Below are 111603 nucleotides of genomic sequence, written 5' to 3' on the forward strand. Positions count from 1 at the left end.
GCGCCAGCGCGGCGGCAAAGCCGCCGCCCGCGGCCGCGCGCGCGGCCGCGCCCCCCGCAACGAGCGGATCGGATGCCGACCGGCTGCGCGCGGTGATCGACGAAATCGAACGGGCCGCCGAAACGGCCCGGCAAAAGCGGGCGGCGCCCGCGCAATTCCATCGGCACCGCCCCGGCGGCCCGGAAACCGAACACGAGTAAGGGAGACAGCCCATGCTGGACAACAAGCAACCCCAGACCCTGAAGGGCATGTATATCAACGGCCAATGGGTCACCCCCGCGGCCACTTTCGACGACCTGAACCCCTCCGACGGCAGCGTCTGGGCCAAGGCCCCCGACGGAGGCGCCGCCGAGGCCCGCGCGGCGATCGAGGTCGCCCATGCCGCCTTCCCAGCCTGGGCCGACCTGATGTTCCAGGACCGCGCCCGGCTGATGCTGAAAGCCGCCGAAGTGTGGGAAAAGCGGCAGATGGATTTCACCGCCGCGATGCAGGCCGAGGGCGGCGGCTGGTTCGGCAAGGGCATGTTCGAAACAGGTTACGTGCCCGAGGTGTTCCGCGCCGCCGCCGCGGCCTGCTACAACCCGATCGGCGAGGTTCTTCCTTCCGAACACGGTAAGCTGTCCACCGCCACCCGTTTCCCGATGGGCGTGGTCGGGGTGATTTCGCCGTGGAACTTCCCCGGCATCCTGACCGCGCGCGGCTTCGCCTTCCCGCTGGCGGCAGGCAACACCATCGTGCTGAAACCCTCCGAAGACACGCCCTATTGCGGCGGGTTGTTCTTCGCCGAGGTGCTGGAAGAGGCCGGGTTCCCGGCCGGCACCTTCAACGTCGTCACCTGTTCGCGCGAACGGGTGGCCGAAATGGGCGACGAGATCGTTGAGAACCCGCTGGTCAAGGGCGTATCCTTCACCGGATCGACCCCGGTGGGCCGTCAGATCGCCGCCAAGGCGGGTGCGCATCTGAAGAAATGCTGCGTCGAACTGGGCGGCAAGGACAGCCTGATCGTGCTCGACGACGCCGATATGGAACGCGCCACCCAGGCGGCCAATTTCGGCGCCTTCATGCATCAAGGCCAGATCTGCATGAGCGTGGAAAAGGTGCTCGTCCATGAAAGCATCTACACCGAATTCCTGGAAAAATTCGTGGCCCGCGCGGCCAAGCTGACCATCGGCGACACCACCGACAAGGGCAACGTGATCGGCCCGCTGATCAACGACCGCCAGGTCGCCCGCGTCAAGGCGCAGATCGAAGACGCGGTGGCCAAGGGCGCGACGCTGGCCCTGGGCGGCGGCGTCAACGGGCGCTTCGTGGAACCGACCATCATCACCCATGTCGACCCGTCGATGGATGTCTGGCGCGATGAAACCTTCGGGCCGGTCGCCGTGGTGGTGCCGTTCCGCACCGACGCCGAGGCGATCGCGCTGAACAACGACACCGAATACGGGCTGTCGGCGGGGATCATCACCCGCAACGAAGAACGCGCCATGGCGATGGCCCGGCAGATGGAAACTGGCATGTGTCACGTCAACTGCGCCTCGGTCAACGATGAACCGCACGTGCCCTTCGGCGGCACCAAGTCCTCGGGCGTCGGCCGTCATGGTGGCCGCTGGTCGATGGAAACCTTCACCGAAACGCGCTGGATCACGCTGGATCGCGGCCATCGCCCCTATCCGCCCGTATTCTGAGAAAGGAAGCCAAGATGTCCCTGCTCGCCTGGATCATCCTTCTTGTCATCGCCCTCGCCGCGCTGGTCGTGCTGGCGGCGGTGTTCTATGTCCGCGCCACCAACGAGGTCAGCCTGGTCAAGACCGGCATCGGCGGCCGCAAGGTCATCGCCGATGGCGGCACCATCGCCCTGCCCTATTTTCACGAAATATCGCGGGTCAACATGCAGACCATCCGCATGAGCGTGCATTGCGGCGGCGAGGCGTCGCTGATCACCCAGGACCGGCTGCGCGTCGATGTCGGCGCCGAGGTCTACGTGTCGGTGAAACCCGAGGCGGAGGCGATTTCGCGCGCTTCGCAGACGCTGGGCAAGCGGCTGTTCCAGCCCGAGCAGCTGAAAGGCTTGCTCGACGGGATGGTGATCGACGCGCTGCGCAGCGAAGCCGCCAAGATGACGCTGGACGAATTGCATGAAAACCGCAGCGCCTTCGTCGCCAACGTGCAGGCCGCGCTGGCCGATCCGCTGTCGCGCTACGGGCTGGAAATGGACAGCGTGTCGCTGATCGCGCTGGACCAGACACCGTTTGCGGCGCTCGACGAAAACAACGCCTTCAACGCGGTCGGCATGCGCAAGCTGGCCGAGGTGATCGCCAAGTCGCGCAAGGAACGCGCCGAGATCGAAAGCAATTCCGAAGTGTCCGTCAGCAAGGCCACGATGGAGGCGGAAAAGCGCAAGCTGGAAATCGCGCTGGAACAGCGCCGCGCCGAAATCGCCCAGGCGCAGGAGGTCGAAACCCTGCTGGCCGCGCAACTGGCCGAGGTCGCCCGCAGCAAGGCCGCGTCGGAACGCGCCAAGGCCCATGCCCGGATCGAGATGGAACAGGCGATCCAAGCCGAGGAAATCGCGTCCCGGCAGGCGCTGGACATGGCCGAACGCGAACGGCTGATCCAGATCGCCGCGAAAAGCCAGCAGGAAAGCAAGGCCCAGGCCGAGGCCGATATGGCCCGCTCCGAGGCGGTCAAGGCCGCCGAGGCGCTGCAGACCGCCAAGGCGCTGGCCGAGGCCGAGCGGCGCAAGGCGCTGGCGCTGATGCAGGCCGAGGAAGAGGCCGAAGCGGCGTCAGCCCGCGCCCGCATCGCCGCCGCCAGCGACAAGGCCACCGCCGCCGACCGCCGCGCCGCGCAGGAGGAAGAGACCGCCGCCTTCAAGCTGGCCGAAGCGGCCCGGACCGAGGCGGCGCTGGCCCGGATCGAGGCCGAAAACGCCCGCTCCGACGCGATCATCGCGATGGAGCTGGAAAAGGCCCGGCTGCAGGCGATGCCCGGCATCGTCGCGGAAATGGTCAAACCGGCCGAGAAGATCACCGGCATCAGCATCAACCAGATCGGCGGCTTGGGCAATGATGCGGGCGGCGCCGACAAGGCGCCGGTCAGCCAGGCAATCGACGCGATCCTCGGCATGGCGGTGCAACTGCCCGCGCTGCAGAAGATCGGCGATGCGGTCGGCGTCAATATCGACGACGGGCTAACCGCGCTGAAGAAACCGGCCAAGCAGGATTGATCCTGCCACACGCAACAGAAAGCCCCCGCGCCAAACCGGTGCGGGGGCTTTTTCATGCCCGCCCGCCGATCAAACAACCAGCGTTCCCAAAAGCTTCGCTAAACCGTCATCGCCCTGTGACATGCCGCGCCCAATACGGATTCATTCGAATGAATTGGATTGGCGATGAGCAGGGACAAGTGGAAATCCATCCGCGACGCGATTGAAGACGACATCGCGTCGGGCCGGCTGCATCCGGGCGACCGATTGCCCACCGAACCGCAACTGGCCGAACAGCACAGCGTAGGCCGCCATTCGGTGCGCAAGGCGATCGCGGAACTGGCCAAGACCGGCAAGCTGAGCGTCGAACAGGGCCGCGGCACCTTCGTGGAATCCGCCCCCACCATCGCCTATGCCATCGGCAAGCGCACCCGGTTGCGCAAGAACCTGCACGCGCAAGGCATCGATGTCAGCGGCGAATTGCTGGGCGCCGAACGGATCGCCGCCAGCGGCCGGGTGCAGCACGCGCTGTGGCTGGAACCGGGCGCGCCGGTGATCGAAAGCCGCCGCATCACCTATGCCGACAAGCTGCCGATCTCGACCGGGCGGTCCTACCGGTCCGCCGAACGCTTCCCCGATTTCGTTGAGCGGATGGAGCTGCTGCGATCGGTCACCGAAACCTACAAATCCTACGGCATCGACGATTACCTGCGCGGCGAAACCAGCATCCACAGCCGACTGGCCCGGCCCGAGGAAGCCAAGATCCTGAAACAGCATCCCGACCTGCCGGTGATGGTGATCCGCGCCGTCGACACGATGCTGGACGGCACGCCGCTGAGCTTCAGCGAAGCGATCTGGTCCGCCACCCGAGTAAAATTCACCTTTGACAGCGATGGGGGCCTTTGATGGCGCACGCACTTCCCGACATTCCGCACGAGGCCCTTCTCGGCACCCTGGCCCGCGCCGACGCCGACCGGCTGAAGGCTTTCGCCGAGGTCCTGATCCCGCAACTGGGCGATATCGAGGTGCTGCACAGCCGCACCGGGCTCGTGATGCTGCCGATGCGCGACACGGCGCAGGGCACCGCCTTCCACCTGGGCGAGGTTCTGGTCAGCGAGGCGCATATCAGACAGGCCGGGGTTGAAGCTTACGGCATGCGCCGGGGCCGCGATCTTGAATCCGCGATGGCGATGGCGCTGGTCGATCTGGCGGTGGCGCAGGGCATCGCGCCCGACGCGTGCGCCGCGTTCGTCCGGGCGGAGGCCGATGCGGCAGCGTCGGAAGACGCCCAGGTGCTGCGCCGGATCGACGCGACCCGGGTGGATATGGAGACGTTCTGATGCTGACCACTCCCGTTCCCAATCCCGACGAAACCCTTGCCAACCGCGCCTTCGACGCGCTGCTATGGGCGCTGAGCCGCCCCGGCCTGCCGCGTGATCTGCCCACAGCGGGCGAAACGGCAATCATCGCCGCGCTGATCGACCGCGAATGCCGGGTGTTCAGCGCCGATCCGGCGCTGATCCCTCTGCTCGCCGAAACCGGCGCCGAAATCGCCGACCTGCCGCAGGCCGATCATGTCTTCCTCGGCGCCCTCGGAAGCCTCGCCCCGCTGTCCCAGCTGGGGCTCGGCTCCGACCTTTACCCCGATGACGGCGCCACGGCGGTGATCCGGGTGAACCTTGGCAGCGGCGACAGGCTGCGCCTGACCGGCCCCGGCGTCGACGGCGCGCTTGATCTGCAAATCGGCGGGCTTCCCGGCGGCTTCTGGCAGGCACGGCGCGAGCGCATCCGCTACCCGATGGGCTTCGACCTGATCCTGATCGACGGCACCCGCGTCGTCGGCATCCCGCGTTCGACTTCGGTGGAGGTACTCTGATGGCTTACGTGGCGACCCGCGGCGGTGATCGCGCGATCGAACAATCCGAACGGCTGTTCCGCGACGCGATGGGCGATATCACCCCCGCGCGTGTGGCGGAGGTCAAACAGGCCCTGCCCTATCTGATCGACCGGGTGATGGGCGAGGCATCGCTCTACGACGAAGACCTCGCCGCGCTGGCGCTGGCCCAAACGGGGGGCGAGATGTTCGAGGCGGTGCTTTTGCTGCGCGCCTGGCGCACCACCCAGCCGCGGCTGAGCGTGGCCGAGCCGGTGGAACAACAGGATCTGTTCACCCATCGCCGCATCTCGGCGGCGTTCAAGGATATTCCCGGCGGTCAGGTGCTGGGCCCAACGCTGGATTATTCGCACCGTATCCTTGCCACCGACGTGTTGTCGGGCGGCACCTTCCGCCCCGATCCGGTCGATCCGGCCGACAATCCCGCCCCGGCGCATCAGCCTTCGGTCAGCGCATGGCAGGCGGAAAACGATCTGGTCGATCTGCCGGAACCGGACACGACAGAAGGCAACGACATCCCCGACCTGACCCGCGAACCGCTGCTGTTCCCGTCGAAACGCGCCCATACGCTGCAAAGCCTGGCGCGGGCGGAAACCGGCGGCGCGCTGGCCCTGGGCTATGCCGCGATGCGCGGCTATGGCTCAGCCCACCCGACGGTGAACGAATTGCGCCTCGCCGAGGCCGAAGTGGTGGTGCGCCACCCGCGCGGCACCAAATTCTCCGCCGGGCGGGTCAAGGTCAGCCAGGCCGAGGTGGTGTCGAAGAAGGGCGAAAAGCTCGACCTCGGATTTTCCGCCACGCTGGGCTGGAACGAGGTCAAAGTGATCGCCGCCGCGACGCTGGACCTTAACGCCGAAGGCGCGCCGAAAGGGTCGGCCACCGAGGAGGAATTCTTCCTCTACCACACCGAAGGCGTCGAAAGCTCGGGCTTCTGCATCCATTTCAAGCTGCCCCATTACGTCACCTTCCAATCCAGCCTCGACGCGATGCGCGACGCCAAGGCGAAGCGCAAGGCGGCAGAAACGGAGCCCGCAGAATGAGCCTTTCCACCCTGACCAAGCCCTGGGAAGCGATGAATTACGGCTTCCTCGACGCCTCGGCCAAGCGCGAGCTGCGCCGCAAGATGCTGAAAGCGGTGGCGGTGCCCGGCTGCCAGATGCCCTATGCCAGCCGCGAAGTGCCGATGGCGCGCGGCTGGGGCACCGGCGGGTTGCAGGTGTCGCTGACCCTGATCAACCCGCAAACCCGCGTGAAGGTGATCGACCAGGGCGCCGATGACAGCGTCAACGCCGCTTCGATCCGCCGCTTCCTGGCGCGGGTGTCGGGCGCCCCCACCACGATGGACACGCTGGAGGCCGACCTGATCCAGTCGCGCCACCGGGTGCCCGAGGAAATCATGCGCGAAGATCAGGTGCTGGTGCTGCAGGTGCCCAACCCCGAACCGCTGCGCCCGGTACAGCCCAACATGTCCATCGCGCGGCAGATGCATGCGGATGCCGATTACGGCCGCATGTGGCTGCAGCTTTACGAACAGATCCTCAGGTCCGGCCGGGTGATGCAGGGCGCATCCTACCCGTCGCTGGTCAACGGCCGGCATGTGATGACGCCCTCGCCCATTCCCCGCTGGGACGTGCCGAAACTGAACATGGCGAAACACCTGACCATCCTGTCGGCGGGCCGGGAAAAGCGCATCCATGCGGTGCCGCCCTTCACCCGGGTCGAACCGCTGGTCTTCGACGACGTGCCCTACCGGGTCGAAGATCATGGCGGGCTGACCTGCATCCGTTCCGGCGCGACAGGGTTCTTCATGAACGAAATCCCGCAGGAGGACGGCACCTCGGCCTACGAGATTTCCGACAGCGAATTCGGGGTGAAGACGATCCGGGCCGCCGAGGGCGAAGACATCCGCTTCGGCGACACCTGGTACAAGGATGGGGAGATGCCGCAATGACCCTGCAACTCGACGCGCCCCGGCTGGTCAAAACCCGGCCGCTGGTCACGGTGCGCAATGTCTCGAAATGCTATGGCGACGTGGTGGCGCTGAACGACGTGTCGGCCAGCGTTTACCCGGGCGAGGTTCTGGGCATCGTCGGCGAAAGCGGGTCGGGCAAATCCACCCTGCTGCGGATGATGAACCTGGAAGAAACGCCGGATCGGGGCAGCTACACGCTCGACCTGCCGGATGTGCAGGGCAACCTGTTCGACCTCGACCGTTTCGCGCGCCGGATGCTTTGTGCGACGAAAATCGGCATCGTCTACCAGAACCCGCATCTGGGGCTTCTGATGAAGCATTCCAGTTCCGGCAACGTGGCCGAACGGCTGCTGGTGGCGGGCGAACGCAGCTTCGCCACGCTGCGGCAGAAGGCCAAGGTCGCGCTGGAAGCGTCGGAATTCCCGCTCGAACGGCTCGACGCGCCGCCGATTGAGCTGTCGGGCGGCATGCAGCAGCGGGTGCAACTGGCCAAGGCGATTGCTTTGGAACCCGCGCTTTTGCTGCTGGACGAACCGACCACAGGTCTGGACGTGTCGGTGCAGGCGATGGTTCTCGATACGCTGAAACACCTGCAGCAGGAACGCGCGATCACCATGGTGATCGTCAGCCACGATCTGGGCGTGATCCGCACCATGGCCGACCGGGTGATGGTGATGCGGCGCGGCGAGGTGGTGGAACAGGGTCTGGCCGACCAGACCTTCCAGGACCCACAACACGCCTATACGCAACAATTGGTGCACGCAAAGCTATGACCCGCGTTCTTGATATCCAGGGCCTGACCAAGGGCTTCACCATGCACCATCTGGGCAACCGGCTGGCGGCATTCGACAATATCTCCTTCAGCCTCGAAGCAGGGGAATTCCTGCTGCTGAAGGGCACCAACGGGGCGGGCAAATCCACCCTGTTGCGCACCATCTACCGCAGCTACCTCCCGCAATCGGGCAAGGTGCTGTTCCAGTCCGATCAGGGCGAAATCGATCTGGCCCGCGCGGCCGATATCGACATCACCCATCTGCGCCGGACCGAAATCGGTTTCGTGACCCAATTCCTGACCGCCCGCCCCCGCGTGTCGGCCGAGGCGCTGGTCGCCGAACCGCTGCGCATGGCCGGGCAAAGCGCCGAGGACGCGCTGCAGGAAGCCCGCCGCTGGCTGGCCGCCTTCGGCGTGAAACCCGACCTGTGGCGCGCCTATCCGACCACCTTTTCGGGCGGCGAACAGCAGAAGGTGAACCTGGCCCGCGCGCTGATCCTGCCGCAGAAACTGCTTTTGCTGGACGAACCCACCGCCTCGCTCGACGCCACCGCGCGCGCCGCCCTGGTGGCGCGGCTGGCGGAGCTGAAGGCCAGCGGCACCGCGATGATCGGTGTCTTCCACCATCCCGACGACGTGGCGCATCTGATCGACCGCGTCATCGACCTGACCCCGGATGCCCCAAAACCAGAGGAGCGCGAAGATGTGGCTGTCTGATTTCACCCTCGTCCTGCCCGACCGCGTGGTCGAGCACGGATCGGTCCGCATCGAAAACGGGCTGATCGCGGACATCGCCGAAACGCCAGTGCCCGGCGGGCTGCCCGGCAACGGGTTGCAGATCTTCCCCGGTTTCATCGACATGCACGGCGACATGATCGAGATCGAAATGGAACCGCGGATGAAGGTCGATTTCCCGATGGAGGTGGCGCTGCCGCATCTCGACGCGCGGCTGGCGGCCTCGGGGGTGACCACCGCCTATGCCGCGGTCAGCTTTTCGCGCGCCGCGAAAAATGGCGAACGGCGCTCGTTCGAACATACCAGCGAAACCATCCGCAACCTGCATGCCCTGCGCGACAGCTGCCGGGTCGATCACAAGATCCACGCGCGCTTCGACATCACCTTCGACAACGCGGTCGGCGTTCTGGCCGACCTGATCGAGGCGGGCACCGTCGATCTGGTGTCGCTAATGGATCACACGCCGGGACAGGGCCAGTACCGCGATATCGAACGCCACGTCGCCCATGTCGCCGCCCTGCGCGGCGTCAGCGAAACCGAGGCGCGCCAGATCGTGACCACCAGGATCGCCGAACGCAGCCGACCGCAGCAGATCCTTCTCGACAACATGCGGCAGGTGTCCGAGCTGTGCCAAAGCCACGGCGTGGCGCTGGCCAGCCATGACGACGACACCGCCGACAAGGCGCATCTGATGGCCGATCTGGGCGCCGCCATCGGCGAATTCCCGGTCACGCTGGAGGCAGCGAAAACCGCCGCCGACCGGGGCATGATGAACGCGATGGGCGCGCCCAACGCGATGCGCGGCCAAAGCTATTCCGGCAACCTGTCGGCGCGTCAGGCGCATGAAAAGGGGCTGCTGCACATCCTCGCCGCCGATTATCACCCCGGCGCGATCCTGCCCGCGATCCGCATCCTGGCCGACACCGATCCGAACGGGCTGGCCGGGGCGGCGGCGCTGGCGACGGCCAACCCGGCCAAGGCGCTTGGCCTGGCCGACCGGGGCCGGTTGCAGCCCGGATTGCGCGCCGATCTGGCGGTGGTCGATCCGGAGGGCATGGGCCGGGTGATCGCCAGCTTCTCGCGCGGCGAAGTGATTTTCTCCAACGGATCGCTGAACGGTCTGGCCGAGCGGGTTCAGGCGGTGGCCTGAGACCCGGCAAGCGTTCAGCGAAAGATCGAAAGGGGCGCCCGGCAGGCGCCCCTTTGTCGATTCGAGATGGAGCCTGTCGTCACGGGCGGCTCAAGCGGCCCTCATTGACCGGACTTGCGGCCGATTTCGCCCAGATGGGTGAAGGTGAAGCCTTCGGGCGACTTCAACCCATAGCCAAGCATCCGGTCGAACCCCGAATGGGCAAGCCAAAGCGCGCCGAGCGCCGAGATCGCCAACACACCAGTGACCATGCCCGCCGCAAGCAGCACCGCGCCCAAGGCGTAGACATGCATGAGATTATAGACCGCCGCGCCGAACCGGGGGCCTAGCGCATAGGCCGCGAAGGAAATGTCGGGGACGAAAAACAGCAGCACCGCCTGCCACCAGCGGATCCCGTCATCCATGTAGAGGTAGGTGACGAGAGCCGCCAGAAACACGACCAATCCCTCAAGGCGCTGCCAAATGATTGTGTTCATGACGACTCTCCTGGTGCGTGCCGGGCGGCTGATACCGGATTGGCCCCCGCGACAGGCGCCCCCTTTGAAAATCCGGGGCGATCAGGTCCGCGTTACTCTTCCAGCGCCTTGATCATATCGACCCGCGTCCCATGCCGGCCGCCTTCGAATTCCGCGCCCAGGAAGGCATCCACGATATCCAGCGCCAGCCCTTCGCCCACCACGCGCGCGCCCAGCGACAGCATGTTGGCGTCGTTATGCTGGCGGATCATGCGGGCCGAAAACGTGTCGGAACAGGTGCCGCAGCGGATGCCCTTCACCTTGTTCGCGGCCATCATGATGCCCTGACCGGTGCCGCACAGGATGATGCCAAGACGGCAATCGCCCGACGCGACACGCTGCGCCGCCGCTTCGCCGTGCTTGGGATAATGGGTGCTTTCCGGCGTGACCGGGCCGATATCGACCACGTCCCAACCCTTCGCCGCGATATGTTCGGCAATGGCTTGACGCAGTTCAATGGCGGCGTGGTCGCTTGAAAGGACGATGCGGTTATTGGCGGTCATGGCGAGGTCTTCCCGTTTCCCGATGCAATTTTGAGGCTTGGGCGCGTTGAAACAGGTCTTGCCCCGCGCGTCAACATTTCCGGCTTTCGGCAGTCAAGCGCACTCATAGATTGTATATTATAGGCGCAAATCAGCCAGGCCATGCGCCCCCGCCCACCCGTAACCGTTTTGTCATTTTTGCGCGACGGAAGTGTCATTTCGACGAGACGGCGCTGTTACCCGGGCTTCCTAGAACGGGCGGAGGAATCATTCGGATGAATCGCCATGACTGCTGCACTGACCCTGAACGCCGTTTCGCGCCATTTCGGCGATACCAAGGCCGTCGATAACGTTTCGCTGTCCATCCAGCCGGGCCAGTTCGTCGGCGTCATCGGGCGCTCGGGGGCCGGGAAATCCACCATGCTGCGGCTGATCAACCGGCTGATCGACCCCACCGAGGGGTCGATTTCCTTCGACGGCACCGACATCACATCGCTGAAGGGCAAGGCCCTGCGCGACTGGCGCCGCGATTGCGCGATGATCTTCCAGCAGTTCAACCTTGTCGACCGGCTCGATGTGCTGACCAACGTGTTGATGGGGCGGCTCGCCGATCATGGTTTTGTCAGTTCCATGGCGATGCGGTTTTCCGACGCCGAACGCACCCTGGCGATCCAGGCGCTGGACCGGCTGGATATGGCGCCCAAGGCGCTGCAGCGCGCCGGCACCCTGTCGGGCGGCCAGCAGCAGCGCGTCGCCATCGCCCGCGCCCTGGTGCAGAAACCGCGCATCATGCTGGCCGACGAACCGATCGCCTCGCTCGATCCGGGCAACGCGACCCGGGTGATGGAGGCGCTGCGCAGCATCAACAAGGACGACGGGCTGACCGTGCTGGTCAACCTGCACACGCTCGATACCGCGCGGGCCTATTGCGACCGGATCGTCGCCATGCGCTTCGGCCGGGTGATGTTCGACGGCACCGCCGCGCAGCTGACCGACGACGTGGTGCGCGACATCTACGGGTCGGACGGGCTGGCCGAATTCAACGAAGCGGTCACCTCGACCTCGTTCAAACCCGGCGCGCATCCCGCGCCGATCCCCGCCTGATTACCCAACCACAGTCTGCAAACCAGGGAGAACCCCAATGAAACTGCTGACCACCGCCGCCCTCGTGGCACTGATCGCCGCCCCGGCCGTCGCCGAAGGCTGGAAAGATGACTACCAGGTCGTCAAGTTCGGCATCCTGTCGGGCGAAAACGAAAAAGACCGCCTGATGCGCAACGAACCGCTGCGCGCCTATCTGGAAAACAAGCTGGGCGTGAAGGTCGAGATTTTCACCGCCGGCAACTATGACGGCGTGATCCAGGCGCTGGCCGCCGACCAGATCGAAACCGCGCGGTTCGGCTCGTCCTCCTACGCGGCCGCTTATACCGCCACCGATGGCGGCGTGGTGCCGACCCTGACCAGCCAGAAAAAAGACGGCAATACCGGCTACAACTCGATCGTCGTGACCCGCTGCGACAGCGGCATCAAGAACCTCGACGACGCCAAGGGCAAGGTCCACGCCTTCGCCGACCCGGACAGCACCTCGGGCTATGCCGTGCCCTTCTTCAACATGAAAGAACGCCTCGGGATCGACCCGAACAGCTATTTCGCCGCCATCCCGTTCTCGGGCTCGCACGAAGCCGGTGTTCAGGGCGTCGCCAACGGCACCTTCGACACCGCATCGACCTATCAGAACAGCGACGTGGACGGCATCCCGCAGCGGATGGAAGCCAAGGGCATGATCGAACCCGGCGTGATCTGCAAGATCTGGGAAAGCCCCGAAATCACCGTCGGCCCCTGGACCTTCCGCAAGAACCTGCCGGCCGACATGATCGAGGAAATCACCGCCGCGATCGAAGAATTCCCGGCCGCAGACCCGGAAGGCTGGAAGCTCTACTCCTCCTTCGATCCCGAGGACAAGAACCCGACCACCGGCTTCACCCGCGTCGACCACGAACGGTATCAGTGGATCGTCGACATGCGCCAGTGGATGAAGCGCCAGCGCCGCGCCGGTTCGTAATCACCGCAAGCAAGGGGGCGGGTCATCACGACCCGCCCTTCTTCTGTCCAAACGGACCGGAATTCATGACCCATACCGCCGATTTTCCCGCCCAGCCCGCCCTGAACGGGCCGGATGCCATCGCCGCCTTCGAACGCGATTTCGCGATCCAGCGCCGCAAGGCGCGGATCAACTGGACCCTCGCCTCGGGGCTGTTTCTGGTCCTGTTCATGACCACCGCCTGGCTCGGCGATTTCTTCAAGATCACCCAGGTGTCGCTGCCCGACGGATCGCGCGAATGGCGCTGGATCATCGGCGCGGGCCTGCCGCGGCTGGGCGAATATATCGAAAAGACCCTGCCCACGCTGAGCTGGGATAGCCTCGGCTCAGATTTCGGTGAATGGTTCTGGCGCTGGAAAGTCTGGCTCAAGCTGCTGATCGAAACCGTGCTGATCGCCTTCATGGCGACCGCTTTCGGGGTGATCGGCGGCTTCCTTCTGTCCTTCCCGGCGGCGCGCAACCTGTCGCCCAACAAATGGGTGCTGTGGATCAGCCGCCGCTATCTGGAAATCGCCCGCACCGTGCCGGAACTGGTCTGGGCGCTGATCTTCGTCTTCTGCTTCTCGGTCGGGCCGATGGCGGGGGTGATGGCGATCGGGCTGCATGCCTGCGGCGCGCTCGGCAAGCTATATTCGGAAGTGAACGAAAATATCGACATGCGCCCGCTGGAAGGCGTCAAGGCCGCGGGCGGCAGCTGGTTCGACCAAATCCGTTACGGCGCGGTGCCGCAGGTGCTGCCCAATATCATCAGCTACACGCTGCTGCGCTTTGAAATCAACGTCCGGTCCTCGTCGATCATCGGCTATGTCGGCGCCGGCGGGCTGGGCCAGGAAATCAGGACCGCGATGAGTTTCCAGGAATATACCGACCTGTCGGCGCTGTTCCTGATCATCTTCGTCACCGTGGGGCTGATCGACTTTGGCTCGGAAAAGCTGCGCCACCGCGTCATCGGAATGGGAGAACGGGCATGAGCGTTTCGCAAGACCAGATCGAAGAGGCCCGCGCGGCGATGCCGCTGGCCTTCCGCGCGCCCTTGCCCGTGCGGCTGCGCCGCGCCGGCACATGGGCGCTGTTCCTGGGGCTGTTCGCCTATTGTCTCTGGGCCTTCAACTTCTCGCCCGCCCGCATCTGGGAAGGCATCCTGCGGCTTGGCAACGTTCTGGCCTTCATGTTCCCGCCCTATGTCTGGAAAAGCTGGACGGAGTTTTCCGACGTCGCCAAGGGGCTGGGCGAAACCCTATCGATGGCCTTTCTCGGCACGCTGCTGGGCGCGATCTTCGCCTTTCCGCTGTCCTTCCTCGGGGCCAAGAACGTCAACCGGCTGAATTTCCTGCGCCTGAGCACCCGGCGCGGTTACGATTTCATCCGCGCATTCGAGACGCTGATCCTGGCGCTGATCTTCATCCGCGCCTTCGGGCTGGGCCCGCTGCCCGGTATCCTCGCCATCGCGGTCAGCGAGATCGGCACCTTCGCCAAGCTGTTTTCCGAAGCCATCGAAAACACCTCGGAGAAACCGATCGAAGGGATCAAGTCGGCGGGCGGATCGCGGTTCCAGCAAATCCGCTTCGGGCTGCTGCCGCAGGTCAACCCGGTGATCCTGTCGGTGCTGCTTTACAACTTCGAATCCAACGTCCGGTCCGGCACCATCCTGGGCATCGTCGGCGCCGGCGGCATCGGCTTCCTGCTGTCCGACCGGATCGCCGCCTATCGCTGGGACGAAGCCTGGTCGATCATCTTCCTGATCATCGCGATGGTCTATGTCATCGATTACCTCAGCGGCGTCATCCGCAAGCGGATCATCGGCAACTGGGAAGGCGCCAAGTGATCCGGGGCGCGTATCATAGCGGGGCGCCCTGCCCCGCCCGATCACAGGGATAACGACCATGACCAGCCCCTTCGACATCACCGTCGTCTTCGCCGCGCCGTCGGGCAGCGCCAAGCTGCTGGCCCCGCGCGGCCTGGACACGCCGCAGGCCAGCAGCCTGGGCTGCACCGTAAGCGGCGCGACGATCAGCGAAACGACCGAGGCCACGACCGGCCAGAGAGCGCTGATCCTCACCCCGGACAGCGACCGGGTGGAACTGCGCTATCGCTTCACCCCCGACCCGGCCGCCTATCCCGACGCGATGTTCGCCCCGCGCCAGACCCGATTCACCCGCGCCGCTGACGACCTGACCGAGGAAACCGCCGAAATCGCGCCCGATGCCGATCCCTTGGCCCGCGCCCAGGCCATCGCCCGCGCCACGGCGGAACGCTTCACCTACGGCCACCCGGAAGAGAAATTCAACGACGGGCTGGATCACGTTCCCGCGCTCGGCTGCGGCATGGCCGAAGGCTCCTGCGTCGACATCAACACCTATTTCATCGCCGCCCTGCGCGCGGCGGGGATCGAGGCGGGCTATGTCACCGGCTATTTCTTTCCGGCCGAAAAGCGCGACCATTGCGAAGACATGCATTGCTGGGTGGTCACCCGGATCGGCGGCGAGGTGCAGGACTGGGATATCGCCCATCACCTGAAACTGGGCAGCCGCGACATCCGCCCGGCGCTGAACCCGAAACCGGGGTTCCGCGCCGCGATGGCCCATTCGATGGGGCTGGATTTCCCCGAACTGGGCATCCGCGAGGCCAAGCTGATCGCCGAACCGATGTGGATCGACGGGCCGGCCCTGCGCCGGGTCGAAGGATTGTCGATCCGGCTGCATCACCCGGACCTGCCGGGCGCGGAGGGTTCCGCATGAGCGGCGCGGGCGACAAGGCGCATCTGTCCGAAACCCCCACCATCCACCCCGAAGCGCAGGTGGTGAATTGCGATCTGGGCGCCTGGACCGAGGTCGGCAAGGGCACGATGATGAAGGATGCCCAGATGGGCGATTATTCCTATATCACCCAACATTGCCACGTGGTCTGGACCACCATCGGCAAGTTCTGTTCGATCGCCAACGCCACCCGGATCAACCCGGGCAATCACCCGACCTGGCGCGCCGTGCAGCACCATTCGGTCTATCGTTCCGAAGCCTATGGGCTGGGCCCGGACGACGCGGATTTCTTCCAGTGGCGCAAGGATCACTGGGTCACCATCGGCCATGACGTGTGGATCGGTCACGGGGTCACGGTGACGGCGGGTGTCAGTATCGGCACCGGCGCGGTGATCGGCGCGGGCGCGGTTGTCACCCGCGACGTGGCCCCCTATACCGTGGTGGGTGGCGTTCCGGCCCGGCCGATCAAGCGGCGCTTCACCGAAGCGCAGGCCGAAGCGCTGCAGGAGATGGCCTGGTGGGACTGGCCGCGCGAAAGATACGCCGCGGCCCTTCCCGATATCCGGGCGCTGAGCGTGGACGCCTTCATTGAGAAATATCACCGCTGATCCGCCGCCCGCCCCCCGCCGCCGCAAGGTGATCGACAAGGGGTTCCTGGTGCTTCTCGCCTTCACTGTGCTGGGCGGGATCGGGGTGGCGCTGAAATCCGGTATCGGACGGGTCGGTGAAATCGCGGTCGAAACGCTCGGCTTCATCGTCGTTCTCGGCCCCAAGATCGCCGCCGGCGTCTTCATCGCCGCCACCCTGCCTCTGCTCCTGCCGCGCGACCGCGTCGCCACCTGGATCGGTCGCAACAGCGGGCTGCGCGGCCTGACCATCGCGATGCTGGCCGGGCTGCTGATCCCCGGCGGCCCGTCGATGACCTTCCCGCTGGCGGCCGGGTTCGCCGCCGCCGGGGCCGATTTGGGCGCCATCATCGCCTTCGTTTCGGGCTGGAGCCTGTTGAGCCTAAACCGTACCTTGATCTGGGAATTTTCCTTCCTGCCGCATGACATGGTGGCGCTGCGCTGGATCCTGTCGCTGCCGGTGCCCGTGCTGCTGGGGCTGGCGGTGCGGGCCCTGCCCTTGAAGGTGCGGACATGAATATTCTGATCGGCACGGTCCTGATCGGCGGCGCGGCCATCTGGATGTTCCTGCAGCTGCCCAACGCGGAATGGCGGCGCGCCTCGATGGTGGCCTCGGTCCAGATGCTGAAATTCATGCTGCCCCGGATGGTGACGGCGCTCTTGGGCGCGGGATTCTTCGCCGAGCTGCTGCCGGAAGACCGGGTACAGGTGATGTTCGGCGAAGCGGCCGGGTTTTCCGGCCTGCTGCTGGCCGCCGCCATGGGACCGCTGACGCCGGGCGGCGCATTCGTCAGCCTCGCCATCGCGGCGGCGGCGCTGAAAACCGGTGCAGCGCCGGTGGCGGCGCTGGCCTATGTCACCTCGTGGTCGCTGTTTTCGCTGACCAAGATCCTGGCCTATGAGGCGCCGCTTATGGGCCGGCAGGAAGTCATTGCCCGGATCGCGGTCAGCTGGCCGGTGCCGCTGATGATCGCGGCGGCGGGAATGCTGTATTACTAGGGCTGGATTGGGGGCCAGCCCCCAAACCCCCGGGATATTTCTGAACAGAAGAAGACGGGAAGAGGTGCCGGTTTTGTCTTGGCGCAAATACTCCCGCTCGGCAGGCGATCCGTCGTGAAGTCAAGCGCGCGCCTTGCGCAGCACATATTGTTCACCGCGCAGGCAGGCACCGATCTTCAGCGGGATTATCGAGGCTCCTTACTGGCCCAAGGGCATTGCAGCATAGGCCGGGCGGCCCGCAACATAGGTGGCGCGGATCGCGGGCGTGCCCTGGTCCGGCCAGTCGACCAGCACCAGGTCGGCGCGCTGGCCGACGGAGATTTCGCCGCGATCGTCGAGCTTCATCGCCCGCGCCGGGCCTTTCGAGATCAGCGACCACAACTCAGGCCTTGGCGCGCGCTTTTCCGCGTCGAGCCGCGCCACCGCGGCCAGCATCGCCGGGTAGTAGTAATCCGAGGCCAGCGCGTCGCAGAGCCCGGCCTCGACCATGTCGGCGGCGGCCAGCGATCCGATATGGCTGCCGCCGCGCACCGCGTTGGGCGAACCGAAGACGATGAAATCGCCGCCCTCGCGCGCTGCCTGCGCGGCCTCGATCACCATCGGGAATTCCGACACGGTTGCGCCCAGGGCCCGGTAATAGGCGCGGGTTTCGGGCTGCGTATCGTCATGGCTGAGCATCGCCACCCCGGCGCGGCGCCCGGCCTCGGCCACCTTGCCGATCGCCGCCGGGACATCCGGGCGCTTTTCCCAGCGGGTGCGGATCAGCGCCGCATATTCTTCTTCCGTCACCCCGGCGCGCTTGGCCCGCTTGTCCATCTTGCGGGCGAAGGCTGGGCTGTGCAGGTCGGCCACCGGAAAATCGGGCGCCTGATCGAAGGGGCGTTTCTGGATCGGCACATCGGGGTGCAGCACTCCCATCGTGGTGTGATCGTTGAAGGCGATCGACGGTTTCAGCGGTGCCTGAAGCGCCCAGTCGATCAGATCCATCGCCTCGAAGCAGAAGGTTTCCCACCGCAGCTGGATACGGTTTTCCACCGTCAGCCGCGGCGCCAGATCGCGGATCGCCTGGATCGTGCCGCGCGATTGTTCCAGGCTGCGCAGCCCCGGTTCCCAGCTCAGCGTCAGCGAATGATAGGCCGTGGCGATCCCGTTGGCCGCCAGCTGCCGGTCGGTTTCCAGCACCGCCGTGTCCATCGGGAAGAACACGCCGGGGCGCGGCATCATCTGGCGCTCAAAAGCGTCGCCATGCAGGTCAACCAGCGCCGGGGCCAGCATCAGCCCGCGCGCATCGACCACCCGGTCGCCCGCCGAGGTGCCGCCGATTTCCGCGATCCTGCCGCCCTCGATCAGCACCGAGGTTTCGACGATCTGATCGGCCAGCAGCACCTGCGCGCCCTGGAACAGGGTCGCGCCCGCATCGATTTTTCCCTGATAGGTCATGGCTGTTCCCTTCGGTCGCTTTGCGGGTTGTTGTGACGGGGGCGGCACCGGCGCGGCATCCCGGCCCGAAAGGGTCGGTGCAGCGGTCTACGGCCATCCCCCGAAAATTCATACGGATGAATTCCGCGCAGGGAACGTCAGCCTTGTGAAGCCCCGGCAAAGCTTTTGTGAAATTTCACCGGCGGTCTTTGGCCCAATCGAGGAAAAATTCCACCGCCCGGTCGAGATTGCCCTGCGCCGGGTCGCTCAGCCCTTCGCGGACCTCGCCGAAGTCCTGCCCGGTGATGCCCATGACATGCGCCTCGGGCGCGGCATCGTAAAGCGTCCGGGCCAGCGTCAGCACCGCTTCGGGCGACAGGCTGTGGCTGGTGATGTCGGCATCGGTCGCGGGGGCGGCCTCAGTGAAACGGAACGCCCCCGCGCCACCAATCAGCGCATCGGCAAACACCACCTGCCCGGCCCCGGCTACGTCGAAAGCGTGTTCGACCGTCAGCTGGTAATCCACCATCACCGTGACGCCCGGCAGCCCGGCCCGTTCGATCCGTTCCGCGAAGGCCGGGCCCAGCCCGTCATCGCCGCGCCCCGGGTTGCCGTAGCCGATCAGCAGCATCAGGTTGCCTTGCGGTCCAGCAGCGCGCCGTCCGGGCCGAAGAGTTCCACCTGCAAGGGCATCTGGCCCAGGGCATGGGTGGCGCAGGAAAGGCAGGGGTCATAGGCACGGATCGCGACCTCGACATGGTTCAGCATGGCCTCAGAGATTTGCGGCTGGCCCGAGATGTATTGCATCGCCACGTCCTTGACCGCGCGGTTCATGCCCTCGTTGTTATGGGTGGTCGATACGATCAGGTTGCAATAGGTCACCTGATCGTTTTCATCGACCTGGTAATGATGGATCAGGTTGCCGCGCGGCGCTTCCAGCACGCCGATACCTTCCTGCCGCCGTTTGCCCGTGGCGCGAAGGTCGCTGCCCTGCAGGTCGGGATCGTGCAGCAATTCGCGGATCTTTTCGACGCAATGCAGCACCTCGATCATCCGCGCCCAGTGATTGGCCAGCGTGGCATGCTGCGGCAAGCCGTGGCTGAAGTCCATCAACTCGCTGCGCGCCGCATCGGCCAGCGGCGTGTCGATGAAACTGGCGGTGTTCATCCGCGCCAGCGGCCCGACGCGATACCAGCCGTGATCGGGGCCCAGATCCTTGATGAAGGGAAATTTCATGTAGGACCATGACCGCACGTCTTCGACCAGCGCCTCGTGATAGCGGCGCGTGTCGAGGTGGTCGAAGATCAGATCGCCGTCGGCGGACAGCGCGCGCAGGTTGCCGTCGTACAGGTCAAGCGCCCCGTCGCCGTCGCGCACCATCGACATGTAGTTGGACGGGAAGGCGGCGAAGCCCTGTACCAGGTCGGCATTGTCCAGCGTGTAGCCGCGCGCCAGCGCCAGCGCGTCCTGCGCCCATTGTTCCATATCGCCGATCTGCGCCAGAAGCGCGTCGCGGGTTTCCAACGGCAGGTTCTTGTTGATGCCGCCGGGGATGGCGCCGGTGCCGTGGATCTTCTTGCCCGCCGTGGCCTCGATGATGTCCTGGCCGAACTTGCGCATCAGGATGGCGCGGCGGCCCAGTTCGGGCTGCTGTTGCAGCACCTCGAAGATGTTGCGCTTTTCGGCGGGGGCGCCGAAGCCGAACAGCAGGTCAGGCGCGGCGAGGTGGAAGAAGTGCAAAACGTGGCTTTGCATCACCTGGCCGTAATGCATCAACCGGCGCATCTTTTCGGCGGTGGGCGGCAATTGATCGACGCCGCAGATCATGTCCATCGCCTTGGCCGCCGCCAGGTGATGGCTGACCGGGCAGATGCCGCACAGGCGCTGCACGATCACCGGCACTTCCCACAGCAACCGGCCGCGGATGAACCGTTCGAAGCCGCGGAATTCGACGATATGCAGCCGCGCTTCGTCGACATAGCCATCGGCGTCGAGATGGATGGTGACCTTGCCGTGGCCCTCGACCCGGGTCAGCGGCGAGATTTCGATCAGTCTGGATTCGGTCATCTGTTCATACCTCAGTCAAACCTGATCCGGTGCCGCTCGAAGCCGCTGAACTTGCCCGCCAGCAGCCCCGCCAGCGTTTCATAAATGATATCCCCCGACGGCGCGCAGCCGGGGATGTTGTAATCGATCTCGACCACTTCGGAACAGGGATAGACCTCGTCCAGCAGCAGCGGCAAAGCCGGGTCGTTCGGCACCTGATGGGTGGTGTTGCGGATATAGCGGCCGGTGAGAAACGCCTCCTCCAGACATTCGCGCAGCGGCGCGTCGGAGTGCATGATCGCGTTGCGCATCGCGGGCAGCCCGCCCATGATCGCGCATTGTCCGATGGCGATCAGCACGTCGCAATTGCGCCGGAAATCGCGCAGCACATGCACGTTTTCCTCGTTGGCGCAGCCGCCCTCGATGATGCCGATATCGCAGCGCCGAGTGAAGCGCTTGATGTCGGTCAGCGGAGAACGGTCGACCTCGACCAGCTTCATCAGCTCGATCAGCCGCTCGTCGATATCGAGGATCGCCATGTGGCAGCCGAAACAGCCCGCCAAAGACGCGGTGGCGATCCGTGCCTTGCGCAGCTCAGTCACGCTTCTTCTCCTCGATCTCGTGGCCGATCAGGCCCTTGTCGAATTCGCGTTCGCCAATCGGGATCGCAAACCCCTCGCCCTTGCGGATGATGCAGCCGACCGGGCAGACCTCTTTCGAGATGGCGAAATCGGTGATCGCCGCATTGGTATCGGCCAGATCCGCCCCGTTCACCGCCACCCGGCGGTGAATGCCGCGCCCGACATAGCCGAACACGCCCTTGCCATCGACCTCCTCGCTGGCGCGGATGCAGCGGCCGCAGGTGATGCAGCGGTTGGTGTCGAGCGCGATATCGGGATGGCTGGCATCGAGCGGCCGGCAGGGTTCGAGATAGGGAAACCGGGTCGGCTGCGTCATGTCCAAGCGATAGGCCATCGCCTGCAATTCGCAATTGCCCGAAGCCTCGCAGATCGGACACAGGTGGTTGCCCTCGTGAAACAGCATCTCGACCAGATCGCGGCGCAGCTTGGTGACATGCGGGGTTTCGTTTTCCACCGCCTGATCCGGCGCGGCGGGCTGGGTGCAGGCGGCGACACTACGCCCGCCCGCCTTGACGGTGCAGACCCGGCAGGCGCCCTGATGGCGCAGCCCTTCGTGATCGCACAGGCGGGGGATATAGATGCCCGCCGCGTCGGCGGCCTCCATGATGGTCTGGCCGTCCTTCGCGGCGACCTCGACCCCGTCGATGGTGAAGGTGAACCCGGTCATTCGCTGTAATCCTCGTCGAAAATTTCCGACCCACGCTTGGCCATGTGGCGGGCATCATCGATGGCCGATTGAATGTCGAAACTGGCCCGGATGCGGTCCTTCGACGGCTTGACCGTCGCGGCATAGACCAACGGGAAATTTTCCAATGTGGTCAGGATCGGCTTGGGCGACGTGGTGCCCAGCCCGCAGCGGCTGGTTTCGATGATGGTGCCGGACAGGTCCTTGAGGTATTCGATATCCTCGGGGTTCGCCAAACCCTTGCGGAACTTGCCGATGGCCTTGTGCAGGAACACGTTGCCGACCCGGCAGGGGGTGCAGAAGCCGCAGCTTTCATGCACGAAGAACGACATGTAATATTCGACGATTTCCAGGATGTTGCGGCTGCCGTTGAAGACCACCACCGAACCGCCCGTCGCCAAATCGTCGAAGCTCAGGCATCGGTCAAACTGATCCCGCGCGATCATCGTGCCGCTGGCCCCGCCGACCGCCACCGCCGCCGCGTCTTCGCCGCCTGCCATCGCCAGCAACTCGCGCACAGACAATCCGTAAGACAATTCATAAACACCGGGGCGCAGGCAATCGCCCGACACGCTGAACAGTTTCGTTCCGTGGCTGCCCGCATGCCCCATGTCGGAAAACCACTGCGCGCCTTGGTCCAGGATGCGGGCGGCGTGGCAGAAGGTTTCGACGTTGTTCACCACGGTCGGCAAGCCCAGATAGCCCTGCGTCACCGGGAAGGGCGGCCGCGTCTTGGGTTCGCCCGGCAGCCCCTCGCAGGAGGAAATCAGCGCCCCTTCCTCGCCGCAGATATAGGCCCCCGCGCCCAGCTGCAGGCGGATATCGAAATCGAAATCCTGCCCGCCGATCCCCTGCCCCAAAAGGCCCCGGTCACGGCGGTCCTGCAACACCTCCTCGATCAGGTCGCGCAGGTACACATATTCGCCGCGCAGATAGAGGATGCCTTCGGACGCGCCCACAGCGCGGGCGGCGATGGTCATGCCCTCGGCCAAAAGATGCGGGCGTTCGGTCAGCAGGACGCGATCCTTGAAGGTGCCCGGTTCGCCTTCGTCCGCGTTGCAGATGATGATGCGCCGTTCGGCCTCCGTTTCGGCGGCGAAGCGCCATTTGCGGCCCGTCCCGAACCCCGCGCCGCCGCAGCCGCGCAGACCGCTGGCCTCGATTTCCGCGATGATCCGCACGGGGTCCATATCCAGCGCCTTCGCCAACCCGGCCCCGTCCGGCACCGGGCTGAGCAGCGATGCCCCGGCGTGGCGGATATTGTTTTCCACCTGACGCGTGGCGCGCTCATGCGGGGTCAGGTCGAGGAAATCCTGCGCGATCAGCTCTTCCGGGCTTTGCCCCGCCTTCAGCGCCGCCGCGATGTCCCCTGCCCGCCCGGGCGTCAGCCCGGTCAGCACCACGTCGTTGATCATCGCCGCCGGGGCCTGATCGCAGAGCCCGATACAGGGGGTGTATTCCAGTGACACCGCGCCATCGGCAGAGGTTTCGCCGACCTTGATGCCAAGCGCCGCCTCGAACGCCGCCGCGACCTCGGGCATTCCGGCGAACCGGTCGACGATGTCGTCGCACAGACGGATCGTGACCCGGCCTTTCGGGGCCTGCGACAGGAAGGCGTAAAAGCTCGCCACGCCCTCTACCGCGATCCGGCTCAGACCTGTGCGGCTAGCAATGAGGCCCATCGCGGCAGGCGAAATCCAACGCAATTCGTCCTGCACCGCGCGCAGGATATCCAGCATACGGTGCGGATCATCGCCGACACCCTCGCAAATCGCCGCGATCCGCTCGGCCTCATCGGGCGGCAAACCCTGTTCCGACGTCGTGTCCATGCTCGGGGTCCCTTCGGTTCCGGCGACAGGTCAACACCCGCAGCGGACCACATATCCGGCCTCTTGGGAAGCCATGCCACGCCTTTTAGTGAACCGTCCCGCTCAGCCCAGCCGCCCGGCCAGATAGGCCACTGCTTTGTTCAGCGTCTCGATGCCGTGATAATCCTCTTCCGGGATATTGACGCCCAGCCGTTCGTGCAGCGCTGTCACCAGGTTCAGGATATCCATCGAATCCAGCTCCAGATCGTCCTGCAGGTGATCGTTTCCGCCGATATCCTCGGCGTCGAGATCGGGGGCGACCGAAATCAGTTCTTCCAGGAATGCGGCCTTGATGTCGTCTTCGGTCATAACTCCTCCGGGCTTTGCAGCAGGGTATCGATTTGTTTCAGGAATTTCGCGCCGCGTCGTCCGTCGCTGACACGGTGATCGGCAGCCAGGGTGACGTGAACGCAAAGCCGCGCCATCACCGCGCCGTCGACCACGCGCGGCGCCACCCGCGGGGTGCCGAAGGCGACGATGGCCACCTGCGGCGGGTAGATAACGGCGGTCATGCCGTCGACGCCGTTTTCGCCGAGGCTGGAAATGGTGATCGTGCCTTGGGTCATTTCCGATCCCCTGAGCCGCCCCGACCGCGCCCGCGCCACCAGGTCGCGCATCGACGCCATCAGCTGATCGAGCGGCTGCGACGCGGCATCCATGATCGCGGGCGCGATCAACCCGCCGCCGCGCAGCGCCACGGCGACGCCCGCGTTGACGGTCTTCGACGGGGCGAACCCGTCCTCGTATTGCCCGTTCATCCCCTTGACGTCGCGCGCCGCCAGCGCGGCGGCCTTGACGAACAGCGTGCCCATCAGGATGCGGTCGCCCGGGTCGCAATCGGCATTGCGGGCACGCAGCCAGTCGTCGGCCTTTTGCAGGTCGATTTCGTGTTCGAGGTAGTAGTGCGGAATCTCGTGCTTCGACCGGGTCATCGCCGCCGCGATGGCCTCGCGCATTGCATCCAGATCAAGCCCCTGCTTGGCCGGTTTGCGCTTGCCCTTCCCCGCCGCGTCCACGTCGGCCAGCACGACGGCCCCGCCGGGGCCGCTACCCGTCACCCCCGACAGATCGACGCCAAGCTCCGCCGCCCGCGCCCGTGCGGCGGGCGAGGCCGGGATGTCCCCGGCCACCGCCGCCACCGGCGGCGGCGCGGGAACGGGTTTCGCCGGTTGGGCTGTGGGCACCGGTTCGGGTTCCCGCGCGGCTGCGGGCGCAGCCGCCTCGCCCTCGCCACGGATCACCGCCAGCGGCGCGCCGACCGGCAGGGTCGTGCCCAAGGCGGCGTCGATCCGATCCACCACGCCGTCCTCGAAAATCTCGATCTCGATCGCGCCCTTCTGGGTTTCGACCACCGCCACCACGTCGCCGCGCTTGACCGTATCGCCCGGGCCGACCAGCCATTCGACCAGCTTGCCTTCCTCCATATCGGCGCCGAGCGAGGGCATCTTGAACACGCCCATGGCTCAGCCCTTCCCGAGCGCGGCTTTGACCGCCGCCACGATGGCGGGCACCTGCGGGATCGAGGCGTCTTCGAGATGTTTCGGATAGGGGATCGGCACCTCCGCCGAACACACCCGGCCCACCGGCGCGTCCATGCGCCAGAACGCCTGTTCATGGATGCGCGCGGCAATTTCCGCCGACAAAGACCCCGAGCGCCACCCCTCGTCCACGATCACCGCCCGGCGGGTACGCGCGACCGAGGCGATGATGGTCGCATCGTCCAAGGGCCGCAGCACGCGCAGATCGATCACCTCGGCCTCGATCCCGTCCTTGGACAGTTCCTCCGCCGCCTCCAACGTCTTGTAGAGCGAGCCGCCATAGGTGATCAGGCTGATATTCTTGCCCGGCCGCCGGATCGCCGCCTTGTCAATATCGACCGGCCCGGCATTGCTGTCGATTTCGCCAGTCCGGTTATACAGCATCACGTTCTCGAAGATCAGCACCGGGTCGGGGTCGTTCAAAGCGGTCCACAGCATCCCGCGCGCATCCTCCAAGGTCGCGGGCGCCAGCACCCGCAAGCCGGGGATATGCGCGTACCAGCCTTCCAGCGAATGGGAATGCTGCGCCGCCAGCTGCTTGCCCGCGCCGGTGGCCATGCGGATCACCAGCGGTATGCCGAACTGCCCGGCCGACATGTGCCGGATGGTGGCGGCGGTGTTCATGATCTGATCGAGCGCCAGCAGGCTGAAGTTGACCGTCATCAGTTCCACGATGGGGCGCATTCCCATCGCCGCCGCGCCGATGCCGAAACCGGTGTAACCCGATTCAGACAAAGGCGTGTCGCGGATGCGGCCCTCGCCGAATTCATCCATCATGCCCTTGGACACGGCGTAGCAGCCGCCATAGGCGCCCACGTCCTCGCCCATCAGGAACACCCGGTCGTCGCGGATCATCGCGTCGCGGATACCCTGCTTGACGGCCTCGCGATAGGTCATCTCGACCGTCTCGCCCGAGGGTTTGGCCGCTGCGGGCGGGTCGGGCCTTTCTTCCGCCGTCACGTGGCGGGTCAGGTCTGCCAGCGGTTCCCAGCCGGAGCTTTCGGCGAATTCCACCGCCTCCGCGATTTCCGCGTCGATCCGCGCCTCCAGATCGGCCACGTCCTTGTCGTGGATCAGCCCCGCGCCGGTCCCCCAGCCTTGGAACCGCACAATGGGCCCGCGCTGGCGCCAATCCTCCACCTCGGCCTTGTCGCGGTAAAGCTGGGCGTCGAACATCGAATGGGCCCGGAACCGGTAGGTGCGGCATTCCAGGAAATAGGGCCGCGCGGTTTCGCGGATCGCGGCCAACGCCCGGCGCGCCGCCGCTTCGACCGCAACGACGTCATTGCCGTCGACCACCTCGGACGGGATGCCATAGGCGGCGGCCTTCTGATGGATATCGGTCTGCGATTCCGACCGCGCCAGCGCCGTGCCCATGGCGTAGCCGTTGTTTTCGCAGACGAAGAGCGCGGGCACCTGCCACAGCTGCGCGAGGTTCATGGTTTCGTGAAACTCGCCCTCGGCCACCGCCCCTTCGCCGAAGAAACAGGCGGTCACGCTGCCGGTGTCCTGCATCCGGTCGCCCAGCGCCAGCCCGCCCGCCAGCGGCAGCCCGCCGCCGACAATGGCGTTGCCGCCATAGAAATTCCGGTCCGCGTCGAACAGGTGCATCGACCCGCCGCGCCCGCCGGAACAGCCCGTGGCCTTGCCGTACATTTCGGCCATCACCGATTTCATCGGTACGCCGCGGATCAGCGCATGACCGTGTTCGCGGTAGGTGGCGACGATGCGGTCTTTTTCGCCAAGATGCGGTATGACCCCCGCGGCAATCGCTTCCTCGCCGTCGTATAGATGCAGGAAGCCACGGATTTTCTCCTGCGTGTAAAGCTCGGCGCATTTGTCTTCGAACTTGCGGACGCGCAGCATCTTGCCCAGCAGGTCGAGAACGTGATCGCGCGACAGGTGGATCTTGTCGGTCATGATTCATCCGTCTCCAGGGTGGAAATATCGCCCTCGGGCAGGCCCAGTTCGCGCGCCTTCAGCAGGCGCCGCATGATCTTGCCCGACCGGGTTTTCGGCAGGGTCTTGCGGAACACCACTTCGCGCGGGGCGACGGCGGGGCCCAGTTTCTTGCGGGCATGACCGCGAATGTCGCGTTCCAGCTCCTCCGACGGCTCGTAGCCGGGATTGAGCGACACATAGGCCTTCACCACCTCGCCCGCCGTTTCGTCCGGCAGGCCGATCACCCCGGCCTCGGCTACCGCTTCATGTTCGATCAGCGCGCTTTCGACCTCGAACGGCCCGATCAGGTGACCCGAGGATTTGATCAGGTCGTCGGCGCGGCCCACGAACCAGAAATATCCGTCCTCGTCCTTCATCGCCAGGTCGCCCGACAGGTACCAGCCGTCGCGGAAGGTTTTGTCGTACCGCACCTGTTCGTGCAGGTAGGTGCGCATCATCGACGGCCAGCCGGGGCGCAGCGCCAGTTCGCCGATCTCGCCCGGGGCGCATTCGCGCAACGGATCGCTTTCGGTATCGACCACCCCGGCCTCGATCCCCGGCAGCGGTTTGCCCATCGATCCGGGCCGAATGTCCTCTGCCGCGAGGTTGGCGATCATGATGCCGCCGGTTTCGGTCTGCCACCAGTTGTCGTGGAACGGGTGGCCGAAGACTTCCTTGCCCCAGACCACGCCTTCGGGATTGAGCGGCTCGCCCACGCTGGCGAGGAATTGCAGGTTGGAGAAATCGTAAGGCGCCGCCGCCTCGGCCCCCGCGCGCATCATCATGCGGATGGCGGTGGGCGCGGTGTACCAAATCTCGACCTTTTCGCGCTGCAACATGCCGTACCAGCGATCCAAATCGAATTCGGCCTCGTCCACCAGCAGGGTCGCGCCGTTCACCAGGGGCGAGATAATGCCGTAGGAGGTGCCGGTGACCCAGCCGGGATCGGCGGTGCACCAGTAGATCGCGCCGGGCCGCAGGTTCAGCGCGAAACGCCCGGTGGCGACATGGGCGTAAACCGCCTTGTGCACATGCACCGCCCCCTTGGGCCGCCCGGTGGTGCCGGAGGTGAAGTGGATCAGCGCCATATCCTCGGGCTGCGTCTGCGCGACCTCGAAGTCCTCGGACGCCGCCGCCAGCGCCGGGCCGAGCGCGACGCAACCTTCCGGTGCCTCGTCGACATCGACGAGGAAGACGACCTTCAGCGACGGGATTTCGGCGCGCCACTTGGCGATCTTGCGGCGGTAAATAGATTCGGTGGTGACCACCGCGTTGGCTTCGCCGATTTCCATACGGGTGCGGATGGGTTCGGGACCGAAGGCGGAAAACAGCGGCGAAAACACCAGCCCCGCCTTCAGCGTGCCGAGTGCTGCGATATAAAGCTCCGGCTTGCGGCCCATCAGGGAATAAAGCCGGTCACCCGGCGCAAGGCCACTTGCCATCAGCACATTGGCAAAGCGCGCGGTGGCCCTGGTCAGATCGGCATAGGTGAAATCGCGCAGCTCGTCGTCCTTGCCGAACCAGCGTAGTGCCAAGCGGTCGCCATCGCCGTGGGCGACATGCCGGTCCAGCGCCTCGTACGCGATGTTCAGACCGCCGCCGGGCAACCCGTCCAGCATATCCGCCGCCTGATCCCAGTCGAAGCCCGCGCGCCCCGCGCCGGGATCGCCCAGCACCGCATAAGCGCGTTCGGCATCGGTTTTCGCGATGGTGTCCCAGGTCATGCACAAATCCTCCCAAGCACACGGTAAGGCCGGGCCGCGGACCCGAACCATGATTCAGGTCAAGGTGGCGTCCGCCGCTTCCGGTTCTCCGTTCCGGGGGCCAAACAGCCAGCGCAGCGTCTTTATCACCTCGGGCACCAGGATCAGCGGCAGGCACAAAAGCCCGATCATCTGCCAATGTTCCCACCCCAAAGGCGCGGTGCGCAGCAAGGTCTGCAACGGCGGCCAATACACCGCCGCCAACTGGGCGCAGACCATCAGCACCAGCGCCACGATCAGCTTGGGGTTGGAAAACCATCCCAGCCGCCAACAGGGTTGAGTGAAAGAGCGGAAGGCGAAGACGCTGACCTTTTCGAACATCACCATCCCGGTGAAGGCGGCGGTGCGCGCCACCGCGTCGCCCTCGGCCATGAAGGCATAGAACAGGTAGAGGCTCGACGACCCGGTATAGGCGCCGAAGACCAGGATCAGCCCCACCGCTGTCCAGTCCATGATCCCCTGTTTCGCCGGGCGCGGCGGTTCTGCCATCTGGTCGGGCGTGCCGGGTTCCAGGCCAAGCGCCAAGGCGGTCACCCCGTCGGTGACAAGGTTCATCCACAGAATCTGCGTCGGCAGATAGATCAGCGGTCCGCCAAGCGCCAGGTTGGCCAGGATCGCGATCACCTCGCCCGCGTTCGACGACAGCAGGTAGCGCACGAAGCGGCGGATATTGGCGAACTGCCGGCGGCCTTCGCGGATGGCGCGTTCCAGCGTGGCGAAATTGTCGTCGAGCAGCACCAGATCGGCGGCATCCTTGGACACGTCGGTGCCCCTGATCCCCATGGCGACGCCGACATCGGCGCGTTTCAGCGCGGGCGCGTCGTTCACCCCGTCGCCGGTCATCGCCACGATCAGCCCGTCCCCCTGCAGAAGCTCAACCAGCCGCATCTTGTGTTCCGGCGCGGTGCGGGCGAACAGCACCGGGCCGTCCAGCACATCGCGCAGCGCCGCGTCGTCCATCTGTTCCAGATCGGCCCCGGTGATCGCCCGTTCGGCGGGCAGGCCCAGGGCGTCGGCGATGGCCCGCGCGGTGCGCGCGCCGTCGCCAGTGATCATGATCACCCGGATACCGGCAGACCGGCAGGCGCGGATCGCGCGCTTCACCTCGGGACGGGGCGGGTCGATCATGCCCACGAGGCCGATGAATTCCAGATCGGCCTCGGGCACGGCGGCCTCGGACACCTCGCGCCGGGCCAAGGCGATCACCCGCAGCCCCTTGTCGGCCATCTGTTCATAGACCGCGTGGATTTCTGCGCGCACCGCGTCGGTCAGCGGCGCAGTGCCCTTGGGACCGCGCCAATGGCTGCAAACCTCCAGCAGATGTTCCGGCGCACCCTTGGCCAGCTGCACCAGCCGGTCCTCCTGCCAGCGCACCATGCTCATCCGTTTGCGTTCCGAGGTGAAGGGAATCTCCTCCAGCGGGGCGGCGGCGGGCATCGGCGTCCAGCCCTTGTAGGCGAAGGTGACCAGCGCCCCCTCGGTCGGATCGCCGACCATGTGCCAGGTCGATCCCTCTCGATACAGGCTGGCATGGGAACAGCCCACCATCACGTCCAGCGCATCGGCGAGATCGGGATCGTCGCCGTAACGGTGCGGCCGCCCCTCCAGCAGGATGCGCCCGGCCGGATCGTAACCGGTGCCGACCGCCTCGTACCGCCGCCCGGCGATCCACAGCACTTCGCCGGTCATCATGTTTTCGGTCAGCGTCCCGGTCTTGTCGGTGCAGATGACCGAGGCCGATCCCAGCGTTTCCATCGCCTGCAGCCGCCGCGCCAGCGCCTTCTGCCGCACCATCGCCGCGGCGCCAAGCGCCAGGCTGATGGTGACCACCGCAGGCAGGCCCTCGGGCACGATGGCCACCGCCATCGACAGCCCGGTCATCACCATTTCGATCACGTCGCGCCCGGCCAGGATGCCGGTCAACGCGATCGCCGCCCCCAGCCCGAGCGAGGCGATCCCCAGCTGTCCGCCCAGCCGGCCCAGTTGCCGCGACAGGTTGGTTTCCTTTTCACCCACCGATCCGGTCAACTGGGCGATCTTGCCGAATTCGGTCGCGGGTCCGGTGGCACTGACCAAAGCCTCGCCGCGCCCCGAGACCACAAGCGTGCCCATCATCACCGCGCCCGCGTCGCCACCGTCGCCGGGCTTTTTCGACACCGAAATCGATTCCCCGGTCAGCACGCTTTCGTCGGTCCTGAGTTCCAGCGCCGACACCAGCCGCGCATCGGCGGGCACCTGATCGCCCGCATCCAGCAGCACCAGGTCGCCGGGCACGATATCGCGGCTGTCGATTTCCATCGGGTGACCGTCGCGGATCACCCGCGCGTGGCCCACCAGCATTTCGCGCAACGCCGCCAGAGCGGTTTCCGCCCGCCATTCCTGCACGAAGCCCAGCACCCCGTTCAGGATCACCACCATGCCGATGGCGATGCTGTCGATCCATTCGCCAAGCGCCAGCGCCACCAGCGCCGCGCCGATCAGCAGCAGCACCAGAAGGCCGGTGAACTGGCGCAGGAAAATCTTCCAGGCCGGAGTGGTGCGGGCTTCGCCGACGATGTTGCGGCCATGGATTTGCAGCCGCTTAGCCGCCTCGGCGCTGGTCAGCCCGTTGGCTTCGATAGGCGTCGTGTCGGTCTGCATCCGTCCTCCGGTCGCTGCCGCGTGTACGAACATCTTCGACTGCCACCATGGCGGGGGCCTTGAGACAGATCAACCGGCGCGCGACGTCATCCTAACAACCGCGTGAATTGCCGCGGTCAGATGCCCAGATACCGGTCGGTGATGTCCGGCGTCAGATCGGCGAAGGCCCCGGACCAGACCGAGCGGCCCTTTTCCAGAATCACCGCGCTGTCGGCGACGCTGCCCAGTTCCTTCAGCGACTTGTCGACGACGACGATCGCCAGCCCGGTTTCGGATTTCAGCCGGGCGATGGCGGCCCAGATTTCATGCCGCACCACCGGGGCCAGGCCTTCGGTCGCCTCGTCGAGGATCAGCAGGCGCGGGTTGGTCATCAGCGCCCGGCCAATGGCCAGCATCTGCTGTTCGCCGCCCGACAAGGACCCGGCCAGCTGATCGCGCCGTTCGGCCAGGCGCGGGAACAGGTCGGACACGGCAGCGAAATCCCACGGCCCCGGGCGGGCGGCGGCGATCAGGTTTTCATGCACCGTCAGATTGGCAAAACAGCGCCGCCCCTCGGGCACCAGCCCGATCCCGGCCCGCGCTGCCTGATGCGGTTTCAGCCGCGACAGGTCGCGGTGGTCGAACAGCACCGACCCGCCCTTGTGCTTCAGCAACCGGCAGATCACCTTGATCGTGGTCGATTTGCCCATCCCGTTGCGCCCCATCAGCGCCAAGACCTCACCCTCGGCCAGCGTCAGATCGACGTCGAACAGCGCCTGGGAAGGGCCGTAGAAGGCCGAGATATGGGAAAGTTGCAGGAAACTCATGCCTCTTCCCCCAAGTAAGCGCGGCGCACCTCGGGATCGTTGCGGATGTCCTCGACCGTGCCGCTGGCGATGATCCGGCCATAGACCAGCACGCTGATCCGGTCGGCCAGCGCGAACACCGCATCCATGTCATGTTCGACCAGCAGGATCGGCGCCTGTTGCCGCAACCGGTCCAGAACGCCCACCAGTTGCTGCGATCCTTCGGCACCGAGCCCGGCCATCGGTTCGTCCATCACGAAGGCCTTGGGGTCGAGCGTCAGCGCCACCGCGACCTCCAACTGGCGGCGCTGCCCGTGCGACAGCTCGGCGGTGCGGAAGGCGCGGAAATCCTGCAGGCCCACCTGTTCCAGCGCGGCCTCGGCGCGGGCGACAAGGTCGTGATCGCGCATCACCGAACGGACAAAGCGGAACACCCCACCGCGATGACCAAGCGCGCCCAGCATCGCGTTTTGCAACACGGTGTATTCCATCGCCAGCATTGATATCTGAAACGTCCGCGCCAGCCCCAGCCGCGCCCGCGCGGCGGTGGACAGGGCTGTGACGTCGCGCCCGGCGAAATGCACCGCGCCGCTGTCCGGCGCCAACCCGCCCGCGATCTGCGCGATCAGGGTCGATTTGCCGGCCCCGTTCGGACCGATCAGCGCGTGGATTTCCCCGGGCCGCAGGTCGAGGTCGATTGCATCGCTCGCCTTCAGCCCGCCGAAGCTCTTGCTGATGCCCCTGACATCGAGAACCGGATCAGTCATGCGCCACCTCGCGCCCGGCGATCAGCCCGTAGAGCCCGCCCTTGGCGAACAGGACAACGCCCAGCAGGATCGCGCCCAGATAGATATGCCAGAACTCGGAAAGCCCGCCGAGCGTATGTTCCAGCAGGATAAACAGCGCCGCGCCCGCCACCGGGCCGAACACCCGCCCGACCCCGCCGAGGATCACGAAAACCATGATTTCGCCCGAGGTCTGCCAGGACAGCATCGACGGGCTGACAAAGCGGTTCAGGTCGGCAAACAGCGCCCCGGCCAGCCCGGTGATCGCCCCCGAGATGGTGAAGGCTGTCAGGTACAGCCGATACGGCACCTGCCCCACCGCCTGCACCCGGTCGGGGTTCTGCCGCGCCGCGCCCAGCATCAACCCGAAGGGCGACCGCGCCGCGCGCCAGGTGCCGAACAGCACGATCAGCAGAACCGCATAACAGACCGCGAAGAACTGGATCGGGTCCATCGTGTTCAGCCCGGGGAAGGAATTGCGCACATAGATCGACAACCCGTCTTCGCCACCATAGGCGGGCCAGGAGATCGCGAAGTAATAAAACATCTGCCCGAAGGCCAAGGTGATCATGATGAAATAGACCCCCGCGGTGCGCAGCGACAGCGCGCCGATCACCAGCGCCGCCAGCGCACCGGTGACAATCGCCACCAGCCAGATCACCGGCATCGACTTGGTGCCCTCGATCAGCAGCGGCCATTCCATCATCGGGGTGTAATTCTGCGCGTGAAAGGCCAGGATGCCCATCGCGTAGCCGCCCAGCCCGAAAAACGCCGCATGGCCCAGGCTCACCAGCCCGCCGAAGCCAAGCGCGAAGTTCAGCCCGATCCCGGCGATGGCAAGGATCACCGCGCGGGTGGTCAGGGTGATCAAGAACGGCTCATCCGCGACGGAAGCCCAAAGCGGCAGCGCCAGCAGCAGAAGAAGGATCGCGGCATTCAGCAGGGTTTCGCGCTTCATCTCATGCCTCTCCGAACAGGCCCTTGGGCCGGAACAGCAACACGCCCGCCATCAGCAGGTAGATCGACATCGAGGCCAGCGACGACCCGACCGAGGTGGCCTCGGACGGGTTCATGAACAGGGCGAAAAGCTGCGGCAGCAGGAACCGGCCCAGCGTATCGGTCAGCCCCACCAGGATGGCGCCGATGAAGGCGCCCTTGATCGACCCGATGCCGCCGATCACGATCACCACGAAGGCCAGGATCAGCACCGGTTCGCCCATGCCGATCTGCACCGACTGGATCGCACCCACCAGCGCCCCGGCAAACCCCGCCAGAGCCGCGCCGAGCGCAAAGACCAAGGTGTAGAGCCGCGAGATGTTGACGCCCAAGGCGCCGATCATTTCGCGGTCGTTTTCGCCTGCGCGGATGCGGATACCCACCCGCGTGCGCGCGATCATCCAGAACAGCCCGGCGGCCAGCGCCAGCCCGACCCCGATCAAGGTCAGCCGGTAAAGCGAATATTCGATCCCCAAGGGCAGCGTCACCGTGCCCGACAGCCATTCGGGCTTGTCGAGGAACAAAGGGAAGGACCCGAACAGATACCGGGTGCCTTCGGAAAAGATCAGGATCAGCGCGAAAGTGGCCAGCACCTGATCGAGGTGATCGCGGTCATAGAGCCTGCGGATCACCGTCATCTCAATGACCACCCCGGCCATCGCCGCCGCCGCCAGGGAGGCCACCAGCGCCAGCAGGAAAGACCCGGTCAGCGCCGACACCCCCGCCGCCGCGAAGGCGCCGACCATGTAAAGCGATCCATGCGCGAGGTTGATCAGCCCCATGACACCGAAGATCAGGGTCAGCCCGGCGGCGATCAGAAACAGCATGACGCCGAACTGCAGCCCGTTCAGGGCCTGCTCGATCAGGAGAAGAGAGGACATGCGTCTATCCAGTCGGGACACCGGGCGGCGTGAAAGCCGCCCGGTGCCTGGGTCTTACATCTTGCACTCGTCCACGTAAGCGTTGGAGCGGTCTTCCAGCGCCACACCGACGATCTTGTTGGTGTAGACGTCGCCTTCCTTGATCACCTCACGGACATAGATGTCCTGGATCGGATGGTTGTTCGACGCGAAGGTGAAATCACCTCGCACAGATGCGAAATCGGCCGCTTTCAGCGCGGCGCGGAATGCATCGGCGTCCGAGATATCCGCCTTTTCCATGGCCGAGATCATCAGGTTCGCGGTATCGAACCCCTGCGCGGCATAGAGCGACGGCAGACGGCCATATTCGGCCAGGAAGCTTTCGACGAAGGCCTTGTTGGCGGCGTTGTCGATGTCCTTGCTCCATTGCGAGGTGTTCTTGACGCCCATCGCGGCTTCGCCAACCGCCTGCAGGATGCCCTGGTCGAAGCTGAAGGCGGGGCCGACGACCGGCAGGTCGACGCCGCTATCGGCATATTGCTTCATGAAGGAAATCCCCATGCCGCCGGGCAGGAAGAAGAACACGCTGTCGGCGCCGCTCGCCCGGATCTGCGCGATCTCGGCGGCGTAATCGGTCTGGCCCAGCTTGGTATAAACCTCGCCCGCCAGTTCGCCGGTATAGAACCGCTTGACGCCGGTCAGGCTGTCCTTTCCCGCCGGGTAGTTGGGGGCGAGAATGAAGGGTTTCTTGTAGCCCGCACTGGTCAGATAGGCCCCCGCCGCTTCGTGCAGGTTGTCATTCTGATAGGCGACCGAGAAATAGTTCGGGTTGCAGCCCTTGCCCGCTAGCGCCGACGGCGCGGCATTGACCGACAGGTAGAACTTGCCCTGCGCCACGGCACCCGGCACCACCGCCATGGCGAGGTTCGACCAGATGATGCCGGTCAGCACATCGACCTTGTCGGACTGGATCATCTTGTCGGCCAGTTGCACCGCGACATCGGGTTTGCGCTGATCGTCCTCGATCACCACTTCGATGTCATCGCGGCCCGATTGCCCGACCGCCAGCATGAAGCCGTCGCGCGCGTCGATGCCAAGCCCGGCACCGCCGCCCGAAAGCGTGGTGATCATGCCGACCTTGACGCCCTCGGCCCAGCCGCTGCCCGCCGCCAGTGCCGCCAGCGATGCACCCAGGATAAAAGATTTCAGTTTCATGTGACCCCCTTCGTTCTTCGTGTTTTTCGCGCCCTGCCGGGCTTATTGTCCGTCCCCGGCGTTTTGCCGGGACGTATGGAAAGCACTAAAGCGAAGGAACCGCCCGTTGCCTAGGGGCACGGGCGATTTTCTTTGCACCTGCGAAGCTTGGACGCGGGATCAGGTCACTTTCGACACGGTTTGATACTTCGGATCGCGCCACAGCTCCTTACCGATCACCTCTTCGATGATTTCGGCGGCGCGGATCACGTCCGCTTCATCAAGGTAAAGCGGGGTGAAACCGAAACGCATGATATTGGGCGCGCGGAAATCGCCGATCACGCCCCGGTCGATGCAGGCCTGCATCGCGGCGTAGCCGTGTTCAAACGCAAACGACACCTGCGAGCCACGTTCCTTCGCGTCGCGCGGCGAGGCCAGTGTGAGCTGCGGGCAACGCGCCTCGACTTCCTTGATGAAGCATTCCGACAGCGCGACGGAAGCCGCGCGCAGATCGGTCATATCCACCCCGTCCCAGACGTTCAGCGCGTGATCGAGCAGCGACAGCTGCACGATGGGCGGGGTGCCGACGCGCATCCGTTCGGTCGACATCGCCGGGCGGTATTCCGGGTCCATCGCAAAGGGCGCTTCGTGCCCCAGCCAGCCGGCCAGCGCCGGCTGCACCGTGGTCGCCAGGTCGGGGCGGACATAGATGAAGGCCGGCGCGCCGGGACCGCCGTTGAGGTATTTGTAGCTGCAGCCGACCGCGAATTCTGCGTTCGATCCGGTCAGGTCCAGCGGCACCGCCCCCGCGCTATGGGCCAGGTCCCAGATCATCACCGCGCCCACGGCATGGGCCTTGCGGGTGATTTCGACCATGTCATGCATCCGGCCCGAGCGGTAATCGACCTGGGTCAGCATCACCACCGCGACGTCCTCGGTGATCGCCTCGGCCACGTCTTCGGGCGCGGGGGTGCGCAGTTCATAGCCCTTGTCGATGGTGCCGATCAGCCCCTGCGCCATGTAAAGATCGGAAGGAAAATTGCCGTTATCCGACAGGATCACCCGGCGCTCGGGGTTCATCTTCAACGCCGCGGCCAGCGCCTGATAGACCTTGATCGACAGGGTATCGCCGGTCGCCACCGATCCTTCCGGCGCGCCGATCAGCCCGGCGATGCGGTCGCCCACCTTCTTGGGCAGCGCCATCCAGTCGGCGGTGTTCCACGCCTTGATCAGTTGCCCCCCCCATTCGTCGCGGATCACTTCGGCAGTGCGTTCGGTGGCGCCGCTGGGCAGCGGGCCCAGCGAGTTGCCATCGAGATAGATCACCCCCTCGGGCAGATCGAACATGTCCTTGCGCGGCAGTTTCACAGCCATGATCACAGCTCTCCTCGTACTTGCCACAGCTCCGGGAACAATTCGGTGCTGAGCATCTTCTTCAGATAATCCACACCTGAGGTTCCCCCGGTGCCGCGTTTGAATCCGATCACCCGTTCGACCGTGGTGACGTGGTTGAACCGCCAGCGGCGGAAATAATCCTCAAGGTCGACCAGCTTTTCGCCCAGCTCGTAGAGGGTCCAGTATGTGCCCACGTCCTCGTAGACCTGTTTCCACTTCGCCTGCACCTCGGGCACCGCCTTGTGCGGGGTCCGCAGCTGCGGGTCCGGCAGTCGCGCGTCGGGCCCGTCGATGGTGGTGAACAGAAGCCGGATCACGTCGTCGTAGAAGCTGGGCTTTTCCAGCTCATCCGACAGCATCTTGTGCACCTCGGGCATGTGCTCATGCGGCTTCAGCATGTTGGGATTGCGGTTGCCCAGCACGTATTCGATCATCCGATACTGGTAGGACTGGAACCCCGAAGACGGCCCCAACGCTTCGCGGAAGGTGGTGTAATCGGCGGGGGTCATGGTGCGCAGCACGTCCCAGGCGCTGTTCAACTGTTCGAAAATCCGGCTGACCCGCGCCAGCATCTTGAACATCTGCGCCATGTCGCCCGCATTCATCGCCTTGCGCGCCGCGGCCAGTTCGTGGATCGCCAGCTTCATCCACAATTCGCTGGTCTGGTGCTGGATGACGAACAGCATTTCGTCATGCGCGTCGCTTTGCGGGTGCTGCTGCGCCAGCAGCGCGTCGAGATGCAGGTAATCGCCATAGGACATCGCGTCCCGAAAGGTCATTTTCGCGCCCTCGGCGCCCGGATCGTAGGCTTGATCGCTCATCTGCCCCTCCCTCGTTCGGCATGTTGCTTGGGGTTCTGTAACAAAGCGGTTTGCGGAAACCTAGCCCGCTCATGCGCGCGACGGCGGACAAATCCGGCGCAATACCAAATTCTACCGATTGAGGGTTTTCTTTCGCAACGCAGCGGGTATAAATCGGCCCCATGACGATCAAGGGCCATATCTCGACCGCACAACGCCGCACCGACGGCGCGCTGTCGCTTGCTGCCCTGCTACTGCTAAGCCGCCTCTGAGCGTGCCGATCCGGCGCGACCGCTCAGAGGATGTGCCTTCTCGCGCCACGAGCTTCAGCAAGTTTTAGATAATGAGACCCGACATGACCGATATTACCAAGCAAGATCACGTTCTGATCTTTGACACCACCCTGCGCGACGGCGAACAAAGCCCGGGCGCGACCATGACCCACGCCGAAAAGCTCGAGATTGCCGAACTGCTGGACGACATGGGCGTCGACATCATCGAGGCCGGTTTCCCGATCGCGTCCGAGGGCGATTTCCAGGCGGTCAAGGAAATCGCCGAACGGTCGAAGAATTCGGTGATCTGCGGGTTGGCCCGCGCCAATTTCAAGGATATCGACCGCTGCTGGGAAGCGGTGAAGCATTCCGCCAAACCGCGCATCCACACCTTCATTGGCACCTCGCCGCAGCACCGGGCGATCCCGAACCTGTCGATGGATGAAATGGCCGAGAAGATCCACGACACCGTCACCCATGCCCGCAACCTGTGCGACAACGTGCAATGGTCGCCGATGGACGCGCTGCGTACCGAACACGATTACCTGTGCCGGGTGGTCGAGATCGCGATCAAGGCGGGCGCCACCACGATCAATGTCCCCGACACCGTGGGCTATACCATCCCGCGCGAAAGCTCCGATATCATCCAGATGCTGCTGGAACGGGTGCCCGGCGCCGACGAGGTGATCTTCGCCACCCATTGCCACAACGACCTTGGCATGGCGACCGCCAACGCGCTGGCCGCCGTCGAAGCGGGCGCGCGGCAGATCGAATGCACCATCAACGGGCTGGGCGAACGCGCCGGCAACACCGCGCTGGAAGAGGTGGTGATGGCGCTGCGGGTTCGTAACGACATCATGCCCTACCAGACCCATATCGACACCCGCAAGATCATGCACCTGTCGCGCCGGGTCGCGACCGTGTCGGGCTTCCCGGTGCAGTTCAACAAGGCGATTGTCGGCAAGAACGCCTTCGCCCATGAAAGCGGCATCCACCAGGACGGCATGCTGAAGAACGCCGACACGTTCGAAATCATGCGCCCCGAAGACGTCGGCATCGCCGGCACCTCGCTGCCGCTGGGCAAGCATTCGGGCCGCGCCGCGCTGCGCTCGAAGATGCATGAGCTGGGCTATGACATGGCCGACAATCAGCTCAACGACATCTTCGTGCGGTTCAAGGAACTGGCCGACCGCAAGAAGGAAGTCTTCGACGACGACCTGATCGCGCTGGTGCAGGACGAGGTCGGCCAGGGCGAGGCCGATACCCTGCAGCTGAAGCGGCTGCGGGTGGTCTGCGGCACCGAGGGCCCGCAAGAAGCCGATCTGACCATGACCGTCAACGGCGAAGAGAAAACCATCGACGCCACCGGCGACGGACCCGTAGACGCGGCCTTCAACGCGGTGAAGATGCTGTATCCGCACAAGGCCAAGCTGCAGCTTTACCAGGTGCACGCGGTCACCGAAGGCACCGACGCGCAGGCGACGGTTTCGGTCCGGATCGAGGAAGACGGCCGAATCGCCACCGGTCAATCGGCCGATACGGATACGGTCGTGGCCAGCGTAAAAGCCTATATCCACGCGATTAACCGGCTGATCGTGCGTCGCGAAAAAGTTGCACCGGGCGAGGATCGCAAGGAAATTAACTACAAAGACGTGCACTGATCCCGTCAAACTATATCCGAAAGAATGCCCCGGAGTTCTCCGGGGCATTTTATTTGACTCATTGGTAGAGGTTTGCGCCTCTGCCCGCCGTTTCGATGTAAGAGTGACCACGTTACACAAATTTGGCTTCTGAACCGGACCGGGCATCGCTTCCCGGGGCTGAACCATGTCGTTTGTTGTGAGAGATGGAAAAGCTGTGATCCGGCGTTTCAGACATAGATACGAAGCATTCTTCCCCAAGCCGACCCAGTTCGAGCGGCAGATCAGGACATCCTATGTCGTCCTGCTGATCCTTGCCACTCTCGCGGTCTATTCCCTCATTGCCAATATCCTGCTGCGCGTACCGACGCCGACGCTCCTTTCCGTCATCGCTCTGGCCAGCTTCGGGGTAACGGCGCTCATGCATCGCCGCCGGTGGCACATGCTGGGGCGCGTGCAAATGCTGTTGACGGCCGATCTTCTGTTGTTCGTCGACAGCTATTTCGAACATCCCTCCAGCAACATTTCGCTAGTGCTGCTGACCTTCGTCGGCCTGCCCTTCATCGTCTTTTCCTGGCGCGAAAACCGGCTGCTCGTCGGGGCTCTGTCGGCCGTGCCGCTGGTGCTGTGGAATATTCTGATTTTCACCAATTACGGTGATCTGAAATATGTCGAAATCGACGAAGAAACCTCCCGCGCCTTCGGATACTGGCATTCCACCGTCGTGTTCTTCCTCGTCGCGGCGGAATTCGCCTATTTCGACCATGTCGCCTTTAGATATTCCAGCGCCTTGCGCAAATCGCTCGCCGCGGAAGAAAAGGCCGGCCGGGCCAAGACGGCCTTCCTGTCGTCGATGAACCATGAAATCCGCACGCCGCTGAACGCCATCATCGGCAGCGCCGACCTGCTGCGCGCCCATCCGGAGGCGACCCCGGATATCCGCAGGCTGGCCGATTACATCGACCGGGCCGGGCAGAACATCCTGACGATGACCGAAAAAAGCCTGACCTATACCAAGCTGATCAGTTCGCCGATCGACGTTTCGCTGAGCGCCGAAGACCCGATGGATTTGATCCGGGCCGAACTGGCCCGGTTCGAGACGTTGATCCGGTCGAAGGACATCAAGGTGGAAACCCGGCAGATGTGCGCCGACCCGGTGCTGGCCGATCCCAAGCTGCTGTCCAAGGTTCTGGCCCAGCTGATCGACAACGCGGCCAAATACCTGCCCCAACGCGGGACGGTAAAATTCATCGTCGCCCAGGGAGTCGATGGCACCATCCGCATTTCGGTAAAGGATAACGGGCCCGGCATCCCGATCGAGATGCGCGAACAGGTGTTCCAGCCCTTCGAGCGGCTGCAACAGACGCTGGGCACGCAATCGGGCGGCGGGGTCGGTTTGACCATCGCCAAGACCTATGTCGAAGCGATGGGCGGCGACATCGGCATCGCCCCGATCAGCAGCGGCGGCACCCATGTCTGGGTGGAACTGCCGCGGGTCGTCACCAAAAAGAACAAGAAGCGGATCGCCAAGGATACGCTGATCGGCCCCGTTGCCGTTCTGGCGGAACCGGTGCAACCCAACTGAGGAACCGGGGCGCGGCCAGCAGCCAGCGCGATCAGAACCGCTCCAGCAGCCGCTTGAGGTAATCCAGTTCGTCCTGCGACCGGTCGCCTTCGCCAGACCGGCGGCGGATTTCATCCAGCAATTCGCGCGCCCGGCGATAGACGTCTTCGCCCTGCAGCAGGCTGTCATCGCCGCCCAGGGCGCCGCGCGATCCCGGTTTGCGGCCCAGTGGGTCGCGTTGCTGCGATCCGGCATTGCCCATCGCCTGGCCCTGGCCGCCCTGCTGTTCGCGCTGCGCCTCGGCCATGGCTTCGCCAAGGTTGCGGATGCCCTCGCGCAGCGCATCCATCGCCTCGGCCTGCTTGTCGATGGCCCCGGCCAGATCGTCCTGCCGCAGCGCATCCTCGGCGCCGCGCATGGCGCGGTCGGCCTGTTCCAGCGCCTCGCGCGCGGCCTGGCCGCCCTCGGTGCCCTCACCCGGCAGGTTGCCGCGTTGGCGGTTCAGTTCGTCGCGCAGATCGCGCTGGCGCTCGGCAAGGCTGCGGTCGCCGGACTGTCCGGTTTCACCGGCCCCGTCACCCTGACCGCCCTGCCCTTCGTGGCTTTGGCCCTGGCCCTCGCCGCCGTTGCGGCCCTGGTTGCCCTGGCTTTGGCCCTGATTGGCGCCGGGGTTGAATTGTTCCTGCAGGTCGCGGAACGCCTGATCCGACAGCCCCTGCTGATCGCGCAGAGTTTCGGCAAGGTTGTCCATCGCCTGCTGCCCCGGCGATCCCTGGCCTTCGCCGCCCTGGGTTACCCGCATGTTTTCCATCAGCTGCTGCAACTCTTCCAGCGCCTGCTGCGCCTCGGCCATGCGGCCCTGTTCCATCAGCTCCTGGATCCGGTCCATCATCCGCTGCAGATCGTTCATGTCCATCTGCATCATGTTCTGGGCATCGGCGCTGTCGAATTCGTCGTTTTGATCCTGCTCCTTCTGCGCCTGGCGCGACAATTGCCGCAGGTAATCCTGCGTCGCGTCGCGCAGTTCCTGCATCAGCTCGGCGATCTCGCTTTCGCTGGCGCCGCGCTTCATCGCTTCGCTCAGCCGTTCCTGCGCCCGCGCCATCCGCTCGCGCGCATCGTCGATATCGCCCTCTTCCAGCGCCAATGCCAGGTCCCACAGCGCTTGGGCGATCTCGTCACGCTGGTCGGCGGTGATCCCGGCCTCGGCATAGGTTTCCAGCCGCCGCAGGATGACCCGGAACTGCAGGTAATCGGCCTCGGAGCGGAACAGGTTTTCCTCGGGTTTCCACGACACCGCGCGCAGCACCTGCGCCACCCGGCCCGCGTTCTGCCGGTTCCACAGCAGATCGCGGCGCTGCTCGACCACCGCAGCCGCCAGCGGGTCGAAGAACCGCCGCGCCGGCAGCGCCATGCGCGCCGGTTCGGCCATGCCGGTCTGTCCGGCCTCGTCGTTGACCTCCAGCGTCACCACCACCGGCAGATGCGCCCAAGGATGCTGGGAAAAATCGTCGATCAGGGATTCGGCGAATTCCGCCCGGCTGCCCGCGATGGGCAGCGGCAGGTCGCGGATGATTTCGGGCCGCTGTTCCGGGTCCATCGCCAATCCATAGCGGCGGTCCACCGCATCCAGGTCCAGCGCGATCACCGCCCGCCCCGCGACGACACCGTAATCGTCGGTCGCCTCGAAGGGCAGGCTCATCTGCCCTTCATAGGTGGTCTCGGGCGGTCCGGCGACGGTCACGGCGGGGGCCGCATCGGGCAGGATCGCCACGTCCCAGGCGCGGCCGCCGGGGCCGTTGATTTCGATCTTGCCGCCCTGTGCGACGGCGAATTGCTGTTCGGGGTCCGAGGCGGGCGGCACTTCCCCGATACGCCCCGACACGGTTTCGGCCAAGGTCAGCTTCCCGACCTCGCCGTAAAAGCGCAGGATGATGCCGCTGCCTTCGGGGATGGACAGATCGCCTTCGGCCTGATCGGGCAGGTATAAAACCGGCAGCCCGGTATAGGCGGGCGGTTCGATCCAGCCCTCCCAGGACGGTCCCGCGGCCAGCGCCTGACCGCCCCCGCCCAGGTCGCCGACATCGCCGATCCGGCCCAGCGATCCGAACATCAGCCCCACCGCGACGCCCAGCAGCGCCACGTAGCGCAGTGCGAAGGGATCGCGGCGCGACAGTTTCAGATCGGGGCGCACAGCGCGCGCGCCGCTCAGCCGCGCCGCCATGCGTTTGCGGTGTTCGCGCCACAACGCCTCGGAGGCCGCATCGCCCGCGCCGATCGCCTGCGCGTCGGCCAGCGTCTGCAACGGGCGGCCCACCATGGTGGCGTCCAGCCGCGCCACCGCCTCGGCCCGGCGCGGCCAGCGGAATTTCCAGATGCCGAACCAGAAGGTCAGAGCCAACGACACGATCGCCACGACCACCGCCGACCAGACCAGTTCCACCGCCAATGTCCGGTGCAGCCCCATCATCAGCAGGGCGAGGCAGGCCATCGCCACGCTCCAGAACGGCCAAAAGGCCACCGTCACGCGCTCGGCGATCAAGCCGGCCCATGTCAGGCGCAGCGGCCAGCGCACCTTGGTATCGAACGCGTCTCTCGGCTCAGCCATACCTATTCCCGGGGGCTGGGCGCGGGGATCGCGCTACAGCCACGAGGGAATGGTATCGCGATTTATGATCTCGTCAAAGGTCGGACGTGAGCGGATAACCGCAAATTGATCGCCCTTCACCAGAACTTCGGGGATCAGCGGCCGGGTGTTGTATTCGCTCGACATCACCGCACCGTAAGCCCCGGCCGAGCGGAAGGCGACCAGATCGCCCGCCGCAACCGGCGGCATCATCCGCTGCTTGGCGAAAGTATCGCCGGTTTCGCAGACCGGGCCCACGATGTCATAGGGGCGCTGTTCCGCCGCCGCTTCGGGTTCGATGATCGGGATGATGTCGTGATGCGCCTCGTACATGGCCGGGCGCACCAGATCGTTCATCGCCCCGTCGAGGATCAGGAAATCGCGCCCTTCGCCCGATTTCACATAGACCACCTTGCTGACCATGATCCCGGCATTGCCGGCGATCAGCCGGCCCGGTTCGATCTCGATCTCGCAGCCCAGATCGCCCAGTTCCTCGCGGATCATCGCGCCGTATTCGATCGGCAGCGGCGGCGCCTCGTTCGAGCGGGTATAGGGAATGCCCAGACCGCCGCCCAGGTCGAGCCGGTGAATGTCGTGCCCGTCCTCGCGCAGCGCCCGGGTCAGTTCGGCCACCTTGCGATAGGCCAGGCGGAACGGTTCCAGATCGGTCAGCTGGCTTCCGATATGCACGTCGATGCCGACGACCCGCAGCCCCGGCAACTGGGCGGCGCGGGCATAGACCTCGCGCGCCCGGGCGATCGGGATGCCGAACTTGTTCTCGCTCTTGCCGGTGGCGATCTTGGCATGGGTCTTGGCGTCCACGTCCGGGTTCACCCGCACGGTGACCGGCGCCTGCACGCCCAGCGACAAAGCGACCTCGTTCAGGACCTCCATCTCGGGCTCGGATTCCAGGTTGAACTGGCGGATACCGCCCTCAAGCGCCGCACGCATTTCGTCGCGCGTCTTGCCGACGCCGGAAAACACGATGCGGTCGCCCGGTACACCGGCGGCGATGGCGCGGGCATATTCGCCGCCCGATACCACGTCCATGCCCGCCCCGGCCTCGGCCAGGGTCTTCAGGATCGCCTGGTTGCTGGCGGCCTTCATCGCGTAGCAGACCACGTGGTTCATCCCCGCCAGCGCCTCGTCGAACAGCCGGTAATGGCGCAGCAACGTGGCGGTGGAATAGCAATAGAAGGGCGTACCGACCTGGGCCGCGATTTCGGCCACCGGCACATCCTCGGCGTAAAGCGCCCCGTTGTGATAGAGGAAATGATCCATCTTCTTCGCCCCTTCATTGCGTTGCCTGCGTCATAGCCACAGCCGCTCGGCAATTCAATTCATCAAAACAGCGCGCCCCTGCCCGTCTCGCCTGCCGAACGGACTTATTCGCACCAAGACAAAACAGGCACACCCATCCGCTTCTTCTTGGTTAAAATACTCCGGGGGTTTGGGGGCTGGCCCCCAATCGGCGCCTCAGATCGGGCGGGTGCGCAGGAACAGGTAAAGCGGCAACCCGCAGCTGACCCCGATCAGGAACGTCGCCGGGATCGCCCAAAGCGCCGACCAATTGCGGCGCACGGACACCTCGGCCAAGATCCACAGGGTCAGGGCGAGGGCGGAAATGCTCAGATCCCAGAACAGCCCCGCCACCGCGCCATTGGCCTGCCAGGCCGCGATCAGCGCGGCCGGGCTGAACCCGTTGCCCGCCAGCCAGGGCAGCAGGTGAAACATCGGATGCGCCGCGCCCCAGATCGCCAGACCCAGATATGCCAGGCGCAGCACCGACATCAGAAACTGATGCCGATCGTCGCCTCGCCCGACACCGTGACCCCGGTTTTCGGGGCTTTCGGTGCCGGCGCGGTGGGTTCGCCGTCGGCGCCGCAGGCGGCAAGGCCCAGCAGCGCGATCAGGATCAGGGCCCGTTTCATTCCAGCACCTTCTTCCAGCGTTCGATCTGCACCAGCACCTGCGCCGGTGCGGTGCCGCCATAGGACATGCGCGAAGCGACCGAATTGTCCACGCCGAGCACGCCGAAGACCGCATCGGTGATCGCCTCATGCACCGATTTCATATCCTCCAGCGTCAGGTCCGGCAGGTCGCAGCCCTTGGATTCGGCCAGCGCCACCAGCGACCCGGTGACGTGGTGGGCGTCGCGGAACGGCATGTTCAATTCGCGCACCAGCCAGTCGGCCAGGTCGGTGGCGGTGGAGAAACCCGATCCGGCGGCGGCGGCCAGCGCCTCTTTGTTGCCGGTCATGTCGCCGACCATCCCGGTCATCGCGGCCAGCGCCAGCATCAGGTTGTCGGCGGCGTCGAACACCTGTTCCTTGTCTTCCTGCATGTCCTTGGAATAGGCCAGCGGCAGCCCCTTCATCACCGTCATCAGCGCCACGTTGGCGCCGAAGATGCGGCCGATCTTGGCGCGCAGCAGCTCCGCCGCGTCGGGGTTGCGTTTCTGCGGCATGATCGATGACCCGGTCGACCACTTGTCCGACATGGTCACGAAGCGGAACTGGGCCGAGGACCAGATCACCAGCTCCTCGGCAAAGCGCGACAGGTGCATCGCGGTCAGCGAGGCGCAGGACAGGAATTCCAGCGCGAAATCGCGATCTGCCACCCCGTCGAGCGAATTGGCGGTCGGCCGATCGAAGCCAAGCGCGGCGGCGGTCATGTGCCGGTCGATCGGGAAGGACGTCCCGGCCAGCGCCGCCGATCCCAGCGGGCATTCGTTCATCCGCTTGCGGGCGTCGCGGAAACGCGACAGATCGCGGCCGAACATTTCCACATAGGCCATCATGTGATGGCCCCAGGTCACCGGCTGCGCGGTCTGCAGATGGGTGAAGCCGGGCATCACCCAGTCATACCCGGCCTCGGCCTGGCCGATCAGCGCCTTGATCAGCGCCTCGATGCCCTCAACGGCGGCGTCGATCTGGTCGCGAACCCAGAGTTTGAAATCGGTCGCCACCTGGTCGTTGCGCGACCGCGCGGTGTGCAGTCGGCCGGCCGGTTCGCCGACCAATTGCTTCAGCCGCGCCTCGACATTCATGTGGATGTCTTCCAGCGCGGTGGAAAATTCGAACGTGCCGCTGTCGATCTCTGACAACACCGTGAGCAGACCTTCCCGAATGACCTCGGCGTCGTTATCAGTAATGATGCCCGTCGCGGCCAGCATGGCGGCATGGGCCCTTGAACCCGCGATATCCTGCGCGGCCATGCGCTGGTCATAGCCGATCGAGGCGTTGATCGCCTCCATGATCGCGTCAGGACCGGCGGCAAAGCGGCCGCCCCACATCTGGTTCGAGGAAGTGTCACTCATGTCTGCCCCTTGGGAGGTAATATGCGGAAATTCGTCTCTCTGGTCCTTTATACGGCCTTGATGCTTGGTGCAAATGTATCGCAGGCCAACGAGGCCGACACCTTGCGCGATCTGCGCCAGGGCGACATGAAGAAGCTGATCCTGCACAGCGCCCCGAAAGAAAAACCCCAGGTCGCCTTCCAGACCGAAGATGGCGGCACGGCGACGCTGGCCGATTATCGCGGCAAATACGTGCTGGTGAATTTCTGGGCCACCTGGTGCGCGCCCTGCCGCGCCGAAATGCCCATGCTGGATGCGCTGCAAGGCACCTATGGCGGCGAAGACTTCGAGGTCGTCACCATCGCCGCCGGGCGCAACCCGGTGCCGGCGATGAAGAAGTTCTTCGCCGAGGCCGGGGTGGAAAACCTGCCGCTGCACCGCGACCCCAAGCAACAACTGGCCCGCGCCATGGGGGTGATCGGATTGCCGCTTTCGGTGCTGATGGACCGCGAAGGGCGCGAAATCGGCCGCTTGATAGGTGACGCGGATTGGAACGGCGAAGACGCCCATGTCCTGATCGAGGCGCTGATCGGGGCCGCAAACTAGATCAAAACTGGATCAAATTTTAAGCTTAACAATCGGTTAGCCAATCTGCCGCACCCTGACCCTCGCCAATCGGAGAGGGTGACATGACGGGTCGGAAATTCGGAAAATTCGCGGACATCCCGGACGGGCAGGACAGCCCGCTGGCCTATGCCACGCAGCAGCGCGACAAGAACGTGCTGAAAATGGTCGAGGACGCGCTGCGCCACAATGAGGCGGCGCTGGCCTTCCAGCCGGTGGTCGAAGCGGCAAGGCCCGACCGGGTCGCCTTCTACGAAGGGTTGATGCGGATTTTCGACGAAACCGAACGGGTCATCCCGGCGCGGGATTTCATCGATCACGTGGAAGACACCGAAATCGGCCGACTGATCGATTGCGTCGCGCTGGAACAGGGGTTGGAGGTTCTGGCCGAAGCCCCCGATATCCGGCTGTCGGTCAACATGTCGCTGCGCTCGGCCGGCTATCCGCGCTGGATGGACAGCCTGGAACGCGGGCTGGCCCGCGATCCAAGCATCGGCGAGCGGCTGATCCTGGAAATCAGCGAAGCCTCGGTGATGCAGGTGCCCGAACTGGTCATCCCGTTCATGGACCATATCCGCAACAGGAACATCGCCTTCGCGCTGGACGATTTCGGCTCCGGCGCGACCTCGCTGCGCTTCTTCCGGGATTTCCGCTTCGACATCCTGAAAATCAGCGGCGCCTTCTGCCGCCGGATCCACCTCGAACCCGACAACCAGGTGCTGATTTCGGCGCTGAACATGATCGGCGATCATTTCGGCATGCTGACCGTCGCAACCGGCATCGAGGCCCGGGAAGAGGCGGAATGGTGCGCCCGGCACGGGATCGGCTGCCTGCAGGGATACCTGTTCGGTGCGCCGAGCCTGAAGATGAGCTGGAAAGGCGATCAACGCCGCGCGGGATGACGAAAACGTGCTGCGGCGCAGTATCCCCCTCAATTTCCGGCGATCGCCCCAACGTCGTAGTTCTGCGTGGTTGCCGCAGCGCGGCGAATAATCTATGACGGCAGGCAAGGCGGGGAGTCTCGGGCCCGCGACGACCGCAGGGCCGCTGCTGCTCCTCGACCCGGAAATTGGTGGAGGATAATATGACCAATGTTGTAATCGTTTCGGCGGCCCGTACGGCTGTTGGATCTTTCAGCGGCTCTTTCGCAAATACCCCGGCCCACGATCTGGGTTCCGCGGTTCTGGAAGCGCTCGTCGAACGCGCCGGTATCGACAAATCCGAAGTGTCCGAAACCATTCTGGGTCAGGTTCTGACCGCGGGCCAGGGCCAGAACCCGGCACGCCAAGCCCATATCAATGCCGGTCTGCCGATCGAAAGCGCGGCCTGGGGCATCAACCAGGTGTGCGGCTCGGGCCTGCGTGCCGTCGCACTGGGCGCGCAGCACATCCAGCTGGGCGATGCCGGGATCGTCGCCGCGGGCGGCCAGGAAAGCATGTCGCTGAGCACCCACGTCGCGCATCTGCGCGCGGGCGTGAAAATGGGCGATGTGAAATACATCGATTCGATGATCCGCGACGGTCTGTGGGACGCCTTCAACGGCTACCACATGGGCCAGACGGCAGAAAACGTCGCGCAGCAATGGCAGATCAGCCGCGAAATGCAGGATGAATTCGCCGTCGCGTCGCAGAACAAGGCCGAAGCGGCCCAGAACGCGGGCAAGTTCGACGACGAGGTGATCCCCTTCATCGTCAAGACCCGCAAGGGCGAGATCGTCGTCGACAAAGATGAATATATCCGCCACGGCGCCACCATCGAGGCGATGCAGAAACTGCGCCCCGCCTTCACCAAGGACGGCACCGTCACCGCCGCCAACGCATCGGGCATCAACGACGGCGCCGCCGGCGTGCTGCTGATGAGCGCGGAAGAAGCCGAAAAGCGCGGCCTGGAACCGCTGGCGCGGATCGCGTCCTACGCCACCGCCGGGGTCGACCCGTCGATCATGGGCGTCGGCCCGATCGCCGCGTCGCGCAAGGCGCTGGAAAAGGCCGGCTGGGCCGTCAGCGACCTGGACCTGGTGGAAGCCAACGAAGCCTTCGCCGCACAGGCCTGCGCGGTGAACAAGGACATGGGTTGGGACCCGTCGATCGTCAACGTGAACGGCGGCGCCATCGCCATCGGCCACCCGATCGGCGCGTCGGGCTGCCGTATCCTGAACACGCTGCTGTTCGAACTGAAGCGGCGCGAGGCGAAGAAGGGCCTCGCCACGCTGTGTATCGGCGGCGGCATGGGCGTGGCCATGTGCCTGGAACGGCCATAAGGGTCGGATGCAGGACGAAACGACATATCAAGGGGCGCCCAACGGCGCCCCTTTTTTTGGGCAAGTCTTAGGCAAAATGCCGCAACTGCGAAAAAAACGCCTGAAAGGCCCGATTTCATCGCGCAATAATGTTGCGCAATTATGGACAGCAAAGTAACAGTGTTACCGACACGTTTTGCCAAACTGGAGGATACCATGGCACGAATCGCACTCGTCACCGGCGGATCGCGCGGCATCGGCGCAGCAATTTCAAAGGCGCTGAAGGCCGAGGGTTATGAGGTCGCAGCGACCTATGCCGGCAACGATGAGGCTGCCGCGAATTTCACCGCGGAAACCGGGATCAAGACCTACAAGTGGAACGTGGCCGATTACGAGGAATCGAAGGCCGGGATCGCCCAGGTCGAAGCCGATCTGGGCCCGATCGACGTGGTCGTCGCCAATGCCGGCATCACCCGCGACGCGCCGTTCCACCGGATGACCCCGGAACAGTGGAGCGAAGTGGTCAACACCAACCTGACCGGCGTGTTCAACACCGTGCACCCGGTCTGGCCGGGCATGCGCGAACGCGGCTTCGGCCGGGTCATCGTGATCAGCTCGATCAACGGCCAGAAGGGCCAGTTCGGCCAGGTCAACTATGCCGCCACCAAGGCGGGCGATCTGGGCATCGTGAAATCGCTGGCGCAGGAAGGCGCGGCCAAAGGCATCACCGCCAACGCAATCTGCCCCGGCTACATCGCCACCGAAATGGTGATGGCGGTGCCAGAAAAGGTGCGTGAATCGATCATCGCGCAGATCCCCACCGGCCGCCTGGGCGAACCGGAAGAAATCGCGCGCTGCGTCGTGTTCCTGGCCTCGGATGATGCGACCTTCATCAACGGGTCGACCATCACCGCCAATGGCGGCCAGTTCTTCGTCTAAGAACACCTATCCCGAACAAACCAAGGGCCGGTCCAGCGACCGGCCCTTTTGCGTGTCGTAAGACCGGATCGGGGTCAGCGGCACGGTTCCGTAAGGCCCCGATGGGCCAGCGGAACGGAATGGCGGGTGAACAGCCAGGCAAAGACCGCGCGGAGCGCATTTGCGCGCTCGGCATGGGCGGTTTCGAAGGCTTGGGCGATGCGGGCGTTTTGTGCGGCTTCGATCATAATGACACCTTGAATAAAGCGTTTCTGAACTGTCCTCACTATGCGCCTTTACAGGAAAGCCGACAAACGAGACTTTTCACAGCTTCAGTTAAGTTGTATTTAACTCGCATGTCCGAACGCCTGCCCCCTTTGACCGCCCTGCGCGCCTTCGAGGCCGCCGCGCGGCACATGTCATTTGCCAAGGCGGCGGAGGAATTGAACGTCACCCCCGCCGCGCTGTCGTTCCAGATCAAATCGCTGGAAGAACACCTGGGCGCGCCGCTTTTCATCCGGCTGAACCGGGCGGTGGAACTGACCGAGGCGGGCAAGACGCTGGCGCCGGGCGCCTCGGACGGGTTCCAGAAACTGACCGCCGCCTGGCGTGCCACCCAGCGTTTGCAGGACAACACGACCCTGACGGTGACGGCAGGCCCGGCGATGACAGCGAAATGGCTGGCGCCGCGGCTCTACGATTTCGCCCGCGCCCACCCGGAAATCGAATTGCGCATTTCCGCCAACCTGCGCGTGGCCGATCTGAAACGCGACGAGGTCGATGTGGCGATCCGCTTCGGCTATGGCGTGGACGACGACCTCTATTCGGTGCCGGTGCGCAAGGAATGGCTGACCCCGGTGATGACGCCCGCCCTGGCCGCGAAATACCCGACGCCGGAAAGCCTGACGCAAGCGCCACTGATCTATGACGATTCGATCGACTTCCTCGCCCCGCCCTGCGACTGGCCCACGTGGTTCCGCGCCGTGGGGGTGGATTTCACCCCGACACGGGGGGCGCATTTTTCCAATGCCGATCACGCCATCGACGCCGCCTGCGCCGGGGTCGGTGTGGCCCTGGGCCGCCGCCCGATGATCATCAAGGACCTGATGGAAGGCCGGCTGGTGGCCCCGTTCAAGGTGGCGATCGAAACCGACGCGCGATTTCGCTTCCTGTGTCAGCGCGGCACGGAAAACCGGCCGCAGATCGCCGCTTTCCGCGACTGGTTCTTTGCCGAGATCGAAAGAACCGCGTATATCTCGGACGATTTCACCATCGTCCCGGTCAAGGATATCCCGCCCGCATGACTCGCCAATCCGCCACCGCCATCGGCTTCATCGCCGTACTGCTTTGGGCGCTTCTGGCGCTGTTCACCGTGGGCACGGCCCCCACCCCGCCGCTGCTGCTGAATGCGATCTGTTTCAGCGTCGGCGGCACGCTGGGTTTGATCTGGACCATCGCGGGCGGCGGCTGGCAGCGGCTGAAATCTGTGCCTCTCAGGGTCTATGTCTTCGGCACGCTGGGGCTGTTCGGCTATCACGCGCTGTATTTCAGCGCGCTGCGGCTGGCGCCCCCGGCGCAGGCGGGGCTGATCGCCTATCTCTGGCCCTTGCTGATCGTGCTGTTTTCCGGGCTGCTGCCGGGTGAGAGGCTGAAGCCCGGGCATTTCATCGGCGGCATCATCGGGTTTCTCGGCGCGGCGCTGATCATCGGCGGTGGCGGCGCGGGCTTCGATGCCGCGTCGTTGCCGGGCTACCTTCTGGCGCTTGGCTGCGCGCTGACCTGGTCGGGCTATTCGGTGCTGTCGCGCCGGATCGGCGACGCGCCCACCGAATCCGTCGCGGTGTTCTGCATCGCCACCGCCATCCTGTCGGCAGGCCTGCATCTGGCGCTGGAAGAAACCGTCTGGCCGCAGGGTGCAGCGGGCTGGGGATCGGCGCTGGCGCTTGGGCTGGGGCCGGTCGGCCTGGCCTTCTATGTCTGGGATATCGGGGTGAAACGCGGCGATATTCAGTTGCTCGGCGTTTCGTCCTATGCGGCGCCTTTGCTGTCGACCCTGGCGCTGGTCCTTTTCGGGATCGCCGCCCCAACTTGGTCGCTGGGGCTGGCGGCGTTGCTTATCACCGGCGGCGCGGCATTGGCCGCGCGCGCCAGCCTGTCGAACTGATCAGACCAGTTCCGAACTCAGACGTTCGATTTCTTCTTTAAGCCGCAGCTTCTGTTTTTTCATTTCGGAGATTTCCGCATCAGGCGTTCCCGGCGCGCGCTGCGCCACTTCAACCTGTTGCGAGAGGGTAAGGTGTTTCTTCTTCAGTTCCTCAATATGTGAACTCAAGGGCATAAGCATTCTCCTCTCTATGAAAACAATATGACAACTGCATCACAACTTTTTCACGCTGTCACGCCGCAATGCAGAATGCGGCAAAGAAATGCTTAAGCCTTCGGCGCGCTCAGCCGGGAAAAGGCAGGGCCGCCCCCTCTCTCAGCACTGAATTGATTTCAGAAGTATAGCTTTCGCCGTCCTGCTGATGCGTTTCGCCCTCATGCATAAGGATGCCGGCATGCAGGCGAAAAGCGGCCCGCCCGCCCTTGCGTCCGCGGATCAAGAACAGCTGTGATTCGCGCCCCTGACGCGGCAGGATCGGCATCAGCTGCAGGCTGCCCAGCCGCGCCTGCATCGTGCAAAGCAGTTCCGGCAGGCGTTCGACCCGCTGTATGAAGGTCACGAAGCCGCGCGGTTTGACCCGTTTCGCCGCCGCCTCGATCCAGGCCTCCAGCGGCGTGTCGCCGCCCAGGGCGATGTCGCGCCCCGGGTCCTGCGCCGACACCGAAGCGTCGCGCAGGAAATAGGGCGGATTGGCGAAGACGTGATCGAATTGCCGGTCGCGCAACCCGGCGGGCATTGCTGCCAGATCGCCGGTCACCACCTCGAATTTCGCCCCGGCCTCAGCCGCGTTGCGCCGGGCCAGATCGGCGTAATCGGCCTGTATTTCCAGCCCCGTCGCCCGCAGCCCCGGCACCCGCGCCAGCAGGCACAGCGACGCCACGCCGACGCCGCAGCCCAGCTCCAGAACCTCCTGCCCCTGTTGGGCATCGACGGCGGCCGCCAGCATTACCGCATCCACCCCGGCGCGATAGCCGCGCGCCGGTTGCCAGGCGCGTACCCGCCCGCCAAGGAAATCGGTATGGGTCAGATCATCCATCCAGAACGATTCCGTTATCCTGCAACACCCGTTCGGCGCGGGCGTGATCTTCGTCCCGCACCATCAACCGGCGCGGCAAAATGCCGATACTGCCCTCAAGAACGCTCATATTTACGTCCATTTCAAACCAGTCTATACCCTCGCCCTGAAGCAAGGCTTTGGCAAAGGCGATCGCAGTGGGGTCGGTCGTTCGAAGCAGTTGTTTCATAATGGGGAATTAAGGGCATGGTGTCGGATTTGTCGAGCCATGTACGGGGTTGTGATGAACCTGGATCAAGCATCTACCAAACCGCATGAGCTTCTGGCGGCGCATCTCGACGCGAAGATGAAGGCGGTGGATACGCTGATCCATGACCGGATGATGTCCAAGCACGCGCCGCGCATCCCGGAAGTGACCGCGCACCTGGTCGATGCCGGCGGCAAGCGGCTGCGCCCGATGCTGACGCTGGCGGCGGCGGAACTGTGCGGCTACACCGGCGCTTATGACGTGCATCTGGCCGGGACGGTGGAATTCATCCATACCGCCACCCTGCTGCATGATGACGTGGTCGACGAAAGCGCGCAGCGCCGTGGCCGCCCCACCGCCAACCTGCTGTGGGACAACAAATCCAGCGTGCTGGTCGGCGATTACCTGTTTTCGCGCGCCTTCCAGTTGATGGTCGAACCGGGCAGCCTGCGGGTGCTGGACATCCTGTCCAACGCCGCCGCCACCATCGCCGAAGGCGAGGTGCTGCAACTGACCGCCGCGCAGGATCTGCGCACCGATGAATCGATCTACCTGCAGGTGGTGCGCGGCAAGACGGCGGCGCTGTTTTCGGCGGCGACCGAGGTGGGCGGCGTGATCGCCGGGGCGCATGAAGCCGAAATCAACGCGCTGCACGCCTATGGCGACGCGCTTGGCATCGCGTTCCAGATCGTCGACGACCTTCTGGATTATCAGGGCGACAGCAAGGCAACCGGCAAGAATGTCGGCGACGATTTCCGCGAACGCAAACTGACCCTGCCGGTGATCAAGGCGGTGGCCAAGGCCAATGAGGAAGAACGCGCCTTCTGGTCGCGTACCATCGAGAAGGGTCGCCAGGAAGACGGCGATCTGGAACACGCGCTGGCGCTGCTGCACAAGCATAACGCCTTGGACGCCACCCGCCGCGATGCGCTGGACTGGGCCGAGAAGGCCAAGCAGGCGATGGCGGAACTACCCGATCACCCGCTGCGCGAGTTGCTGATCGACCTGGCCGATTACGTGGTCGCGCGGATCAACTGAGCCGCGCCGCCGCGACCCACCAGCCATCGCGCTGCAACTCCCCGGCAGCGGCCTTTGCCTCGGCCGCGCTGGCGTAAAGCCCGAAACAGGTCGCGCCCGATCCCGACATGCGTGCGAGCGCACAGCCCTGCGTCGCGGCAATCGCTTCCAGCACCTCACCGATCACCGGCTGGGCGGCAATCGCGGGCTTTTCCAGATCGTTCCTTTGCAGCTTCAGCCAGCCGATCAGCGCACCAAACCCGGGCTGCGCGGGCAGCGGATCCATCGCCGGATTGTTCTTGCGCGCCAGCCCCTTAAACACCGCCCCCGTGGGCACCGCGACGCCGGGATTGACCAGCACGCAATGCAGCTCCGGCAGGTCCTCCACCGGTGTCACATCCTCGCCGATCCCGCGCATCATCGCCGCCTTGCCCGCCAAGCAGACCGGCACATCGGCGCCCAGCGACAGGCCCTGATCGGGCACAGGTTTACCGGTCAGATCGCGCAGCGCAGCCAGAACAGCCGCCGCATCCGACGACCCGCCACCGATCCCGGCGGCCGCCGGCAGGTGTTTTTCCAGCGTGATCTCGGCAGCGACGCCCATCAGGTCGGCCGCCCTGATAACAAGATTCTCGGGCCCCGTCGGCACCCCCTGCCCCATCGGGCCGGTGACGCTCAGCGACGGGGTATCAGACAGCGACAGCGCAATCCGGTCGCCGACATCGGCGAACATCACCAGGGATTCGAGCAGATGATACCCGTCTTCCCGCTGTCCGGTGACATGCAGGGTCAGGTTCACCTTCGCCGGGGCAAAGGCCTTACTTGTCGCCATTGGCCACCTTCAGCGGCGCCGCACCTTCAGCAGCGAGAACCGCGTCGAGCCCAACATCCAGCTTCTGCCGGATGCGGTCGGGATCGACCTCGCCCGAGGCGTCTTCGTAATCGACGAAGGACAGGGCGCGGCGCCACTGGAATTCGGCTTCGCGCTTGCGCCCCACCGCCCACAGAACATCGCCCAGGTGATCGTTCACCACCGGATCGACCGGCATCAGTTCGGCGGCATGTTCCATATGCGGCACCGCTTCGTCATAGCGGCCCAGCCGGAACAGCACCCAGCCCAGCGAATCGACGATGTAACCGCTGTCGGGCCGCGCGGCGACCGCGCGTTCGATCATGTCCAGCGCCTCGTCCAGCTTGATCTGCTGCTCGACCAGAGAATAGCCCAGATAGTTCAGCACCTGCGGCTGTTCCGGGTTCAGTTCCAGCGCGGTGCGAAAATCCTTTTCCGCCTTTTCCCACTCGTCCAGCCGCTCATAGCTGATCGCGCGGGCGTAATAGATGAACCATTGGCTCGGGTCGGCATCGTCATAGACCGCCAGCGCCGCGTCATAGGCCGAGACCGCCTCTTCGTAGCGGTGCAGCTGGCGCATCAGGTCGCCCAGATTGACATGCACGATGGCCAGATCGCCGTGGCTGCGGGCCAGCTGTTCCAGCACCTCGACCGCCGCGTCCAGCCGCCCGGCGCTGCGCAGCGCCTCGGCCCGGCCCAGTTCGGCAGCGTGGAAGACAGGGCTGTTCTGATCGACCTTCCTGTAGGTTTCCACCGCCAGGTCGTAGCGTTGCAGATCGTCCAGCAGCGCCGCGCTCATCAGGATCGCGTCGGTATGATCGGGGCGCAGGAATTCCGCCACACGGGAATACAGCAGCGTGTAATCCTGTCCCGCCTCGCTGCTCAGCGCGGCGGCGACGGAATAGAACACCTCGGCCACGCCGTCCTTGGGCGAACGGACCACGGTGAAGGGCAGCGTTTCGCCCTTGCTCAACGCCTCGTGCATGTTGCGAAGCACTGGGTCCAGATCGGGGCCGAACAGTTCCGCGATCATCGCAGCACCTTCTTCGCCGCGTTCCAGTTGGCTGAGGATTTCCACCTGCGCGATGGCGCCGCGGCGGGTCATCTGTATGTCGCTGCCGGAATGTTCGGCGAAAATCGCCGCCGCCGATTCGAAATCCCCGACCGAGGCCAGCGCCAACGCCCGGTGATAAAGCGCAAAGCCCTTCAGGCCGCGCTTTTCGCCCACCGCATCGAACAGATCCAGCGCCGCCGAAACCTGGCCTTCGCCCATCTTCGCCCAGGCCGCGACCAAACCGTCGACCAGCGGCCCGACGCCGTTATCCGACACCGCCCGTTCGGCCAGCGGGGCGTAGCGGCCATTTTCCACATCGTCGGCCATCAGGATCATCTGCGCGATTTGGCTGCGCAGCCCGTCGGCTTCCATCTTGCGGGCGACCGGGACGGCGCGGTCCAGCCGGCCCAGCGACAGCTGCGCCCGCGCGGCGGATTCCAGCAGCACCGGGTTGGACGGATCACGCGCCAGCGCGCGGGTGTAATAGTCGGCGGCGGTCTTGAAATCGGCGGTCATGCCTGCCTGCCGCGCCGCAAGATAGGACCCGGCCAACCCCTGCGCCTGCAGCGGCGCGGTGCCGCTCAACCCAAGGGCCACCGACAGAACGGCACTTGCAACCCAACTTTTCATCATACCCCAGAGCCCTGCGTTTTGTTGTTCCTTTGGGTAACAGAGTAACGCGCCGGGCGGCGAAGGCAATCAAGATGGGCGGAAAACCCCTGTGCAGGCGTGAAATCCGCCGACGTCAGGCCAGAAGGTCGTAAGTCACCTCATCCAGCACCAGGTTGATCTGATCCTGCCCGCCGCCATCGACCAGCGCCCAGAGGATCTGCCCGGTCGGACGATAGATCACGAAGGCTTCCTCGACCCCGGCTACGCCGGCATTGGCGGTTTCGGTGTAATTGACCTGGAACTGATCGAGAGAGGCGCTGCCGCCGAAGACCAGAACGTCGCCCTCGGCTGCGTCGTAATCCTGAATCCAATCCGACCCGTGGCCCGCCACGCCCAGGTGATAGAACTCATCGGCGCCGTCGCCGCCGTTCACCCGGTCATAACCATAGCCGCCATTGATGAAATCGTCGCCGTTGCCGCCGAACAGCAGATCGCCCCAGGCCTGACCGGTCAGCACGTCGTTGCCGTCGCCGCCCAGCACGGTATCGGCACCATACCCGCCGGTCAGCGTGTCGTTGCCCGCGTCGCCGCGCAGTTCGTCATTGCCATAGCCGCCGTCGACATTGTCATTGCCGTCACCGGCATAGACATTGTCCCTTTCATCATCCGCCGTCTGACCGCCAGTGATGCTATCGTCGCCAGCACCGCCGATCAGGGTATCGGCCCCGTCCCGGCCATAGATGTAGTCATTGCCATCCATACCGTTCACGCTGTCGTCGCCGGCATCGCCATAGAGGAAATCCATCACGTCGGACCCGATTTCGGTCACGCCCTGGGGTTTCGGCAGGCGCGCGATATCGACATCGTCCAGATCGGCGAGGAAAATGGGCTGATCCGGCGCGATCGGACCGTCGGAAACCGGGCTTCCGTCCTCAAGCCCCTGCAAGAACGAGGCGAATTCGCTCATCGTGTCGATATAGGACACGTCGTACCCGGCCAGAGGAAAAATGTAGAAATTCTGCGTCGTACCAAAAGGCTGCACCAGCATAAGCACATCGGTTTCATGCCCATCCCACGACATCCGCCAGACCGCGGCCGTGGAACGGTTGATCGGTATCGACACCGGCATCGACACCAATCCCCCCTCGACTTCGACCGAAGTCAGGTTGCTGGTGAAATCGAACAGGGTGTCATAGCCGGTTCCGGTCGTCGTGTAAGACACGCTCGCCCCGTTTGTCGGGCCTTCGGCCGTCAGCGTCGCGTGATAATCGATGACCGGGTACCCGGTAATGGAAGAGGTCCAGAAGGAAAATCCCTCAATGGTGTATGTGGAAGGCAATGCATTCGACCTTTAATAGATTTTTACCCTTTCTAAATTTCGACAAAAAACCGCGCAAGATTCTGGCGCGGTTTGAGCGAATCTGTTGTCTTTTTGTATCAATTCAGACGGCTGGCCGGGGCCGCACTGCGGCTTGCGGTGACGGCCTGTCCCGCAAAAAGAAAGGCGGCCCGAAGGCCGCCCTCTGAGATCACATATTCGGGTAATTCGGCCCGTCGCCGCCCTGCGGCGTGGTCCAGTTGATGTTCTGCGCCGGGTCCTTGATATCGCAGGTCTTGCAGTGGACACAGTTCTGGAAGTTGATGACGAATTCCTGCTTGCCGTCCTTTTCCACCACCTCGTAGACCCCGGCCGGGCAATAGCGCTGCGCCGGTTCGTCATACATGGGCAGGTTGTTGGAAATCGGCACCATCGGGTCCTTCAACTGCAGATGGCAGGGCTGGCTTTCCTCGTGGTTGGTGAAGGAGAAGCTGACATTGGTCAGGCGGTCGAAGCTGAGCGTGCCGTCGGGTTTCGGGTAATCGATCGGCTTGTGCACCGAGGCCGGTTCGGTCGCCGCCGCGTCGGTCTTGCCGTGCTTCAGCGTACCCAGCAGCGAGAAGCCCAGCGTGTTGGTCCACATGTCGAAACCGCCAAGCGCCAGCGACGCGGTGAGGCCGAATTTCGACCACAGCGGTTTGACGTTGCGCACCTTCTTGAGGTCCTTGCCGATCGCGCCGGTGCGGACCTCGGTTTCGTAATCGTGCAGCTCATCGCCCGAACGGCCCGCCTTGATCGCCTCATAGGCGGCTTCGGCCGCGGCCTTGCCCGACAGCATCGCGTTGTGGTTGCCCTTGATCCGCGGCACGTTGACCATGCCCACCGAACAGCCCAGCAGCGCCACGCCCGGCGCCACCATCTGCGGCATCGATTGATAGCCGCCTTCGGAAATCGCCCGCGCGCCGTAGGCCACGCGCTTGCCGCCCTTCAGCAGCTCGGCCACCATCGGGTGATGCTTGAAGCGCTGGAATTCCATGTAGGGGAACAGGTAGGGGTTCTTATAGTTCAGGTGCACCACGAAGCCGACATAGACCTGATTGTTGTCCAGGTGATAGATGAACGACCCGCCGCCGGCATTACTGCCCAGGGGCCAGCCCATCGTGTGGGTCACGGTGCCTTCGCGGTGCTTGGCCGGGTCGATTTCCCAGATTTCCTTCATGCCGACGCCGAATTTCTGCGGTTCCTTACCGTCGGACAGCCCGTAGCGTTCGATCACTTCCTTGGCGAGGCTGCCGCGCACGCCCTCGGACAGGAACACGTATTTGCCGTGCAGCTCCATCCCCGGCTCGTAGCCCGGCCCCGGGGTGCCGTCGGGGTTCTTGCCGAATTCACCGGCGACGACGCCCTTGATCGTGCCCGCCTCGCCATAGACCAGTTCGGAACAGGCCATGCCGGGGAAAATCTCGACGCCCAGCTCCTCGGCCTGTTCGGCCATCCAGCGGCAGACATTGCCCATCGATACGATGTAGTTGCCGTGGTTGTTCATCAGCGGCGGCATCGGCCAGTTCGGCACCCGCACCTCGCCCGCTTCGCCCAGCATGTAGAAATTGTCTTCCTTCACCGGAACGTTCAGCGGCGCGCCCTTTTCCTTCCAGTCGGGGATCAGCGCATCGAGCCCGCAAGGGTCCAGCACCGCACCCGACAGGATATGCGCGCCAACCTCGGAGCCCTTTTCCAGAACCACGACGTTCAGATCGGCATCCAGTTGTTTCAGCCGGATCGCCGCGGACAGGCCCGCCGGGCCTGCACCCACGATCACAACGTCATATTCCATCGCTTCCCGTTCGATTTCCGACATGGGTGGCCCTCCTCTGGATCCGGCGCGTAATTAAATTTCGCACGTGGTTACCGCGCTGCAGCATTGTACGTCAATTAGGACGAAGCGTTAAAACGTATCGATTCAGCCTTGATCGTCGATTTCTGAGCTGTCGCCCATCAAATAGCGCGGCCCGGTACCCTTTTGCGCGGCACGGTCGCCTTTGTTGTAAAGCGCGCATTTGGGCAGCGACAGGCAACCGCAGCCGATGCAGCCGTCCAGATCGTCGCGCAGCGTTTCCAGCACCGCGATGCGCTGATCCAGCGCCGCGCGGAACTGTTCCGAAATCCGCCGCCAATCGGCCGGGGTGGGCGCGCGGCCATCCGGCAGGCTGTTCAGCAGCTCGCGAATCTCGGCGATGGTGAAATCGAACTTCTGCGCGATCATCACGAAGGACAGCCGCCTGATATCGGCGCGCTCAAAGCGGCGCTGGCCGCCGGCATTGCGCCAAGCGCTGACCAAACCCTGCGATTCGTAATAGCGGATCGCCGACACCGCCAATCCCGTGCGCTCGGCCAATGCCCCGATCGCCAACCCGGGTTTCTGCCTCAAGCTCCTGTTTTCAGACAATTCTAACTCCTTGACCTAAAGCTAGGTTTAGAAATTAGCCTGCATCCGGATCGAAAATCAACCGGAAAGGAATTCCCAATGAGCGCTCAACTGGAACATGCCAATTTCACCGTCCCCAATCCCGAAGCCACGGCAAGATGGCTGTGCGATGTCTTCGACTGGCGCATCCGCTGGCAGGGCGCCGCCATCAATGAGGGCTTTTCCATCCATGTCGGGTCGGATGACAGCTATGTCGCGGTCTATTCCCCGCCGCTTTCGCCGCAGAAGGCGGCCTCGTCGAGCTATCGCACCATCGGCGGGATGAATCACCTCGCCGTGGTGGTCGATGACCTCGACGCGACCGAGGCACGGGTGAAGGCCGCCGGCTTCACCCCGATCAACCATGCCGATTACGAACCGGGGCGGCGGTTCTATTTCACCGATGACGACGGCATCGAATTCGAGGTGGTCAGCTATGCGTGACAGGCTACCCCATCTGAAATTCCGGCGATATTTCGCTCTGCAACCTGCGCCACCCCCTTGCATTATGCCCATGCATTGGTTCAGGTAATTCGACACGAATTAAAAACATCAACGGCGGGCGTTCCGCGCCCGCCGTTCTGTCATGGAAAGAGGGCCATGGAAAAGATACCGATGACCAAGGCGGGTTTCGCCGCGCTGGAAACCGAACTGAAGCACCTGAAATCGGTGGAACGCCCGGCGATCATTCAGGCCATCGCCGAAGCGCGCGAACTGGGCGACCTGTCGGAAAACGCCGAATACCACTCCGCCCGCGAAAAGCAGAGCTTCATCGAAGGCCGGATCAAGGAACTCGAAGGCGTGATTTCGCTGGCCGACGTGATCAACCCGGCCTCGCTGAGCGGTTCCATCAAGTTCGGTGCGACCGTGACCCTGGTCGACGAAGACACCGACGAGGAAAAGGGCTGGCAGATCGTCGGCGAATACGAGGCCAATATCGAAAAGGGCCTGCTGAACATCAAATCGCCCATCGCCCGCGCCCTGATCGGCAAGGAAGAAGGCGACAGCGTCGAAGTCCGCACCCCGGGCGGCGTACGTTCCTACGAAGTTTTGAAGATCGAATATATCTGAACCAGTTTTTCCAGTCCGTCATGAGCGTTCACCATGACTGAAAGTCAGAAAAGACGCCCGGCCACCCCGCTGGGCCTTTACGACAAGCCCAGCCGGGACAGGGTCACGACGATTGAAATCGTCGCGATCGTGCTCAGCCTTGTCTGGCTGCTGCTGGCGGGCTGGTTCTTCATGACGCTGGAAACCCCGGAAGGGGCCGAGGGCACCGACAGCCTGCGGTTCCTGATGACGGTGCTGGTGCTGTTCCTGCCGGTGGCGATGATCTGGGTCGCCGCCACCGCCGCCCGGTCCAGCCGGATCATGCGCGAAGAAAGCGCAAGGCTGCAGGCCGCGATCGACGCGATCCGCCAGGCCTACCTGGCGCAGGCGCAGGGCCGCGACCTGTCTAGCGAACCCTCGGTCACCCGCAAGCTGGATGAAATCGCCGACGCGCAGCGCAAGACCGAAACCGCGCTGGCCACCTTCACCAGCAAGCGCGACCATGGCAGCGGCGCGATCCGCCCGGTGGTTCAGAAATCGGAGCCCGAAGACGCCCGCAACCAGGCGCCCCTGCCGCTGGGCACCCCGGCCGAGGAAATCGGCCCGCCGCTGGCCCGCGCCGATTTCATCCGGGCGATGAATTTTCCCGAAACAGCCGAGGACGAAAAGGGCTTCATCGCCCTGCGCAAGGCGCTGAAGGACCGCCAGGCGGCGCAGCTGATCCAGGCCAGCCAGGACGTGCTGACCCTGCTCAGCCAGGACGGCATCTATATGGACGACCTGCGCCCCGACATGACCCGGCCGGACATCTGGCGCCGCTTCGCCGCCGGGGAACGGGGCCGGTCGATCGCCAAGATCGGCGGCATCCACGACCGGTCCTCGCTGGCGCTGACCGCCGGGCGGATGAAGCAGGATCCGATCTTCCGCGACGCGGCGCATCATTTCCTGCGCCGCTTCGACAAGATGTTCCAGGAATTCGAACAGACCGCTTCGGATACCGATATCAGCGAATTGTCCGAAACCCGCACCGCCCGCGCCTTCATGCTGCTGGGCCGGGTTGCCGGTATTTTCGACTAGGCCACAAAAACCCGGGCCCAACCGATTGCATCCCCGCCCAATCGCCGCTACGGCTGATGTCGTTTTCAGTCAATGACAGTTCCCGCCATGCAGCCCAGTTCTTCCCGTTCCACCTATTGGCAAGGTTTCCGCGACGGATTGCCTTTCCTCTTCGTGATCACGCCCTTCGGGTTGCTGTTCGGGGTGGTCGGTACCGAGGCCGGGCTCAACATCTTCGAAACGCTGACCTTTTCGGTCGTGGTGATCGCCGGCGCGGCGCAGTTCACCGCGCTGCAGCTGATGTCGGAACAGGCGCCCACCCTGATCGTGCTGGCCTCGGCGCTGGCGGTGAACCTGCGCATGGCGATGTATTCGGCATCGCTCACCCCGCATATCGGCGCGGCGCCGCTATGGCAGCGGGCGATGATCGCCTATTTCACCGTCGATCAAAGCTATGCCTGTTCCATCGTGGCCTATGAAGAAAATCCCGGCTGGAACCTGCGGCAGAAGGTCGGTTACTTCATGGGCACGGTCACCCCGATCTGCCCGATGTGGTATGTGTCCACCCTGATCGGCGCCATGATCGGCGCCGCGATCCCGCCCGAACTGGCGCTGGATTTCGCCATCCCGATCACCTTCATCGCCATCATCGCCCCGGGGCTGCGCACCCGGGCGCATCAGGCGGCGGCGCTGGCCGCGGTGATCCTGTCGCTGCTGTTCAGCTTCATGCCCTATAACCTGGGCGTGCTGGTGGCGGGCTTGGGCGCGATGATCACCGGCGCGCAGGTCGAGCTGTGGATGGAACGCCGCAAGGAGGCCGCGTGATGGAAGCGATCGACCGGACGACGCTGTGGACCGTCATCATCCTGCTGGGGCTGGGCAGCTTCGGGCTGCGCTTCGTCTTTACCGGGCTGATCGGCGACCGCGCCCTGCCGCCCTGGCTGCTGCGCCACCTGCGCTATACCGCCGTGGCGATCCTGCCCGCGCTGGTCACGCCGCTGGTGATCTGGCCCGCGGGTACCGGCGGCCAATTCGACGCGCCGCGCGTCATCGCCGCGCTGGTCACGCTGTCGGTGGGCTATTTCACGAAGAACGTGCTGGCCGCCATCATCAGCGGCGCGGCAAGCCTTTATGGCTTCCTCTATCTGCTGGGATAGGGTTTAGGACGCGTCCCCGGTCAGCTGGCGCACCCGTTCGGGATCGTAGGCTTCCAGCGCCTTGAACCGGTCTTCGCTGTCATATTCGTACAGCCGCTTGGTGCTGACCCGCGGGACGACCCCGAACTGTTCGGACAGCTTGTTGGGATACCAGGTCCGCTTGATGTTCAGCTCGGGCAGCTGCGACAGGATATCCGAGGTGCTATTGGCGCACATCGCGTCGGGGACCTCGCCGTAATTCAGCGCCAGGTTCAGCGCTTTCTCGGCGGTTTCGGGCGACACTTCCATGCGCTGCACCACGACGTGGTAGGTCTTGCGGGCGTGGAAGCGGGTATAGATGTCTTCCAGCCGCGGGGTGACGTTGAAAACCACGTCGTTGCGGGTCACGATACCATGCTTGCGGAACGATCCGGCGGGATCGAAGATCACCCGCTGGCTGCCATTGATCATCATCGAGGTATGCGCACCCGACCCGTTGCTGTTGCTGACCATCGTATAGAGAGTCAGCGCGGGCGGGCCGTCATGGTGGTAAACGGACCGGGCAATCACGTCATCGGAAATCGGCGGGTCCTTCTTGACCGCGCAACCGGCGGTAAGGGACAGGGCGCAAACCGCCCACAAAATCGCACGCATGACAAAATCCGTTCAGAATGCCCGGCCGCAATGGCCCGATATCAGCTGTTGACCAGCGCCATGAAGACCAGGATCGCGATGATGACCAGCACGGCCCACTTGGTGAAGTTCACGAAACCTGCAAAGGTTGCGTCCTGAACCGAGGTGTCCATTTCGCCATGCTTGTGTTCAGCCATTTTCATATTCCTTCAAAGTCGCTGTTCGCGACTTGATTAGCCGATTTTTCACAACCTGTCACCACGGCAAAACGCCCGCCGGGTCCGGCCGTTCAGCTTTTTTCCAGATCGGCGGCCAGCCGGAAACCGATCCGTTTCGCTTCGACCTGTTCGGGTTCCTTCGGCAATGCGCGCAGAATCACGCTCAGCTGGCTGACATGCTGGATCAGCTGGGTTTTCGCCCCTGCCCCGTCGCTGCCGTAGAAGGTGACGATATCGGGATCGAAATAGCCCAGGCCCTCGATCCGGATCACCCCGGCATCGCCGCCGGCGAATCCCATCGCGACCTCGTGTTCGGCGTCCAGCGTCTGTTCGAAATTCTGGATATAGAGGATCAGCCGCTCATAGGCCCATTGCGCCGGGCTCTTGTCGCGCAGCGGGGTGCCGGTGACGGCGACCGGAACCTCGGTATTGGCCGGGGTTTCGGGATCGGCATGGACCTCGTGCCGGCGCGGCAGGGCGTCCATTTCATAGGCTTCGGCCGAGGTCGCGATCTTGTCATCCATCGTCCCGTTCCTTCATCCGCCACAGCCAGGCCCCGTCGTCGCGCCGCTCGCGGATCACCTCGCCGGTCTGGTGCATGTGGTTGAGATGCGCCACCGCCTCGACCAGCGCCAATCCGTAGGTGCCGCCGTCGATCTTGCGCTTGAACAGCGGCGGGAAACATTCGGCGGCGGTGCGCGGTTCCTGCAGGTGCTTGCGCAGCCGCCGCAGCGCGCCGTGGTGATTGTCGATCAACTGGCGCATCCGCGTCGGCAGACCGGTGAAGGGCAGCTTGTGCCCGCCCAGCACCAGGTGATCCTCGCGCGCCAGTTCCTGCAACCTCTCGCAGCTTTCCATCCATTCGCCCAAGGGATCGGCCTCGGGTTCGGTCGGGTGTACGCCGATATTGGGGCTGATCGAGGGCAGGATCTGATCGCCGGACAGCACAAGGTTGTCGTCGCGGCTCCACATCGTCAGGTGTTCGGGCGCGTGGCCGTGGCCGATATGGATATCCCAGTCGCGCCCCCCGGCGCGGATCACGTCGCCCTGCTGGATACGGGCAAATCCCACCGGCAACGGATGGCAGATATCGGTGAAATTGAACGGCCGTTCTGTCCGGCGCTTGTCCAGAACCTCCGGCGCAATGCCGGCGCCGATCCAGAAATCGATCGCTTCCGCCGTCGGTGCGGCCTGCTCATCCAGGATCAGCATGCGGGTCATCAGGAAGGCGGTGCGGGTGGTGGCGATTTCCGCCCCGAAGCGGGCCTTGAACCACCCCGCCATGCCGACATGATCGGGATGGTGATGGGTCAGGATCACCCGCCCCACCGGTTTGCCGCCCAAGGGCCCGGCCAGCAGGTTTTCCCACAGCGCCACCGATTTCTTCGAATGCACGCCGCTGTCGATCAAGGTCCAGCTGTCGCCCTCGTCCAGCGCATAGATGTTCACGTGATCCAGCGCCATCGGCAAAGGCATCCTGATCCACAGGATGCCTTCGGCGACTTCTATCGCGGTGCCGTTTTCGGGCGGTTCGGCCCAGGGGTAGCGTATGCCTGCGGTCTCGAGGCTCATGCCTCCAGCTCGTCCAGGCTGAAGGCGAACAGATCGTCAGCCCCGGCCATCGCATAGGTCAGCAGCGATTCGTGTTCCGGCAGCAGGCGGCGGATATAGAACCGCGCCAGTTTCGACCGCGCGCCTTCGCCGCCCTCGGCCATCGCGGCCTTCAGGTGGTAATAGCCGCCCAGAACCCGGGCAAAGGCGCGAGTGAAGGGCACCGAGCCGGCAAAGCGGGTGTTCATGTCGGTCTGGCTGACCAGCCATTCCACCGCCTCGCGCAGGCTTTCGCAGGCCTGCCAGACCGGTTCGGCCAGTTCCGGCATCGCTGCACGGGCGGCTTCGACATCGGCCTCGATTTCGTCGATCAGCACATTCGCGGCCTCGCCGCCATCCATCATTTTGCGCCCGACCAGGTCCATCGCCTGAATGCCGTTGGTGCCCTCGTAGATCGCGGTGATCCGCACGTCGCGGCTGAACTGCGCAGCGCCGGTTTCCTCGATGAAGCCCATGCCGCCATGCACCTGCACGCCCTGTTCGGCGACATCGATGCCGGTATCGGTGGCGAAAGCCTTGGCGATCGGCGTCAGCAGCGCCGCGCGCGCCTTCCAGTTTTCCGCCCCGGTCGCCGCCGCCATGTCCAGCGCCACCGCGCAGGACATCACGATGGCGCGCGACGCGAAGGTGTCGGCCTTCATCGACAGCAGCATCCGGCGCACGTCGGCGTGGTTGACGATCGGGCCGAATTGCTGGCGTTCCTTGGCGTAGTCCAGCGCCTTCTGATAGGCCCCTTCGGCCGCGCCGACGCCCTGGGCGGCGACACCCAGACGCGCGTTGTTCATCATGGTGAACATCGCCGCCATGCCCTTGTGCGGCTCGCCCACCAGCCAGCCCTTGGCGCCGTCGAACTGCATCACCGCGGTCGGGCTGCCATGTATGCCCATCTTGTGTTCCAGGCTGACCACTTTCAGATCGTTGGCCGGGCCCAGGTTACCGTCGGCATCGGGGATGAATTTGGGCACCATGAACAGGCTGATCCCCTTGGTTCCCTTCACACCGTCGGGCAGACGCGCCAGTACCAGGTGGCAGACATTGCCGCCGAAATCGTGATCGCCCCAGGTGATGAAGATTTTCTGCCCGGTGATCGCATAGGTGCCGTCGCCATTGGGCTCGGCCCGGGTCGTCAGCGCGCCCACATCCGATCCCGCGCCGGGTTCGGTCAGGTTCATCGTGCCGGTCCATTCGCCGCTGATCAGCTTGGGCAGGTACAGCGATTTGATTTCCTCGCTGGCGTGGTGTTCCAGCGCCTCGCACTGGCCCTGGGTCAGCAGCGGGCACAGGCCCAACGCCATGTTGGACGAGGTCATCAATTCGTTGAACGCCGTGGTCAGCGAGATTGGCAGCCCCATGCCGCCATAGGCCTCCGGCCCCGACACCGCGACCCAGCCGCCCTCGGCGATCGCCGCGAAGGCGTCTTTGAACCCGGGCGAGCTGCGCACGACGCCGTTTTCCAGCACCGCCGGGGTCAGGTCGCCGTTGCGCTGCGTCGGATAGATCACCTCTTCGCACAGCTTGCCCATGCCTTCGAGAACCGCATCGGTCAGGTCCTCGCTGGTCTCGGCATATCTTTCGGTGTCCCGCAACTGGCCGAAGGCGGCAACGTGGTCAAAGACGAACCGGATATCTTCAACTTGCGCACGGTAGGTCATGTTCTTCTCCTCCTGCCAAGCGACTTGGCTTCTTTTCTTGTCGCGAGTATGCAATTGATCCTGACCGTGCAAATTAGTGAACCGCACGCCCATCACAATTGGAACGCCGCGTCATTGGCCATGATCACAGCCCGAACCGAAACGCTTGGCGGTGATACCGCCGGATTGTCCCGCGCAGCAGAAATCCTTTCCGCAGGAGGGCTGGTCGCGATGCCCACCGAGACGGTTTATGGGCTGGCTGCCGACGCGCGCAACGACCTGGCCGTGGCGCGAATCTTCGAGGCCAAGGGCCGTCCGCGCTTCAATCCGCTGATCGTACACCTCGCCGATGCGGCGGCCGCGGGGGATTACGTGGAATGGTCCGACACGGCGCAGAAGCTGGCCGATGCCTTCTGGCCCGGCCCGCTGACCCTGGTGCTGCCGCTGCGCCCCGACAGCGGGCTGTCGCCGCTGGTCACCGCCGAGCTGCCCAGCCTCGCGGTACGGGTGCCCGCGCATCCGCTGGCCCATGCCCTCCTGCAGGAATTCGGCGGCCCGGTGGCGGCGCCCTCGGCTAACCTCTCGGGCCGGATCAGCCCGACCGAACCGCGCCACGTGCTGGACGGTCTGTCGGGCCGTATCGAGGCGGTGCTCGACGGCGGCGCCTGCCCGGTGGGGGTGGAATCGACCATCGTCGGGCTAACCGGCACCCCCACCCTGCTGCGCCCCGGCGGCGTCGCGGCGGAAGAGATCGAACAGGTGCTGGGCCAGAAGCTGGCCCTGCATACCGACGGCGACCCGCTCATCGCGCCGGGCCAGATGACATCGCATTACGCCCCGGGCGCCAAGGTGCGGCTGAACGCCGATCACGCGGAACCGGGCGAGGCGCTGCTGGGCTTCGGCCCGATGGCCTGCACGCTGAACCTGTCGGAACGCGGCGACCTGACCGAAGCGGCCGCCAACCTGTTCCACCACCTGCACGCGCTGGACGCGATGACCCCCGCAGGCATCGCCGTCGCCCCGATCCCTGACACCGGGCTGGGCCGCGCCATCAACGATCGCCTGCGCCGCGCCGCCGCACCGCGCTGATCCGCAGATTGGGGGCCAGCCCGCTCGTCACTGAAATTGATCCCCCGGATCAATTTCCGGGCGTTCCTCACCCCCCGGGATTTTTTTAAAAAGAAGAAGTTGTTTCTTCTTGGCCTAAATACTCCCGCCGGAGGCAAACCCCGAGCGAATTTGGCGCAGGCAAATTCGTGAGATATCAGGCGCGCGCTGCAAGCGCGCACAATCAGGTCACGCCCTCGTCAGGCGCGCCCCGCATCGGCGGACAGCAGCAGCGAATCGACACCGATGCTTTGCAGCGCCGCTTCCCATTTCGCCGCGTCGTCGGCGCCGAAGATCAGATCGCCATCCGCTGGACAGGTCAGCCAGCCGTTCTGCGCGATCTCGCTTTCCAGCTGACCGGGGCCCCAGCCGGCATAGCCAAGCGCCAGCAGAACCTTCTGCGGCCCCTTGCCCTGGGCCAGTTCCTCCAGCACGTCGAGCGTGGCGGTCAGCCCGAATTCGGCATCGACCCGCAACGTGTTGAGCGACGACACGTAATCGAGGCTGTGCAGCACGAAGCCGCGGCCGGTTTCCACCGGGCCGCCGAAATGCACCCCGATCTGCGGCGTCGCGGGACAGGTGTCGATCGACAGCTGTTCCAGCATGTCCCTGAGCACGATTTCCTCGGTGGGCTTGTTCACGATCAGCCCCATCGCGCCCTCGTCGGAATGGGCGCAGATCAGAACCACGGAATGATCGAAGCGCGGATCGCCCATTCCCGGCATTGCAATCAATAACTGTCCCGTCAAATCCATGTCACAATCCGCACTGTTCTTTCCAAAAGATAGGATTTGGCCGCCTCCGGGTCCAGCACCGGAAGGATAAAAACCGAATTTGCACCGACATTGCCCGGTACAAGGCCCTGTGCTCGAGCGATGCTCGCCGGAAAGTGAGTTGGCAAAACCCGCTTTTTATCCCATTTGAAAGATATGATCAGAAACCTGTTCCACAGCCTCGCCGCCACCCTTGCCCTGTCGCTGCCTTCCGCCCTGGCCGCCTCGCCCTCTGAGATGGCGCAGGTCGAAGTGCTGCCCGGATGGGAACAGGCCGACGGCACCCGGGTGGTCGGGCTGCATATCACCCTGCCGCCGGGCTGGAAAACCTATTGGCGCGCGCCGGGCGATGCCGGCATCCCGCCGATGATCGACCTCAGCGGGTCCAGCAACGTCCATGCCATGGCGCCGGAATGGCCCACGCCGCAGGTGTTTTCCAACAACGGCATGAATTCGGTCGGCTATCGCGACGGGGTGGTGTTGCCGGTGATCCTGACGCCGCAGCGCCCGGGCGCGCCGATCACCCTGAGCGGCGAGCTGCAGATCGGCATCTGCAAGGATATCTGCGTGCCTGCCGAATTGCCCTTCGACGCCGCGCTGCCCGCCGGGCCGGGCGAGGCCGATCCGCTGCTCAGCGCCGCGCTGGCCGACCGGCCACTGTCCGGGGCCGAGGCCGGGCTGGGCCGCATCCAGTGCACCGTGTCGGTGACCGAGGACGGCTTGGCGCTCGACGCGGAATTCCTGCTGCCCTCGACGGGGGGCGACGAATACGCGGTGGTAGAAACCCGCGATCCGCAGGTCTGGGTCGCCGAGGCCGAAACCCGGCGCGACGGCAACATGCTGCAGGTCCGGACCGAAATGATCCATGTCGAAGGCGGCGCCTTCGCGCTGGACCGGTCGGGCATCCGGATCACCGTTCTGGGCAGCCAGAGGGCGGTCGATATCCAGGGCTGCCCCGCACCCTGATCCTTTTCCCCTGATCCGTCAGCTCAGCCGTTCAGCCGCGCGCGCGGCGCAGCCTGTGGCCGATCACCAGCGCCGACACCGCATAGACCGCCAGCGTCAGCACCGCCGCCCCGGCCAGGAACAGCCCCAGCCCCGCGGCGACCGGCGCGGCCCCTGCTAGCATCGGCAGCGCCTCGGCCAGCACCGGATGCGGCGCGCCGGTGACCACCGGCCAGCCCAGCACCAGCCCCAGCCAGCCCAGCAGCACGGCCCCGGTGCCGATCACCGGCAGGTGCAGCCCGCGCGTGCGCAAAGCGTGGCGCAGCGAGGTGACCTGCCGTTTCACGTCATGCTGCGCCGCGACCAGCGCGGGCACCACCAGCAGCACCAGAACCATGCCGAAGCCCAGCCCATAAACCAGCGTGATCACCGTCGGGCGCAGGAATTGCGCCTGTTGCGATCCTTCGTAAAGCAGCGGCGCCAGCCCCAGAACCGTGGTCAGCGTGGTCAGCATGACCGGGCGCAGGCGGTCGGCGGTGCCGTCGATGATCGACGGGATCAGCCCGCGATCTTCGGCATATTCGTCGATCGTCGTGACCAGCACGATGGAATCGTTGATGATGATCCCGGTCATCCCCAGCAGCCCCACCACGGTGAACATCGACATCGGCACGCCCCAGATGTAGTGGCCCCAGATCGTGCCGACGAGCCCGAAGGGAATGATCGCCATCACCACCAGCGGCCGCGTCCAGCTGGCGAAGACCCAGGCCAGCACCAGGTAGATGCCGGTCAGGCACAGCACCAGCCCGGTGCGGGCTTCGGACAGGAAGGTGTCCTCCTGTTCCGACAGACCGGCCAGGCGATATTCCACCTGCAGGGTACTGGCGATTTCGGGCAGGATTTCGGTTTCCAGCGCCTGCGCGATTTCGGCGGCGCGGGCGGGATCGTCTTCGGAAATGTCGCCGGTGACGGAAATCAGCCGGATGCCGTTTTCGCGCCGCACGGTGGAAAAGCCGCTGCGCGAGGTCACGGTCACGATATCGGCCAGCGGCACGTAATCGCCGGTACCAGTGCGCAGCTGCATCCGTTCAAGGAAATCGGCGGTCAGTTCCGCCTCGGGCAGCTCCACCCGTATCGCGGCGCTGCGCGGCCCGTCGGGATAGGTCGCGGCCTCCAGCCCGTTCAGCCGGTGCCGCAGCACCCGGCCCAGCCCGTCGATGGTGAAGCCGAGCGCCTGGCCCTGCGGCGTCAGGTCGAGGATCAGCTCCTCCTTGTCATAGGCCAGGTTGTCCTCGACCGCCGACACTTCCGGGTAGCGCGCCAGCGCCGATTGCAGATTTTCGCTGGCCCGTTTCAGAACCTCGGCGCTGGCGCCGTAGAACTGCACGTCCAGCGCATCGCCGCCCGGCCCCGAGCGCCAGCCGCGGAAGCTGACGGTTTCGGCCAGCGGGTGCGGCCGCACCGCATCCTGCAGATCGGCGACGAAGGCGAAGCTGGAATAGGGCCGCAGGTCGGCGTCGATCAGTTCGATCGCGATGCCGCCCAGCAGGTCGGCATCCTTGGTATCCGCCCCGGGCAGCGGCCGGCCGGAGTTGCCGCCGATTTCGGCCACCACGTAATCGATCGGGTTCACCCCGTGCTTTTCTTCGTATTGCTTGCCCAGGTCTTCGACCGCGCGCTGCATCTCGCGCATCATCGCCAGCGAATCCTCGCGCGTGGCGCTTGGCAGCATGGCGAAATTTCCGGTGACCGAACTGCGCTCGGGCGAATTGAAGAACCGCCAGGTGACGTCGCCGCGCGCGAACAGCGCGATCTGGCTGGCTAGGATCAGGACAGTGCCCGCCAGAACCGGGTAACGGGCCCAGACCACCAGCCGCATCAGGTGCCGGAACAGATGATCGCGCAGCCAGCGGAAGCCGCGATTGACCATGCGCGAGGGCCAGTCGTACCAGTGGTCCTTGTGCTGATGCGCCAGCGCGTGGGACATGTGATTGGGCAGGATCAGGAAGCATTCGACCAGCGACGCGGACAGCACCGCGATCACCGTGAAGGGGATGTCGCCGATCATATCGCCGAAGCGCCCGCCGATGGCGGTCAGGCCGAAAAAGGCGATGATCGTGGTCAGGGTCGCGGAAAACACCGGCATCGCCATCTTGCGGGCGGCGTTTTCCGCCGCAAAAACCGGGCCTTCGCCGTATTTGCGCAATCGGGCATCGGCATGTTCGCCCACCACAATGGCGTCGTCCACCACGATGCCCAGCGTGATGATCAGCGCGAACAGGCTGATCATGTTGATGGTCAGCCCGCCCACATACATCAGGGCGATCGCCGCCAGCATCGACACCGGAATCCCGGCGGCCACCCACAGGGCAGTGCGGGCGTTGAGGAACAGGAACAATAGCGCCACCACCAGCCCCAGCCCCATCAGCCCGTTGTCGATCAGGATGTTCAGGCGGCCTGTGATCGCCTCGGCGCGGGTGCGGATCAGGTCGATCTCGACCCCTTCGGGCAGGGTTTCCTGCAGGGTTGCGGCGATCTGTTCGACCTGGTGCTGGATCTTGATCGCATCGCCGGCGGCGGAGCGGTCGACCCGGATCGACACGCCGGGATTGTCGCCGACGAAATAGGCCCGGCTGCGGTCCGTGCCCAGCTGTTCGACCCGCGCCACGTCGCCCACGGTCAGGGTCGACCCATCGTCGTTCGAGCGCAGCACGATCGCCTCGATCTGGTCCGGGCTGCGCTTTTCGACCCCGGTGCGGACGCGGGCATTGGCGCCGGTCACGTCGCCCGCCGGATCGGCCGCGACTTCCTCGGCGATGGCGGCGGCGATCTGCTGAATGGTGATGTCATGCGAAATCAGGTTGACCGAGGGCACCTCGATCAACGTCTCGGGCGCTGCAACGCCACGGATCGTGGTCCGTGTCACTCCCGCCGCGAACAAGCGGGTGACGAATTCATCGGCGAACAGGCCCAGCTGGCGCGGCGCCACCGGGCCGGTGATCACCACGTCGGTCACCCGGTCGCGCCAGGCGCCGCGCGTCACTTTGGGTTCCTCGGCCTCCTCGGGCAGGGTCGTGACCCCGTCCACCGCCGCCTGCACGTCGTCGGCGGCGCGGCTCATGTCCCAGCCCGGTTCGAATTCCAGCGAAATGCTGGCGCGGCCTTCGCGGCTGGCGCTTTCGCTGCTTTCGACCCCTTCGACGGTCAAAAGCGCCGGTTCCAGCACCTGCACGATGGCGGCATCGACATCCTCGGCCCCGGCGCCTTCCCAGACGACCGAGACGCTGACCTCATCGGTCACCACGTCGGGGAAGAACTGCGCCCGCATCCGCGGCACCGACGCCAACCCCATGACCAGCAGCACGATCAGCAGAAGGTTCGCCACCGTGCGGTGACGGGTGAAATAGGAAAGGATACCGCCCGCCGCGTCGGGGATCGCGCGCACCATGGATCAGCCCCCCATCCGCGATTCCAGCCGCTGCACCATCTGCGCGGGCACCTTGGGCGATTGCAGCGCGGTCAGCAGCCTTGTCTTCACATCCTCGGGCATGGATGGGTTGGCCTTGACGAAATCCATCAGCTTGCTGCGGCGTTCCTCGCTCAGCGCGACGGTTTCGGGTTCCGCAATCTGGCGCGCGGCCTCGGGCTGCAGCGGGCGCACCTTGATCCCGGCGCCCAGCAGCGGCGTGCGTTCGCGCACCACCTGGCGCCCGGCCAGATCGCGCGACCGCACCAGGATATCGTCGCCCTGCCGCCGCAGCAGCGTGACCGCCAGCGTTTCCAGCCGGTCGTCGTCGCCCAGCACCAGCACCGTCCCGTCCGAAGCCAGCGCCTTGGACGGCAACCGCACCACCTGTTCCAGCGCGGGTTCCTCGACCTCGACGGTGACGAAATCGCCCGGCTTCATACCGCGCGGGCTGTCCAGCGTGGCGAAGATCAATCGCCCGGTCTGACCCTCGCCCACCGCCGCGCTCGACCGGCTGATCTTGCCCGGCGTGCTCAGGTCGATGCCGCTCACATCCAGCGTCACGGCGACCGGCGACGGGCGCAGCGCGCCATCCGCATCGATCAGCCGCGCATATTGCGTGGTGGACACGCGGAAGGCGACCTCCAGCGCGTCGCCATCGACCAGATCGGCCAGTTTTTCATTGGTGCCGACCAGGCCGCCAGCCACCACCGACACATCGCTCAGCGTGCCGGAAAATTCCGCCCGCAGCTCGGTATCGTCCAGTTGCCGCTGCGCCTCGTCGCGGGCGATCTGCGCCCGCGCCAAAGCGGTTTTTGCCTTGTCCACCCGCGCCTCGGCCGTGGCCAGCGACTGGCGGCGGGTAACCAGCGATTGCCGCGCCGAAGCGGCGGCCAGTTCGGCACTTTCCACCGCGGTTTCGGTCACCACGCCGCGGGTCGCCAGATCCTTCTGTCGCTCGAAGGCGCGCTGATAGAGATCGGCCTGTTCGGTCGCCGCTGCCAATTCGTCCTGCGCCAGGACCAGCCCGCGTTCGGCGTCGCGGATCTCCGCTTCGGCGTCCAGCAGGTTGGCCTCGGCCCGGGCCAGCGCGTCCTTGGCATCGGCCGGATCGATCCGGACCAGAACCTGCCCCGCCTCGACCGTGCCCCCTTCTTCGAAATTCCCGGCCAGTTCGATCACTGTGCCCGATACAGCCGCGCGGATTTCCAGCGACCGGCGGCTTTCGACCTGACCGAAGGCCTGCAGCACCGGCTTCACCGTCTGCGGCACCGCCTCGACCACCGCGACCGAGAATATCCGTTCGCGTCCCTGCGGCTTGCGCGCCTCGCGCGACAGCCGGTCGTTGATCGCATCGCGCACCATCGACCCGGCATAAAGGACCATGCCCAAGGTGACCGCCATCAGGAAAAGTCCCGTCATGCTTTGACGCAGAAAACGCATATTCAGTTCCTTGCAAAAGGCCGCACGTGGCCCGTCCCGGCACAACCTAATCGGTCCCGCGCCGAAGCCAATAGTCACGCATTATACGTGTGGAATGTTATTTCCGTCGCTTATGTTCTTCCAGGCGGGGAAAAATTTCGACGAAATTGCAGGGCAAGTGCCGGTAATCCAGCTGATATTGCAGGATTTCGTCCCAGGCATCCTTGCAGGCGCCGGTACTGCCGGGCAGCGCGAACAGGTAGGTTCCGCCCGCGACCCCGCCGGTGGCGCGGCTTTGTACCGCAGAGGTGCCGATCTTTTGCATGCTGACGATGGTGAAAACGGTGGCGAAGGCCTCGATTTCCTTTTCATAGACGTCGCGATGCGCCTCGACCGTCACGTCGCGCCCGGTCAGCCCGGTCCCGCCGGTCGAGATGATCACATCGACCTCCTTGTCGGCGATCCAGACGCGCAGCTGATCGGCGATCTCGGCGCGTTCATCGCGGATGATCTTGCGGTCGGCGACGATATGGCCCGCGCCCTCGATCCGCCCGACCAGCGTGTCGCCGGAACGGTCCTCGGTCAGACTACGGGTATCCGACACGGTCAGCACCGCGATGCGGACGGGGATGAATTCCTTGCTCTCATCGATACGCGACATCTGCCTTATCCTTTTTCCAAAAGCGCCAGGCGCAACGCCAGCCCGGCGAAGATCCCCGCGCTGATCCGGCCCAGCCAGCGGGCAAAGACCGGGTTGCCGGTCAGTTGACGGCCCAGGCCGCCCGCGAACAGCCCCACCAGCGCGTTGATGATGAAACCGCCGAAGGATAGCACCGCGCCGAAGATCATGAACTGTCCCAGCACCGCCCCGTTGGCGGGGTCGACGAATTGCGGCACGAAGGCCAGCACGAAGAGGATCACCTTGGGATTGGTCAGATTGACCAACAGCCCGTCGCGGAACGCCCGTGCCGCCCGGACCGGCGGAGCGTCGGAAGCAACCGCGCCACCGCGCAGCGATTGCAGCGCCAGCCACAGAAGGTAGGCCACGCCCAGCCAGCGGATCGCGTCGAAGGCCCAGGGCAGCGCCGCGATCAGCGCGCTGAGCCCCAGCCCGGCGGCGGCGGCGTGGAAGAAAGCCCCCGCCGAGATGCCCGCGCTGGCGGCAACCGCCGCCTTCGGCCCCGAGCGCAGCCCCTGGCCGAGGCAGAACATCATGTCCGCCCCCGGCGTCAGGTTCAGCGCCAATGCGGCGGGGATGAAGGCCAGAAGCGTGACCGGGTCGATCATGGCGCGATCTCGAACCAGGTACCTTGTGGGCCGAGATTGACCACCTCCGCCGCGCCGATAAAGCCGCGCACGCCCCAGCTGTCATGGATATGGCCGCAAAGCGCCAGCTTTGGCTGTATCCGTTCGATCGCCGCATGAATCGCGGTGGAGCCAACCGATTGCCCCTGCGAGGTGCGGTCGGCCACGCCCTTGGGCGGCGAATGGGTGATCAGGATGTCGGTGCTCTCGCACAGCTGCAGCATCGCGGCGGCCTCGTCTTCGGTCAGATCGAAGGACCAGGACCCGAAGGGCGTGACCGGCACGCCGCCGCCCAGACCGAAGAGTTTCAGCCCGTCGACCTCGCCCCCGTTGCCATGCAGCACATGGGCGTTTACGGGGGCTGCGGCGCGCAGTTCCTCGGCGCTTTCGGCATTGCCCGGCACCAGAACCATCGGCGCAGTAATACCGCTGAGCAGCTCCATCGCCTGATCGAGCCCCTGGCGCATGTTGCAAAAATCCCCCGCGCCGATCACCAGATCGGCCTCGGCGCTGGCCGTGACCAGCCCGGCGGCGGCGCGGCGCGCCAGGTGCAGGTCGGAAAAACCCAGCACCTTCATGACATGGCCCTCAGCCGCGCCTTCACCTCCAGCAGGTCGGCCCAGGCTTCGCGCTTGGCCTGCGGCGTGCGCAGCAGGTAGGCGGGGTGGAACATCGGCAGGGCGGGCTTGCCGAAGGCTTCGGCCCAGTGGCCGCGCAGCCGCGTGATGCCGCGTTTGCCCAACGCCGCCTGGCAGCTGATATTGCCCATCAGGATCAGGATGTCGGGATTGGCCAGCGCCACGTGCCGTTCCAGGAACGGCAGCATCATGGCAATCTCATCCGGTTTCGGATCGCGGTTCTGCGGCGGCCGCCAAGGCAGCACATTGGTGATGTAGACGGCGGTTTCCGGCGCGTCCGATGCGCGGTCGAGCCCGATCGCCTCCAGCATCCGGTCCAGCAATTGCCCGGCGCGGCCGACAAAGGGACGGCCCTCGCGGTCTTCATCCCGCCCCGGCGCTTCGCCGATGATCATCACGCGGGCCGCCGGATTGCCGTCGGAAAACACCAGCTGGCGCGCGCCGCGTTTCAGTTCGCAGTGATCGAAGGCCTCCATCGCGGCGCGCAGTCCGGCCAGGTCCTGCGCCGCCTTGGCCGCCACGCGGGCCTCGGCCGCCGGATCGACCTCGGGCGCTTTGACCGGCGCTGGCGAGGCCTGCTTGGCGCGGGCTTTGGGTTTCTCGGCCTCCAGCGCATAGCGATCCACCGGCGCTTCGCAAAGCGCCTCATCCGCGCCCAGTTCGATCTGCCACTCGAGCAGCGCCTTGGCGGTGTGAAAATCCAGTGCCGATTCCATGAATTGGAAACTATCCCTTGCGGCAGGCGGGGGAAAGGGGGCGCTGCCCCCTCTGCGCGGCCGTGCCGCGCATTCACCCCCGGAGTATTTGCGCCAAGAAGAAACGCGGAGGCTTGCGGGGGCAGAGGGGTATTTTTATAAGCGGGGCAATGCCAGCATGGAGGGATCGATGACATTCACGCAGAAGCATCTTCTGGGGATCGAACCCTTGCACCCGTCGGAGATAACGGCCGTGCTGGACCTGGCCGACCAGTATGTCGATCTGAACCGGCGCGAGATGAAACATTCCGACGCTCTGGCCGGGCTGACCCAGATCAACATGTTCTTCGAGAATTCGACCCGGACGCAGGCCAGTTTCGAACTGGCGGGCAAGCGGTTGGGCGCCGACGTGATGAACATGGCGATGCAGGCCAGTTCCATCAAGAAGGGCGAGACGCTGATCGACACCGCGCTGACGCTGAACGCGATGCATCCCGACCTGCTGGTGGTGCGCCATCCGCATTCCGGCGCGGTGGACCTGCTGGCGCAGAAGGTCAATTGCGCGGTGCTGAACGCGGGCGACGGGCGGCACGAACACCCGACGCAGGCGCTGCTGGACGCGCTGACGATCCGGCGCGCCAAGGGCCGGCTGCACCGGCTGAACATCGCGATTTGCGGCGACATCGCCCATTCCCGCGTGGCGCGGTCGAACCTGATCCTGTTGGGCAAGATGGAAAACCGGGTGCGGCTGGTCGGCCCGCCCACCCTGATGCCCGCCCAGATCGACCAGTTCGGGGTCGAGGTTTACCACGACATGGAAGAGGGCCTGCAGGACGTCGACGTGGTGATGATGCTGCGGCTTCAGAAGGAACGGATGGATGGCGGCTTCATCCCGTCCGAGCGCGAATATTACCACCGCTACGGGCTCGATGCCGACAAGCTGGCCGTGGCCAAGCCCGACGCCATCGTGATGCATCCCGGCCCGATGAACAGGGGCGTGGAAATCGACGGCACCATCGCCGACGACATCAACCGGTCGGTGATCCAGGAACAGGTGGAAATGGGCGTCGCGGTGCGGATGGCCGCGATGGACCTGCTGGCGCGCAACCTGCGCGCGGCGCGGGCGGAGCAAGGGGTGATGGTGTGATCGACCCGCTGCAGGTCCGGCCCGACGAAGGCAAGGGCCTGCGCCTGTTCGCGCTCGACGTGGACCGGGACGAGCGCGAGCGGCTGCAGGTGATCCTGAACGCCGCCGAGCCGGGGCTGGCGGCCGGGCGGCTGGCCGATCTGCTGGGTGTGGCGGAAATCGACGCGACCCGGATCGAGATATTCGAGGCCTCCGATCTGTCGGATTTCGGGCTGTTCAATTACCTGGTCAAGGCCAACGGGCTGCCCGAGGCGGCGCTGGAACACGACCGGGCGCGGATCGAGGCCTTGGACGGCACCGTCATGATCCTCTATTCCCGCGCCTTTCACGACCGCCACGAAACGCTGGCCCCGGCCGCGCATGTCACCCTGATCGGCGCCTGGGACGAAGAACCGCCCGAGATAGAATTCACCCCGCTGCGCAGTGCATCCGCACAGGGCAGCATTGGCGAGGCACCTGCCGAACCGGCCCCCGCGCCGCAACTGCCGCGCTGGTTCTGGGCCGCCGTTCTGATCCTCGCCCTGAGCCTCGCCGCGCTGATCGCTTTCCTGAAAGGGACCTTCGGATGATCCCCGAGATGACACCGACCACGCCGCTGCAGACCGGCGAAACCGTCCGGCACAGCTTCCACCCCGACAGGGGCGCCTATTGGCGCGATCACGCCTGGATCGCGGCGGGGGCGATGGCGGTCGGCATGGCGGCGCTCTGGGTTACTGGCAACCCGCATGTCTGGACCGGCGCGATCGGCGGGCTGGCCGCGGTGGCGGTGCGCGCCTTCTACCTCGCCTCGGACGAATTGAAGGCCCGCTGGGACATGACCGAAACCCGGCTCTTGGGCCCGCAGGGGCGCAACCTGCGCCTGGCCGAGATCGCCCGTATCCGCAAACTGGGAAGCGCGGTGCAGCTGGTTACCTTGTCGGGCGACAAGCATATGCTGAAATTCCAGGCCGACCGCGACGACACCATCGCGCGGATCGAACGGGCCCGAAACGGGGGCCTGGGATGACCGGCTGGGACGGCATTCTCGATCCCGGGGAAGAGGTGATCTGGCAGGGCCGCCCCGACGGCGCGGTGGTGTTCAAGCCCGCCAATATCGCGACCTTCCTGTTCGGCCTGGCCTTTGCCGGTTTCGCGCTGTTCTGGATGATCATGGCGTCGCAGGCGGGCGGGTTTTTCTGGATGTTCGGGCTGATCCATTTCTCGGTCGGGATCGGGCTCAGCATCGGCGGGCTGTTCTGGTCCGCCTATAAGCGCCGCCACAGCTGGTACACGCTGAGCAACCGGCGCGCCTTCATCGCCAGCGACCTGCCGCTGCGGGGCCGGTCGCTGGACAGCTATCCGATCACGCCCGACACGGTGCTGAGCCTGGACGACGGCCCGCTGCCCACCCTGCATTTCGCCGAAACCACCAAACGCACGAAAAACGGCCACCGCCGCATCAAGGTCGGCTTCGAACGCATCGCCGAGGGGCGCGAGGTCTATCGCATGATGCGCGACATCCAGCGCGCCGCGCGCCACGACGGGCGCATCGAAGACCAAAAGGAAATGCGATGAACGCCCTCCCCTTTCCGCATCTCTCCGGCTATACCGGCCGCAACGCCGCTGAAGGAAAGCCCACATGACGACGCTGCTTTTCACCGATGTCCACATGATCGACCCCGAAGCCGGGTCGGTCACCCATGGTACGCTTCTGGTCAAGGATGGCGTGATCGCCGGGCACGGGGCGGAAATCGTTGTGCCCGAAGGCACTCGCGTGATCGACGGGCGCGGCAAGTACCTCGCCCCCGGCATCGTCGATATCGGCGTGAAGGTCTGCGAACCGGGCGAGCGGCACAAGGAAAGCTTCAAGTCGGCGGGCCTTGCGGCGGCGGCGGGCGGCGTGACCACGATGGTGACGCGCCCCGATACCGCGCCGGTGATCGACAGCCCCGAAACGCTGGAATTCGTCACCCGCCGCGCCAATGAGGCAGCACCGGTGAACGTGGTGCCGATGGCGGCGCTGACCAAGGGGCGCGAAGGCCGCGAGATGACCGAAATCGGCTTTCTCCAGGACGCCGGCGCCATCGCCTTCACCGATTGCGATCACGTGGTCAGCGACACCAAGGTGCTGTCGCGCGCGCTGACCTATGCGCGCAGCCTGAACGCGCTGGTGATGGGCCATCCGCAGGATCCTGGACTTTCGCTGGGCGCGGCGGTGACCAGCGGCAAATTCGCCTCGCTGCGAGGTCTTCCCGCCGTATCGCCGATGGCCGAACGGATGGGGCTGGACCGCGATATCGCTCTGCTGGAAATGACCGGGGCGAAATACCATTTCGACCAGATCACCACCGCCCGCGCCCTGCCCGCTTTGGAGCGCGCCCGCAAGAACGGGCTTGATGTCACCGCGGGCACCTCGATCCATCACCTGACGCTGAACGAATTCGACGTCGCCGATTACCGCACCTTCTTCAAGGTCAAGCCGCCGCTCAGGTCCGAGGACGACCGCTTGGCGATCGTCGAGGCGCTGCGCCACGGTCTGATCGACGTGATCGGGTCGTTCCACACGCCGCAGGACGAGGAATCCAAGCGCCTGCCCTTCGAGGAAGCGGCCAGCGGCGCGGTGGGGCTGGAAACCTTCCTTCCGGCGGTGCTGCGGCTCTACCATTCCGGCGACCTGACCCTGCCGCAGCTGTTCCGCGCCATGTCGCTCAATCCCGCCAAACGGCTCGGCCTGCCCTGCGGCCGGCTGAGCACCGGCGCCCCCGCCGACCTGGTGCTGTTCGACGCCGATGCGCCCTTCGTGCTGGACCGGTTCAAGCTGCATTCGAAATCCAAGAACACGCCCTTCGACACCCAGCGGATGCAGGGCAAGGTGCTGTCGACCTTCGTCGGCGGCAAACAGGTCTTCGGGGAAAACTGATGCCGGATCTCGTCTCCTCCCCCGCGATCCTGATCCTCTGGGCGCTGATCGGTTACGGGCTGGGCTCGATCCCCTTCGGCATGCTCGTGGCCCGCGCGATGGGGCTGGGCAACCTGCGCCAGATCGGATCGGGCAATATCGGCGCCACCAACGTGCTGCGCACCGGCAGCAAACCCGCCGCCGCGCTGACGCTGCTGCTCGACGGCGGCAAGGGCGCCGCCGCAGTGCTGCTGGCCCGCGCGCTGGCGGGCGAGGACGCGGCGCAGCTGGCGGGGCTCGCCGCCTTCATCGGCCATTGCTTCCCGGTCTGGCTGAAATTCAGGGGCGGCAAGGGCGTGGCGACCTTCATCGGCCTGATGCTGGCGCTGGCCTGGCCGGTCGGGCTCGCCACCTGCGCCACCTGGCTGGTCACCGCGTTCATCACCCGCACCTCGTCCTTTTCGGCGCTGCTGGCGGCGGCGCTCAGCACCATCTGGATGGTGTTTCTCGGCCAGGGCACACTGATCGTGCTGGGCGCGGCGCTGACCGTGCTGATCTTCTGGACCCACCGCGCCAATATCGCCCGGCTGCGCGCCGGAACCGAGCCCAAGATCGGCCAGAAATAGCCCTTCTCCTTTTTTCAAATATCCCGGGGGAGGCGTTGAAAACCGACCGGTTTTCAACGTCGGGGGCAGCGCCCCCAACCGCTTCGCCCTCAGGCGAAGCGCATCCAGCGCGCCCGGAACGGGCGCACCTATGGATCACGCGGGCCTGAAACCGCCCCGCTGCTGCTGCGCACGCCCGTTTCCCGCAATTTCGCACAGCGCCCCGTATGGCCGCGCACAGTCAAAAACAGTTGCTTTGAACGTGAAGCCCCGCCGCCCCAGTTTCAACCTTGGGCAGCACGGTTTCGCTGTCCGCTCATTTGAAAATCCGGGTTCGCAATTGAATCGACCCGGGCAAAAAACAAAAGGAAGGGAATTTCCCATGAACAAGATCAAGACGCTGCTGGGCGGTATCGCGCTCTCCGCCTCTCTCGCCGGTGCCGCGCTGGCTGCCGGGGTCGAGGTGAACGCCTCCTCGACCGGGCTGGCGCTGCAGGGCTATGACCCGGTGGCCTATTTCACCGAAGGCGCGCCCACCAAGGGCAGCTACAAGATCACTTCGGTCTATGAAGACACCACCTACCGGTTCTCCTCCGACGCCAACAAGGCCACCTTCGACGCCGATCCCGAAGCCTACCTGCCGAAATACGGCGGCTACTGCGCCTTCGGCACCGCGATGGGCATCAAGGTCGACGGCGACCCGACCGTCTGGGCCATCATCGATGACGAACTCTACCTGAACCTGTCCACCGACATCCAGGAGCGCTGGAACAGCGACATCCCCGGCTATCTCGAAAAGGCCGAAGGCAAGTGGACCGAGATCGAACACGAAGATCCGGCCGTCCTGCTGCAATAAGCGCTGCGACGCGAAAACGGCGGCGGGGCATTGCCCCGCCCCACACCGGCAGGACGTGGGATCAGGGGATCAAGCGTTCCAGCGCCGTGCCGTTCTGCCAGGTGCCGTGCAATTCGCCGCTCGGCATCCGCACATAGACCACCGGGTACTGGCTGCCCCAATCGACCCAGATCACATCGCCATTGCGCGTCCCCGTACCGACGTAAGTCGAATTCCCGACCCGCCAGTTGAACTGCACCGCGCCGTCGCGATCCGTCACCATCACGGTGCCCGTATAGGTCGATCCGTCGGGATTGCGCCCCTCTGCGCGATAGGTTCCTTCGATCGACTGCGCCAAGGCCGTACCAGCGACCAGACAAGCGGCCAGGGCCGCCAAGAAGACCCGCCGCGTCCGTTGAAACATCATCATCAAAAACCCTCCTGAAAGGGCCATACTAGCACAGTACCGGAAAACGAGGTGTTTTTCGGAACACAAAGCGCAAAGGGCGAAACCGGTTTCCGATTTCGCCCTGCAGCCCTGCCGATCAGTAGGAATATTCGGCGTAGATCCGGCTCAGATCGCCGTTCCAGTCGCCGTGGTAATGTTCCAGCAGCTCGTCCGCCGGGGTCTTGCCGGTCTCGACGCTGTCTTCCAGCGCGTGTAGGAAATGGCGTTCGTCCTGCACCATGCCGCCCAGGCCGGGGCGCGCCCGCGCCTTCAGACCGGCGCGCGAAATGTCCAGCACCTCGGCGGCCAGATCGATCATCCGGCGACCGCCGACGATCGCCTGCAGACCGCGGATACCGGCCTCGACCCGCCAGGCTTCGCGGGTTTCCGCATCCCAGTATTTCACCAGGTCCCAGGCCGCATCGAGCGAGGACTGATCGTACATCAGCCCGGTCCAGAAGGCAGGCAAAGCGCAGATGCGACGCCACGGGCCGCCATCGGCGCCGCGCATTTCCATGTATTTCTTGATCCGCGCCTCGGGGAAGATCGTGGTCAGGTGATCGGCCCAGTCGCTGAGCGTCGGGGTTTCGCCCGGCATCGCAGGCAGCTTGCCGTCAAGGAAATCGCGGAACGACTGGCCCAGGGCGTCGATATACTTGCCGTCGCGGTAAACGAAATACATCGGCACATCGAGCGCGTAATCGACATAGCGTTCGAACCCGAACCCGTCCTCGAACACGAAGGGCAGCATCCCGGTGCGCGCCGGGTCCAGGTGTTGCCAGACCCAGGACCGGTACGATTTCATGCCGTTGGGCTTGCCCTCGAAGAAGGGCGAATTGGCAAAGAGCGCGGTGGCGACCGGCTGCAGCGCCAGCGCCACGCGGAATTTCTGCACCATGTCCGCCTCGGACCCGAAATCGAGGTTCACCTGCACCGTGCAGGTGCGCCGCATCATGGTGGTGCCGGTAGTGCCGACCTTGTCCATATAGGCGTCCATCAGCTTGTAGCGCCCCTTGGGCATCAGCGGCATCTGGTCATGGGTCCAGACCGGGGCGGCGCCCAGCCCGATGAAGCCGACGCCGATCTCGTCAGCGATGTCCTTCACCTCGCGCAGGTGGGTGTTCACCTCGTCGCAGGTCTGGTGGATGGTTTCCAGCGGCGCCCCCGACAGTTCCAGCGCCCCGCCCGGTTCCAGCGACACGTTGGCGCCGTCCTTTTCCAGCCCGATCAGGTGGCCGCCCTCGCGCACCTCGTTCCAGCCGTAGCGGTCGCGCAGCCCTTCCAGCACGGCGCGGATCGACCGTTCGCCATCATAGGGAATGGGCTTCTGCGCATCCTTGCAATAGCCGAATTTCTCGTGCTCGGTACCGATGCGCCAGTCGTTGGAATCGGGCTTGCAGCCCGAGGCAAGATATTCGGCCAGCTGGTCGCGATGTTCGATCGGCCCGCCGCCGGATTGGGGAATTGACATGGTTCGCTCCGCTCTGTCTTGCCTTTTTTAGGTCCGGTCAGAATTGAGGTCATTTTCCGGCAAAGTCAATGCAACCGGCGCATGTCGGAATGCCAGATCAGCACGTCGTCGGAGGGCGGATCGTTCAGCGCCCTGAGCATCGCCTGCATATCAAGGCCCGGCAGGGCGGCGAAGACGTCATACAGCGCATCCGACCCTTCCGCGTTCACCGGAATGTTAAGCGGCGTGGTCTCCTGCGCCAGCAGGAACCAGGCCAGGTCGCCCCCCGCGTCGCGCTTCAGCCGCACCGTGACCAGCATCGGGATCGCCAGCGATCCGCCGACGCGCGGCCCGAAATAGCTGACCCGGCCCTCGTCCACCTCGACGATGCCCGCGCCGCCCATGCCACGGGCAAACCGCGCCCGGCGCACCGACAGGAACACCCAGACCACGCCAAGCGCCAGGATCACCCAGCCTAGCCAGCGCAGCAGCCCGAAAGAGGTCAGCGCCCAGTAAAGCCCCAGCAGGCTGAGACACAGCGCGACAATGGATTCGCTCCAGCGGCGCAGACCGGCGGCGGCTTCGGGGCGCAGGAAACTCATGCGGCGGCTCCGATCACCCGGGGCGCTTTCAGGATCGCCACGCGATAGGCCCCGATCCGTTCGAACCCGATCGCTTCATAGGCGCGCGCAGCGGCGGCGTTATTGGCAAACAGGATCGCGGTATTGATGCCTGCATCGCGCAGTTCCGCCAGGTGCGCGGCGACCACGCGGCGGGCATGGCCCCGCCCGCGCCGGTCCGGCGGGGTGAAGACGCCGCCGATCTGCACCATATCGCCCACCTCGGCGTTGATGCCGGTCATCGCGACGGGCACCCCGCCTTCGATCAACAGCCGCGTCTTGCCGCGCGAAATCGCCTCGACCGCGCGGGTGATGGCGGCGCGCAGGCTGTCCGCCTGATCCCCGCCCTGCCCGGTGTCGCGCATATATTGCGCGAACCACAGCGACAGCAGGTCGACATCATCGGCCACCGGTCGGCGTATATCCACATCAACAGCCCGCAACGCTGCCAGGTCGAGCCGGTAAAGCGGTTCGGCATGGTTCAGGTTGAACGCCCCCTCCGACAGGCCAAGCGCGGCGAGCGCCGCCAGAACCTGACCGTCATCCCCGGTCATGCCGCAGACCTGCTGCCCTTGCAGGGTCGCGGCGAAATCCTGCCACAGACCGGGCCCCGCCGCCGGGGCCTGGCACATCAGGAAGCCATTGTTGGCGCGCCCGAAGATAGCCTCGACCGGGCCGGTTTGCGGGGCGCGGTAATAGGTGATCGCGTGCGGGTGTTGCCGGTCTTCCAGCCCGTATTCGGCCAGGTTGCTGCGCAGGAACATCGACGTTTCCGGGTGACCGGCCAGGAAGGCGTCGATCTCCGCCTCTTCGCCGGGCCGCGCCTGCCGGATCATCCCCAATCCCCCAGGGCCTGCTGCCAGACGGTCAGCGCGGCCACCGCCGCGGTGTCGGCGCGCAGGATGCGCGGGCCGAGGCTGACCACATGGGTGAAGGGCAACGCGTGCAGCCGCTTGCGCTCGGCCTCGGAAAAACCACCCTCGGGGCCGATCAGGATCGCCCAGGGGCCCGGCCCCGCCTCGCCCAGAACCTTGCCCGCGCCGACCTCCGCCTCGTCGCAGAACATCAGCTTGCGATCCTCGGGCCAGTCGGCCAGCAGCCGGTCGAGCTTCTGCAGATCGGTCACTTCCGGCACGAAGGTGCCGCCGCATTGTTCCGCCGCCTCGACCGCGTGGGCCTGCAGCCGGTCCTGCCGGATGCGTTCGGAATTGGTGAAATCGGTCTGCACCGGGATGATCCTGGCGGCCCCCATCTCGGCCGCCTTTTCGACGATGAAATCGGTGCGCGCCTTCTTGATCGGCGCGAAGATCAGCCACAGGTCGGGAGGCATCTGCAACGGCCTGGTCTGCTCGCGGCATTCCAGGGTGCCGCCGCGCTTGCCCGCCTCGACCACCTCGGCACGCCATTCGCCGTCGCGCCCGTTGAACAGCGCCACTTGCGCGCCAAGCTGCTGACGCATCACCCCGAACAGGTAATGCGCCTGGTCGCGGTCCAGGGGAACCGATTGCCCCTGCCCCAGCGGATGATCTACATAGAGGCGGATCTTCATTGTCATGGACCTATTCATATGCCGCACAATCCCCAGACGCCAGAGCCCGCAGGCCAGGTTTCCGACGCCGTGCGCGGCAATTGGGTGGATCACCTGGCCCCGGCCTGGACGCGCCCTTACCTGCGGCTGTCGCGCGCCGACCGGCCGATCGGGACATGGCTTCTGCTGCTGCCCTGCTGGTGGGGGCTGGCCTTAGCGATCCTGCATGACGGGCAGGCGCGGATGCACGATCTGTGGATCTTCGTCGGCTGCGGCATCGGCGCCTGGCTGATGCGCGGCGCGGGCTGCACCTGGAACGACATCACCGACCGCGATTTCGACGCCAAGGTCGAACGCACCCGGTCGCGCCCGATCCCGTCGGGACAGGTCAGCGCCAAGCAGGCCGCCGCCTATCTGGTGCTGCAGGCGCTGGTGGCCTGCGCCATCCTGCTGACCTTCAACACCGCCGCCATCGCGATGGGCGTGCTGTCGCTGCTGCCGGTCGCCATCTATCCCTTCGCCAAGCGCTTCACATGGTGGCCGCAGGTCTTCCTGGGCATCGCCTTCAACTGGGGTGCCTTGCTGGCCTGGGTGGCGCATACCGGGTCGCTGCACCCGGCGGCCTTCGCGCTCTATTTCGCGGGCATGGCCTGGACGCTGTTCTATGACACGATCTATGCCCATCAGGACAAGGAAGACGACGCGCTGATCGGGGTGAAATCCACCGCCCGGCTGTTCGCCGAACGCACGCCGCAATGGCTGAAGCGCTTCCTGGTGCTGTCCGTCGCGCTGATGGCGCTGGCGGTTCTGCTGGCGATGACGGGGCGCGACGGGTCGCCCTTCGCAATCCTGGTGGCGCTGCTGGGCCCTTGGGCCTTCGGCGCGCATATGGTCTGGCAGATGCGGGTTCTGGATACCGAGGATCACGCGATCTGCCTGAAACTGTTCCGCGCCAACCGCGACACCGGATTGATCCCTTTGCTGTTTTTCGCCGGTGCCGCGCTGCTGTGATTGCACAATGTGTCCTGCGGGCCTAAACATCTGCACAACTTGACAATACCTGCAGGAAAATATGCGCCTGTCTTCGCTTCTTATTACTGCCGCGCCCTTCGCGATCGCCGCAGCCCTGGGATTGCTGGCCGCCCATAGCGTGGTGGACGTGATCGAGGACAATTCCGAACTCGGCATCCGCCGCAGCCTCGACGATCAGGGGCTGACCTGGGCCGAGGTCCATGCCGACGGGTTGAAGGTGTTCCTGACTGGCACCGCCCCGTCCGAGGCACAGCGTTTCAAGGCGATCACCACCGCGGGCGGCGTCGTCGACGCGGCGCGGGTGATCGACGACATGGGCGTGGCCGACAGCGCCTCGATGCAGGCGCCGCGCTTTTCCATCGAAATCCTGCGCAACGACAGCGGCATTTCCCTGATCGGGCTGGTGCCGGCGGATATGGACAGGGGCAAGCTGGTCAAGTCGCTGCAATCGATCGCCGGCGACGCGCCGGTGTCCGACCTGCTGCAGACCGCCGATTACGACATGCCCGAAGATTGGGAAGACAGCGTCGACTTCGGCATCAAGGCGCTGAAGACCCTGCCACGGTCGAAGATTTCGGTTGAAGCGGGGGCCATTGCCATCCGCGCCATGACCGACAGCGCCGAAGCCAAGCTCAAGCTGGAAAAGGACCTGTCGCGCGCCGCCGGGCACGACCTGGAGCTGGCGCTGGATATTTCCGCGCCGCGCCCGGTGATCACCCCCTTCACCCTGCGATTCCTGATCGAAGGCGATGAGGCCCGCTTCGACGCCTGTTCCGCCGAGGACGAAGAGGCCCGCGACCGCATCCTGGCCGCCGCGCGCAAGGCCGGGCTGAGCGGCGAGGCCGACTGCACCATCGGGCTTGGCGTGCCCTCGCCCCGCTGGGCCGAGGCCGCCGAACTGTCGATTGCCGCCCTGGCAGACCTCGGCGGCGGCTCGGTGACCTTTGCCGATGCCGACATCACGCTGATCGCAGCCGAGGGCACCGAACAGGCCCGCTTCGACCGGGTGGTGGGTGAATTGGAAAACGACCTTCCCGATCTGTTTTCGCTGCACCCCACCCTGCCGCGACCGGCCGATCTTGAACCCGGCGAGGCGCCTGAATTCGTCGCCACCCTGTCGCCCGAGGGCCAGGTGCAGCTGCGCGGACGGCTCTCCGACGACCTGGCGCGCGCCGCCACCGAAAGCTATGCGCGGGCGCGGTTCGGATCGGCCTCGGTCTATACCGCCGCGCGACTGGACGACACGCTGCCCGACAGCTGGCCGCTGCGGGTGCTGGCCGCGATCGAGGCGCTGTCGCAGCTGTCCAACGGCGCGGTGACGGTGACGCCCGATGTGATTTCGATCTACGGCAAGACCGGCCGCCCCGATGCCAGCGCCCGCATCGCCCGTCTGCTGGTCGCCAAGCTGGGCGAAAGCGCGCGCTTCGACATCGACGTCGAATACCTGGAAAAGCTCGACCCGGTCGCGGCGATCCCCACCCCCGAGGAATGCGAGGCCCGGATCGGCAAGATCCTCGAGACCAGCAAGATCAATTTCGAACCGGGGTCCTATACGCCCGACGCGAATTCCCAGAACATCATCGACGCCATCGCCGAAATCCTGAAGGAATGCGGCGAGATCAAGATGGAAATCGGCGGCTACACCGACAGCCAGGGCCGCGAAAGCATGAACCAGGCGCTGAGCCAGGCGCGCGCCCAGGCGGTGCTCAACGCGCTGCGCGAACGGCGCATCCTGACCTCGTCCTTCAAGGCGGTCGGCTATGGCGAAAGCAACCCGATCGCCAGCAACGAAACCGAGGAAGGCCGCGACGCCAACCGCCGGATCGAATTCAAGCTGATCCGCCCCGAACCGGTGGTGGAAGGCGAAACCGCGCTTGAAAGCCTTGAAGCCGAAGCAGCAGAGCAAGGCATGGACGCGACCGCGGAAGGCGCCGACAACGACACCATCCCGGCCGCCGAAGAAGAAGCTACGACAGCTGAGACAGACCAACCCACGGCCGAGGAAGACATGCCCGCCGAAGAAGACAAGCCGGGCGAAGACGCCGATGCGGAGGACGCAAACCAATGAATAGAACCGAGTTCATCATCGCAACGGCCATCGTTTTGTTCGTGGCCTTCTGCCTCGGCTGGTTCGCCTATTGGCTGATCCACAAGTTCACCCGCGTCGCCCAGTCCGATATCGGCGAACTGGAACGCATGGCGCAGGAACTGCACGAGGCCGAGGAAGCCCGCGACCAGGCGATCACCTATATGCAGCAGCGCGAGGCCGAGCTGACCAACCAGCTGTCGCAGACCGAGGCCGAACTGTCCGCCACAATGGACGGGCTGCGCGAAGCGCGGCGCGAGGCGGAAGAGCTGCGCGCCTATATCGAACGGCAGAACGCGGGCTGATCGGGCTGCGCAAGCCGGGCCTGCGCCAGTCCGCGGGGTGGCGCTGCGACCTGTGAGCGTGGCAGTTTATCCCGCCAAACTCATGCTCGCCATCGGTGGAAGATCAAACCTCACCAAAGCGCCAGCCCGTGCGGACGGACTGGCGCTGTCCCGGCGACCTGGCGGCCTTGTTCCGGGCTTTGTTTTCTTCTGATCGCTGTTACAGGCTTTCGAACCCGGCGCGCAGCGACGACAGGATCACCTGCACGTCCTCGGACGCCAGCACCAGTGGCGGCGACAGGATGATGTTGGGCCCCGACACCCGCACCATCGCGCCGGACTGATAGGCCACTTCCTGCACCTTGTTGACCCGCGCCTTGTCGATCGGCGCCTTGGTGGCGCGGTCGCTGACCAGCTCCAGCGCGCACATCAGACCGTGACCGCCGCGCACGTCGCCGATCACGTCGAAATCCGCCTGCAGCGCCTGCAGCCCGGCGAAAAGCTCCGCCCCGCGCTCTGCAGCGTTGTCCTTGACGTTCAGCCGCTTGGTTTCCGCCAGGCAGGCCAGCGCCGCCGCCGCCCCCACCGGGTGACCGGAATAGGTGTAGCCGTGACCGATGGCGGCAAGGCCGGTTTCGTCCTGTTCGAACACCTCGGCCACCGCATCGGAAATCATCACCGCGCCGAAAGGGAAATAGCCGTTGGTGATCGCCTTGGCGGTGCACATCAGGTCGGGCTGCACGCCCCAGTGACGGCTGCCGGTCCAGCTGCCGGTGCGGCCGAAGGCGGTGATCACCTCGTCGGCGATCAGCAGGATGCCGTGTTTGCTGCAGATCTCGCGCACGGCGGGCATGAAGCTTTCATGCGGCGGGATCACTCCGCCCGCGCCCAGCACCGGTTCCATGATCATCGCCGCGATGGTGCCCGCACCCTGGAAGGCGATTTCGTCCTCCAGCGCCTGCAGGCAGAGCTGCGCCAGCTTTTCCGGGTCGGTTTCATTGAATGGGTTGCGATAGGTATAGGGCGCCGGGATGTGATAGCAGCCGGGCAGCAGCGGTTCGTACTGGGTGCGGAAATTGGCATTGCCGTTGACCGAGGCGCCGCCCGTGTGGGTACCGTGATACCCCTTCTTCAGCGACAGGTACTTGATCCGGGCCGGTTCGCCCTTGACCTTGTGGTATTGCCGCGCCAGCCGCAAAGCGGTTTCCACGCTGTCCGACCCGCCGCTGGTATAGAAGGCGCGGGACAACCCGTCGGGGGCGAAGAAATCGCGCAATTCCTCGGCCAGCTCGATCACGCAATCGTTCGTGGTGCCGCGGAAGATCGAATAATAGGGCAAGCGGTCGAGCTGCGCCGCAATCGCATCCTTCACCGGCTGGCAGGAAAAGCCCAGGTTCACGTTCCAAAGGCCGCCGACACCATCGACCACCTCGTGCCCGTCGACATCGGTGATCCGCACGCCCTGCGCGCCGGTGACGATGGTGGGCGGGTTTTTCTGGCTGTCGGCAGGATGCGCCATCGGGTGCCAGACCGAGCGGGCATTCATCTCTTTCAGGAAATTGCTGTCTTTCATGGGTCTGTCCCTCTGATTGAATGCCCTGTCGCGGGCGTTGTTCCGAACGGCCCGGTCAGGCCGGAATATCTCGGTTGAAATCGTCGGGCGGGAAGCCGCCCAACAGCCGGGTCAAATTCATTGCGTGAGTCTTTACCTCGGCGCGGACCAGCGCGATCAGCGTGTCGTCCATCCGCGACACCGGGGCGGCGACGGCGACCGCGCCGATCACCGCCTGCGCGGAATCGAAAATCGGCACCGCGTGGGAATGCACGTCTTCCTCGAACCCGCCGACATATTCCGCGATGCCGGTGTCGCGCACCGCGCGCAGGCGGGCGCGCAGCTGATCGGGATCGGTGATCGTGTCGGGGGTCTTCGCCTCCAGCGGCGCGGCCAGCACCCGGTCGACGAAATCGGCAGGGCTATAGGCCAGAACGGCCAGCCCGGAACTGGTGGTGTGCAGGGTCAGGACCTCGGCGTCTTCCATCGTCACCTTGGTGCCGTGCACCGGGCTGTAGGCATAGGCCAGCGTCGACAACTGGTCGCCCTGCAGCAGCGACATATGCGCGGTTTCGCTGGTCGCGTCGCTCAGATCGTGCAGCACCTGCAGCGACAATTCCCGCATCGGAACCGCCGCCTCGCGCAGCGCGGCGAGGCGCAGGAAGGCCGGTCCCAGCCGGTATTCGCGCCCCGATCCGACCTGTTCGACGAATCCCAGTTCGGCCAATTCGGTCAGCAGGCGATGCACGGTGGCCTTGTTCATCCCCGACAGGCGGGTCATGTCGCTCAGCCCGATCTGCGCCCGCGACCGGTTGAAATAGTCCAGCAATGACAAAGCCTTGGTTACCGTTCCCATAAGCGGGATCACCTTTCCCTTTTGCACGTTTCAGGGCGGACAAAGATCAAAACCATCCCCCGGCCTATAAATTCGTTGACAGAAACTCCGACCCTCTGTCAATCTAAAAAAGAACCAACGGTTCAAATAATGAACCGACCATAACAGGGAGCTTGAAATGACCATCAGAAAGATTCTGGGCGGCGCCCTTGCGCTTGCCCTTACGGCAACCGCCGGTGCGGCCGTCGCCGAATACCCCGAAAAACCCGTCAGCTTCATCGTGCCCTGGCCGCCGGGCGACCTCGAAGACGTGCTGACCCGGATGATCGCCGAGGATTTCCAGACCGAATACGGCGTGTCGGCGGCGGTGGTGAACAAGCCCGGCGGCGGCGGCGGCCCCTTCCCCGGCGCGATCGAAGTCGCCAACGCGCCCGCCGACGGCTACACCATCGGGTCCTTCGTGATCGGCGTTCCGGTGGTCGGCCACCAGATCGGCATCGACGAACTGACCCCGGCCAAGTTCGACCCGCTGGGCATCTTCCTGACCTACCCCTTCGTCATCGCCACCAGCGGAGACGCGCCCTATTCCTCGATGGCGGAACTGGCGGAATATGCGAAATCCAACGACGTGGCCTTGGGGCATTTCGGAGACGTTCTGACCCCGACGCAGGTGACCAAGGCCTTCGCCGTCAACGCCGGTTTCGAATGGGGATCGGACGCGGCCTTCGACGCGCTGGACTGCAACACGCTGGCCAGCGGCGATGCGGATGTGATCAACACCACGCTGCAGCTGATCCTGCCCTGCCTGGATCAGGTCAAGGTGCTGACCGCGATCACCGACAGCCGCATCCCGCTGGTCCCGGATGCGCCGACCATTGGCGAACTGGACGACAGCCTGAACATCGCGCTGTGGAACGGGCTGTTCGTGACCAAGGACACCCCCGCCGACGTGCGCGAAAAAATCATCGCCGTGGCCGCGAAAACGGTGATGAGCGAGCGGGCACAGGCCGTCGCCAAGGAAACCGGGGCGCTGGTCTACTGGCAGGGCGCGGATGACGCCGCCGCCCGGATCGCCACGGATATCGAAACGGTGGATCGCGTCGGCAAGCTGCTGGAGTGATCCTGTCCAATCGGTCGGGCGACGCAGGTTGCCCGGCCTTTCCTTTCCGCACTGAACCCGGACACCCCTCATGAGCCAAGACGAGCTTTCGCGCCAGATCGGCCGGCGCAGCGGTCAGGTGATCTTCGCCATCGCCTTCCTGGCGCTGTCGGCGCTGCTGCTGAGCCAGATCGGTGATCAGACCAAATGGGTAAAGAAGACCAAGTTCTTCGCCCAGCCCCGGTTCTGGCCCGCCGTGGGTCTGGGCGGCATGGTCCTGTTCGGTGCGCTGCACCTGTGGCACCTGCCCCGGCGCAAGCTTGACCGGTTCGACCGCAACGAGGTGATGATCTGGGCGCAGGTGCTGGAATACGCGCTGTGGTTCATGGCTTACGTGATGCTGGTGCCGCTGGTGGGATACCTGCCGGTAACGGTGGTGTTCATGCCGCTAATGGTCTGGCGTATGGGATACAGCGACCGGCGGCTGTTGTGGATCAGCGCGGGCTTGGGCATCGTAATCGTGCTCCTGTTCAAATCCTTGCTGAACGTGAAAATCCCCGGTGCCGCGCTTTACGAATACCTGCCCGGCGCGATGCGCGGCTTCTTCATCCTGAATTTCTGAGGACCTGATGGACCTTCTGCTTTCCGGCCTTGATATCCTTGCCCGCTGGGACGTTGTCCTGGCGCTGCTGACCGGATCGGTCGGCGGGGTATTGATCGGCGCCATCCCCGGCGTCGGCCCCGCCGTCGCCATCGCGATCCTGCTGCCCGCCACCTTTTCGATGGACCCGATCGTCGGGCTGACGGTGCTGTTGGGTATCTACGGGTCATCAATGTATGGCGGCGCGATCCCGGCGATCCTGATCAATACACCGGGCACGGCGGTCAACGCCTTGACCACCTATGACGGCTTCCCGATGACGACGAGGGGCGAGGCGCGCCGGGCCATATCGCTGGCCTATTCCGCGTCCTTCTTCGGCGGCATCTTTTCGGTGATCTGCCTGATGCTGTTTTCCCCCGTTCTGGCCAAGGTCGCGCCGATGTTCGGGTCGCGCGAGATTTTCCTGGCCGCCCTGCTGGGCATCATCCTGGTGGTCACCGCGCATCGGCGGCAGACGCTGATCGCCGCCGCGCTGGCGTGCTTTGGCATCTTCATCAACACCATCGGGCTGGAGCCGGTGAAATATTCCAAGCGCTACACCTTCGATCAATCCTTCCTGTCCGGCGGGATCGACCTGATCGTGGTGGTGCTGGGCCTGTTCGCCCTGTCACAGGCGTTTTTCCTGCTGCAGGGCGAGGATGAGAAAACCCGGATCAACCGCCTGAAGGGCGGGCTGTTCCAGGGCTTGCGCGAACTGGCGCGCCACCCGCGCGTGGCGGGCGTGTCGGCCAGTTTCGGCGTACTGATGGGAATGATCCCCGGGGTGGGCGAATTCACCGCTCAGTTCATGTCCTACACCTATGCGCAGAAGACCTCGAAACGGCCCGAGGATTTCGGGCATGGATCCTCCGAGGGGCTGATCGCGGCAGAGACCGCCAACAACGCGGTGCCCGCCGCCGCGATGGTGCCGCTTCTGGCGCTCGGCATCCCGGGCGAGGCGCTGACCGCGATGATGCTGTCGGTGTTCTACGTGCACAACGTGGTGCCGGGGCCGCAGCTGTTCCAAAACCAGATGGATTTCGTCGTCGCGCTCTACCTCGCGCTGCTGATCCTGAACGTGATGGTCCTGGTGTTCCTGCTGTTCGCCACCAACCAGCTGATCAAGGTGGTGAAGATTCCCAACCGTTTCCTCGGCGTGGCTATCCTGACGCTCAGCTTCGTCGGCGTCTACAGCTTGCGCAATTCGGTGACCGATTGCGTCATCGCGGCGCTGTTCGGCGTGCTGGGCTTCATCCTCAAACGCCTGTCGCTGCCCATCGTGCCGATCATCCTCGGCATGGTTCTGGGCGGCATCATGGAGGTCAAGCTGCGCGCCGGGATGGCGCGGGTCAAAACCTTCCCCGATTTCTTCATGGACGGGCGCGGCGATGACGCCTCGCTGCGTCCCATCGCGGTGATCCTGTTCCTGCTGATCATCGCCGTTCTTGCCCTGCATGTCCGCCGCGCCTGGGCGGACCACAAGGAACTGAAGGAGGCCAAATGGTCGACCAAGCACTCATCGACACATATCGGCGCGCAGCTGTCCCGCCGCAGAAGCTTTATATTGGCGGAACGTGGCAAGAAGCGCAGGGCGGAACGCTCGATGTTGTCTCGCCGATCGACGGACAAAAGCTGACCACGATTGAAAGCGCATCGGCGGCCGACGTGGACCGCGCGGTCGCCGCGGCCCGCGCGGCGTTCGAGGACGGGCGCTGGTCGCGCATGGCCCCTGCCGCGCGCAAGAAGGTGTTGCACAGGATCGCCGACATCATCGAACGCGAAGCGCTGGCGCTGACGGTGCTGGGCGTGCGCGACAACGGCACCGAAATCGGCATGGCGCTGAAGGCCGAGGCCGGATCGGCGGCGGGCACCTTCCGCTATTACGCCGAAGCGATCGACAAGGTTTACGGCGAAATCGCCCCCACCGCACCCGACGTTCTGGGGCTGGTGCATCGCGAAGCGGTGGGCGTGGTGGGCGCCATCGTGCCGTGGAATTTCCCGCTGATGATTGGCGCGTGGAAACTGGCCCCGGCCTTGGCGGCGGGCAATTCGGTGGTGCTGAAACCGGCCGAAACCGCATCGCTGTCGCTCTTGCGGCTGGCCGAGATCTGCGCCGAGGCGGGCCTGCCCGACGGCGTGCTGAACGTGGTGACCGGCGAGGGACGGGTGACGGGCGAGTCGCTGGCGCTGTCGATGGATGTCGACGTTCTGGTCTTCACCGGGTCGGGGGCAACCGGGCGGCGGCTTCTGGAATATTCGGCGCGGTCGAACCTGAAACGGGTCTATCTGGAACTGGGCGGCAAGTCGCCCAACGTGGTGTTTGCCGATGCGCCCGATCTGGATCAGGCGGCGAAGGTATCCGCGATGGGGATTTTCCGCAACTCCGGGCAGGTCTGCGTCGCCGGATCGCGGTTGCTGGTGGAACGGTCGATCCATGACGATTTCGTCGCCCTGATGGCGAAACACGCCAAGGCGCTGAAGGTGGGCGATCCGCTCGACCTCTCCAGCCAGATCGGCGCGGTGAATTCCGACACCCAGCTGCAGGGCAACCTGGGCTTCGTCGCGGATGCCGTGAAAGAAGGCGGCGAGATTGCCTTGGGCGGCAGCCGCATCCTTGAAAGCTCGGGCGGCTATTACATGGAACCGACCATCGTGACCGGGGTCCGGCCCGACCACCAACTGGCGCAGCGAGAAGTGTTCGGCCCGGTCCTGGCCGTCACGCCCTTCGAGACCGAGGAAGAGGCGGTACAGATCGCCAACGGCACCGATTACGGGCTGGCCGCCGGGGTCTGGACCGGCAACCTGTCGCGCGCCCATCGCATGATCCGCGACATCCGCGCGGGCGTGGTGCATGTGAACACCTATGGCGGCGCCGACAATACGGTGCCGCTGGGCGGCGTGAAACAGTCGGGCAACGGGCATGACAAATCGCTGCATGCGCTGGATAAATACACCGATTTGAAAACCGCCTGGATTCAGCTGTGACGGGGAAGACGATGAGTGCAGACAAGACCATCCTGATCGCCGGAACCTATGACACCAAGGATGACGAGTTGTCCTATCTGGCCGATTGCATCCGGGGTCAGGGCGGTGGCGTGCTGACCATGGATGTCAGCGTGCTGGGCGATCCCAAGGCGCCGACGGACGTGTCGAAACACGATGTGGCGCAGGTGGGCGGCAGTTCGATCGAGGCCGCCATCGACAGTGGTGACGAAAACGTCGCGATGCAGATCATGGCGAAGGGCGCTGCAGCAATGGCGGCGCAACTGCATTCCGAGGGCAAGATCGACGGCGCCATCGTCCTGGGCGGCACCATGGGCACCGACCTGGCGCTGGACCTGTGTTCGGCGCTGCCCCTGGGCGTGCCGAAATTCGTGGTTTCGACGGTCAGCTTCTCGGCCATGCTGCCGCCCGAACGGCTGGCCGCCGACATCCAGATGATCCTCTGGGCAGGCGGGCTTTACGGGCTGAATTCGGTCTGCAAATCCTCGCTGTCCCAGGCGGCGGGCGCCGTTCTGGGCGCCGCCCGCGCGGTGGAGCCGCCAAAACGCGACCGGCCTCTGATCGGCATGACCAGTTTCGGCAAGACGATCCTGCATTACATGGTCAAGCTGAAACCCGCATTGGAACAACGCGGTTACGAGGTCGCCGTGTTCCACGCCACCGGCATGGGCGGGCGAGCGTTCGAATCTTTGGCGGAACAGGGCGCGTTTGCCTGCGTGATGGATTTCGCCACGCAGGAGGTCGGCAATCACATGATGGGGTCGGGCATTTCGGCGGGCGCCGACCGGATGACCAATGCCGGACTGAAAGGCATCCCGCAGATGGTGGCCCCCGCCTGTTACGACCTCGTCGACCTGATCGGCTGGCAACCGCTGCCTGATCGTTTGCAGGGGCGCGAGGCGCATGCCCATAACCGGCTGCTAACCTCGGTCCTGCTGAGCACCGAGGAGCGCCGCGAAGTGGCGCGGCTGATGGCCGACAAGCTGTCCACGGCGACTGGCCCCACAACCTTCCTGCTGCCCAATCAGGGCGGCAACGAATGGGACCGCCCCGGCGCGCCTTTGCACGATGCCGAGGGGCTGGCGGCGTTTTGCAGCGAAATGCGCGCGGCCTGCCCGGCCAACGTCACGCTGGAGGACCTCGATTGCCACATCAACGACGATGCGTTCAGCGAACAAGTGCTGGCGATCTTCGATCAGTGGGTGGCAGAGGGGATCGTGCCGGAAGGGGTTTCCTGAAAAATCCTACGCGCCGGTATCCCGTGCCAGCGCGTCCAATTCGTTCAGCAGGTCCAGCAGCGCGTCCAGCTTGTCCGGCCCGAATTCGTCGCGCAGCCAGGCGTTCAACCGCTGGCTTTCCGCCATATTGTCGAGGATCAGCTGACGGCCGGTATCGGTGATCGAAATCTGCTGCTTGCGCCGGTCGGTCGGATGCGGCGCGCGCGCCACCATGCCCTTGCCTTCCAGCGTCTGCAGGATGCGGGTCAGAGACGGCAGCAACAGGCAGGACCGGTCGGCGATTTCGGTGGGGTCCAGCGTGCCCTTTTCGTCCAGCACCCGCAACACGCGCCATTGCTGTTCGGTGACGCCCGCGTTGGACAGCATCTGCCGGATCGGCCCCATCACCTTTTCGCGCGCCCGCAACAGGGCGATCGGCAGGGATCGATTCGTATCCGGCGGTGTCGGTCGGTGCGTGTCCATACCCTTGTGTGCCCTCGTTTTTTCTAAACGGCAAGCCGAAGGGTTGACGCAGCGCCCTCTATTTGATTAACATGTTAATTAAGAGGAGAAGAAGATATGGCCCATTTCATGATCGATTATTCCGCCAACCTCGAAGAGGCGGTGGACTGGCCCGGGTTCTGCGACCTGATCCGGCGCACGGCGATCGACACCGGTGTCTTCCCGATGGCTGGCATCCGGGTGCGGGCTTTCCGCGCCGACCATGTCAGCATCGCCGACGGCGACCCCAAGCACGGTTATATCGACATTTCTGTCCGTCTGCGCGGCGGCCGTACGCTGGAGGCGCGCAAATCCGCCACCGCCGCCCTGTTCGCCGCCGCCGAAGATTACCTGAAACCGCTGATGCAAACCCGTTCCATCGCCCTGTCGATGGAAATGCGCGACATCGACCCGGAACTGGCGCCCAAGACCGGCACCATCCGCGATCATCTGAAAGGCTGACCCCATGTCCGATCTTCAAGCCAATATCGACAAGCTGCAAGGCTATCTGGCCCGGTTCCGCGACAGCGGCGTCCTGAACCGGATCGGGGGCGAGGACCGACCCGCAAAAAGCGGCGCAACGTTTGACAACCATTCGCCGGTGGACGAAACCCTGATCTGTTCTGTGGCGAAATCCGGCGCCGCCGATATCGACGCCGCGGCAAAGGCCGCCAAGGCCGCATTCCCGGCCTGGCGCGACATGGACCCGAATGAGCGCAAGAAGATCCTGCACAAGATCGCCGACGGCATCGTCGAGCGGGCCGAGGAAATCGCGCTGTGCGAATGCTGGGACACCGGGCAGGCGCTGCGCTTCATGTCCAAGGCGGCTTTGCGCGGGGCGGCCAATTTCCGTTTCTTCGCCGACCGCGCACCGTCCGCGCGCGACGGGCAGCACCTGCCTTCGGCCACGCTGATGAACATCACCACCCGGGTGCCGATCGGCCCGATCGGGGTCATCACGCCGTGGAACACGCCCTTCATGCTCAGCACCTGGAAAATCGCCCCCGCGCTGGCGGCGGGTTGCACCGTGGTGCACAAACCGGCCGAATTCAGCCCCGTGACCGCCCGCATCCTGATGGAAATCGCCGAGGAGGCCGGCCTGCCGCCGGGCGTGTGGAACCTCGTCAACGGCTTTGGTGAAGACGCCGGCAAGGCGTTGACCGAACATCCCGACATCAAGGCCATCGCTTTCGTCGGGGAATCGAAAACCGGCTCGATGATCATGAAACAGGGTGCCGACACGCTGAAGCGGGTGCATTTCGAACTGGGCGGCAAGAACCCCGTGATCGTCTTCGACGACGCCGATCTGGACCGCGCGCTCGATGCGGCGATCTTCATGATCTATTCGCTGAACGGCGAACGCTGCACCTCGTCCTCTAGGCTGCTGGTGCAATCGAGCATCGCCGAGGAATTTACCGCCAAGCTGATCGAGCGGGTGAACAGGATCAAGGTCGGCCATCCGCTGGACCCGACCACCGAAATCGGGCCGCTCATTCACCAGACCCATTTCGCCAAGGTCTGTTCCTATTTCGACATCGCCAAATCCGACGGCGCCACCGTCGCGGCGGGCGGCGCAGCGCTGGACCAACCGGGCTATTACGTGCGTCCGACCCTGTTCACCGGGGCCCGCAACGACATGCGCGTCGCGCAGGAGGAAATCTTCGGCCCGGTGCTGACCGCGATCCCGTTCGACAGCGAGGAAGAGGCGCTGGAGATCGCCAACGGCGTTCAATACGGGCTCACCGGCTATGTCTGGACCAACGACCTGACCCGCGCGCTGCGCTTCACCGAGAAGCTCGAGGCCGGGATGATCTGGGTGAACAGCGAAAACGTCCGCCACCTGCCCACCCCCTTCGGCGGGGTCAAGGCCAGCGGCATCGGCCGCGACGGCGGCGACTGGTCGTTCGAATTCTACATGGAGCAGAAACATATCGGCCTGGCCACCGGCCAGCACCGCATCCCCCGGCTGGGCGCCTGAACCGGCTGCCCTAGGAAACGCGCGAAAAGTTTCTTCGAGGAGGAGGAAGACAGATGGGAGAAATCGTTCTTGCCGCCAAGATGACCCATGTTCCGACCATGCTGATGTCGGAACAGGAGGGCCCGATCAAGGGCAAGCGGCAGGCCGCCATCGACGGGCACCGTGAAATTGCCCGGCGCGCCAAGGCGCTTGGCGCCGACACGGTGGTGATCTGCGACACCCACTGGGTGATCAACGCAGGCTTTCACATCAACGCCAACAGCCGGTTCGAGGGATTGTTCACCTCGAACGAATTCCCGCAATTCATCCAGGACCTGCCCTATGGCTATGACGGCAACCCCGAACTGGGCGATGCCATCGCCAAGGCTGCCAGCGACCGGGGTGCGTTCACCCTGTCGCATCACCTCGACAGCCTGGAACTGGAATACGGCACGCTAGTGCCGATGCGCTTCATGAGCCGCGAACACGAGATGAAGGTGGTATCGATCGCCGCCTGGTGCACCGTGCACGGTCACGACGAAAGCCGCGTGGTGGGCGAGGCGATCCGCGCAGCGGTGGAGGCCAGCGACAGCAAGGTGCTGCTGGTCGCCAGCGGCAGCCTGTCCCACAAGATCTGGGCCAACAAGGATTACGCCGCCAATAACGGCACCTTCACCATCAGTTCCGAATTCAACCGTCAGATGGACCTGCACGTGCTGGACATGTGGAAACGCGGCGACCACGCGACCTTCCTGAAGATGCTGGGCGATTACGCGCAGTTCTGCTGCGGCGAAGGATCGATGCACGACACCGCGATGCTTTACGGCGCGCTTGGCTGGGACAAGTATGACGGCAAATGCGAAGTGGTGACCGAGTATTTCCCCAGCTCCGGCACCGGCCAGACCAATGTGATTTTCCCGGTATAACCGGGCCCCGAAGGAGAGCAGACATGCCCATTCCCGCCCCGAACCTTTATCCGGCCTTCAACATCGTCCGGCTGAGCCATGTGGAGTTGATGGTCACCGACCTGGCCGCGTCGCGTGCGTTTTACGTCGACACTCTGGGCCTGCAGGTCACCGACGAGGACGACCAGGTGATTTACCTGCGCGCGATGGAAGAACGCGGCCATCACTGCATGGTGCTGCGCAAGGGCGCGACGGCGGAGGTGAATTACCTGTCCTACAAGGTCTATTCCGAGGACGACCTGGACAAGGCGCATGACTGGTTCGCGGCCAGGGGCCTGCCGGTGGCTTGGGTGACCCGCCCCTATCAGGGCCGCACCCTGCGCACGACAGACCTGTTCGGCGCGCCGATGGAATTCTATTTCAAGATGGACCGGCTGGAACCGATCCATCAGAAATACGCGCTCTATCACGGGGTGAAGCCGCTTCGCATCGACCATTTCAACTGCTTCAGCCCGAACGTGGACGACAGCGTCGCCTTCTATAACGAAATGGGTTTCCGCGTCACCGAATACACCGAGGACGAGGAAAGCGGGAACCTCTGGGCCGCCTGGATGCATCGCAAGGGCGGCATCCACGACATCGCCTTCACCAATGGCAAAGGCCCACGACTGCACCACACCGCCTTCTGGGTGCCGACGCCGCTCAACATCATCGACCTGCTGGATCTGATGAGCACCACCGGGTATCTGGACAACATCGAACGCGGCCCGGGGCGGCACGGGATTTCCAACGCCTTCTTCCTCTACATCCTCGACCCCGACGGCCACCGGATCGAAATCTACTGTTCCGATTACCAGACCGTGGACCCGGACCTGGAGCCAATCAAATGGGACCTGAAGGACCCGCAGCGGCAAACCCTGTGGGGGGCGCCGGCGCCGAAAAGCTGGTTCGAACATGGCAGCAGCTTTGAAGGCGTCGAACTGCGGGAGTCCAAGATGAAGGCGCAGCCGATCATCGCACCGTAAGCGCGGGCTGCCGGGGGCGGGACGCCTCCGGCGGGAGTATTTTTGCCAAGAAGAAGACAGGGGATCGAGATGAAATTCGCAACGGTGAGCGCCGAGGGGCAGCAGTTTTACGGCGCGGTGGTCGAGGATGGGTTCATCGCCCTGTCGCCCGATTTTCCCGACTGGCCGAGCTTGCGCGAGGTGATCGCGGCGGGCGGTCTGACGCGGCTGCAAGAGGCAGCGGCAGGGCGTTCGGTGACCCACCCCAACGGGTCTTTCCGCTATGACATCCCGGTGCCCGCGCCCGAAAAGATCATCTGCGTGGGCGTGAACTTCCCCGACCGCAACGCCGAATACAAGGACGGCACCGCGCAGCCCAAGCACATGTCGCTGTTTCCCCGTTTCCCGCGCAGCTTCACCGGTCATGATTGCCCGCTGATCCGGCCGCCGGAAAACCACACGCTGGATTACGAGGGCGAAGTCGCCATCGTGATCGGCAAGGAAGGACGGCGGATCAAGCCGGAGGACGCCTACGACCACATCGCCGCGCTGACGCTGTGCAACGAGGGAACGATCCGCGACTGGGTGCGCCACGCCAAGTTCAACGTCACGCAGGGCAAGAACTGGGACAGGTCCGGCGCGATCGGCCCGTGGCTGGTTCCCTTCACCGATGCGGCGCAGCTCGATGAGGCGCGGATACAGACGCGGGTGAACGGCGAGCTGCGCCAGGACGATGTGCTGTCGCGCATGATGTTCCCGATCCGCGAGGAAATCGCCTATATCAGCACCTTCACCACGCTGGTGCCCGGCGACATCATCGTCACCGGCACCCCCACCGGGGCGGGCGCGCGGTTCGATCCGCCGCGTTACCTGAAACCGGGCGACGTGGTCGAGGTGGAAGCGACCGGCATCGGCATCCTGCGCAACACGGTGGAGGACGAGGCGTGACGCCGGATCAGCACAAGCAAGCCGCCGCCGCGCTGTGGCAGGCCGAACAGACGGGGCAGCAGATCGGCCTGTTGTCGCTGCAATATCCCGGCATGACGATGGACGACGCCTATGCGGTGCAGGCGGCGCTGGTCGAGGCGCGCCGCGAGGCGGGACGCGAGGTGATCGGCTGGAAGATCGGGCTGACATCGAGGGCGATGCAGCAGGCGCTGAACATCGACATTCCCGACAGCGGCGTTTTGATGGACGACATGTTGTTCGACACCGGCGGCACGGTGCCCGCGGGCCGGTTCATCCAGCCCCGCATCGAGGCCGAGATCGCCTTCGTGATGAAAGCACCGCTGTCCGGCGCGGACGTGACCCGCGACGACGTGATCGCGGCGACCGATTACGTGGTGCCGTCGCTGGAAATCCTCGACACCCGCATCCTGCGCGCCGATCCGGACAGCGGCAAGACGCGGATCATCACCGACACGATTTCCGACAACGCCGCCAATGCCGGGCTGGTTCTGGGCCGCGACCACCACGCGATCGACGCTTTCGACCTGCGTTGGGTTGGCGCCATCGTCAGCCGCGACGGCGCGGTCGAGGAAACCGGGCTGGGCGCCGGGGTGCTGAACGATCCCATCGAAGGCATCGTCTGGCTGGCACGGCGGATGGAGCAGTATGGCCAAAAGATCGAGGCCGGTCAGGTGATCCTGTCGGGCAGTTTCATCCGTCCGATCGAGGCGCCGTCGGGTTGCCGGGTCGAGGCCGATTTCGGCCCGTTCGGGCAGGTGTCGATCAGCTTTGCCTGAAGCCCCCTTGCCATTGCCCGCGAATATGCGTCATTTGGCAAGACCTTGAGGGAGGACGAGGATGATCGACGAACTGCGCGCAATCGTGGGCGATGCTTACGCCCTGACCGGGGCCGACCTGGCCGGATGGTCGCAGGACTGGACCGGCACCTATCAGTTCAATCCGTTGGCGGTCGTACGCCCGGCCAACACGGGCGAAGTGGCGCAGATCGTCAAATGGGCCAACCGGACCGGCACCGCCATCGTGCCGGTGTCGGGCAATACCGGCCTGTCAGGCGGCACGCGGGCCGAGGGTGCCTTGATGCTGTCGCTGGACCGAATGAACGCGATCCGCGAGGTCCGCCCCGAATCCCGCATCGCCATCGTCGAGGCAGGCGTGATCCTGTCCAACCTGCACGACGCCGCCGAGGCGGAGGATCTGATTTTCCCGCTGACCTTCGGCGCCAAGGGATCGGCGATGATCGGCGGCTGCCTGTCGACCAATGCAGGCGGGTCCAACGTGCTGCGCTATGGCAATACCCGCGACCTGGTGCTGGGGATCGAGGCGGTGCTGCCCAACGGCGAGGTCATGGAAATCATGAGCGAGCTGCACAAGGACAATTCCGGCTATAACCTGAAGCACCTGCTGATCGGGGCCGAGGGCACCTTGGGCATCATCACCGCCGCGGTGCTGAAGCTGCACCCGAAACCGCGCGCCTATGCCACCGCGATGGTGGCCGTGCCCACCCTGCCCGACGCACTGGTTCTGCTGAACCGGCTGCAGCAGGAAACCGGCGGCGCGGTCGAAGCCTTCGAATACATGCCGCGCAAGCATGTCGAGGTCTATTGCCAGATCAAACCGGATGCCCGCGAACCCTTCGAGGACCCGCAGGACGTCAACATCCTGGTCGAGGTCGGCGCCACCGCGCCGCGCGATTGCACCCCCGGCCCCGACGGCCAGGTGCCGGTGGCCGCTTATCTGGAACAGGTGCTGGCCGGCATGTTCGAGGAAGGCATGCTGCTGGATGCGGTGGTAGCGCAGAACGAAGCGCAGCGGCGCGGAATGTGGGAACGCCGTGAAGCCGCCGCCGAAATCGCCATGTCGCGCCGCCCGGTCGTGGTCAACGACATCGCCGTGCCTCTGGATAAGGTCGCGCCCTTCCTTGAGCGGATGGAAACCGTGCTGCCCAAGGTCGATCCCGGCGCCGAGCCGATCATCGTGTCGCATTTGGGCGACGGCAATGTGCATTACACCGTCTGGCCCGCCAGCCAGGACCCGCAGGTGCATGACGCGATCATGGAGGCGGTCGAGGACGAAGTGCTGGCCATGGGCGGCAGCTTCTCCGCCGAACACGGGATCGGCACGTCGAAACTGCCCTCGATGCGGAGGCGCAAGAACCCCGTCGCGCTGCAGGCGATGAAGGCGATCAAGGCCGCGCTCGACCCCAACGGAATTCTGAACCCCGGCAAGCTGCTGCCCTGACGGTGCGGATCGGGGCTAAATGCCCCTTCCGCAGATAGTTATGTCTTGTTACAAACCGCCCATGTCTGATCTGGGAGGAAAACAGATGTCGCACCCCCTCGTATTGATTGCCGGCGGCGGCATTGGCGGGCTGTCGCTTGCGCTGACGCTGCAACAGATCGGCGTCCCCTGCCTTGTGTTCGAGGCTGTGCAGGAATTGCGCCCGCTGGGCGTGGGCATCAACATCCAGCCCAACGCGGTGCGCGAGCTTTATGACCTCGGCATCGGGGCCGACGATCTTGATCAGGTCGGCGTTCCGGCCAGGGAATGGGCGCTGGTCGGGCTGAACGGCAACGACATCTATTCCGAACCGCGCGGCGAATTGGCCGGTTACAACTGGCCGCAATACGCGGTGCATCGCGGCAAGTTCCACATGCTGCTTTACGCCAAATTCGTAGAACGCGCAGGCAAAGACGCGGTGCGGCTGGGCCAGCGCGTCACCGGTTACGAAAACAACGCCGACGGCAGCGTGACGGCGATTATTGAGCACACCGACGGCACGGTGACGCGCGAGACCGGCGCGATCCTGATCGGCGCCGACGGCATCCATTCGGCGGTGCGCGCGCAGATGCATCCCGACCAACCCCCGATCCACTGGGGCGGCGCGGTGATGTGGCGCGGCACCACTTTGACCAAACCGATCCGCACCGGGTCTTCCTTCGTCGGCCTGGGCACGCATAAGCACCGGATGGTGATCTATCCGATTTCGCATCCCGACCCGGACACCGGACTGGCGCAGGTCAACTGGATCGCCGAGGTCACCTATGACGATCCCTCGGCGCATGAAACCACCGGCTGGTTCCGGCAGGTGGAGCTGTCGGATTTCGCGCATCATTTCGACGGCTGGGAATATGACTGGCTGAACGTGCCCGAACTGCTGCGCGGCGCCGAGGTGGCGTACGAGAACCCGATGATCGACCGCGACCCGGTGCCGACCTGGCGCGACGGCGCGGTGGCTTTGATGGGCGACGCGGCGCATGCGATGTACCCGACCGGGTCGAACGGCGCCAGCCAGGCGGTGATCGACGCGCGCGAACTGGGCGCAGCTATGCTGGAACACGGGGTGACGGCGGAGGCGTTGCAGGCCTATGACGACAAGCTCTGTGGCCCGGTGTCGGAACTGATCCTGCGCAACCGCGGCGCAGGACCGTTCGGATTACTGAACATGGTCGACGACCGCTGCGGCGGCGAATTCGACAATATCGACGACGTGATCCCGGCCGAGGAACGCGCCGAGTTCATGGCCAAGTACAAGGCCGCCGCGGGCTTCGCCATCGAGAAGCTGAACAATGCCGACCGGATGATCCCCGAAGGCGCGAAGGTCACGAAAGACGCCTGAGACGAAAATGCAGGCCGGGCTTCAGCCCGGCCTATCGTTTTCCCGCCAAGACTCATGCCCCGCGCGCCGGGCGGCGAAGCTTGCCTTTCATGCGCAACCCGTCGCGCATGTTGAGGCTGAGCAGCGTGATGTTTGCCGCCCCCGCCAACAGCTCAAGCGCCTGCACGGCATAGAACGCCGTGTCGAATTCCCCCGCCTGCGCCTTGAAGGACAAGAAGAGCGCCGAGGGGACCAGGATCAGGATGCCGTTGGCGGCGATGAACGGCATCCGTTTCTTCTTGCGCGCCACCAGCGGCCCGCGCCAGGTCTTGCCCAGGCGCTGCCCCGAAAGCGCGACGGTCATCAGCGCCGGGATCAGGATCAGGAAGCCCCAGGGGACCAGCGCCTTGACCATGGTGACGGTCGCCGCGCCGGCGAAGAGTTCGGACAAGGCGGTCGAGAGCCAGAAGCCCAGGATCATCAGCAGGGCAAGTGTGCCTGCGACAGGGTGAAGGATCTTGGTCATGAGCGTATTCCATCCGTTTCATGATTTTGTATAGCAAGCTATATATTATTGCATAGCTTGCTATTCAAGTGGTAGAAACCGACATGGAATTCAGGAAAAACCAATCGGCGGGGTTTCTCGTCAACCACGTCGCCCGCATCTTCGCGCGCGGCCTTGCGGCGCGGATCAAACCGCTGGGTCTGACCACCGGCGTTTTCCCGGCGCTGCTGGAGCTGTGGGAAAAGGACGGGCTGACGCAAAAGCAACTGGTCGTCCGGCTGGATATCGAACAGGCGACCATGGCCAACACGCTGGCGCGGATGGAACGCGACGGGCTGATCACCCGCAAGCCGGACGAAAACGACCGGCGCTCGCAACGGATCTGGCTGACCGACCGGGCGCGCGGCATGCAAGGGGCCGCTATCGCTGCGGCGATGGACGAAAACGCCGCGGCGCTTGCGGGGCTTTCCGAGGCGGAACAGCGCCAGTTCGTCGCCTTGCTGCAAAAGGTGGTCGAAACCGGCGGGAAGAAGGACGGCAGTGAAAGCTGAAATCCGCAGCATCGCGGCACCACCGCAGGTCCGGTTCACAACCGCCTGTTGTCAAAGCTTGCAAGGCTGTTCAGGCTCAAGAAGAGTGCCTTCCGGGGCGCGCGCTGAGGCAATGAGAAATGGCTATCGGTTCAGCACAGGATCAGTTCCGCTTTGAAAGCGCCAGCGTCGCGGATGCAGAACGCC

The 111603-nt window shown here is 64.9% G+C and carries 115 protein-coding genes (1 of these 115 only partly in view); 60 read left to right on the plus strand and 55 right to left on the minus strand.

Translation table 11 applies throughout. The features are described from left to right. The 11 genes from GR167_RS17890 to GR167_RS17940 all read left to right on the plus strand — a co-directional run. On the plus strand, nucleotides 1-200 hold a 200-nt coding region (locus tag GR167_RS17890; RefSeq protein WP_160975104.1), incomplete at its 5' end, for a hypothetical protein. A gap of 12 nt (nucleotides 201-212) precedes the next feature. Next, the gene (locus tag GR167_RS17895) at nucleotides 213-1685 is read left to right on the plus strand and encodes an aldehyde dehydrogenase family protein (RefSeq protein ID WP_160975105.1); all 1473 of its coding nucleotides are present in this window, start codon (nucleotides 213-215) and stop codon (nucleotides 1683-1685) included. A gap of 14 nt (nucleotides 1686-1699) precedes the next feature. After that, nucleotides 1700-3226 carry a flotillin family protein gene (locus GR167_RS17900; protein ID WP_160975106.1) on the plus strand — a complete coding sequence of 509 codons (1527 nt, stop codon included), beginning with the start codon at nucleotides 1700-1702 and terminating at the stop codon, nucleotides 3224-3226. Nucleotides 3227-3391: 165 nt separating this feature from the next. After that, nucleotides 3392-4111, plus strand: coding sequence for a phosphonate metabolism transcriptional regulator PhnF (phnF, locus tag GR167_RS17905; protein ID WP_160975107.1), 720 nt, complete (start codon nucleotides 3392-3394; stop codon nucleotides 4109-4111). Next, on the plus strand, nucleotides 4111-4545 hold the full coding sequence (locus tag GR167_RS17910; RefSeq protein WP_160975108.1) for a phosphonate C-P lyase system protein PhnG: 435 nt from the start codon (nucleotides 4111-4113) through the stop codon (nucleotides 4543-4545). The genes phnF and GR167_RS17910 overlap by 1 nt, the downstream gene beginning before the upstream one ends. Next, on the plus strand, nucleotides 4545-5081 hold the full coding sequence (gene phnH / locus GR167_RS17915; RefSeq protein ID WP_160975109.1) for a phosphonate C-P lyase system protein PhnH: 537 nt from the start codon (nucleotides 4545-4547) through the stop codon (nucleotides 5079-5081). The genes GR167_RS17910 and phnH overlap by 1 nt, the downstream gene beginning before the upstream one ends. Continuing rightward, complete coding sequence (locus tag GR167_RS17920; protein ID WP_160975110.1) at nucleotides 5081-6139, plus strand: carbon-phosphorus lyase complex subunit PhnI; 1059 nt, start codon at nucleotides 5081-5083, stop codon at nucleotides 6137-6139. The genes phnH and GR167_RS17920 overlap by 1 nt, the downstream gene beginning before the upstream one ends. Beyond that, a complete protein-coding gene (locus GR167_RS17925; RefSeq protein ID WP_160975111.1) occupies nucleotides 6136-7050 on the plus strand; it encodes an alpha-D-ribose 1-methylphosphonate 5-phosphate C-P-lyase PhnJ in 915 nt (304 codons plus the stop codon). Before GR167_RS17920 ends, GR167_RS17925 begins: the two co-directional genes overlap by 4 nt. Next, nucleotides 7047-7844 (plus strand): ATP-binding cassette domain-containing protein, encoded by a 798-nt coding sequence (locus GR167_RS17930; protein WP_160975112.1) that lies wholly within the window; start codon nucleotides 7047-7049, stop codon nucleotides 7842-7844. The genes GR167_RS17925 and GR167_RS17930 overlap by 4 nt, the downstream gene beginning before the upstream one ends. Further along, nucleotides 7841-8560: a phosphonate C-P lyase system protein PhnL gene (locus tag GR167_RS17935; protein ID WP_160975113.1), complete on the plus strand. Its 720-nt coding sequence runs from the start codon at nucleotides 7841-7843 to the stop codon at nucleotides 8558-8560. The genes GR167_RS17930 and GR167_RS17935 overlap by 4 nt, the downstream gene beginning before the upstream one ends. Further along, the gene (locus GR167_RS17940; protein ID WP_235916026.1) at nucleotides 8547-9728 is read left to right on the plus strand and encodes an alpha-D-ribose 1-methylphosphonate 5-triphosphate diphosphatase; all 1182 of its coding nucleotides are present in this window, start codon (nucleotides 8547-8549) and stop codon (nucleotides 9726-9728) included. Before GR167_RS17935 ends, GR167_RS17940 begins: the two co-directional genes overlap by 14 nt. A 101-nt stretch (nucleotides 9729-9829) precedes the next feature. Here GR167_RS17940 and GR167_RS17945 read toward each other — a convergent pair whose 3' ends face one another. Further along, nucleotides 9830-10204 carry a DUF4260 domain-containing protein gene (locus GR167_RS17945; RefSeq protein WP_160975115.1) on the minus strand — a complete coding sequence of 125 codons (375 nt, stop codon included), beginning with the start codon at nucleotides 10202-10204 and terminating at the stop codon, nucleotides 9830-9832. 92 nt (nucleotides 10205-10296) lie between these two features. Then, on the minus strand, nucleotides 10297-10746 hold the full coding sequence (rpiB, locus tag GR167_RS17950) for a ribose 5-phosphate isomerase B (protein ID WP_160975116.1): 450 nt from the start codon (nucleotides 10744-10746) through the stop codon (nucleotides 10297-10299). A 264-nt stretch (nucleotides 10747-11010) separates the two neighbouring features. Between rpiB and phnC the strand changes: the two genes are divergently transcribed. The 8 genes from phnC to GR167_RS17990 all read left to right on the plus strand — a co-directional run bounded on the left by phnC (nucleotide 11011) and on the right by GR167_RS17990 (nucleotide 17207). After that, nucleotides 11011-11829 carry a phosphonate ABC transporter ATP-binding protein gene (phnC, locus tag GR167_RS17955; protein WP_160975117.1) on the plus strand — a complete coding sequence of 273 codons (819 nt, stop codon included), beginning with the start codon at nucleotides 11011-11013 and terminating at the stop codon, nucleotides 11827-11829. 37 nt (nucleotides 11830-11866) lie between these two features. Beyond that, a complete protein-coding gene (phnD, locus tag GR167_RS17960) occupies nucleotides 11867-12787 on the plus strand; it encodes a phosphate/phosphite/phosphonate ABC transporter substrate-binding protein (protein ID WP_160975118.1) in 921 nt (306 codons plus the stop codon). A 65-nt stretch (nucleotides 12788-12852) separates the two neighbouring features. Continuing rightward, nucleotides 12853-13797, plus strand: a complete 945-nt coding sequence (gene phnE / locus GR167_RS17965; RefSeq protein ID WP_160975119.1) for a phosphonate ABC transporter, permease protein PhnE — start codon at nucleotides 12853-12855, stop codon at nucleotides 13795-13797. Continuing rightward, complete coding sequence (phnE, locus tag GR167_RS17970; protein WP_160975120.1) at nucleotides 13794-14651, plus strand: phosphonate ABC transporter, permease protein PhnE; 858 nt, start codon at nucleotides 13794-13796, stop codon at nucleotides 14649-14651. Before phnE (GR167_RS17965) ends, phnE (GR167_RS17970) begins: the two co-directional genes overlap by 4 nt. A gap of 58 nt (nucleotides 14652-14709) precedes the next feature. Beyond that, complete coding sequence (locus tag GR167_RS17975; protein ID WP_160975121.1) at nucleotides 14710-15564, plus strand: transglutaminase-like domain-containing protein; 855 nt, start codon at nucleotides 14710-14712, stop codon at nucleotides 15562-15564. Then, a complete protein-coding gene (locus GR167_RS17980) occupies nucleotides 15561-16190 on the plus strand; it encodes a DapH/DapD/GlmU-related protein (RefSeq protein WP_160975122.1) in 630 nt (209 codons plus the stop codon). Before GR167_RS17975 ends, GR167_RS17980 begins: the two co-directional genes overlap by 4 nt. Further along, a complete protein-coding gene (locus GR167_RS17985) occupies nucleotides 16171-16725 on the plus strand; it encodes a hypothetical protein (protein WP_160975123.1) in 555 nt (184 codons plus the stop codon). The genes GR167_RS17980 and GR167_RS17985 overlap by 20 nt, the downstream gene beginning before the upstream one ends. Continuing rightward, a complete protein-coding gene (locus GR167_RS17990; RefSeq protein WP_160975124.1) occupies nucleotides 16722-17207 on the plus strand; it encodes a hypothetical protein in 486 nt (161 codons plus the stop codon). Before GR167_RS17985 ends, GR167_RS17990 begins: the two co-directional genes overlap by 4 nt. Nucleotides 17208-17405: 198 nt before the next feature. On the opposite strand, the gene GR167_RS17995 is transcribed toward GR167_RS17990, so the two are convergent. From GR167_RS17995 to kynA, 18 genes are all read right to left on the minus strand, one after another. Then, nucleotides 17406-18647, minus strand: a complete 1242-nt coding sequence (locus GR167_RS17995; RefSeq protein WP_160975125.1) for an alpha-D-ribose 1-methylphosphonate 5-triphosphate diphosphatase — start codon at nucleotides 18645-18647, stop codon at nucleotides 17406-17408. 175 nt (nucleotides 18648-18822) lie between these two features. Then, nucleotides 18823-19257: a hydrogenase maturation protease gene (locus GR167_RS18000; protein WP_160975126.1), complete on the minus strand. Its 435-nt coding sequence runs from the start codon at nucleotides 19255-19257 to the stop codon at nucleotides 18823-18825. Beyond that, a complete protein-coding gene (locus GR167_RS18005) occupies nucleotides 19257-20693 on the minus strand; it encodes a Ni/Fe hydrogenase subunit alpha (protein ID WP_160975127.1) in 1437 nt (478 codons plus the stop codon). The genes GR167_RS18000 and GR167_RS18005 overlap by 1 nt, the downstream gene beginning before the upstream one ends. An 11-nt stretch (nucleotides 20694-20704) precedes the next feature. Then, nucleotides 20705-21274 carry an NADH-quinone oxidoreductase subunit B family protein gene (locus tag GR167_RS18010; RefSeq protein WP_370741342.1) on the minus strand — a complete coding sequence of 190 codons (570 nt, stop codon included), beginning with the start codon at nucleotides 21272-21274 and terminating at the stop codon, nucleotides 20705-20707. Further along, nucleotides 21267-21980: a 2Fe-2S iron-sulfur cluster-binding protein gene (locus GR167_RS18015; protein WP_160975128.1), complete on the minus strand. Its 714-nt coding sequence runs from the start codon at nucleotides 21978-21980 to the stop codon at nucleotides 21267-21269. Before GR167_RS18015 ends, GR167_RS18010 begins: the two co-directional genes overlap by 8 nt. Then, on the minus strand, nucleotides 21977-23827 hold the full coding sequence (locus GR167_RS18020) for an NAD(P)H-dependent oxidoreductase subunit E (protein WP_160975129.1): 1851 nt from the start codon (nucleotides 23825-23827) through the stop codon (nucleotides 21977-21979). Before GR167_RS18020 ends, GR167_RS18015 begins: the two co-directional genes overlap by 4 nt. A 102-nt stretch (nucleotides 23828-23929) precedes the next feature. Continuing rightward, the gene (locus tag GR167_RS18025) at nucleotides 23930-24175 is read right to left on the minus strand and encodes an acyl carrier protein (protein ID WP_160975130.1); all 246 of its coding nucleotides are present in this window, start codon (nucleotides 24173-24175) and stop codon (nucleotides 23930-23932) included. After that, the gene (locus GR167_RS18030) at nucleotides 24172-25326 is read right to left on the minus strand and encodes a dihydrolipoamide acetyltransferase family protein (RefSeq protein WP_160975131.1); all 1155 of its coding nucleotides are present in this window, start codon (nucleotides 25324-25326) and stop codon (nucleotides 24172-24174) included. Before GR167_RS18030 ends, GR167_RS18025 begins: the two co-directional genes overlap by 4 nt. A 3-nt stretch (nucleotides 25327-25329) precedes the next feature. After that, a complete protein-coding gene (gene pdhA / locus GR167_RS18035; protein WP_160975132.1) occupies nucleotides 25330-27324 on the minus strand; it encodes a pyruvate dehydrogenase (acetyl-transferring) E1 component subunit alpha in 1995 nt (664 codons plus the stop codon). Further along, nucleotides 27321-29069 carry an acetate--CoA ligase gene (gene acsA, locus GR167_RS18040; protein WP_160975133.1) on the minus strand — a complete coding sequence of 583 codons (1749 nt, stop codon included), beginning with the start codon at nucleotides 29067-29069 and terminating at the stop codon, nucleotides 27321-27323. The genes pdhA and acsA overlap by 4 nt, the downstream gene beginning before the upstream one ends. A 54-nt stretch (nucleotides 29070-29123) precedes the next feature. Then, on the minus strand, nucleotides 29124-31748 hold the full coding sequence (locus GR167_RS18045; RefSeq protein WP_160975134.1) for a cation-translocating P-type ATPase: 2625 nt from the start codon (nucleotides 31746-31748) through the stop codon (nucleotides 29124-29126). A gap of 116 nt (nucleotides 31749-31864) precedes the next feature. Next, the gene (locus tag GR167_RS18050) at nucleotides 31865-32554 is read right to left on the minus strand and encodes an ABC transporter ATP-binding protein (RefSeq protein ID WP_160975135.1); all 690 of its coding nucleotides are present in this window, start codon (nucleotides 32552-32554) and stop codon (nucleotides 31865-31867) included. After that, nucleotides 32551-33300 carry an ABC transporter ATP-binding protein gene (locus tag GR167_RS18055; RefSeq protein ID WP_160975136.1) on the minus strand — a complete coding sequence of 250 codons (750 nt, stop codon included), beginning with the start codon at nucleotides 33298-33300 and terminating at the stop codon, nucleotides 32551-32553. Before GR167_RS18055 ends, GR167_RS18050 begins: the two co-directional genes overlap by 4 nt. Continuing rightward, nucleotides 33293-34276: a branched-chain amino acid ABC transporter permease gene (locus tag GR167_RS18060; protein ID WP_160975137.1), complete on the minus strand. Its 984-nt coding sequence runs from the start codon at nucleotides 34274-34276 to the stop codon at nucleotides 33293-33295. Before GR167_RS18060 ends, GR167_RS18055 begins: the two co-directional genes overlap by 8 nt. A gap of 1 nt (nucleotide 34277) precedes the next feature. Continuing rightward, a complete protein-coding gene (locus GR167_RS18065; RefSeq protein WP_160975138.1) occupies nucleotides 34278-35195 on the minus strand; it encodes a branched-chain amino acid ABC transporter permease in 918 nt (305 codons plus the stop codon). Between the two features lie 54 nt (nucleotides 35196-35249). Further along, nucleotides 35250-36389, minus strand: a complete 1140-nt coding sequence (locus GR167_RS18070) for an ABC transporter substrate-binding protein (RefSeq protein ID WP_212770035.1) — start codon at nucleotides 36387-36389, stop codon at nucleotides 35250-35252. Nucleotides 36390-36548: 159 nt separating this feature from the next. Beyond that, entirely contained in the window at nucleotides 36549-37742 is a 1194-nt protein-coding gene (kynU, locus tag GR167_RS18075) for a kynureninase (protein WP_160975139.1), read from the minus strand. 2 nt (nucleotides 37743-37744) lie between these two features. Then, a complete protein-coding gene (gene kynA, locus GR167_RS18080; RefSeq protein WP_160975140.1) occupies nucleotides 37745-38584 on the minus strand; it encodes a tryptophan 2,3-dioxygenase in 840 nt (279 codons plus the stop codon). Nucleotides 38585-38918: 334 nt separating this feature from the next. Between kynA and GR167_RS18085 the strand changes: the two genes are divergently transcribed. After that, the gene (locus GR167_RS18085) at nucleotides 38919-40496 is read left to right on the plus strand and encodes a 2-isopropylmalate synthase (RefSeq protein ID WP_160975141.1); all 1578 of its coding nucleotides are present in this window, start codon (nucleotides 38919-38921) and stop codon (nucleotides 40494-40496) included. Nucleotides 40497-40692: 196 nt separating this feature from the next. Further along, nucleotides 40693-42060, plus strand: a complete 1368-nt coding sequence (locus GR167_RS20325; protein WP_160975142.1) for a sensor histidine kinase — start codon at nucleotides 40693-40695, stop codon at nucleotides 42058-42060. 31 nt (nucleotides 42061-42091) lie between these two features. Here GR167_RS20325 and GR167_RS18095 read toward each other — a convergent pair whose 3' ends face one another. The 5 genes from GR167_RS18095 to argH all read right to left on the minus strand — a co-directional run bounded on the left by GR167_RS18095 (nucleotide 42092) and on the right by argH (nucleotide 47984). After that, on the minus strand, nucleotides 42092-44647 hold the full coding sequence (locus GR167_RS18095; RefSeq protein WP_160975143.1) for a TIGR02302 family protein: 2556 nt from the start codon (nucleotides 44645-44647) through the stop codon (nucleotides 42092-42094). Between the two features lie 33 nt (nucleotides 44648-44680). Then, on the minus strand, nucleotides 44681-45946 hold the full coding sequence (lysA, locus tag GR167_RS18100) for a diaminopimelate decarboxylase (protein WP_160975144.1): 1266 nt from the start codon (nucleotides 45944-45946) through the stop codon (nucleotides 44681-44683). A gap of 195 nt (nucleotides 45947-46141) precedes the next feature. Next, nucleotides 46142-46456, minus strand: a complete 315-nt coding sequence (locus GR167_RS18105; RefSeq protein WP_160975145.1) for a DUF2834 domain-containing protein — start codon at nucleotides 46454-46456, stop codon at nucleotides 46142-46144. Next, nucleotides 46456-46596 (minus strand): argininosuccinate lyase, encoded by a 141-nt coding sequence (locus GR167_RS18110; protein ID WP_160975146.1) that lies wholly within the window; start codon nucleotides 46594-46596, stop codon nucleotides 46456-46458. The genes GR167_RS18105 and GR167_RS18110 overlap by 1 nt, the downstream gene beginning before the upstream one ends. Further along, nucleotides 46593-47984, minus strand: coding sequence for an argininosuccinate lyase (gene argH / locus GR167_RS18115; protein WP_212770036.1), 1392 nt, complete (start codon nucleotides 47982-47984; stop codon nucleotides 46593-46595). Before argH ends, GR167_RS18110 begins: the two co-directional genes overlap by 4 nt. Nucleotides 47985-48044: 60 nt before the next feature. On the opposite strand from argH, the gene GR167_RS18120 reads away from it, so the two are divergent. The 4 genes from GR167_RS18120 (at nucleotide 48045) to phbB (ending at nucleotide 51765) form a co-directional block, all read left to right on the plus strand. Further along, nucleotides 48045-48569 (plus strand): TlpA disulfide reductase family protein, encoded by a 525-nt coding sequence (locus GR167_RS18120; RefSeq protein WP_235916046.1) that lies wholly within the window; start codon nucleotides 48045-48047, stop codon nucleotides 48567-48569. A gap of 83 nt (nucleotides 48570-48652) precedes the next feature. Then, nucleotides 48653-49489, plus strand: a complete 837-nt coding sequence (locus tag GR167_RS18125; protein WP_160975148.1) for an EAL domain-containing protein — start codon at nucleotides 48653-48655, stop codon at nucleotides 49487-49489. 182 nt (nucleotides 49490-49671) lie between these two features. Next, entirely contained in the window at nucleotides 49672-50847 is a 1176-nt protein-coding gene (locus GR167_RS18130; protein WP_160975149.1) for an acetyl-CoA C-acetyltransferase, read from the plus strand. A gap of 195 nt (nucleotides 50848-51042) precedes the next feature. Further along, entirely contained in the window at nucleotides 51043-51765 is a 723-nt protein-coding gene (phbB, locus tag GR167_RS18135; RefSeq protein ID WP_160975150.1) for an acetoacetyl-CoA reductase, read from the plus strand. A 74-nt stretch (nucleotides 51766-51839) separates the two neighbouring features. Here the strand turns inward: phbB and GR167_RS18140 are convergent, their stop codons facing one another. After that, nucleotides 51840-51992 carry a hypothetical protein gene (locus GR167_RS18140; protein WP_160975151.1) on the minus strand — a complete coding sequence of 51 codons (153 nt, stop codon included), beginning with the start codon at nucleotides 51990-51992 and terminating at the stop codon, nucleotides 51840-51842. Nucleotides 51993-52100: 108 nt separating this feature from the next. On the opposite strand from GR167_RS18140, the gene GR167_RS18145 reads away from it, so the two are divergent. Next, entirely contained in the window at nucleotides 52101-53048 is a 948-nt protein-coding gene (locus GR167_RS18145; RefSeq protein WP_160975152.1) for a transcriptional regulator GcvA, read from the plus strand. Then, nucleotides 53045-53908, plus strand: coding sequence for an aromatic amino acid exporter YddG (gene yddG / locus GR167_RS18150; RefSeq protein ID WP_160975153.1), 864 nt, complete (start codon nucleotides 53045-53047; stop codon nucleotides 53906-53908). Before GR167_RS18145 ends, yddG begins: the two co-directional genes overlap by 4 nt. Here yddG and GR167_RS18155 read toward each other — a convergent pair whose 3' ends face one another. From GR167_RS18155 to GR167_RS18165, 3 genes are all read right to left on the minus strand, one after another. Beyond that, nucleotides 53909-54082, minus strand: coding sequence for a YdcH family protein (locus GR167_RS18155; RefSeq protein WP_160975154.1), 174 nt, complete (start codon nucleotides 54080-54082; stop codon nucleotides 53909-53911). Nucleotides 54083-54191: 109 nt separating this feature from the next. Continuing rightward, the gene (locus GR167_RS18160; RefSeq protein WP_160975155.1) at nucleotides 54192-54944 is read right to left on the minus strand and encodes a tRNA1(Val) (adenine(37)-N6)-methyltransferase; all 753 of its coding nucleotides are present in this window, start codon (nucleotides 54942-54944) and stop codon (nucleotides 54192-54194) included. Next, complete coding sequence (locus tag GR167_RS18165) at nucleotides 54937-55152, minus strand: putative signal transducing protein (protein WP_160975156.1); 216 nt, start codon at nucleotides 55150-55152, stop codon at nucleotides 54937-54939. The genes GR167_RS18160 and GR167_RS18165 overlap by 8 nt, the downstream gene beginning before the upstream one ends. Before the next feature lie 54 nt (nucleotides 55153-55206). Between GR167_RS18165 and GR167_RS18170 the strand changes: the two genes are divergently transcribed. Beyond that, nucleotides 55207-56208 (plus strand): polyprenyl synthetase family protein, encoded by a 1002-nt coding sequence (locus tag GR167_RS18170; protein WP_160975157.1) that lies wholly within the window; start codon nucleotides 55207-55209, stop codon nucleotides 56206-56208. Here the strand turns inward: GR167_RS18170 and GR167_RS18175 are convergent. The 5 genes from GR167_RS18175 to soxR all read right to left on the minus strand — a co-directional run bounded on the left by GR167_RS18175 (nucleotide 56201) and on the right by soxR (nucleotide 62449). Next, nucleotides 56201-57019 carry a 4-(cytidine 5'-diphospho)-2-C-methyl-D-erythritol kinase gene (locus GR167_RS18175; protein WP_160975158.1) on the minus strand — a complete coding sequence of 273 codons (819 nt, stop codon included), beginning with the start codon at nucleotides 57017-57019 and terminating at the stop codon, nucleotides 56201-56203. The two genes, GR167_RS18170 and GR167_RS18175, sit on opposite strands and share 8 nt — an antisense overlap. Further along, nucleotides 57006-58721 (minus strand): tetratricopeptide repeat protein, encoded by a 1716-nt coding sequence (locus GR167_RS18180; RefSeq protein WP_160975280.1) that lies wholly within the window; start codon nucleotides 58719-58721, stop codon nucleotides 57006-57008. The genes GR167_RS18175 and GR167_RS18180 overlap by 14 nt, the downstream gene beginning before the upstream one ends. 115 nt (nucleotides 58722-58836) lie before the next feature. After that, nucleotides 58837-60042, minus strand: a complete 1206-nt coding sequence (locus tag GR167_RS18185) for a calcium-binding protein (protein WP_235916029.1) — start codon at nucleotides 60040-60042, stop codon at nucleotides 58837-58839. Nucleotides 60043-60232: 190 nt separating this feature from the next. Beyond that, complete coding sequence (locus tag GR167_RS18190; protein ID WP_160975159.1) at nucleotides 60233-61879, minus strand: electron transfer flavoprotein-ubiquinone oxidoreductase; 1647 nt, start codon at nucleotides 61877-61879, stop codon at nucleotides 60233-60235. A gap of 102 nt (nucleotides 61880-61981) precedes the next feature. Next, nucleotides 61982-62449: a redox-sensitive transcriptional activator SoxR gene (soxR, locus tag GR167_RS18195; RefSeq protein ID WP_160975160.1), complete on the minus strand. Its 468-nt coding sequence runs from the start codon at nucleotides 62447-62449 to the stop codon at nucleotides 61982-61984. 96 nt (nucleotides 62450-62545) lie between these two features. Here soxR and GR167_RS18200 point away from each other — a divergent pair, with 96 nt between their 5' ends. The 5 genes from GR167_RS18200 to GR167_RS18220 all read left to right on the plus strand — a co-directional run bounded on the left by GR167_RS18200 (nucleotide 62546) and on the right by GR167_RS18220 (nucleotide 65748). Continuing rightward, entirely contained in the window at nucleotides 62546-62929 is a 384-nt protein-coding gene (locus tag GR167_RS18200) for a VOC family protein (RefSeq protein WP_160975161.1), read from the plus strand. Nucleotides 62930-63085: 156 nt separating this feature from the next. After that, nucleotides 63086-63556 carry a transcription elongation factor GreA gene (gene greA / locus GR167_RS18205; RefSeq protein ID WP_160975162.1) on the plus strand — a complete coding sequence of 157 codons (471 nt, stop codon included), beginning with the start codon at nucleotides 63086-63088 and terminating at the stop codon, nucleotides 63554-63556. Between the two features lie 33 nt (nucleotides 63557-63589). After that, nucleotides 63590-64612 (plus strand): hypothetical protein, encoded by a 1023-nt coding sequence (locus tag GR167_RS18210; RefSeq protein WP_160975163.1) that lies wholly within the window; start codon nucleotides 63590-63592, stop codon nucleotides 64610-64612. Nucleotides 64613-64699: 87 nt separating this feature from the next. Further along, on the plus strand, nucleotides 64700-65416 hold the full coding sequence (locus GR167_RS18215; RefSeq protein WP_160975164.1) for an AzlC family ABC transporter permease: 717 nt from the start codon (nucleotides 64700-64702) through the stop codon (nucleotides 65414-65416). Beyond that, nucleotides 65416-65748: an AzlD domain-containing protein gene (locus tag GR167_RS18220; RefSeq protein ID WP_160975165.1), complete on the plus strand. Its 333-nt coding sequence runs from the start codon at nucleotides 65416-65418 to the stop codon at nucleotides 65746-65748. The genes GR167_RS18215 and GR167_RS18220 overlap by 1 nt, the downstream gene beginning before the upstream one ends. A 3-nt stretch (nucleotides 65749-65751) precedes the next feature. On the opposite strand, the gene GR167_RS18225 is transcribed toward GR167_RS18220, so the two are convergent. The 5 genes from GR167_RS18225 to GR167_RS18245 form a co-directional block, all read right to left on the minus strand. Next, nucleotides 65752-66381, minus strand: coding sequence for a hypothetical protein (locus GR167_RS18225; protein ID WP_160975166.1), 630 nt, complete (start codon nucleotides 66379-66381; stop codon nucleotides 65752-65754). 41 nt (nucleotides 66382-66422) lie between these two features. Continuing rightward, entirely contained in the window at nucleotides 66423-66557 is a 135-nt protein-coding gene (locus tag GR167_RS18230) for an aa3-type cytochrome c oxidase subunit IV (protein WP_160975167.1), read from the minus strand. Nucleotides 66558-66649: 92 nt separating this feature from the next. After that, nucleotides 66650-67102: a DUF6173 family protein gene (locus GR167_RS18235; RefSeq protein WP_160975168.1), complete on the minus strand. Its 453-nt coding sequence runs from the start codon at nucleotides 67100-67102 to the stop codon at nucleotides 66650-66652. Beyond that, complete coding sequence (locus GR167_RS18240; protein ID WP_160975169.1) at nucleotides 67095-68150, minus strand: MBL fold metallo-hydrolase; 1056 nt, start codon at nucleotides 68148-68150, stop codon at nucleotides 67095-67097. Before GR167_RS18240 ends, GR167_RS18235 begins: the two co-directional genes overlap by 8 nt. Further along, nucleotides 68147-69841 (minus strand): acyl-CoA dehydrogenase, encoded by a 1695-nt coding sequence (locus tag GR167_RS18245; protein WP_160975170.1) that lies wholly within the window; start codon nucleotides 69839-69841, stop codon nucleotides 68147-68149. The genes GR167_RS18240 and GR167_RS18245 overlap by 4 nt, the downstream gene beginning before the upstream one ends. A 120-nt stretch (nucleotides 69842-69961) precedes the next feature. On the opposite strand from GR167_RS18245, the gene GR167_RS18250 reads away from it, so the two are divergent. Then, nucleotides 69962-70909, plus strand: coding sequence for an L-threonylcarbamoyladenylate synthase (locus GR167_RS18250; protein ID WP_160975171.1), 948 nt, complete (start codon nucleotides 69962-69964; stop codon nucleotides 70907-70909). Nucleotides 70910-71127: 218 nt separating this feature from the next. Here GR167_RS18250 and GR167_RS18255 read toward each other — a convergent pair whose 3' ends face one another. Continuing rightward, the gene (locus GR167_RS18255) at nucleotides 71128-71682 is read right to left on the minus strand and encodes a YqgE/AlgH family protein (RefSeq protein WP_160975172.1); all 555 of its coding nucleotides are present in this window, start codon (nucleotides 71680-71682) and stop codon (nucleotides 71128-71130) included. 174 nt (nucleotides 71683-71856) lie between these two features. Here GR167_RS18255 and GR167_RS18260 point away from each other — a divergent pair, with 174 nt between their 5' ends. Next, a complete protein-coding gene (locus GR167_RS18260) occupies nucleotides 71857-72666 on the plus strand; it encodes a protein-disulfide reductase DsbD domain-containing protein (RefSeq protein WP_160975173.1) in 810 nt (269 codons plus the stop codon). Nucleotides 72667-72697: 31 nt separating this feature from the next. Here the strand turns inward: GR167_RS18260 and GR167_RS18265 are convergent, their stop codons facing one another. From GR167_RS18265 to GR167_RS18290, 6 genes are all read right to left on the minus strand, one after another. Beyond that, nucleotides 72698-76093 carry an efflux RND transporter permease subunit gene (locus tag GR167_RS18265; RefSeq protein WP_160975174.1) on the minus strand — a complete coding sequence of 1132 codons (3396 nt, stop codon included), beginning with the start codon at nucleotides 76091-76093 and terminating at the stop codon, nucleotides 72698-72700. A 3-nt stretch (nucleotides 76094-76096) separates the two neighbouring features. Then, on the minus strand, nucleotides 76097-77554 hold the full coding sequence (locus GR167_RS18270) for an efflux RND transporter periplasmic adaptor subunit (RefSeq protein ID WP_160975175.1): 1458 nt from the start codon (nucleotides 77552-77554) through the stop codon (nucleotides 76097-76099). Between the two features lie 97 nt (nucleotides 77555-77651). Continuing rightward, the gene (gene moaB, locus GR167_RS18275; RefSeq protein ID WP_160975176.1) at nucleotides 77652-78194 is read right to left on the minus strand and encodes a molybdenum cofactor biosynthesis protein B; all 543 of its coding nucleotides are present in this window, start codon (nucleotides 78192-78194) and stop codon (nucleotides 77652-77654) included. Between the two features lie 5 nt (nucleotides 78195-78199). Beyond that, nucleotides 78200-78820, minus strand: coding sequence for a LysE family translocator (locus GR167_RS18280; RefSeq protein WP_160975177.1), 621 nt, complete (start codon nucleotides 78818-78820; stop codon nucleotides 78200-78202). After that, nucleotides 78817-79416: a metallophosphoesterase family protein gene (locus tag GR167_RS18285; RefSeq protein WP_160975178.1), complete on the minus strand. Its 600-nt coding sequence runs from the start codon at nucleotides 79414-79416 to the stop codon at nucleotides 78817-78819. The genes GR167_RS18280 and GR167_RS18285 overlap by 4 nt, the downstream gene beginning before the upstream one ends. Beyond that, complete coding sequence (locus GR167_RS18290; RefSeq protein WP_160975179.1) at nucleotides 79413-80192, minus strand: uracil-DNA glycosylase; 780 nt, start codon at nucleotides 80190-80192, stop codon at nucleotides 79413-79415. The genes GR167_RS18285 and GR167_RS18290 overlap by 4 nt, the downstream gene beginning before the upstream one ends. A gap of 169 nt (nucleotides 80193-80361) precedes the next feature. Here GR167_RS18290 and GR167_RS18295 point away from each other — a divergent pair, with 169 nt between their 5' ends. The 7 genes from GR167_RS18295 to GR167_RS18325 all read left to right on the plus strand — a co-directional run bounded on the left by GR167_RS18295 (nucleotide 80362) and on the right by GR167_RS18325 (nucleotide 85657). After that, nucleotides 80362-81318, plus strand: a complete 957-nt coding sequence (locus GR167_RS18295; protein ID WP_160975180.1) for an aspartate carbamoyltransferase catalytic subunit — start codon at nucleotides 80362-80364, stop codon at nucleotides 81316-81318. Continuing rightward, nucleotides 81315-81887, plus strand: a complete 573-nt coding sequence (locus GR167_RS18300; protein WP_160975181.1) for a hypothetical protein — start codon at nucleotides 81315-81317, stop codon at nucleotides 81885-81887. The genes GR167_RS18295 and GR167_RS18300 overlap by 4 nt, the downstream gene beginning before the upstream one ends. Beyond that, nucleotides 81884-82324, plus strand: a complete 441-nt coding sequence (locus tag GR167_RS18305) for a hypothetical protein (RefSeq protein WP_160975182.1) — start codon at nucleotides 81884-81886, stop codon at nucleotides 82322-82324. Before GR167_RS18300 ends, GR167_RS18305 begins: the two co-directional genes overlap by 4 nt. Further along, entirely contained in the window at nucleotides 82321-82872 is a 552-nt protein-coding gene (locus GR167_RS18310; RefSeq protein WP_160975183.1) for an aspartate carbamoyltransferase catalytic subunit, read from the plus strand. The genes GR167_RS18305 and GR167_RS18310 overlap by 4 nt, the downstream gene beginning before the upstream one ends. Before the next feature lie 64 nt (nucleotides 82873-82936). Then, nucleotides 82937-84217, plus strand: coding sequence for a dihydroorotase (gene pyrC, locus GR167_RS18315; RefSeq protein WP_160975184.1), 1281 nt, complete (start codon nucleotides 82937-82939; stop codon nucleotides 84215-84217). Then, entirely contained in the window at nucleotides 84217-84822 is a 606-nt protein-coding gene (gene plsY / locus GR167_RS18320; RefSeq protein WP_160975185.1) for a glycerol-3-phosphate 1-O-acyltransferase PlsY, read from the plus strand. The genes pyrC and plsY overlap by 1 nt, the downstream gene beginning before the upstream one ends. A gap of 361 nt (nucleotides 84823-85183) precedes the next feature. Further along, nucleotides 85184-85657, plus strand: a complete 474-nt coding sequence (locus GR167_RS18325; protein ID WP_160975186.1) for a YHS domain-containing (seleno)protein — start codon at nucleotides 85184-85186, stop codon at nucleotides 85655-85657. A 61-nt stretch (nucleotides 85658-85718) separates the two neighbouring features. Here GR167_RS18325 and lfb1 read toward each other — a convergent pair whose 3' ends face one another. The 5 genes from lfb1 to GR167_RS18350 all read right to left on the minus strand — a co-directional run bounded on the left by lfb1 (nucleotide 85719) and on the right by GR167_RS18350 (nucleotide 89709). Then, a complete protein-coding gene (lfb1, locus tag GR167_RS18330; protein WP_235916033.1) occupies nucleotides 85719-86066 on the minus strand; it encodes an LIC10280 family protein in 348 nt (115 codons plus the stop codon). A gap of 115 nt (nucleotides 86067-86181) precedes the next feature. Further along, entirely contained in the window at nucleotides 86182-87555 is a 1374-nt protein-coding gene (locus GR167_RS18335; protein ID WP_160975187.1) for a glutamate--cysteine ligase, read from the minus strand. 65 nt (nucleotides 87556-87620) lie between these two features. Then, a complete protein-coding gene (locus GR167_RS18340) occupies nucleotides 87621-88136 on the minus strand; it encodes a hypothetical protein (protein WP_160975188.1) in 516 nt (171 codons plus the stop codon). After that, nucleotides 88133-88990, minus strand: coding sequence for a GNAT family N-acetyltransferase (locus tag GR167_RS18345; protein WP_160975189.1), 858 nt, complete (start codon nucleotides 88988-88990; stop codon nucleotides 88133-88135). The genes GR167_RS18340 and GR167_RS18345 overlap by 4 nt, the downstream gene beginning before the upstream one ends. Then, nucleotides 88987-89709 carry a 16S rRNA (uracil(1498)-N(3))-methyltransferase gene (locus GR167_RS18350; RefSeq protein ID WP_160975190.1) on the minus strand — a complete coding sequence of 241 codons (723 nt, stop codon included), beginning with the start codon at nucleotides 89707-89709 and terminating at the stop codon, nucleotides 88987-88989. The genes GR167_RS18345 and GR167_RS18350 overlap by 4 nt, the downstream gene beginning before the upstream one ends. Nucleotides 89710-89721: 12 nt before the next feature. Here GR167_RS18350 and ubiA point away from each other — a divergent pair, with 12 nt between their 5' ends. From ubiA to GR167_RS18365, 3 genes are all read left to right on the plus strand, one after another. After that, nucleotides 89722-90693, plus strand: coding sequence for a 4-hydroxybenzoate octaprenyltransferase (gene ubiA / locus GR167_RS18355; protein WP_235916035.1), 972 nt, complete (start codon nucleotides 89722-89724; stop codon nucleotides 90691-90693). A gap of 61 nt (nucleotides 90694-90754) precedes the next feature. Beyond that, on the plus strand, nucleotides 90755-92782 hold the full coding sequence (locus GR167_RS18360) for an OmpA family protein (RefSeq protein WP_160975192.1): 2028 nt from the start codon (nucleotides 90755-90757) through the stop codon (nucleotides 92780-92782). Then, the gene (locus GR167_RS18365) at nucleotides 92779-93105 is read left to right on the plus strand and encodes a hypothetical protein (RefSeq protein WP_160975193.1); all 327 of its coding nucleotides are present in this window, start codon (nucleotides 92779-92781) and stop codon (nucleotides 93103-93105) included. The genes GR167_RS18360 and GR167_RS18365 overlap by 4 nt, the downstream gene beginning before the upstream one ends. 199 nt (nucleotides 93106-93304) lie before the next feature. On the opposite strand, the gene GR167_RS18370 is transcribed toward GR167_RS18365, so the two are convergent. Both GR167_RS18370 and GR167_RS18375 read right to left on the minus strand, forming a co-directional pair. Continuing rightward, nucleotides 93305-94657: an aspartate aminotransferase family protein gene (locus GR167_RS18370; protein ID WP_160975194.1), complete on the minus strand. Its 1353-nt coding sequence runs from the start codon at nucleotides 94655-94657 to the stop codon at nucleotides 93305-93307. Nucleotides 94658-94712: 55 nt separating this feature from the next. Continuing rightward, nucleotides 94713-95492, minus strand: coding sequence for an IclR family transcriptional regulator (locus tag GR167_RS18375; RefSeq protein ID WP_160975195.1), 780 nt, complete (start codon nucleotides 95490-95492; stop codon nucleotides 94713-94715). Nucleotides 95493-95649: 157 nt separating this feature from the next. On the opposite strand from GR167_RS18375, the gene GR167_RS18380 reads away from it, so the two are divergent. From GR167_RS18380 to GR167_RS18400, 5 genes are all read left to right on the plus strand, one after another. Further along, the gene (locus tag GR167_RS18380) at nucleotides 95650-96591 is read left to right on the plus strand and encodes a tripartite tricarboxylate transporter substrate-binding protein (protein ID WP_160975196.1); all 942 of its coding nucleotides are present in this window, start codon (nucleotides 95650-95652) and stop codon (nucleotides 96589-96591) included. Nucleotides 96592-96661: 70 nt separating this feature from the next. Continuing rightward, on the plus strand, nucleotides 96662-97192 hold the full coding sequence (locus GR167_RS18385; RefSeq protein ID WP_160975197.1) for a tripartite tricarboxylate transporter TctB family protein: 531 nt from the start codon (nucleotides 96662-96664) through the stop codon (nucleotides 97190-97192). Nucleotides 97193-97199: 7 nt separating this feature from the next. Continuing rightward, nucleotides 97200-98846: a tripartite tricarboxylate transporter permease gene (locus tag GR167_RS18390; protein WP_160975198.1), complete on the plus strand. Its 1647-nt coding sequence runs from the start codon at nucleotides 97200-97202 to the stop codon at nucleotides 98844-98846. After that, nucleotides 98828-100195, plus strand: a complete 1368-nt coding sequence (locus GR167_RS18395; protein ID WP_370741346.1) for an aldehyde dehydrogenase — start codon at nucleotides 98828-98830, stop codon at nucleotides 100193-100195. The genes GR167_RS18390 and GR167_RS18395 overlap by 19 nt, the downstream gene beginning before the upstream one ends. A gap of 11 nt (nucleotides 100196-100206) precedes the next feature. Next, nucleotides 100207-101451, plus strand: coding sequence for a Tm-1-like ATP-binding domain-containing protein (locus tag GR167_RS18400; RefSeq protein ID WP_160975199.1), 1245 nt, complete (start codon nucleotides 100207-100209; stop codon nucleotides 101449-101451). A 6-nt stretch (nucleotides 101452-101457) separates the two neighbouring features. Here GR167_RS18400 and hpaR read toward each other — a convergent pair whose 3' ends face one another. Next, entirely contained in the window at nucleotides 101458-101913 is a 456-nt protein-coding gene (hpaR, locus tag GR167_RS18405; protein WP_160975200.1) for a homoprotocatechuate degradation operon regulator HpaR, read from the minus strand. Nucleotides 101914-102009: 96 nt separating this feature from the next. Between hpaR and GR167_RS18410 the strand changes: the two genes are divergently transcribed. From GR167_RS18410 to GR167_RS18445, 8 genes are all read left to right on the plus strand, one after another. Beyond that, nucleotides 102010-102393: a 5-carboxymethyl-2-hydroxymuconate Delta-isomerase gene (locus GR167_RS18410; RefSeq protein ID WP_160975201.1), complete on the plus strand. Its 384-nt coding sequence runs from the start codon at nucleotides 102010-102012 to the stop codon at nucleotides 102391-102393. 4 nt (nucleotides 102394-102397) lie between these two features. Beyond that, a complete protein-coding gene (gene hpaE / locus GR167_RS18415) occupies nucleotides 102398-103909 on the plus strand; it encodes a 5-carboxymethyl-2-hydroxymuconate semialdehyde dehydrogenase (protein ID WP_160975202.1) in 1512 nt (503 codons plus the stop codon). Between the two features lie 53 nt (nucleotides 103910-103962). After that, a complete protein-coding gene (hpaD, locus tag GR167_RS18420; RefSeq protein ID WP_160975203.1) occupies nucleotides 103963-104814 on the plus strand; it encodes a 3,4-dihydroxyphenylacetate 2,3-dioxygenase in 852 nt (283 codons plus the stop codon). A gap of 23 nt (nucleotides 104815-104837) precedes the next feature. Beyond that, nucleotides 104838-105818 carry a 3,4-dihydroxyphenylacetate 2,3-dioxygenase gene (gene hpaD, locus GR167_RS18425; RefSeq protein ID WP_160975204.1) on the plus strand — a complete coding sequence of 327 codons (981 nt, stop codon included), beginning with the start codon at nucleotides 104838-104840 and terminating at the stop codon, nucleotides 105816-105818. Nucleotides 105819-105887: 69 nt separating this feature from the next. Then, on the plus strand, nucleotides 105888-106745 hold the full coding sequence (locus GR167_RS18430) for a fumarylacetoacetate hydrolase family protein (protein ID WP_160975205.1): 858 nt from the start codon (nucleotides 105888-105890) through the stop codon (nucleotides 106743-106745). Continuing rightward, nucleotides 106742-107542, plus strand: a complete 801-nt coding sequence (hpaH, locus tag GR167_RS18435; RefSeq protein WP_160975206.1) for a 2-oxo-hept-4-ene-1,7-dioate hydratase — start codon at nucleotides 106742-106744, stop codon at nucleotides 107540-107542. The genes GR167_RS18430 and hpaH overlap by 4 nt, the downstream gene beginning before the upstream one ends. Before the next feature lie 61 nt (nucleotides 107543-107603). Then, entirely contained in the window at nucleotides 107604-109004 is a 1401-nt protein-coding gene (locus GR167_RS18440; RefSeq protein ID WP_160975207.1) for an FAD-binding oxidoreductase, read from the plus strand. A gap of 85 nt (nucleotides 109005-109089) precedes the next feature. Beyond that, nucleotides 109090-110382: a flavin-dependent oxidoreductase gene (locus GR167_RS18445; protein WP_160975208.1), complete on the plus strand. Its 1293-nt coding sequence runs from the start codon at nucleotides 109090-109092 to the stop codon at nucleotides 110380-110382. Between the two features lie 52 nt (nucleotides 110383-110434). Here GR167_RS18445 and GR167_RS18450 read toward each other — a convergent pair whose 3' ends face one another. Next, nucleotides 110435-110887, minus strand: coding sequence for a hypothetical protein (locus GR167_RS18450; RefSeq protein WP_160975209.1), 453 nt, complete (start codon nucleotides 110885-110887; stop codon nucleotides 110435-110437). Nucleotides 110888-110970: 83 nt separating this feature from the next. Between GR167_RS18450 and GR167_RS18455 the strand changes: the two genes are divergently transcribed. Together GR167_RS18455 and GR167_RS18460 are read left to right on the plus strand one after the other, a co-directional pair. After that, nucleotides 110971-111417, plus strand: coding sequence for a MarR family winged helix-turn-helix transcriptional regulator (locus GR167_RS18455; RefSeq protein WP_160975210.1), 447 nt, complete (start codon nucleotides 110971-110973; stop codon nucleotides 111415-111417). A 119-nt stretch (nucleotides 111418-111536) separates the two neighbouring features. Next, nucleotides 111537-111603, plus strand: partial view of a GNAT family N-acetyltransferase gene (locus tag GR167_RS18460; RefSeq protein WP_235916037.1) — the start only. Its footprint extends 389 nt past the window's final position; 67 of the gene's 456 nt are visible here — the first part of the coding sequence; it begins with the start codon at nucleotides 111537-111539; its stop codon lies off the right edge, out of view.

The organism is Thalassovita mangrovi (assembly GCF_009857745.1).
Lineage (GTDB): Bacteria > Pseudomonadota > Alphaproteobacteria > Rhodobacterales > Rhodobacteraceae > Thalassobius > Thalassobius mangrovi.

Bases quoted from the DNA above. Each gene is read 5' to 3' on its own strand.
- GR167_RS18140 (WP_160975151.1), bottom strand. From the start codon at position 51,992: ATGATCGAAGCCGCACAAAACGCCCGCATCGCCCAAGCCTTCGAAACC.
- GR167_RS17945 (WP_160975115.1), bottom strand. From the start codon at position 10,204: ATGAACACAATCATTTGGCAGCGCCTTGAGGGATTGGTCGTGTTTCTG.
- GR167_RS18225 (WP_160975166.1), bottom strand. From the start codon at position 66,381: ATGCGTGCGATTTTGTGGGCGGTTTGCGCCCTGTCCCTTACCGCCGGT.
- hpaR (WP_160975200.1), bottom strand. From the start codon at position 101,913: ATGGACACGCACCGACCGACACCGCCGGATACGAATCGATCCCTGCCG.
- GR167_RS18245 (WP_160975170.1), bottom strand. From the start codon at position 69,841: ATGACCTACCGTGCGCAAGTTGAAGATATCCGGTTCGTCTTTGACCAC.
- hpaD (WP_160975204.1), top strand. From the start codon at position 104,838: ATGCCCATTCCCGCCCCGAACCTTTATCCGGCCTTCAACATCGTCCGG.
- GR167_RS18375 (WP_160975195.1), bottom strand. From the start codon at position 95,492: ATGGGAACGGTAACCAAGGCTTTGTCATTGCTGGACTATTTCAACCGG.
- GR167_RS18385 (WP_160975197.1), top strand. From the start codon at position 96,662: ATGAGCCAAGACGAGCTTTCGCGCCAGATCGGCCGGCGCAGCGGTCAG.
- greA (WP_160975162.1), top strand. From the start codon at position 63,086: ATGGAAAAGATACCGATGACCAAGGCGGGTTTCGCCGCGCTGGAAACC.
- plsY (WP_160975185.1), top strand. From the start codon at position 84,217: ATGCCGGATCTCGTCTCCTCCCCCGCGATCCTGATCCTCTGGGCGCTG.
- GR167_RS18410 (WP_160975201.1), top strand. From the start codon at position 102,010: ATGGCCCATTTCATGATCGATTATTCCGCCAACCTCGAAGAGGCGGTG.
- GR167_RS18370 (WP_160975194.1), bottom strand. From the start codon at position 94,657: ATGAAAGACAGCAATTTCCTGAAAGAGATGAATGCCCGCTCGGTCTGG.
- GR167_RS18165 (WP_160975156.1), bottom strand. From the start codon at position 55,152: ATGAAACAACTGCTTCGAACGACCGACCCCACTGCGATCGCCTTTGCC.
- GR167_RS18280 (WP_160975177.1), bottom strand. From the start codon at position 78,820: ATGATCGACCCGGTCACGCTTCTGGCCTTCATCCCCGCCGCATTGGCG.
- GR167_RS18335 (WP_160975187.1), bottom strand. From the start codon at position 87,555: ATGTCAATTCCCCAATCCGGCGGCGGGCCGATCGAACATCGCGACCAG.
- GR167_RS18255 (WP_160975172.1), bottom strand. From the start codon at position 71,682: ATGGATTTGACGGGACAGTTATTGATTGCAATGCCGGGAATGGGCGAT.
- GR167_RS18230 (WP_160975167.1), bottom strand. From the start codon at position 66,557: ATGGCTGAACACAAGCATGGCGAAATGGACACCTCGGTTCAGGACGCA.
- phnH (WP_160975109.1), top strand. From the start codon at position 4,545: ATGCTGACCACTCCCGTTCCCAATCCCGACGAAACCCTTGCCAACCGC.
- GR167_RS18455 (WP_160975210.1), top strand. From the start codon at position 110,971: ATGGAATTCAGGAAAAACCAATCGGCGGGGTTTCTCGTCAACCACGTC.
- GR167_RS17990 (WP_160975124.1), top strand. From the start codon at position 16,722: ATGAATATTCTGATCGGCACGGTCCTGATCGGCGGCGCGGCCATCTGG.
- GR167_RS18065 (WP_160975138.1), bottom strand. From the start codon at position 35,195: ATGTCCTCTCTTCTCCTGATCGAGCAGGCCCTGAACGGGCTGCAGTTC.
- GR167_RS18200 (WP_160975161.1), top strand. From the start codon at position 62,546: ATGAGCGCTCAACTGGAACATGCCAATTTCACCGTCCCCAATCCCGAA.
- GR167_RS18110 (WP_160975146.1), bottom strand. From the start codon at position 46,596: ATGAAACGGGCCCTGATCCTGATCGCGCTGCTGGGCCTTGCCGCCTGC.
- pdhA (WP_160975132.1), bottom strand. From the start codon at position 27,324: ATGACCGACAAGATCCACCTGTCGCGCGATCACGTTCTCGACCTGCTG.
- GR167_RS18400 (WP_160975199.1), top strand. From the start codon at position 100,207: ATGAGTGCAGACAAGACCATCCTGATCGCCGGAACCTATGACACCAAG.
- GR167_RS18430 (WP_160975205.1), top strand. From the start codon at position 105,888: ATGAAATTCGCAACGGTGAGCGCCGAGGGGCAGCAGTTTTACGGCGCG.
- GR167_RS18360 (WP_160975192.1), top strand. From the start codon at position 90,755: ATGCGCCTGTCTTCGCTTCTTATTACTGCCGCGCCCTTCGCGATCGCC.
- GR167_RS18060 (WP_160975137.1), bottom strand. From the start codon at position 34,276: ATGAAGCGCGAAACCCTGCTGAATGCCGCGATCCTTCTTCTGCTGCTG.
- GR167_RS18015 (WP_160975128.1), bottom strand. From the start codon at position 21,980: ATGACCGGGTTCACCTTCACCATCGACGGGGTCGAGGTCGCCGCGAAG.
- lysA (WP_160975144.1), bottom strand. From the start codon at position 45,946: ATGGATCATTTCCTCTATCACAACGGGGCGCTTTACGCCGAGGATGTG.
- GR167_RS17895 (WP_160975105.1), top strand. From the start codon at position 213: ATGCTGGACAACAAGCAACCCCAGACCCTGAAGGGCATGTATATCAAC.
- phbB (WP_160975150.1), top strand. From the start codon at position 51,043: ATGGCACGAATCGCACTCGTCACCGGCGGATCGCGCGGCATCGGCGCA.
- GR167_RS18310 (WP_160975183.1), top strand. From the start codon at position 82,321: ATGACCGGCTGGGACGGCATTCTCGATCCCGGGGAAGAGGTGATCTGG.
- rpiB (WP_160975116.1), bottom strand. From the start codon at position 10,746: ATGACCGCCAATAACCGCATCGTCCTTTCAAGCGACCACGCCGCCATT.
- GR167_RS17975 (WP_160975121.1), top strand. From the start codon at position 14,710: ATGACCAGCCCCTTCGACATCACCGTCGTCTTCGCCGCGCCGTCGGGC.
- GR167_RS18380 (WP_160975196.1), top strand. From the start codon at position 95,650: ATGACCATCAGAAAGATTCTGGGCGGCGCCCTTGCGCTTGCCCTTACG.
- GR167_RS17940 (WP_235916026.1), top strand. From the start codon at position 8,547: ATGTGGCTGTCTGATTTCACCCTCGTCCTGCCCGACCGCGTGGTCGAG.
- GR167_RS18365 (WP_160975193.1), top strand. From the start codon at position 92,779: ATGAATAGAACCGAGTTCATCATCGCAACGGCCATCGTTTTGTTCGTG.
- GR167_RS18045 (WP_160975134.1), bottom strand. From the start codon at position 31,748: ATGCAGACCGACACGACGCCTATCGAAGCCAACGGGCTGACCAGCGCC.
- GR167_RS18180 (WP_160975280.1), bottom strand. From the start codon at position 58,721: ATGAAAAGTTGGGTTGCAAGTGCCGTTCTGTCGGTGGCCCTTGGGTTG.
- GR167_RS18130 (WP_160975149.1), top strand. From the start codon at position 49,672: ATGACCAATGTTGTAATCGTTTCGGCGGCCCGTACGGCTGTTGGATCT.
- hpaE (WP_160975202.1), top strand. From the start codon at position 102,398: ATGTCCGATCTTCAAGCCAATATCGACAAGCTGCAAGGCTATCTGGCC.
- GR167_RS17930 (WP_160975112.1), top strand. From the start codon at position 7,047: ATGACCCTGCAACTCGACGCGCCCCGGCTGGTCAAAACCCGGCCGCTG.
- ubiA (WP_235916035.1), top strand. From the start codon at position 89,722: ATGCCGCACAATCCCCAGACGCCAGAGCCCGCAGGCCAGGTTTCCGAC.
- lfb1 (WP_235916033.1), bottom strand. From the start codon at position 86,066: ATGATGATGTTTCAACGGACGCGGCGGGTCTTCTTGGCGGCCCTGGCC.
- GR167_RS18270 (WP_160975175.1), bottom strand. From the start codon at position 77,554: ATGCGTTTTCTGCGTCAAAGCATGACGGGACTTTTCCTGATGGCGGTC.
- phnD (WP_160975118.1), top strand. From the start codon at position 11,867: ATGAAACTGCTGACCACCGCCGCCCTCGTGGCACTGATCGCCGCCCCG.
- GR167_RS18345 (WP_160975189.1), bottom strand. From the start codon at position 88,990: ATGATCCGGCAGGCGCGGCCCGGCGAAGAGGCGGAGATCGACGCCTTC.
- kynU (WP_160975139.1), bottom strand. From the start codon at position 37,742: ATGGCTGTGAAACTGCCGCGCAAGGACATGTTCGATCTGCCCGAGGGG.
- GR167_RS18160 (WP_160975155.1), bottom strand. From the start codon at position 54,944: ATGGATGATCTGACCCATACCGATTTCCTTGGCGGGCGGGTACGCGCC.
- GR167_RS18325 (WP_160975186.1), top strand. From the start codon at position 85,184: ATGAACAAGATCAAGACGCTGCTGGGCGGTATCGCGCTCTCCGCCTCT.
- phnE (WP_160975119.1), top strand. From the start codon at position 12,853: ATGACCCATACCGCCGATTTTCCCGCCCAGCCCGCCCTGAACGGGCCG.
- GR167_RS18125 (WP_160975148.1), top strand. From the start codon at position 48,653: ATGACGGGTCGGAAATTCGGAAAATTCGCGGACATCCCGGACGGGCAG.
- GR167_RS17900 (WP_160975106.1), top strand. From the start codon at position 1,700: ATGTCCCTGCTCGCCTGGATCATCCTTCTTGTCATCGCCCTCGCCGCG.
- GR167_RS18265 (WP_160975174.1), bottom strand. From the start codon at position 76,093: ATGGTGCGCGCGATCCCCGACGCGGCGGGCGGTATCCTTTCCTATTTC.
- GR167_RS18285 (WP_160975178.1), bottom strand. From the start codon at position 79,416: ATGAAGGTGCTGGGTTTTTCCGACCTGCACCTGGCGCGCCGCGCCGCC.
- GR167_RS18215 (WP_160975164.1), top strand. From the start codon at position 64,700: ATGCAGCCCAGTTCTTCCCGTTCCACCTATTGGCAAGGTTTCCGCGAC.
- GR167_RS17980 (WP_160975122.1), top strand. From the start codon at position 15,561: ATGAGCGGCGCGGGCGACAAGGCGCATCTGTCCGAAACCCCCACCATC.
- GR167_RS18295 (WP_160975180.1), top strand. From the start codon at position 80,362: ATGACATTCACGCAGAAGCATCTTCTGGGGATCGAACCCTTGCACCCG.
- GR167_RS18105 (WP_160975145.1), bottom strand. From the start codon at position 46,456: ATGTCGGTGCTGCGCCTGGCATATCTGGGTCTGGCGATCTGGGGCGCG.
- GR167_RS18445 (WP_160975208.1), top strand. From the start codon at position 109,090: ATGTCGCACCCCCTCGTATTGATTGCCGGCGGCGGCATTGGCGGGCTG.
- GR167_RS18220 (WP_160975165.1), top strand. From the start codon at position 65,416: ATGGAAGCGATCGACCGGACGACGCTGTGGACCGTCATCATCCTGCTG.
- GR167_RS17995 (WP_160975125.1), bottom strand. From the start codon at position 18,647: ATGACCTATCAGGGAAAAATCGATGCGGGCGCGACCCTGTTCCAGGGC.
- GR167_RS18055 (WP_160975136.1), bottom strand. From the start codon at position 33,300: ATGACTGATCCGGTTCTCGATGTCAGGGGCATCAGCAAGAGCTTCGGC.
- GR167_RS18240 (WP_160975169.1), bottom strand. From the start codon at position 68,150: ATGAGCCTCGAGACCGCAGGCATACGCTACCCCTGGGCCGAACCGCCC.
- hpaD (WP_160975203.1), top strand. From the start codon at position 103,963: ATGGGAGAAATCGTTCTTGCCGCCAAGATGACCCATGTTCCGACCATG.
- GR167_RS18030 (WP_160975131.1), bottom strand. From the start codon at position 25,326: ATGGGCGTGTTCAAGATGCCCTCGCTCGGCGCCGATATGGAGGAAGGC.
- GR167_RS18120 (WP_235916046.1), top strand. From the start codon at position 48,045: ATGCTTGGTGCAAATGTATCGCAGGCCAACGAGGCCGACACCTTGCGC.
- GR167_RS18085 (WP_160975141.1), top strand. From the start codon at position 38,919: ATGACCGATATTACCAAGCAAGATCACGTTCTGATCTTTGACACCACC.
- GR167_RS18440 (WP_160975207.1), top strand. From the start codon at position 107,604: ATGATCGACGAACTGCGCGCAATCGTGGGCGATGCTTACGCCCTGACC.
- GR167_RS18250 (WP_160975171.1), top strand. From the start codon at position 69,962: ATGATCACAGCCCGAACCGAAACGCTTGGCGGTGATACCGCCGGATTG.
- GR167_RS17910 (WP_160975108.1), top strand. From the start codon at position 4,111: ATGGCGCACGCACTTCCCGACATTCCGCACGAGGCCCTTCTCGGCACC.
- GR167_RS18450 (WP_160975209.1), bottom strand. From the start codon at position 110,887: ATGACCAAGATCCTTCACCCTGTCGCAGGCACACTTGCCCTGCTGATG.
- GR167_RS18170 (WP_160975157.1), top strand. From the start codon at position 55,207: ATGAACCTGGATCAAGCATCTACCAAACCGCATGAGCTTCTGGCGGCG.
- argH (WP_212770036.1), bottom strand. From the start codon at position 47,984: ATGAGTGACACTTCCTCGAACCAGATGTGGGGCGGCCGCTTTGCCGCC.
- GR167_RS18155 (WP_160975154.1), bottom strand. From the start codon at position 54,082: ATGCCCTTGAGTTCACATATTGAGGAACTGAAGAAGAAACACCTTACC.
- GR167_RS18350 (WP_160975190.1), bottom strand. From the start codon at position 89,709: ATGACAATGAAGATCCGCCTCTATGTAGATCATCCGCTGGGGCAGGGG.
- GR167_RS18025 (WP_160975130.1), bottom strand. From the start codon at position 24,175: ATGACCGAAGACGACATCAAGGCCGCATTCCTGGAAGAACTGATTTCG.
- GR167_RS18175 (WP_160975158.1), bottom strand. From the start codon at position 57,019: ATGGCGACAAGTAAGGCCTTTGCCCCGGCGAAGGTGAACCTGACCCTG.
- GR167_RS17920 (WP_160975110.1), top strand. From the start codon at position 5,081: ATGGCTTACGTGGCGACCCGCGGCGGTGATCGCGCGATCGAACAATCC.
- yddG (WP_160975153.1), top strand. From the start codon at position 53,045: ATGACTCGCCAATCCGCCACCGCCATCGGCTTCATCGCCGTACTGCTT.
- GR167_RS18070 (WP_212770035.1), bottom strand. From the start codon at position 36,389: ATGAAACTGAAATCTTTTATCCTGGGTGCATCGCTGGCGGCACTGGCG.
- GR167_RS18000 (WP_160975126.1), bottom strand. From the start codon at position 19,257: ATGCTGCTGATCGGCTACGGCAACCCGGGGCGCGGCGATGACGGGCTG.
- phnC (WP_160975117.1), top strand. From the start codon at position 11,011: ATGACTGCTGCACTGACCCTGAACGCCGTTTCGCGCCATTTCGGCGAT.
- GR167_RS18005 (WP_160975127.1), bottom strand. From the start codon at position 20,693: ATGACCGAATCCAGACTGATCGAAATCTCGCCGCTGACCCGGGTCGAG.
- GR167_RS18095 (WP_160975143.1), bottom strand. From the start codon at position 44,647: ATGGCTGAGCCGAGAGACGCGTTCGATACCAAGGTGCGCTGGCCGCTG.
- GR167_RS17935 (WP_160975113.1), top strand. From the start codon at position 7,841: ATGACCCGCGTTCTTGATATCCAGGGCCTGACCAAGGGCTTCACCATG.
- GR167_RS18190 (WP_160975159.1), bottom strand. From the start codon at position 61,879: ATGTCGGAAATCGAACGGGAAGCGATGGAATATGACGTTGTGATCGTG.
- GR167_RS18305 (WP_160975182.1), top strand. From the start codon at position 81,884: ATGATCCCCGAGATGACACCGACCACGCCGCTGCAGACCGGCGAAACC.
- GR167_RS18260 (WP_160975173.1), top strand. From the start codon at position 71,857: ATGATCAGAAACCTGTTCCACAGCCTCGCCGCCACCCTTGCCCTGTCG.
- GR167_RS18390 (WP_160975198.1), top strand. From the start codon at position 97,200: ATGGACCTTCTGCTTTCCGGCCTTGATATCCTTGCCCGCTGGGACGTT.
- GR167_RS18290 (WP_160975179.1), bottom strand. From the start codon at position 80,192: ATGGAATCGGCACTGGATTTTCACACCGCCAAGGCGCTGCTCGAGTGG.
- GR167_RS18020 (WP_160975129.1), bottom strand. From the start codon at position 23,827: ATGGACACGACGTCGGAACAGGGTTTGCCGCCCGATGAGGCCGAGCGG.
- GR167_RS18145 (WP_160975152.1), top strand. From the start codon at position 52,101: ATGTCCGAACGCCTGCCCCCTTTGACCGCCCTGCGCGCCTTCGAGGCC.
- phnF (WP_160975107.1), top strand. From the start codon at position 3,392: ATGAGCAGGGACAAGTGGAAATCCATCCGCGACGCGATTGAAGACGAC.
- GR167_RS17925 (WP_160975111.1), top strand. From the start codon at position 6,136: ATGAGCCTTTCCACCCTGACCAAGCCCTGGGAAGCGATGAATTACGGC.
- pyrC (WP_160975184.1), top strand. From the start codon at position 82,937: ATGACGACGCTGCTTTTCACCGATGTCCACATGATCGACCCCGAAGCC.
- kynA (WP_160975140.1), bottom strand. From the start codon at position 38,584: ATGAGCGATCAAGCCTACGATCCGGGCGCCGAGGGCGCGAAAATGACC.
- phnE (WP_160975120.1), top strand. From the start codon at position 13,794: ATGAGCGTTTCGCAAGACCAGATCGAAGAGGCCCGCGCGGCGATGCCG.
- GR167_RS18050 (WP_160975135.1), bottom strand. From the start codon at position 32,554: ATGAGTTTCCTGCAACTTTCCCATATCTCGGCCTTCTACGGCCCTTCC.
- acsA (WP_160975133.1), bottom strand. From the start codon at position 29,069: ATGACCTGGGACACCATCGCGAAAACCGATGCCGAACGCGCTTATGCG.
- GR167_RS18340 (WP_160975188.1), bottom strand. From the start codon at position 88,136: ATGAGTTTCCTGCGCCCCGAAGCCGCCGCCGGTCTGCGCCGCTGGAGC.
- GR167_RS18235 (WP_160975168.1), bottom strand. From the start codon at position 67,102: ATGGATGACAAGATCGCGACCTCGGCCGAAGCCTATGAAATGGACGCC.
- GR167_RS18210 (WP_160975163.1), top strand. From the start codon at position 63,590: ATGACTGAAAGTCAGAAAAGACGCCCGGCCACCCCGCTGGGCCTTTAC.
- moaB (WP_160975176.1), bottom strand. From the start codon at position 78,194: ATGTCGCGTATCGATGAGAGCAAGGAATTCATCCCCGTCCGCATCGCG.